The organism is Microbacterium mangrovi, assembly GCF_000802305.1.
Taxonomy (GTDB): Bacteria; Actinomycetota; Actinomycetes; order Actinomycetales; family Microbacteriaceae; genus Microbacterium; species Microbacterium mangrovi.
This window is the reverse complement of sequence record NZ_JTDK01000007.1, coordinates 1-115034: the sequence shown is the minus strand read 5'-3', so window position 1 is coordinate 115034 and position 115034 is coordinate 1. Positions and strand designations below refer to the sequence as shown.

105 protein-coding genes, 3 tRNA genes and 3 pseudogenes are annotated in these 115034 nt (G+C 70.3%); 37 read left to right on the top strand and 74 right to left on the bottom strand.

Annotated elements, in window-relative coordinates:
* Positions 1-272, bottom strand: a pseudogene (locus LK09_RS09525) (hypothetical protein); the annotation flags it as partial.
* An 85-nt stretch (positions 273-357) separates the two neighbouring features.
* Complete coding sequence (locus LK09_RS09520; RefSeq protein WP_039398638.1) at positions 358-1800, bottom strand: helix-turn-helix domain-containing protein; 1443 nt, start codon at positions 1798-1800, stop codon at positions 358-360.
* A gap of 131 nt (positions 1801-1931) precedes the next feature.
* Here LK09_RS09520 and LK09_RS09515 point away from each other — a divergent pair, with 131 nt between their 5' ends.
* From LK09_RS09515 to LK09_RS09505, 3 genes are all read left to right on the top strand, one after another.
* Complete coding sequence (locus tag LK09_RS09515; protein WP_039398636.1) at positions 1932-3506, top strand: malate synthase; 1575 nt, start codon at positions 1932-1934, stop codon at positions 3504-3506.
* A gap of 28 nt (positions 3507-3534) precedes the next feature.
* Positions 3535-5127, top strand: coding sequence for an isocitrate lyase (locus LK09_RS09510; protein WP_039398635.1), 1593 nt, complete (start codon positions 3535-3537; stop codon positions 5125-5127).
* Between the two features lie 94 nt (positions 5128-5221).
* Positions 5222-6421 carry a pyridoxal phosphate-dependent aminotransferase gene (locus tag LK09_RS09505; protein WP_039398633.1) on the top strand — a complete coding sequence of 400 codons (1200 nt, stop codon included), beginning with the start codon at positions 5222-5224 and terminating at the stop codon, positions 6419-6421.
* A gap of 141 nt (positions 6422-6562) precedes the next feature.
* On the opposite strand, the gene LK09_RS09500 is transcribed toward LK09_RS09505, so the two are convergent.
* Genes LK09_RS09500 through LK09_RS09475 form a run of 6 tightly spaced genes read right to left on the bottom strand, consistent with a single transcriptional unit; the run spans position 6563 to position 10719 of the window.
* Positions 6563-7699: a UDP-N-acetylmuramate dehydrogenase gene (locus LK09_RS09500; RefSeq protein WP_039398631.1), complete on the bottom strand. Its 1137-nt coding sequence runs from the start codon at positions 7697-7699 to the stop codon at positions 6563-6565.
* Position 7700: 1 nt separating this feature from the next.
* Complete coding sequence (locus LK09_RS09495; RefSeq protein WP_039398629.1) at positions 7701-8117, bottom strand: MaoC/PaaZ C-terminal domain-containing protein; 417 nt, start codon at positions 8115-8117, stop codon at positions 7701-7703.
* Positions 8114-8560: an FAS1-like dehydratase domain-containing protein gene (locus LK09_RS09490; RefSeq protein ID WP_039398627.1), complete on the bottom strand. Its 447-nt coding sequence runs from the start codon at positions 8558-8560 to the stop codon at positions 8114-8116. Before LK09_RS09490 ends, LK09_RS09495 begins: the two co-directional genes overlap by 4 nt.
* A gap of 38 nt (positions 8561-8598) precedes the next feature.
* Positions 8599-9405 carry a sulfite exporter TauE/SafE family protein gene (locus tag LK09_RS09485; protein WP_039398625.1) on the bottom strand — a complete coding sequence of 269 codons (807 nt, stop codon included), beginning with the start codon at positions 9403-9405 and terminating at the stop codon, positions 8599-8601.
* 50 nt (positions 9406-9455) lie between these two features.
* The gene (locus tag LK09_RS09480) at positions 9456-10121 is read right to left on the bottom strand and encodes a hypothetical protein (RefSeq protein ID WP_156138707.1); all 666 of its coding nucleotides are present in this window, start codon (positions 10119-10121) and stop codon (positions 9456-9458) included.
* A complete protein-coding gene (locus tag LK09_RS09475; protein WP_039398622.1) occupies positions 10114-10719 on the bottom strand; it encodes a hypothetical protein in 606 nt (201 codons plus the stop codon). The genes LK09_RS09480 and LK09_RS09475 overlap by 8 nt, the downstream gene beginning before the upstream one ends.
* 180 nt (positions 10720-10899) lie before the next feature.
* Here LK09_RS09475 and LK09_RS09470 point away from each other — a divergent pair.
* Positions 10900-12136 (top strand): annotated as a pseudogene (locus tag LK09_RS09470) (integrase core domain-containing protein).
* Positions 12137-12315: 179 nt separating this feature from the next.
* On the opposite strand, the gene LK09_RS09465 reads toward LK09_RS09470, so the two are convergent.
* From LK09_RS09465 to LK09_RS09430, 8 genes are all read right to left on the bottom strand, one after another.
* Entirely contained in the window at positions 12316-13761 is a 1446-nt protein-coding gene (locus LK09_RS09465) for a carboxyl transferase domain-containing protein (RefSeq protein ID WP_039398620.1), read from the bottom strand.
* Complete coding sequence (locus tag LK09_RS09460) at positions 13758-14924, bottom strand: CaiB/BaiF CoA transferase family protein (RefSeq protein WP_039398618.1); 1167 nt, start codon at positions 14922-14924, stop codon at positions 13758-13760. Before LK09_RS09460 ends, LK09_RS09465 begins: the two co-directional genes overlap by 4 nt.
* Positions 14925-14926: 2 nt before the next feature.
* Positions 14927-16378: a sodium:solute symporter family protein gene (locus LK09_RS09455; protein ID WP_052226622.1), complete on the bottom strand. Its 1452-nt coding sequence runs from the start codon at positions 16376-16378 to the stop codon at positions 14927-14929.
* On the bottom strand, positions 16375-16683 hold the full coding sequence (locus tag LK09_RS09450) for a hypothetical protein (RefSeq protein ID WP_039398616.1): 309 nt from the start codon (positions 16681-16683) through the stop codon (positions 16375-16377). Before LK09_RS09450 ends, LK09_RS09455 begins: the two co-directional genes overlap by 4 nt.
* A gap of 34 nt (positions 16684-16717) precedes the next feature.
* Positions 16718-18148: an amidase gene (locus LK09_RS09445; protein WP_052226621.1), complete on the bottom strand. Its 1431-nt coding sequence runs from the start codon at positions 18146-18148 to the stop codon at positions 16718-16720.
* 184 nt (positions 18149-18332) lie between these two features.
* A complete protein-coding gene (locus LK09_RS09440; protein ID WP_039398614.1) occupies positions 18333-19274 on the bottom strand; it encodes an Lrp/AsnC family transcriptional regulator in 942 nt (313 codons plus the stop codon).
* A gap of 48 nt (positions 19275-19322) precedes the next feature.
* A complete protein-coding gene (locus tag LK09_RS09435; RefSeq protein ID WP_039398612.1) occupies positions 19323-20465 on the bottom strand; it encodes an AI-2E family transporter in 1143 nt (380 codons plus the stop codon).
* Between the two features lie 9 nt (positions 20466-20474).
* Positions 20475-21506 (bottom strand): LacI family DNA-binding transcriptional regulator, encoded by a 1032-nt coding sequence (locus LK09_RS09430; protein ID WP_039398610.1) that lies wholly within the window; start codon positions 21504-21506, stop codon positions 20475-20477.
* Positions 21507-21582: 76 nt separating this feature from the next.
* On the opposite strand from LK09_RS09430, the gene LK09_RS09425 reads away from it, so the two are divergent.
* Entirely contained in the window at positions 21583-22656 is a 1074-nt protein-coding gene (locus LK09_RS09425; RefSeq protein ID WP_039398608.1) for a C45 family autoproteolytic acyltransferase/hydolase, read from the top strand.
* Positions 22657-22693: 37 nt separating this feature from the next.
* Positions 22694-23998 carry an MFS transporter gene (locus tag LK09_RS09420; protein WP_039398606.1) on the top strand — a complete coding sequence of 435 codons (1305 nt, stop codon included), beginning with the start codon at positions 22694-22696 and terminating at the stop codon, positions 23996-23998.
* On the opposite strand, the gene LK09_RS09415 is transcribed toward LK09_RS09420, so the two are convergent.
* The 3 genes from LK09_RS09415 to LK09_RS09405 form a co-directional block, all read right to left on the bottom strand.
* Positions 23999-24514, bottom strand: coding sequence for a DUF4395 domain-containing protein (locus LK09_RS09415; RefSeq protein WP_039398604.1), 516 nt, complete (start codon positions 24512-24514; stop codon positions 23999-24001).
* Positions 24501-24935 carry a thioredoxin family protein gene (locus LK09_RS09410; protein WP_039398603.1) on the bottom strand — a complete coding sequence of 145 codons (435 nt, stop codon included), beginning with the start codon at positions 24933-24935 and terminating at the stop codon, positions 24501-24503. The genes LK09_RS09415 and LK09_RS09410 overlap by 14 nt, the downstream gene beginning before the upstream one ends.
* Positions 24936-24998: 63 nt before the next feature.
* Positions 24999-25670: a GAP family protein gene (locus LK09_RS09405; RefSeq protein WP_039398600.1), complete on the bottom strand. Its 672-nt coding sequence runs from the start codon at positions 25668-25670 to the stop codon at positions 24999-25001.
* Positions 25671-25786: 116 nt separating this feature from the next.
* On the opposite strand from LK09_RS09405, the gene LK09_RS09400 reads away from it, so the two are divergent.
* Complete coding sequence (locus tag LK09_RS09400; protein WP_039398598.1) at positions 25787-27367, top strand: MFS transporter; 1581 nt, start codon at positions 25787-25789, stop codon at positions 27365-27367.
* Between the two features lie 3 nt (positions 27368-27370).
* Here LK09_RS09400 and LK09_RS09395 read toward each other — a convergent pair whose 3' ends face one another.
* From LK09_RS09395 to LK09_RS09380, 4 genes are all read right to left on the bottom strand, one after another.
* The gene (locus LK09_RS09395) at positions 27371-27766 is read right to left on the bottom strand and encodes a DUF6855 family protein (protein WP_039398596.1); all 396 of its coding nucleotides are present in this window, start codon (positions 27764-27766) and stop codon (positions 27371-27373) included.
* A 37-nt stretch (positions 27767-27803) separates the two neighbouring features.
* Complete coding sequence (locus tag LK09_RS09390; RefSeq protein ID WP_039398594.1) at positions 27804-28016, bottom strand: hypothetical protein; 213 nt, start codon at positions 28014-28016, stop codon at positions 27804-27806.
* 78 nt (positions 28017-28094) lie between these two features.
* Positions 28095-28168, bottom strand: a tRNA-Met gene (locus LK09_RS09385).
* Positions 28169-28209: 41 nt separating this feature from the next.
* A tRNA-Thr gene (locus LK09_RS09380) sits at positions 28210-28281 on the bottom strand.
* A gap of 145 nt (positions 28282-28426) precedes the next feature.
* Here LK09_RS09380 and LK09_RS09375 point away from each other — a divergent pair.
* A complete protein-coding gene (locus LK09_RS09375) occupies positions 28427-28963 on the top strand; it encodes a GNAT family N-acetyltransferase (RefSeq protein WP_052226620.1) in 537 nt (178 codons plus the stop codon).
* Here LK09_RS09375 and LK09_RS20725 read toward each other — a convergent pair.
* The 4 genes from LK09_RS20725 to LK09_RS09355 all read right to left on the bottom strand — a co-directional run bounded on the left by LK09_RS20725 (position 28935) and on the right by LK09_RS09355 (position 33193).
* Positions 28935-29372: a pyridoxamine 5'-phosphate oxidase family protein gene (locus LK09_RS20725; RefSeq protein ID WP_052226619.1), complete on the bottom strand. Its 438-nt coding sequence runs from the start codon at positions 29370-29372 to the stop codon at positions 28935-28937. The two genes, LK09_RS09375 and LK09_RS20725, sit on opposite strands and share 29 nt — an antisense overlap.
* Positions 29373-29433: 61 nt before the next feature.
* Entirely contained in the window at positions 29434-30900 is a 1467-nt protein-coding gene (locus tag LK09_RS09365) for a M23 family metallopeptidase (protein WP_156138706.1), read from the bottom strand.
* Between the two features lie 198 nt (positions 30901-31098).
* Entirely contained in the window at positions 31099-31953 is an 855-nt protein-coding gene (locus LK09_RS09360; protein WP_052226617.1) for an inositol monophosphatase family protein, read from the bottom strand.
* Between the two features lie 94 nt (positions 31954-32047).
* Positions 32048-33193 carry a hypothetical protein gene (locus LK09_RS09355; RefSeq protein WP_156138705.1) on the bottom strand — a complete coding sequence of 382 codons (1146 nt, stop codon included), beginning with the start codon at positions 33191-33193 and terminating at the stop codon, positions 32048-32050.
* A gap of 171 nt (positions 33194-33364) precedes the next feature.
* On the opposite strand from LK09_RS09355, the gene LK09_RS09350 reads away from it, so the two are divergent.
* Positions 33365-33446 (top strand) — tRNA-Tyr (locus LK09_RS09350).
* 91 nt (positions 33447-33537) lie between these two features.
* On the opposite strand, the gene LK09_RS09345 is transcribed toward LK09_RS09350, so the two are convergent.
* The 3 genes from LK09_RS09345 to LK09_RS09335 form a co-directional block, all read right to left on the bottom strand.
* Complete coding sequence (locus LK09_RS09345) at positions 33538-33888, bottom strand: hypothetical protein (protein WP_039398592.1); 351 nt, start codon at positions 33886-33888, stop codon at positions 33538-33540.
* Positions 33889-33977: 89 nt separating this feature from the next.
* The gene (locus LK09_RS09340) at positions 33978-34880 is read right to left on the bottom strand and encodes a PfkB family carbohydrate kinase (RefSeq protein WP_039398590.1); all 903 of its coding nucleotides are present in this window, start codon (positions 34878-34880) and stop codon (positions 33978-33980) included.
* Between the two features lie 30 nt (positions 34881-34910).
* Entirely contained in the window at positions 34911-35402 is a 492-nt protein-coding gene (locus tag LK09_RS09335) for an FBP domain-containing protein (protein ID WP_039398588.1), read from the bottom strand.
* A gap of 341 nt (positions 35403-35743) precedes the next feature.
* On the opposite strand from LK09_RS09335, the gene LK09_RS09330 reads away from it, so the two are divergent.
* Both LK09_RS09330 and LK09_RS09325 read left to right on the top strand, forming a co-directional pair.
* Positions 35744-36136, top strand: a complete 393-nt coding sequence (locus LK09_RS09330) for a hypothetical protein (protein ID WP_039398586.1) — start codon at positions 35744-35746, stop codon at positions 36134-36136.
* Positions 36137-36231: 95 nt separating this feature from the next.
* Complete coding sequence (locus LK09_RS09325; protein ID WP_039398584.1) at positions 36232-36720, top strand: YajQ family cyclic di-GMP-binding protein; 489 nt, start codon at positions 36232-36234, stop codon at positions 36718-36720.
* A gap of 19 nt (positions 36721-36739) precedes the next feature.
* Here the strand turns inward: LK09_RS09325 and LK09_RS09320 are convergent, their stop codons facing one another.
* Positions 36740-38539, bottom strand: a complete 1800-nt coding sequence (locus LK09_RS09320; RefSeq protein ID WP_156138704.1) for a phospholipase D-like domain-containing protein — start codon at positions 38537-38539, stop codon at positions 36740-36742.
* 134 nt (positions 38540-38673) lie between these two features.
* Here LK09_RS09320 and LK09_RS09315 point away from each other — a divergent pair, with 134 nt between their 5' ends.
* Positions 38674-39456, top strand: a complete 783-nt coding sequence (locus tag LK09_RS09315; protein WP_052226615.1) for a phosphatase PAP2 family protein — start codon at positions 38674-38676, stop codon at positions 39454-39456.
* Between the two features lie 26 nt (positions 39457-39482).
* Here the strand turns inward: LK09_RS09315 and LK09_RS09310 are convergent, their stop codons facing one another.
* The 4 genes from LK09_RS09310 to ppk2 form a co-directional block, all read right to left on the bottom strand.
* Positions 39483-40283: a DUF1206 domain-containing protein gene (locus LK09_RS09310; RefSeq protein ID WP_039398580.1), complete on the bottom strand. Its 801-nt coding sequence runs from the start codon at positions 40281-40283 to the stop codon at positions 39483-39485.
* A 65-nt stretch (positions 40284-40348) separates the two neighbouring features.
* Positions 40349-41014 (bottom strand): phosphatase PAP2 family protein, encoded by a 666-nt coding sequence (locus tag LK09_RS09305; RefSeq protein ID WP_039398578.1) that lies wholly within the window; start codon positions 41012-41014, stop codon positions 40349-40351.
* Entirely contained in the window at positions 41011-41943 is a 933-nt protein-coding gene (locus tag LK09_RS09300) for a diacylglycerol/lipid kinase family protein (protein WP_039398576.1), read from the bottom strand. The genes LK09_RS09305 and LK09_RS09300 overlap by 4 nt, the downstream gene beginning before the upstream one ends.
* A 43-nt stretch (positions 41944-41986) precedes the next feature.
* A complete protein-coding gene (gene ppk2, locus LK09_RS09295; RefSeq protein WP_039398574.1) occupies positions 41987-42817 on the bottom strand; it encodes a polyphosphate kinase 2 in 831 nt (276 codons plus the stop codon).
* A 199-nt stretch (positions 42818-43016) separates the two neighbouring features.
* Between ppk2 and LK09_RS09290 the strand changes: the two genes are divergently transcribed.
* Positions 43017-44420: an MFS transporter gene (locus LK09_RS09290; protein ID WP_039398573.1), complete on the top strand. Its 1404-nt coding sequence runs from the start codon at positions 43017-43019 to the stop codon at positions 44418-44420.
* 15 nt (positions 44421-44435) lie between these two features.
* Here the strand turns inward: LK09_RS09290 and LK09_RS09285 are convergent, their stop codons facing one another.
* Entirely contained in the window at positions 44436-44927 is a 492-nt protein-coding gene (locus LK09_RS09285; RefSeq protein WP_039398571.1) for a MarR family winged helix-turn-helix transcriptional regulator, read from the bottom strand.
* A 40-nt stretch (positions 44928-44967) separates the two neighbouring features.
* Here LK09_RS09285 and LK09_RS09280 point away from each other — a divergent pair, with 40 nt between their 5' ends.
* Positions 44968-45915, top strand: coding sequence for a DMT family transporter (locus LK09_RS09280; RefSeq protein ID WP_052226613.1), 948 nt, complete (start codon positions 44968-44970; stop codon positions 45913-45915).
* Here the strand turns inward: LK09_RS09280 and LK09_RS09275 are convergent.
* Complete coding sequence (locus LK09_RS09275; protein ID WP_039398569.1) at positions 45893-46879, bottom strand: hypothetical protein; 987 nt, start codon at positions 46877-46879, stop codon at positions 45893-45895. The two genes, LK09_RS09280 and LK09_RS09275, sit on opposite strands and share 23 nt — an antisense overlap.
* A gap of 131 nt (positions 46880-47010) precedes the next feature.
* On the opposite strand from LK09_RS09275, the gene LK09_RS09270 reads away from it, so the two are divergent.
* Entirely contained in the window at positions 47011-48441 is a 1431-nt protein-coding gene (locus LK09_RS09270; RefSeq protein ID WP_039398567.1) for an MFS transporter, read from the top strand.
* A 3-nt stretch (positions 48442-48444) separates the two neighbouring features.
* On the opposite strand, the gene LK09_RS09265 is transcribed toward LK09_RS09270, so the two are convergent.
* The 5 genes from LK09_RS09265 to LK09_RS09245 form a co-directional block, all read right to left on the bottom strand.
* A complete protein-coding gene (locus LK09_RS09265; protein WP_039398565.1) occupies positions 48445-49443 on the bottom strand; it encodes an alpha/beta hydrolase in 999 nt (332 codons plus the stop codon).
* 9 nt (positions 49444-49452) lie between these two features.
* Positions 49453-50829, bottom strand: a complete 1377-nt coding sequence (locus LK09_RS09260) for an FAD-dependent oxidoreductase (RefSeq protein WP_039398563.1) — start codon at positions 50827-50829, stop codon at positions 49453-49455.
* A 15-nt stretch (positions 50830-50844) separates the two neighbouring features.
* Positions 50845-51906 carry a polyprenyl synthetase family protein gene (locus LK09_RS09255; protein WP_039398561.1) on the bottom strand — a complete coding sequence of 354 codons (1062 nt, stop codon included), beginning with the start codon at positions 51904-51906 and terminating at the stop codon, positions 50845-50847.
* A 49-nt stretch (positions 51907-51955) separates the two neighbouring features.
* Positions 51956-52618, bottom strand: coding sequence for a class I SAM-dependent methyltransferase (locus tag LK09_RS09250; protein ID WP_082008170.1), 663 nt, complete (start codon positions 52616-52618; stop codon positions 51956-51958).
* Between the two features lie 184 nt (positions 52619-52802).
* Complete coding sequence (locus LK09_RS09245) at positions 52803-53360, bottom strand: DUF402 domain-containing protein (protein WP_039398557.1); 558 nt, start codon at positions 53358-53360, stop codon at positions 52803-52805.
* A 52-nt stretch (positions 53361-53412) separates the two neighbouring features.
* On the opposite strand from LK09_RS09245, the gene LK09_RS09240 reads away from it, so the two are divergent.
* A complete protein-coding gene (locus tag LK09_RS09240; protein WP_039398555.1) occupies positions 53413-54702 on the top strand; it encodes an isochorismate synthase in 1290 nt (429 codons plus the stop codon).
* Between the two features lie 15 nt (positions 54703-54717).
* On the opposite strand, the gene LK09_RS09235 is transcribed toward LK09_RS09240, so the two are convergent.
* Together LK09_RS09235 and LK09_RS09230 are read right to left on the bottom strand one after the other, a co-directional pair.
* Complete coding sequence (locus LK09_RS09235; RefSeq protein ID WP_052226612.1) at positions 54718-56007, bottom strand: MFS transporter; 1290 nt, start codon at positions 56005-56007, stop codon at positions 54718-54720.
* A 43-nt stretch (positions 56008-56050) separates the two neighbouring features.
* Complete coding sequence (locus LK09_RS09230; RefSeq protein ID WP_197061012.1) at positions 56051-56743, bottom strand: GntR family transcriptional regulator; 693 nt, start codon at positions 56741-56743, stop codon at positions 56051-56053.
* A 255-nt stretch (positions 56744-56998) separates the two neighbouring features.
* Between LK09_RS09230 and LK09_RS09225 the strand changes: the two genes are divergently transcribed.
* From LK09_RS09225 to LK09_RS09180, 10 genes are all read left to right on the top strand, one after another.
* Positions 56999-58210 (top strand): amidohydrolase, encoded by a 1212-nt coding sequence (locus tag LK09_RS09225; protein WP_039398553.1) that lies wholly within the window; start codon positions 56999-57001, stop codon positions 58208-58210.
* A gap of 38 nt (positions 58211-58248) precedes the next feature.
* On the top strand, positions 58249-59826 hold the full coding sequence (locus LK09_RS09220) for an ABC transporter substrate-binding protein (RefSeq protein ID WP_039398551.1): 1578 nt from the start codon (positions 58249-58251) through the stop codon (positions 59824-59826).
* Positions 59827-59914: 88 nt separating this feature from the next.
* Positions 59915-60937: an ABC transporter permease gene (locus LK09_RS09215; RefSeq protein ID WP_039398549.1), complete on the top strand. Its 1023-nt coding sequence runs from the start codon at positions 59915-59917 to the stop codon at positions 60935-60937.
* Positions 60934-61878, top strand: coding sequence for an ABC transporter permease (locus tag LK09_RS09210; protein ID WP_082008165.1), 945 nt, complete (start codon positions 60934-60936; stop codon positions 61876-61878). The genes LK09_RS09215 and LK09_RS09210 overlap by 4 nt, the downstream gene beginning before the upstream one ends.
* Entirely contained in the window at positions 61878-62741 is an 864-nt protein-coding gene (locus tag LK09_RS09205; RefSeq protein WP_052226610.1) for an ABC transporter ATP-binding protein, read from the top strand. Before LK09_RS09210 ends, LK09_RS09205 begins: the two co-directional genes overlap by 1 nt.
* On the top strand, positions 62738-63568 hold the full coding sequence (locus LK09_RS09200) for an ATP-binding cassette domain-containing protein (protein ID WP_039398547.1): 831 nt from the start codon (positions 62738-62740) through the stop codon (positions 63566-63568). The genes LK09_RS09205 and LK09_RS09200 overlap by 4 nt, the downstream gene beginning before the upstream one ends.
* The gene (locus LK09_RS09195) at positions 63565-64638 is read left to right on the top strand and encodes a sugar phosphate isomerase/epimerase family protein (protein WP_052226609.1); all 1074 of its coding nucleotides are present in this window, start codon (positions 63565-63567) and stop codon (positions 64636-64638) included. The genes LK09_RS09200 and LK09_RS09195 overlap by 4 nt, the downstream gene beginning before the upstream one ends.
* Positions 64635-66089 (top strand): FAD-binding oxidoreductase, encoded by a 1455-nt coding sequence (locus tag LK09_RS09190; RefSeq protein WP_039398545.1) that lies wholly within the window; start codon positions 64635-64637, stop codon positions 66087-66089. Before LK09_RS09195 ends, LK09_RS09190 begins: the two co-directional genes overlap by 4 nt.
* Positions 66090-66093: 4 nt before the next feature.
* Positions 66094-67179 (top strand): sugar phosphate isomerase/epimerase family protein, encoded by a 1086-nt coding sequence (locus LK09_RS09185; RefSeq protein WP_082008164.1) that lies wholly within the window; start codon positions 66094-66096, stop codon positions 67177-67179.
* Positions 67176-68417 carry a M24 family metallopeptidase gene (locus LK09_RS09180; RefSeq protein WP_039398543.1) on the top strand — a complete coding sequence of 414 codons (1242 nt, stop codon included), beginning with the start codon at positions 67176-67178 and terminating at the stop codon, positions 68415-68417. The genes LK09_RS09185 and LK09_RS09180 overlap by 4 nt, the downstream gene beginning before the upstream one ends.
* 51 nt (positions 68418-68468) lie before the next feature.
* On the opposite strand, the gene LK09_RS09175 is transcribed toward LK09_RS09180, so the two are convergent.
* Positions 68469-69059, bottom strand: a complete 591-nt coding sequence (locus tag LK09_RS09175; protein ID WP_039398541.1) for a cysteine hydrolase family protein — start codon at positions 69057-69059, stop codon at positions 68469-68471.
* Between the two features lie 126 nt (positions 69060-69185).
* Here LK09_RS09175 and LK09_RS09170 point away from each other — a divergent pair, with 126 nt between their 5' ends.
* Entirely contained in the window at positions 69186-70157 is a 972-nt protein-coding gene (locus LK09_RS09170) for a GlxA family transcriptional regulator (RefSeq protein ID WP_039398539.1), read from the top strand.
* On the opposite strand, the gene LK09_RS09165 is transcribed toward LK09_RS09170, so the two are convergent.
* A complete protein-coding gene (locus LK09_RS09165) occupies positions 70138-71427 on the bottom strand; it encodes a cytosine permease (protein WP_039398537.1) in 1290 nt (429 codons plus the stop codon). The genes LK09_RS09170 and LK09_RS09165 overlap by 20 nt on opposite strands.
* 212 nt (positions 71428-71639) lie before the next feature.
* The gene (locus LK09_RS09160; protein WP_052226608.1) at positions 71640-72305 is read right to left on the bottom strand and encodes a GntR family transcriptional regulator; all 666 of its coding nucleotides are present in this window, start codon (positions 72303-72305) and stop codon (positions 71640-71642) included.
* A 63-nt stretch (positions 72306-72368) separates the two neighbouring features.
* Here LK09_RS09160 and LK09_RS09155 point away from each other — a divergent pair, with 63 nt between their 5' ends.
* Positions 72369-73058: an ankyrin repeat domain-containing protein gene (locus LK09_RS09155; RefSeq protein ID WP_197061011.1), complete on the top strand. Its 690-nt coding sequence runs from the start codon at positions 72369-72371 to the stop codon at positions 73056-73058.
* A gap of 106 nt (positions 73059-73164) precedes the next feature.
* Here LK09_RS09155 and LK09_RS09150 read toward each other — a convergent pair whose 3' ends face one another.
* The 5 genes from LK09_RS09150 to LK09_RS09130 all read right to left on the bottom strand — a co-directional run bounded on the left by LK09_RS09150 (position 73165) and on the right by LK09_RS09130 (position 77928).
* The gene (locus LK09_RS09150) at positions 73165-74496 is read right to left on the bottom strand and encodes a PQQ-dependent sugar dehydrogenase (RefSeq protein ID WP_052226607.1); all 1332 of its coding nucleotides are present in this window, start codon (positions 74494-74496) and stop codon (positions 73165-73167) included.
* A gap of 205 nt (positions 74497-74701) precedes the next feature.
* On the bottom strand, positions 74702-75538 hold the full coding sequence (locus LK09_RS09145) for an ABC transporter permease (protein ID WP_039398531.1): 837 nt from the start codon (positions 75536-75538) through the stop codon (positions 74702-74704).
* Positions 75535-76539 (bottom strand): daunorubicin resistance protein DrrA family ABC transporter ATP-binding protein, encoded by a 1005-nt coding sequence (locus LK09_RS09140; protein ID WP_039398650.1) that lies wholly within the window; start codon positions 76537-76539, stop codon positions 75535-75537. The genes LK09_RS09145 and LK09_RS09140 overlap by 4 nt, the downstream gene beginning before the upstream one ends.
* 128 nt (positions 76540-76667) lie before the next feature.
* A complete protein-coding gene (locus tag LK09_RS09135) occupies positions 76668-77579 on the bottom strand; it encodes a permease prefix domain 1-containing protein (RefSeq protein WP_039398529.1) in 912 nt (303 codons plus the stop codon).
* A 1-nt stretch (position 77580) separates the two neighbouring features.
* On the bottom strand, positions 77581-77928 hold the full coding sequence (locus LK09_RS09130; protein WP_039398527.1) for a PadR family transcriptional regulator: 348 nt from the start codon (positions 77926-77928) through the stop codon (positions 77581-77583).
* Positions 77929-78153: 225 nt separating this feature from the next.
* Here LK09_RS09130 and LK09_RS21965 point away from each other — a divergent pair, with 225 nt between their 5' ends.
* Together LK09_RS21965 and LK09_RS21960 are read left to right on the top strand one after the other, a co-directional pair.
* Positions 78154-78483: a hypothetical protein gene (locus LK09_RS21965; protein WP_231563003.1), complete on the top strand. Its 330-nt coding sequence runs from the start codon at positions 78154-78156 to the stop codon at positions 78481-78483.
* On the top strand, positions 78480-78794 hold the full coding sequence (locus LK09_RS21960; protein ID WP_039398523.1) for a transcriptional regulator: 315 nt from the start codon (positions 78480-78482) through the stop codon (positions 78792-78794). The genes LK09_RS21965 and LK09_RS21960 overlap by 4 nt, the downstream gene beginning before the upstream one ends.
* On the opposite strand, the gene LK09_RS09115 is transcribed toward LK09_RS21960, so the two are convergent.
* The 3 genes from LK09_RS09115 to LK09_RS09105 form a co-directional block, all read right to left on the bottom strand.
* Complete coding sequence (locus LK09_RS09115; protein ID WP_039398521.1) at positions 78791-80581, bottom strand: lipase family protein; 1791 nt, start codon at positions 80579-80581, stop codon at positions 78791-78793. The two genes, LK09_RS21960 and LK09_RS09115, sit on opposite strands and share 4 nt — an antisense overlap.
* Before the next feature lie 105 nt (positions 80582-80686).
* Entirely contained in the window at positions 80687-82564 is a 1878-nt protein-coding gene (menD, locus tag LK09_RS09110; protein ID WP_052226606.1) for a 2-succinyl-5-enolpyruvyl-6-hydroxy-3-cyclohexene-1-carboxylic-acid synthase, read from the bottom strand.
* A complete protein-coding gene (locus LK09_RS09105; RefSeq protein WP_039398519.1) occupies positions 82536-82898 on the bottom strand; it encodes a PLD nuclease N-terminal domain-containing protein in 363 nt (120 codons plus the stop codon). Before LK09_RS09105 ends, menD begins: the two co-directional genes overlap by 29 nt.
* 78 nt (positions 82899-82976) lie before the next feature.
* Here LK09_RS09105 and LK09_RS09100 point away from each other — a divergent pair, with 78 nt between their 5' ends.
* On the top strand, positions 82977-83291 hold the full coding sequence (locus LK09_RS09100; RefSeq protein WP_039398517.1) for a DUF4229 domain-containing protein: 315 nt from the start codon (positions 82977-82979) through the stop codon (positions 83289-83291).
* 320 nt (positions 83292-83611) lie between these two features.
* Here LK09_RS09100 and LK09_RS09095 read toward each other — a convergent pair whose 3' ends face one another.
* The 7 genes from LK09_RS09095 to LK09_RS09065 form a co-directional block, all read right to left on the bottom strand.
* The gene (locus tag LK09_RS09095; protein WP_039398647.1) at positions 83612-84562 is read right to left on the bottom strand and encodes a 1,4-dihydroxy-2-naphthoate polyprenyltransferase; all 951 of its coding nucleotides are present in this window, start codon (positions 84560-84562) and stop codon (positions 83612-83614) included.
* 125 nt (positions 84563-84687) lie between these two features.
* Positions 84688-85536, bottom strand: a complete 849-nt coding sequence (locus LK09_RS09090) for an ABC transporter permease (RefSeq protein ID WP_039398515.1) — start codon at positions 85534-85536, stop codon at positions 84688-84690.
* Positions 85533-86471 (bottom strand): ABC transporter permease, encoded by a 939-nt coding sequence (locus LK09_RS09085; protein WP_052226605.1) that lies wholly within the window; start codon positions 86469-86471, stop codon positions 85533-85535. The genes LK09_RS09090 and LK09_RS09085 overlap by 4 nt, the downstream gene beginning before the upstream one ends.
* On the bottom strand, positions 86468-87697 hold the full coding sequence (locus LK09_RS09080) for an ABC transporter substrate-binding protein (RefSeq protein WP_039398513.1): 1230 nt from the start codon (positions 87695-87697) through the stop codon (positions 86468-86470). Before LK09_RS09080 ends, LK09_RS09085 begins: the two co-directional genes overlap by 4 nt.
* On the bottom strand, positions 87694-88851 hold the full coding sequence (locus LK09_RS09075) for an ABC transporter ATP-binding protein (protein WP_039398510.1): 1158 nt from the start codon (positions 88849-88851) through the stop codon (positions 87694-87696). Before LK09_RS09075 ends, LK09_RS09080 begins: the two co-directional genes overlap by 4 nt.
* A gap of 178 nt (positions 88852-89029) precedes the next feature.
* On the bottom strand, positions 89030-90184 hold the full coding sequence (locus LK09_RS09070; RefSeq protein ID WP_039398508.1) for an AMP-binding protein: 1155 nt from the start codon (positions 90182-90184) through the stop codon (positions 89030-89032).
* Positions 90184-91086: a 1,4-dihydroxy-2-naphthoyl-CoA synthase gene (locus LK09_RS09065; RefSeq protein WP_039398506.1), complete on the bottom strand. Its 903-nt coding sequence runs from the start codon at positions 91084-91086 to the stop codon at positions 90184-90186. Before LK09_RS09065 ends, LK09_RS09070 begins: the two co-directional genes overlap by 1 nt.
* 103 nt (positions 91087-91189) lie before the next feature.
* On the opposite strand from LK09_RS09065, the gene LK09_RS09060 reads away from it, so the two are divergent.
* Both LK09_RS09060 and LK09_RS09055 read left to right on the top strand, forming a co-directional pair.
* Positions 91190-91732 carry a hypothetical protein gene (locus tag LK09_RS09060; RefSeq protein WP_039398504.1) on the top strand — a complete coding sequence of 181 codons (543 nt, stop codon included), beginning with the start codon at positions 91190-91192 and terminating at the stop codon, positions 91730-91732.
* Positions 91729-94614, top strand: coding sequence for an ATP-binding cassette domain-containing protein (locus tag LK09_RS09055; RefSeq protein WP_231563002.1), 2886 nt, complete (start codon positions 91729-91731; stop codon positions 94612-94614). Before LK09_RS09060 ends, LK09_RS09055 begins: the two co-directional genes overlap by 4 nt.
* Positions 94615-94835: 221 nt before the next feature.
* Here the strand turns inward: LK09_RS09055 and LK09_RS09050 are convergent, their stop codons facing one another.
* Genes LK09_RS09050 through LK09_RS09030 form a run of 5 tightly spaced genes read right to left on the bottom strand, consistent with a single transcriptional unit; the run spans position 94836 to position 101419 of the window.
* Positions 94836-95513: an NADPH-dependent F420 reductase gene (locus tag LK09_RS09050; protein ID WP_039398502.1), complete on the bottom strand. Its 678-nt coding sequence runs from the start codon at positions 95511-95513 to the stop codon at positions 94836-94838.
* Positions 95510-99247: a methionine synthase gene (locus tag LK09_RS09045; protein WP_039398500.1), complete on the bottom strand. Its 3738-nt coding sequence runs from the start codon at positions 99245-99247 to the stop codon at positions 95510-95512. Before LK09_RS09045 ends, LK09_RS09050 begins: the two co-directional genes overlap by 4 nt.
* 3 nt (positions 99248-99250) lie before the next feature.
* Positions 99251-100054 (bottom strand): LLM class F420-dependent oxidoreductase, encoded by an 804-nt coding sequence (locus tag LK09_RS09040; RefSeq protein ID WP_039398498.1) that lies wholly within the window; start codon positions 100052-100054, stop codon positions 99251-99253.
* 53 nt (positions 100055-100107) lie between these two features.
* On the bottom strand, positions 100108-101082 hold the full coding sequence (locus LK09_RS09035; RefSeq protein WP_039398497.1) for a permease prefix domain 1-containing protein: 975 nt from the start codon (positions 101080-101082) through the stop codon (positions 100108-100110).
* Between the two features lies 1 nt (position 101083).
* A complete protein-coding gene (locus tag LK09_RS09030; protein ID WP_039398494.1) occupies positions 101084-101419 on the bottom strand; it encodes a PadR family transcriptional regulator in 336 nt (111 codons plus the stop codon).
* A 139-nt stretch (positions 101420-101558) separates the two neighbouring features.
* Between LK09_RS09030 and LK09_RS09025 the strand changes: the two genes are divergently transcribed.
* The gene (locus tag LK09_RS09025) at positions 101559-102542 is read left to right on the top strand and encodes an o-succinylbenzoate synthase (protein WP_039398492.1); all 984 of its coding nucleotides are present in this window, start codon (positions 101559-101561) and stop codon (positions 102540-102542) included.
* Positions 102543-102620: 78 nt separating this feature from the next.
* Here LK09_RS09025 and LK09_RS09020 read toward each other — a convergent pair whose 3' ends face one another.
* Positions 102621-103268 carry a TetR/AcrR family transcriptional regulator gene (locus tag LK09_RS09020; RefSeq protein ID WP_039398490.1) on the bottom strand — a complete coding sequence of 216 codons (648 nt, stop codon included), beginning with the start codon at positions 103266-103268 and terminating at the stop codon, positions 102621-102623.
* A gap of 134 nt (positions 103269-103402) precedes the next feature.
* Between LK09_RS09020 and LK09_RS09015 the strand changes: the two genes are divergently transcribed.
* Positions 103403-106246 (top strand): MMPL family transporter, encoded by a 2844-nt coding sequence (locus LK09_RS09015; protein ID WP_039398641.1) that lies wholly within the window; start codon positions 103403-103405, stop codon positions 106244-106246.
* A complete protein-coding gene (locus LK09_RS09010) occupies positions 106243-108375 on the top strand; it encodes a YhgE/Pip domain-containing protein (RefSeq protein WP_039398488.1) in 2133 nt (710 codons plus the stop codon). Before LK09_RS09015 ends, LK09_RS09010 begins: the two co-directional genes overlap by 4 nt.
* A gap of 323 nt (positions 108376-108698) precedes the next feature.
* Here LK09_RS09010 and ccsB read toward each other — a convergent pair whose 3' ends face one another.
* The 6 genes from ccsB to LK09_RS08980 all read right to left on the bottom strand — a co-directional run bounded on the left by ccsB (position 108699) and on the right by LK09_RS08980 (position 114422).
* A complete protein-coding gene (ccsB, locus tag LK09_RS09005) occupies positions 108699-109748 on the bottom strand; it encodes a c-type cytochrome biogenesis protein CcsB (protein WP_039398486.1) in 1050 nt (349 codons plus the stop codon).
* Between the two features lie 5 nt (positions 109749-109753).
* Entirely contained in the window at positions 109754-111499 is a 1746-nt protein-coding gene (resB, locus tag LK09_RS09000) for a cytochrome c biogenesis protein ResB (protein WP_156138702.1), read from the bottom strand.
* 7 nt (positions 111500-111506) lie between these two features.
* Entirely contained in the window at positions 111507-112250 is a 744-nt protein-coding gene (locus LK09_RS08995; RefSeq protein WP_039398481.1) for a cytochrome c biogenesis CcdA family protein, read from the bottom strand.
* Positions 112247-112894 (bottom strand): TlpA family protein disulfide reductase, encoded by a 648-nt coding sequence (locus LK09_RS08990; protein WP_052226604.1) that lies wholly within the window; start codon positions 112892-112894, stop codon positions 112247-112249. Before LK09_RS08990 ends, LK09_RS08995 begins: the two co-directional genes overlap by 4 nt.
* Positions 112891-113520, bottom strand: a complete 630-nt coding sequence (locus LK09_RS08985; protein ID WP_039398478.1) for a histidine phosphatase family protein — start codon at positions 113518-113520, stop codon at positions 112891-112893. Before LK09_RS08985 ends, LK09_RS08990 begins: the two co-directional genes overlap by 4 nt.
* Positions 113521-113618: 98 nt before the next feature.
* Entirely contained in the window at positions 113619-114422 is an 804-nt protein-coding gene (locus LK09_RS08980) for a class I SAM-dependent methyltransferase (protein ID WP_039398476.1), read from the bottom strand.
* Positions 114423-114519: 97 nt separating this feature from the next.
* Here LK09_RS08980 and LK09_RS08975 point away from each other — a divergent pair.
* A pseudogene (locus LK09_RS08975) lies at positions 114520-115034 on the top strand (HNH endonuclease signature motif containing protein); the annotation flags it as partial.

The window sequence follows — 115034 nt, the reverse complement described above, 5'->3', positions numbered from 1 at the left end:
CGGCCCAGCAGCACCCCCGCGGCGTGTTCCCCGATCCGCAGCACGCACGCCAACTCCAACCGGGCCGACCGCTCCGCGACATCCCGCCCCAGCCCATGCCGTGCCGCGTCCGCGACCGCCTCCCGCCGGTACCACTCGATCCGCTGCAACCGCTCCGCGGCCCGCACACACACCAGCATGTCCGCATCCGCCACCAGATCCAGCGCATCCGGAACCGGCGCCACCCACCCGCACTCCTCCTCCGAAAGCCACGAGTCAACCGGATCGTCCATACCCCCACACTAGTACAGAACTACGACACCAGCCAGCACCTATTCGAACGCATGTTCACTGACATCCGAGGCAAGAGCCCTCGACTCACGCCGGGGCGTGGGCCTGCAGGAACTCGTAGACGTCCGTGGCATCCACCCCGGGAAACGCCCCGGTCGGAAGAGTCGCGAGCAGTGTGCGCGGCGTGCGCACGTTCGGCCAGGATGCCGCGCGCCAGGCATCCTCGAGCTCTGCGGGCGCCCGGCGGCAGCACACCTCGTCGGCGTGCTTCGAAACGCCTCGGTTGGGGGTGTCGCGCCCGAGGAACCACTTCGTGTCGTCGAACCGCACGCCCACCGAGACGGAGTGCGCCCCTTCGCTGGATGCCTCCACGCGAGCCGTGCACCAGTAGGTGCCGTTGCCCGTGTCGGTGTACTGGTAGTACGGGTTGAACTTGTCGGGGGTGTCGAACACCACGCGCGACGTCCACTTCCGGCAGCACATCTGGCCCTCGATCGACCCGAGGCGGTCGGTCGGGAAGTTCACGTCGTCGTTCTCGTACGCCTTCGTGATCGTGCCCGACTCGTGCACCTTCAGGAAGTGCACCCGGAGCCCGAGGTGCCGCGTGGCGAGGTTCGTGAACCGGTGCGCGGCGGTCTCGTACGACACCGCGTACGTGTCGCGCAGATCCTCGATCGAGATCGCCCGGTCCTTCTTGGCATCCTGCAGCACCGGGACGACGTGCGCCTCGGGCATGAGCAGGGCGCCCGCGAGATAGTTCGTCTCGACCCGTTGACGCAGGAAGTCGGCGTAGCTGGTCGGCTCCGCATGCCCGAGGATCTGGCTCGACAGCGACTGCAGCACCGCCGTGCGCGGGTCCGAGCGAGTCAGCCGGCTCGACAGATACAGACGCCCGTTGCGCAGGTCGGCGACGCTGCGGGTGGTCTGCGGGAGATCGGGCACGTAGTGGATCGAGAACCCCAGGTGGGCAGCGATATCCGAAGCCCCGCGCTGGGTGAGCGGACCACCCGGGTGATCAATGGCGTCGAGGATGCCCCGGGCCTGCGCCTCGAGGTCTTCGAAGTAGTTGTCCTTCGACCGCATGAGGCGGCGCAGCTCGACGTTCGCACGCCGCGCCTCCTCGGGGGTCGCCGCGCGCTCGTCGCGGAGCCGGTCGATCTCCCGGTGCAGGGCGAGCATCGCCTGCAGCGCCTCGGTGGGCACGGTCTTGCCGATGCGGAACGGGGCGATGCCGAGCGCCTGGAACGTCTGCCCCTTCATCGCGCGCTCGAGGGCGAGCTCAGCCTCGCCGCGCTCGTCGAGCGGCTGCGCCTCGAGGACGTCGTCGAGGCTCGCGCCCAGCGCGCGGGCGATCGCCTGCAGCAGCGTGAGCTTCGGTTCGCGCTTGCCGGTCTCGATCATGGACAACTGGCTGGGCGCGCGGCCGATCGCCGCGGCGAGGTCGTCGAGGGTCATGCCGCGCGCGGTGCGCAGGCCCCGGATGCGGCGGCCGAGGGCGAGGGCGTCGATCTCTTCGTCGAGCTCTGTCATGGAGCCGATTGTTCCCCAGAAACAGAAGATCGCCAAATCTTCACATTCGATCCGGTCATCCGGGGGTGGATTCTTCACCCATCGTGGACTCAAGCCACCCCGGCAGCGACCGTGAACGAAGGAATCCGATCATGACTCTCCTCATCGACTCCCCGACCATCGAGCTGTCGGGTGCGAACGCCGCGGACCACCCGCACATCCTGACCCCCGACGCCCTTGCCTTCGTCGCCGAGCTGCACGACCGCTTCGACCGGCGTCGCCGCGACCGGCTCGCCGACCGGCTGCGGCAGAACTTCCGGATCGGCAACGGCCACGACCCGGCGTTCCCCGATGACACCGCCCACATCCGCGAGGATGCCGAGTGGCAGGTGGCCGGCCCCGGCCCGGGCCTGGAGGACCGCCGCGTCATCATCAGCGGACCGGTCGACACGGCATCCACCCGCCGCGCGCTGACTTCCGGCGCGAAGGTGTGGCTCGCCGACCTCGAGGACGGCACCTCGCCCACCTGGCGCAACCTCGCCGGCGCCCAGTCCACGCTCGCCGCCGCGATCCGCCACCAGCAGCCGGGCGACGGCGCCCCCACGATCGTGCTCCGCCCGCGCGGGTGGCACCTGCCGGAGCGCCACGTCCGCTACACCGACCGGGCCGGCATCCGGCGCGAGGCATCCGGCGCGCTCGTCGACTTCGGTCTGTACGTCCACCACAACGCGCACGCCCTCATCGCCGCCGGTCGCGGCCCGTATTTCTCGCTGCCGAAGCTCGAGAGCGCGGAGGAGGCGCGCCTGTGGAACGACGTCTTCACCTTCACCGAGGAGCGCCTCGGCCTGGAGCACGGCACGATCCGCGCCATGGCGCTCATCGAGACGCTGCCGGCCGCGTTCGAGATGGAAGAGATCCTCTTCGCACTGCGCGACCACTGCGCGGGACTGACCGCCGGTCGCTGGGACTACCTGTTCTCGATCATCCGTGCCTACCGCGGACGCAGCGCGCGGTTCGTGCTGCCGGACCGCAACGAGGTCACGATGTCGGTGCCGTTCCTGCACGCGTACACCGAACTGCTGGTCTCGACCTGCCACCGGCGCGGAGCGCACGCCATCGGAGGTCTCACCACGGCGGTGCTCGACGGGCGGGATGCCGCGGGCGAACTCTCTCTCATCACCGCCGACAAGCGCCGTGAGGCGGAGGAGGGCTTCGACGGCACGTGGGTCGCGAACCCCCGTCTCGTGCCGGCCGCCGAAGCGGAGTTCGACGCCGTCCTGGGCGCGAACCCGAGCCAGCGCGACCGCCAGCGGGGCGACGTCGAGGTGACGGCGCAGCAGCTGATCGACGTGCGCATCGGCCGGCCGATCACCGCCGCAGGGGTCCACGAGAACGTGTCCACCACGATCCGGTACCTGGAGTCGTGGCTGCGCGGCATCGGCTCGGTCGTCATCGACGGCCGCCTGGAGGATGCCTCCATCGCCGAGATCTCGCGGGCGCAGGTGTGGCAGTGGGTGCACCAGGGCCAGACCACCGAGGACGGCACCGCGATCACCCGCGGCTTCATCGAGCGCAGCATCGACCGGGTGCTGAGCGAGGTGGCCCGGCATCCCTCCGACCGCTTCTCCGACGCCGTCGAGCTCTTCCGCGAAGTGGCCCTCGGCGAGGACTTCCCGGCCTTCCTGACACTGACCGCCTACAACCGATACCTGATCGAGTCCGAGTGACCGGCCCCGAGAGAAAAGGAACAGGACAATGACCTCTTACAACGACGACATCGAGGCCATCCGCGTGCTCAAAGAGCAGAACGGCTCCGGCTGGGACGCCATCGACCCCGAGTCGGTGGCCCGGATGCGGGCGCAGAACCGTTTTCGCACGGGGCTGGAGATCGCGCAGTACACCGCCGACATCATGCGCCGCGACATGGCCGAGTACGACGCGGACTCGTCGGTGTACACCCAGTCGCTCGGCGTCTGGCACGGCTTCATCGGGCAGCAGAAGCTGATCTCGATCAAGAAGCACCTGAAGTCCACGAACAAGCGCTACCTGTACCTGTCCGGATGGATGGTCGCCGCCCTGCGCTCGGAGTTCGGGCCGCTGCCTGACCAGTCGATGCACGAGAAGACCGCGGTGCCGGCGCTCATCGAGGAGCTCTACACGTTCCTCCGCCAGGCCGACGCCCGCGAACTCGATCTGCTCTTCACCCAGCTCGACCGGGCACGCGCGGCCGGCGACGAGACGGGCGCGGAGTTCATCCAGTCCCAGATCGACGCCTACGAAACCCACGTGGTGCCGATCATCGCCGACATCGACGCCGGCTTCGGCAACCCCGAGGCCACGTACCTGCTGGCCAAGAAGATGATCGAGGCGGGCGCGTGCGCCATCCAGATCGAGAACCAGGTGTCCGACGAGAAGCAGTGCGGTCACCAGGACGGCAAGGTCACGGTTCCGCACGAGGACTTCATCGCCAAGATCAACGCGGTCCGTTACGCGTTCCTGGAGCTCGGCATCGACAACGGCATCATCGTCGCCCGCACCGACTCCCTCGGCGCCGGGCTCACGCAGAAGCTCGCCGTCACGCAGCGGCCCGGCGACCTCGGCGACCAGTACAACTCGTTCCTCGACGTCGAGGAGATCTCGGATGCCGACCTCGGCAACGGCGACGTCGTCATCAAGCGCGACGGCAAGCTGCTCCGGCCCAAGCGCCTCGCCAGCAACCTCTACCAGTTCCGGCCCGGAACCGGCGAGGCACGCGTCGTGCTCGACTGCATCACCTCGCTGCGCAACGGCGCCGACCTGCTCTGGATCGAGACCGAGAAGCCCCACGTCGAGCAGATCGCCGGCATGGTCGACGCGATCCGCGCCGAGATCCCGAACGCGAAGCTGGTGTACAACAACAGCCCGTCGTTCAACTGGACGCTGAACTTCCGCCAGCAGGCGTACGACGCCCTCCGGGAGCAGGGTGCGGATGTCTCGGCCTACGACCGCGGCGACCTGATGAGCGTCGCCTACGACGACACCGAGCTGGCGCGCCTGGCCGACGAGAAGATCCGCACGTTCCAGCGGGACGGCTCGGCCCGCGCCGGGATCTTCCACCATCTGATCACGCTGCCGACGTACCACACGGCGGCCCTGTCGACCGATGACCTCGCGAAGGGCTACTTCGGCGACGAGGGGATGCTGGCCTACGTGCGGGGCGTGCAGCGCCGCGAGATCCGCGAGGGCATCGCCACGGTCAAGCACCAGAACATGGCCGGCAGCGACATCGGCGACAACCACAAGGAGTACTTCGCCGGGGATGCCGCTCTGAAGGCCGGCGGCCAGCACAACACGATGAATCAGTTCTGACCCGGAACGAGCTGCGGCCACTGTGTACAGCGAGCGACCCTTCGCCGTACACAGTGGCCGCTGTGCGCCGTCATCCCGCCGGTACGCTGGGACCGTGACAGAACGCGCCCCGCTCTCCCGCAAGCTCTCCGCCATCGCCGAGTCCGCGACCCTCAAGGTCGACGCCAAGGCGAAGGCCCTGCAGGCAGCCGGCCGCCCGGTGATCTCGTACGCCGCCGGGGAGCCCGACTTCGCCACCCCGCAGTTCATCGTGGATGCCGCCATCGAGGCCATGCACGACCCCAAGAACTACCGCTACACGCCCGCCGCCGGTCTCCCCGTGCTGCGCGAGGCGATCGCCGCGAAGACGCTGCGCGACTCGGGACTCGAGATCTCGCCGTCGCAGGTGGTCGTGACCAACGGCGGCAAGCAGGCCGTCTACCAGGCGTTCCAGGCCGTGGTGAACCCCGGTGACGAGGTGCTGCTGCCGGCGCCGTACTGGACGACGTACCCGGAGGCGATCCAGCTCGCCGACGGCGTGCCCGTGGAGGTCTTCGCCGGGGCCGACCAGGAGTACAAGGTCACGGTCGAGCAGCTCGAGCAGGCCCGCACCGACCGTACCGTCGCCGTCGTCTTCGTATCCCCGTCGAACCCGACCGGTGCCGTCTACACCGAGGACGAGACCCGCGCGATCGGCGAATGGGCCGTCGAGCACGGCATCTGGGTCATCAGCGACGAGATCTACCAGAACCTCGTCTACGACGGCACGCGCGCGATCTCGATCGTCGAGGCGTGCCCCGAGGTGGCCGGGCAGACGATCCTCGTCAACGGCGTCGCGAAGACCTACGCGATGACCGGCTGGCGTCTGGGCTGGATGTCGGGCCCCGCCGACGCCATCAAGGTCGCATCCAACCTGCAGTCGCACCTGTGCAGCAACGTGAACAACGTCGCGCAGCTCGCCGCCGTCGCCGCCCTCAACGGCCCGCAGGACGAAGCCGAGCAGATGCGCCAGGCGTTCGACCGCCGCCGCCGCACGATCATCGCGGAGCTGTCGAAGATCGACGGCCTGGACGTCCCCACCCCGCTCGGCGCGTTCTACGCCTACCCCGACGTGCGCGGGCTGCTCGGCCGCGAGTGGGCCGGCAAGACGCCGACCACGTCGCTCGAGCTCGCCGACCTGATCCTCGAAGAGGCCGAGGTCGCGGTGGTGCCGGGCGAGGCGTTCGGCCCGAGCGGATACCTGCGTCTGTCCTACGCCCTCGGCGACGACCAGCTGCTCGAGGGCATCCAGCGCCTCCAGCGCCTGTTCGCCTGACCTCTGAGGCGCGTTTCGTCTCGCTTCGCGGTTCCTGAGCGAGGGAGCGGAGCGACCGAGACGAAGGGGGCTCAACGACAGGTCACAGAGCCCCGGTCGTTGAGTGAGGACGCGCGCAGCGCGACCGAGACGAAACGCGCCCTACAGCTCGACGCCGATGAGCACCGGCTCGGGCTGCATCTCGAGCCCGAACTCGGCGGAGACGCGGCCGCGGATGTAGCGGGCAAGTTCGGCGATCTCGGCGGCGGATGCCCCACCGCGGTTGGTCAGCGCCAGCGCGTGCTTGGTGGACAGTCCCGCGCGCGACCGCGGCAGGTGGAAGCCCTTGCCGATGCCGGCATGCTCGATCAGCCAGCCGCAGCTGACCTTCACGTCGGGTTCGGACGTCGCCAGCGGCGGAACCGCACCGGTGAACTCGGCGAGTGCGATGACCTGCACCGGGTTCGGATCGGGCGCGACCGGCCAGCGCGGGCACTCGTCCGGCAGGGTGCGGGCGAAGGCCGCGGTGACGACCGCGTTCTGGAAGAACGAGCCGGCGCTGTACGTGTCGGGGTCGGCGTCGTCGAGCACCATGCCCTTGCGGGCGCGGGTGGCGAGCACGTGATCGCGGATCCACTGGATCGACACGGCCTGATCGGCATCCAGACCGAGGGCGGCCCGTAGCTGCTCGCCGCGCACCACGCGCTCGGCGTGCCCGACCATCTCGAGTTCGAAGGTCGCCGACAGGATGACGGCGCGCCGCGGGGCGATGTCCCCGTAGTGGTTCTTCAGCACGGACGTGCGGAATCCGAGCTCGAGGTCGGCGGCCGGCACAGTCACCGGGTTCTCGTCGCCCTCGTCGAAGAGCTCGACCTCGACGAGCGTCTGAACCGTCTCCTGCCCGTAGGCTCCGACGTTCTGCACGGGGGCGGCGCCGACCGTGCCCGGGATGCCGGACATCGCCTCGACCCCGGCGAGCCCGGTCTCCACGGTCCAGGCGACGAAGTCGTCCCAGTTGTGGCCGGCCTGCACGCGGACCCGCACATGACCGGGGTTCGGCGAGGCGAGCGTCTCGATGCCGTTCGTGAGGATGCGGATGACGGTGCCGTCGTAGGGCTCGTCGCCGACGAAGAGGTTCGACCCGCCTCCGAGCACGAACCAGTCGTCGCCGCCCGCCCAGACCTCGCGCAGCGCGTCGACGAGTTCCTCGGTGGTGTGCGCGTCGATCATCCGCGCGGGAGCCCCGCCCGTGCGCAGGGTCGTCAGCTGCTTCAGCGGCAGCGGCGTGACCTGCGGCATGTCAGCGACGCACCCGCACCTGAGCCTTGCCGAGCACGGTGGCCTCGGCGCTCGAGACCGTGAGGTCGACCCGGAGCTCGTCGTCCGAGACGGCGCCGACCTTGGCGACGACGTGCACGTCGGCCCCGGTCTCCTGGTCGACGACGACGGGACGCGTGAAACGCACCCCGTACTCGAGGACCCGGCCCGGGTCGCCGACCCAGTCGCCGATGGTGGCGACGGCGAGGCCCATCGTCAGCATCCCGTGCGCGAGCACGCCGGGCAGGCCCACGCGCTCGGCGACCACGTCGCTCCAGTGGATCTGGTTGAAGTCTCCGGAGGCACCCGCGTAGCGCACGAGCGATTCGCGGGTGAGGTGCACGGTGCGCTCGGCGACGACGTCGCCGAGCGCGAGCTCGGTGGGGATGGGACTGGTCATTCGTCGCCTCCGATCACGAGCACGGACGTGGCGGTGACGACGTGCGCCCCCGAGGCATCCGTGATCTCGGTCTCGCTCGTCACCATCGCGTTCGCGCCCAGGGCGCGGATCTGGGTCACCGCGAGCTGTGCGGTCAGTTCGTCGCCGGCCACGATCGGGCGGCTCCAGCGGAAGCGCTGCTCCCCGTGCACGGTGCGCTCGAGCGCGATGCCGCTGTCGGAGGTCGACATGAGCTGCTTCAGCGTGAGCTCCTGGATGACGATCGCGAAGGTCGGCGGCGCGACCACGTCGGCGTAGCCGAGGGCGCGAGCGGCTTCGACGTCGGTGTGCTGCGGGGCGTCGGCGAAGACGGCCCGCGCGAACTCGCGCACCTTCTCGCGACCGACCAGGTACGGCGGAGTCGGCGGAAAGGCCCGGCCGACGAGATCAGGGTTCACTGCCACCCGCCCATCCTACCGAGGGCGCGGGATGTCCCCCCGGCTCAGACCTGCCTGGCGGCCCGGCCCTGCCGCACTGCGCGCACGATGAGCTGCGTCACGATCACCGCGATGAACGCCGCGAACAGCAGGTTTCCGACGAGGGGCGTCACCGAGCGGGCGATCCAGGCGCCCAGCGGCGTCGTGAAACAGGCCGCGACGCCGATGTACGCGGCGACGACCAGGTCGGTGTTCTGGCGCCGCAGGTTGGCGATCGTGCCTGAGATCGACGTCGGCACGATCATCACCAGCGACGTGCCCTTCGCGACGAGGTCGCTCATGCCGAACAGCATGATCAGCACGGGCACGATGATGATGCCGCCGCCGACGCCGAGGAGGCCGGAGAGGATGCCGGTGACGACGCCCGCGACCGCGAGCCCGATGCCGGTGAGCCAGGTGACCTCGACGACGGCCGTGCGCGACGGGATGTCGAAGAACAGGTTGATCATCACCGCGATGAGGAACACGATGAACAGCCACCGCAGGAACCCGAGCGAGAGCCGGTGCAGCAGCCAGGCCCCGACCTGCGCCCCCGCGACCGCCCCCACCGCGAGGATGAGCGCCGGGATCCAGCCGACCTGGTCGTGTGTGGCGTACGTGACGATTCCGACGATCGCGGTCGGCACGACGGCCGCCAGCGAGGTGCCCGACGCGAGGCGCTGGTCGAAGGCCAGCAGGAGCACCAGCATCGGCACGATGAGGGTGCCGCCCCCGACGCCGAAGAGCCCCGACATGAGGCCGGCCAGCAAGCCGATGCCGATGTAGGTGACGATCTGTCGCGTCGTGCGCTGGTTCGGTGCGGGGCTGTCCATGTCAGATCAAGCCTAGTTCGCGGTGCGAGCCGGACCGGCGCACCGGCCGGTCAGGACCACCGGCCGACCAGCAGTCCGACTCCGACCAGGACGAGCGAGCCCACGATGCCCGCGGTTGCCGCGGTCCATGCCGCAGCGGCGATCCACCGCCGTCTGGCCCAGGCGGAGCCGGCAAATCCGAGAGTGACGACGGCGAGCGCCCCCGACGACACGACGCCGCCGATCCGCGCGATGAGCAGCGCTTCCCTCCCTCCGAGGATCACCACGAAGTAGACGGTCACGACGGTGATGAGTGACAGTGCGAAGAACGCGACGAATCCGACCGCGATGCACCAATCCCACCGTTCTCCGCGGTGGTCCTCCTCACCGACTCGCGCCATCTCGGCGACGAGGCCGTCAGGTACGGGATGCTTCTGCGGCAACAGACTCAGGTCTCGGATCCGCGCCTCGTCGGCGTCGATCGAAAGCAGGTATCGAGCGTAGGCGTCTCTCTCGGCGCGATTCGAATAGGGCTGGCCGAGCGCGAAGCGCCCGGCCTGGTCGAGATGGCCTGCGCGCCGGTAGATCTCGACGAGAGCGCGGCGAATCTCCTCATCGCCGCGGTCGTCCGCGAGACGGTTGCGAAGCAGCCGCGCCCCCAGACGCACCTCGCCACGCCCAGCCAGCTTCTCGGCAGCGGCGAGGACGGAGTCGCTGGATGGGGGCCTCTCAGTCATCCGTCGAGTCTGCCGGACGCCGCACGAGTGCATCGGACCCGGCCTGATTCGAGGCTCGCCCGGCGCCCTTTCGCGCGAGCGATGCATTCGCCACCTCCTGTTGCAGCCGTGCGACAGCGCCGTCGGACAACACCGCGCGGGGCAGCGCGCCGACACCGCTCGAGCGCACCGCCATTTTCAGCACGAGGGTCTCGTCAGTCGCGACGACCTCGCGGAAGGCCGTGAACCTGATCTCGCTGACGCCGAGCGCAGACGAGGAAGTGACGCTGTCGTCGGTCAGGAACGCGCTCGCGGTGGCGCCCACAGGGTAGGCGGATCGGATCGACTTGCCGACGCTGGAGCGGAGGAGCAACACGAAGAGGATCGCGGCGATCAGGAGGCCGCCGGCGAAGAAGAACGACGGGACGTCCGCCGCGAAGATCCCGGTCAGGAGCATGAAGACGACGAGCATCCCCGTGAGCGCGCCCAGGATGATCCACGGCCAGCTGCCGAGGGTGATCCGCAGGACATCTCGGACCATCGCGCGCTGGAGGTCGGCAGTGATCGTCACTGCCTCGGTCGCGTCGATCGGGTCGCCGGATGCGGGCAGCTGCGTCATCCGTCCAGTCTGCCGGATGCCGCATCCCACCCCGCCTACAGGCTCGGCGTGCTCGGGTGCCGACTTCTGCGGCATCGACGCCCTGTTATGTCTCAGGACATAGGTGACAGTTCTGTATCAGGACATCGGTGACAGTTCGTGGTGTTCTGGTGGTGACAGTTCCCGGGCTCGACTGGTGGGGTGTCGAGGATTGAGCCCGTCGCCCCTGGTGTCCGTCTTGCGATCGCGCGGTGGCCAGACGATGTCCCGCGAGGCAGTGTGACAGCGTTCTGCGCCGAGTACGGGATCTCGCGGAAGACGTTCTATCTGTTGCGTCAGCGAGCGAGAGATGAGGGGGAGGCCGCGGTGTTGGAGCCGAAGTCGCGGCGGCCGGTAACGAGTCCGACTCGGGTCAGCGACCAGGCGAAGCAGCAGGCTCTCGACGTGCGTGGTGCGTTGGAGCGTTCCGGGCTGGATCACGGGCCGATCAGCGTGCACGACAAGATGAACGCGATGGGATTGGATGCGCCATCGATCGCGACGCTGGCGCGTGTGTTCAGAGAGCGTGGTGTGGCGAGGGCGGAACCGCGGAAGAAGCCTCGTGCGGCGTACCGCCGGTTCGTCTACCCGGCACCGAATGCGTGCTGGCAGCTCGACGCGACCGAGTACGTTCTCACCGGTGGGCGCACATGCGTGATCTTCCAACTCCAAGACGACCACTCCGTCTCGCGGTCGCGTCACACGTCGCCGCCGGCGAGACCAGCGAGGCTGCGCTCACCGTGATGCGTAAGGGCATCCAGGCGTGCGGGGTCCCGCAACGCCTGCTGACCGACAACGGGCGTGCGTTGAACCCGACTCGGATGGGGCAGGTCGGTCGTCTGGTCACCTACGCCGCCTCCCTCGGTGTGCAACCGATCACCGGGAAGCCAGGAAAGCCGACCACGCAGGGAAAGAACGAACGCTTCCACCAGACCCTTTTCAGATGGCTCGCGAAGCAGCCCCTCGCTAACACCCTCACCGAGTTGCAGGCGCAGGTCGACGAGTCGACCAGGTCTATAACGAGCAACGCCCGCACCAAGGCCTGCCGGGCCGGACCACCCCCCGGCAGGCATGGAACGCGGTCCCCGTCGCCGAACCACCCCGCCCCCAACCGGCCCCTACCCAACCGGTGACCCCACCCGGACCCGAGCCCGCTGGAGAGGTCCGCCGAGTCGCCGCGAACGGGAAGATGGCCCTGCACGGCACGAAGTTCGCCATCGGTCGCGCGCACGCGTCCTCGACCGTCCACGTCACCTGGGACGCCAGCAGCGTGCACGTCTACGACGCCCGCGGCACCCACCTAATCAGCTTCGACAGACCCACCGCCGGAACACGATACGTCGGCAACGGACGCCCTCCCGGTAACCCACCTCGACCAAAACCGTCACCGATGTCCTGACACACGAACTGTCACCGATGTCCTGACACAGAAACGTCACCTATGTCCTGAGACATCACAGCGGCATCGACGCCCGGAAGTTGGCACCCGAACTGAATCGGATCGTGCTCGGGTGTCAACTTCTGCCGTTTCAGCGCATGGAAGTTGACACCCGAACAGTGGTGCGGGCCCCGGCGACGTCAGCGGACGGCGAGCGCGGGGGCGGGCGCGCAGCGCGCGGCGAGGTCCAGTGCCGTGCGGGCGATCCGCTCGGAGCGGTGGCCCGCGACGTGGGCCGCCCAGGCGGCGCCCTCCCCCGTCAGCACGCCGTCGATGAGGCCGTCCGCGAAGAGGGATGCCGCGCCGACGCGCTGCTGCTGGGCCATGTGCTCCTGGGCGTGCGGGTCGTCGTGCATGAGCGCGGCCGCCCCCGCGAGCGGCAGCGGCGCGAGCCAGGCATCCTGCACCGCGACGATGAGGTCGCTGCCGCACAGCGCGATCGCCGCGGCCCCCGCCCCGTCGCCGAGCAGCAGGGTCGCCGATGGAACGGCGAGCACCGTGCCGGCCGACAGGGTGCGGGCGATCTCCAGGGCGAGGCCCGCCTCTTCGGAGCAGCGGCTGACCTCGGCGCCTGCGGTGTCGGCGACCCGGAGGACCGGGACGCCCAGCCGATCGGCGATCTCGGCGGCGTGGCGGGCCGCGGCGATGTCCGCAGCGGTCGCATGGATGTCGCGGGACCGCTCGTAGCCGACCAGCAGGAACCGCGCCTCGCCGAGCCGTGCCCACCCGCTGAGGAGCTCGGCGTCGCCGCCGCGGCGCGGGACGAACGCGTCGAGGCCGGCGATCAGGTTCTGCAGCGTCGGTCGTCCGGCACGGGATGCCGCCTGCACGGCCTCCCAGTCCGAGTCGTCCGTGCGCAGCGGAGACGTGACCGACGGCGTGCCCGCCCCCACGGCTCCGGCATCCGTCGCCGCGCCGGCGAAGACGTCGAGCAGGGATGCCGCGCGCTCCCGGAATCCGGTGTCGTCCACGACGGCATCCAGCAGTCCGTGCGCGGCCAGGTTCTCGGCGACCTGCACCCCCGCCGGGACGCCGGCGCCGTACCCGACCGCGGCGAGTCCTTCCACGACGCGCGGGCCGAGCAGCCCGACGAGTGCCCCCGGCTGCGCCGACACGTCGTCGGCGAGGGATGCCCAGGAGGCGTACACGCCTCCGGTCACCGGATGCCGCAGGTGCGCGAGGTACGGCAGCCCGCTCCCCCGGAAGCGCTGCACCGCCGCGGTGATGGTGCGCATCGTGAGGAAGGCGGCCGCGCCCTCCTGCATCCGCGTCCCGCCGGAGGCGAGCCCCGCGATCACCGGGCGTCCCTCGGCCGCCGCACGCTCGAACGCGGCGACGATGCGGCACGCGGTGGCGACGCCGATCGATCCGCCGAGGAACCCGAACTCGCTGACGATCACCGCCACCTCGCGCCCGGCGAGCGTGCCGGCGCCCGTCCGCACGGCCTCGTCGGCCCCGGACCGCTCCGCAGCCCGGGCGAGTGCGTCCCGGTAGCCGGGGTCCGCCGCCGCGGCGGGCGGGGCATCCCACGATCGGAAGGAGCCGGCATCCAGCACGGCGTCCAGCCACGCGCCTGCCGCGGTCATGACGCCAGCCACGCGCGGATCGCGTCCGTGTGCTCGCCGAGCAGCGGCGGTGCGTCGTGCGCGGTGCGCCCGGTCTCGGTGCCGTCGAAGTCGAACATGCGCAGCGCGCTGCCCTGCAGGGTCAGGTCGCCCATGCGCTCGTGATGCACGTCGAGTGCGAGCCGCTGGCTCAGCGCCTGCTCCCAGGCGAACACCTCGTCGACCGTGCGGACCTTGCCGGCGGGGATGCCCGCCTCGGCCAGCATCGCGAGCAGTTCGTCGCGCGACGACCCGGCGAAGACGCCCTCGATGTGCGCGATGAGCGCGTCGCGGTCGGCGACGCGCCGGCCGTTGGTGGCCCAGCGCTCCTCGTTCGGATCGACGCCGACGATCGGGGCGAAGGTGCGCCACAGCGCGTCCGAGCCGACGGAGATCTGGACGACGCCGTCACCGCAGCGGAACGCGCCGTAGGGGGCGATGGAGGGATGCTGGTTGCCGATCGCGCGCGGGGCGTCCCCGCCGACCGTCCACCGGGTCGCCTGGAAGGCGAGGACCCCCACCAGCGACGACAGCAGCGACGTGCGCACGACGCCCCCGCGGCCGGTGCGCTCCCGCTCGACGAGAGCGGCCAGGATGCCGACCACGCCGTGGATGCCGCCCAGCAGGTCGCCGATCGGCACCCCGACCTTCTGCGGGGTGTCGGCATCCGGGCCCGTCAGCGACATGAGTCCGGCCTCGCCCTGCAGGATCTGGTCGTAGCCGGCGCGGCTCGCCTCCGGTCCGTCGTGCCCGAACCCGCTGATGGAGAGCAGGACGAGACGGGGGTTGAGCTCCTCGAGCCGTTTCGGATCGAACCCGAGACGGTCGAGGGTGCCCGGCCGGAAGTTCTCGATCAGCACGTCCGCCCGGCGGATGAGCTCGGTCAGCGCCGCCCGGTCGTCGTCGTCCTTCAGGTCGAGGGCGATCGACTCCTTGTTGCGGTTGCACGACAGGAAGTACGTCGAGACGTGCTCGTCGCCGGCCGAGACGAAGGGCGGTCCCCAGGCCCGGGAGTCGTCGCCGCCGTCCGGCCGTTCGACCTTGATCACCCGGGCGCCGAGGTCGCCGAGCATCATGCCGGCGTGCGGGCCCGCGAGAGCGCGGGACAGATCGACGACGAGCATCCCGTCCAGGGGACCGCCCATGTTCAGACCTCCACTTCTTCGGCGGGGATGTCCGCCGTGTCGAACTCCGGAGTCGAGCCGCGGCGCATCCGCACGACGGCTTCGACGATGCCGAGCACCACCACGTTGATCGCGAGCCCGACCAGGCCGTTGTCCCACGATCCGAGCGCGAGCCCGGCCGCCGGGACGAACGTCGTGACGGCGACGAACAGCACGCCCGCGACGATTCCGCTGGCCACGGCGACGGTGCTGAGGCGAACCCGGCGCGGGAGCCCTGCGGCGACGGCCGGGGCCATCTGGGCGAGCCCGCCGTAGGTGAGCAGCAGCAGGGCGCCGATGTCGCTCTTGACGATGCCGAGGGCGAGCGCCAGCACCATCGCGACGATGATCGTGACGCGGGTGACGACGAACCGTCCGCGCTCCGGGAGCCGGTAGGTGACGTTGTTGGCCACGAGCGAGCCGATGCCCATCGAGATCGCGGCGGCGGGCACCATGGCCGCGGCCGCACCGAAGACGGCGACGACGGCGACGAGCCACTCCGGCAGCGCGTGCTGGGCCGCGGTGAACAGCACCTGGTTGGGGACCGTCGAGGACGGGATGAACAGCACCGCCACCATGCCGACGGTGATCGGCATGAACAGCAGCAGCTGGTAAACCGCGAGCCACTTGATGTTGCTGCGCAGCACCTGGCCGCTCTTGGCCGCGAGCATCGGCGGCCACAGGTGCGGGAACGTCTGGAATCCGGCGCCGATCGTGGTGATCGCGACCGCGCTCACCCACCAGATCGCGTCGAATCCGGGCGCGTGGGTGGTCAGCAGCGCGTCGTCGGCCTTGGCGACCGCGGCGAACACCTCGGGGAAGCCGCCGGCGAACCCGACGACGCCGACGGTGACGATCGCCAGGGCGATGAGCATGCCGAAGTCCTTGAAGATCGACACGCGGGCGATGCCGCGGATGCCGCCCATGATCACGAACACGACCACCAGGGCGCTCGCGAGCACCATGCTCAGGCCGCGGGCGGTCTGCGAACCGGTGGCCAGCTGCACGATGAGGCCGAGCCCGGTCAGCTGCAGCTCGAGATACGGGATGAGGAACAGCGCGCCCACGACCGCGATGATGATGCTCAGCGGGCGGGAGCGGTAGCGGTCCCGGAAGAAGTCCGCCATGGTGAGGTAGCCGCGGGATGCCGCGATGTTGCGGATGCGCGGCGCGACGAAGTACTGGATGCACAGGCAGGCCGTCAGATAGCCGACCGCGTACGCGCCGCTGACGCCGCCGACGAAGCCCAGCCCGGCGAGTCCTAGGAAGCTGAAGGTGGTCAGCGATTCGCCGGCCTGCAGGAACCAGGAGGTCCAGGTCGGGAGCTTGCGGCCCGCGACGAGCCAGCCCGACATCCCCTTCTCGCGGCGGCGTCCGCCGAGCATGCCCAGGGCGCCGATCAGGATGATCCCGCAGATGATGATGACGGTCATCATGCGTGCTCACCTCCGTCGAAGGCGTCGGCCTCGGCGTGCTCGCTCACCTGACGGCGGATGCCGAGGTCGATGACGTTCAGCAGCACGACGGTGAGGATGACGGTGAACGCCATCCAGACCAGGACGGCCGGGACGCCGAACCACAGCGTGGGCGTGATCGCGAACGGCAGGAACGGCGTCGCGAGGATCAGGAGGATCGGGATGCAGGCGAGCACCACGCGGCCCGGCGTCGCAATGCGACCGGTGACCCGGATGACGCTCGTGGGGGTGTCCGGCTTGGGGGCGCCGGAGTCGGACGGGGACATGTGTTCTCCTTCGAACAGACGGGACGGGGACTGATCAGGGGGTGGTGGTCGCGGCAAGCGCGGCCGGTGCCGTGCGCGGCACGGCGAGCAGGGACTCGACGGCCTGGGCGAGCTCGAGGAGCCGCACGTCGCGTCGGGGACCGGCGAGCAGCTGCGCGCCGACGGGCAGGTGGCCGGCGTAGCCGGCGGGCAGCGACAGGGCGGGAACGCCGAGGGGCGTGAACAGCCAGGCGGCGCGCATCCAGTCGAGATAGTCGGTCATCGGGACGCCGGCGACGTCGCGCGGCCAGTCCCACTCGGCGGGGAACGGCAGCACCTGGGTGACCGGCGCGAGCACCAGGTCGACGCCGGCGAAATAGTGCGCGGCGGAGCGCGTGAGGCGGGTGACCTCGCCGTACGCCCGCATGACGTCGGCGCCGGTCACGCGCTCGCCCTCGCGGATGTTGCCGGTGACGAAGTCGTTGAAGTTCTGCGGTTCGGCCTCCAGCAGCGGGCCCCAGCCCGCCTGGAAGGCCGCCGCACGCAGGGTGCGGAACGCCTCGTCCGAGCCGTCGAGGTCGGGGCATCCTTCGTCGACGACGGCTCCGGCCGCTTCGAGCCGGCGCGCGACGTCGTCGAGCACGGCGCGGACGGCCGGCTCGACCGCGACCCGGCCGCCGAGGTCGGGGGCGTAGGCGATGCGGATGCCGGCGAGATCGGCCTCCTGGAGGTTCTGCAGCGCGGCGCGATCCAGCTCCGGCGCGCACGGCACGTCGGGCGTCTCGCCGTTGATCACGGACAGGAGGAGGGCGGCGTCTTCGACGGTGCGCCCCATCGGCCCGGCGGTGGCCAGCGGGTCGAACACGTTCGGGCTGTCGGCGTTCGGCACGACGCCGGGCGTCGGCCGCATCCCGACCACGCCGCAGAACGCGGCAGGGTTGCGCAGCGAGCCGCCCATGTCGCTGCCGTCGGCGATCGACGTGAAGTCGGCGGCCAGCGCCGCCGCGGCCCCGCCGCTGGACCCTCCCGCGGATCGCGACAGGTCGTGGGGGTTGCGGGTGAGCCCGTACACCTTGTTGAAGCTGTGCGAGCCGGCGGCGAGCTCGGGGATGTTCGTCTTGCCGTAGAAGACCGCCCCGGCGGCGCGCATCCGGCCCACGTGCAGATCGTCGCGGTCGGAGATCTGCCCGGCGAAGTGCCGGTGGCCGAGGGTGTTGGGGAACCCCGCCGCGTGCCCGTAGTCCTTGATGGCGGTGGGGATGCCGTGCAGGGCGCCGCGCCGCTCGGCGGGGACGGCATCCACTCGTTCGGCATGCGCGTGCGCCAGTTCCTCGTCGATCGCGACCACGGCGTTGAGGTCGCCGTTGCGACGGGAGACCTCCGCCAGGTGCGCGTCGAGGAGCTCGACCGCGGTCAGCTCTCCGCTCCGCGCGAGCCGGGCCTGCTGCTTCGCGCTCAGCGCGACGATCTCGCGAGACTCCACCACTTCGACTCCTGTTCCACACCGCTCTGTGCCAGATCCGGTGCTTCGATGCACTGTTTGGGCCACAGTAGCGGGGCGTGTGGAGTCTTGTAAAGGGTTTTCGTGAAATCAATGCACGGAATGTGCCGTTCACCTGGCGGGGATGCACGGAATGGGCCACCCGCACGGGCGACCCGGAAAGGCGAGGTCAGGCTTCGTCGACCTGCACGCCGCTGCGCTTGTAGGCGGCGACGACCGAGGCCGCCCGGAGGCTCTCGACCTCCGCCGACCAGGCGCTCTCGGTGAGGAACCGGCGCAGTTCCGACACGGTGGGGACGGCCACGTCGACGAGGATCTGCTCGTCGGCGAGCGTGAAGGCCGCATACCGGACGTAGGGGGATGCCTGCAGCGCGGCGACGACGGACGCGACCCGCTTCGGCCGCACGCGCAGCCAGACGAATCCCGCGATCGGCAGCCCGAGGGTCGCGGGCGCCACGATCGCGCGGACGTCCACCACTCCGCCGATGAGCACTCCGAGCCGGCGGCGCACGGCCGACTCGCTCATGCCGATGCTCGTGGCGATGTCGATCGCCGCGGCGCGGGCATCCGCCTCGAGCGCGGCCACGATGGCCTCGTCGCCGTTGCCGAGCGCCGGAATCGGGTGGTCGATCGCCGGGGGCACGCCGAAGGCGGGATTGAGCTCGCGCACCTCGTCGGGCGTGAGCTGCCCCGGCATCCAGCTGGTGAGCGTGCGGTAGTACTCCAGCACGGGGATCAGGGCGACTCCGGTCACCCCGGGGATCGCGGGGATGTCGTGCAGCATGAGGTCGGCGTTCTCCGCCGGCGCGTGCTCTTCGACGAGGATGCGCACCGGCGAGCCGAGCACGTAGACGAAGATGCTCGTCTCGCGTGCGGCGAGCGCCCGCGCGACGGCATCCACGTCCGCCGCGGACGCCTGCACCTCCAGCAGCACGGTGCGCGTCGACGGCACCACGCCCACGCGGATCTCGCCGGACTCGAGGAGTGCGTTGCCGCGGCGCACCACTGTTCGCACCGGCACGCCGATCACGCGCGCGATGCTGCGCCAGGATGCCCGGCCGTCGACCTGCAGTGCTCCGATGATGCGGCGGTCGATCTCGTCCAAGGCCATGGGCTCAGTATGCCCGGTGCCGGTCGCCGGTCACGGCGACCGGCCGCGTCATCGGCCGCGGTCGGGCGCGACGGTGCGGGCATCCTGCTTGGGCACGACCACCTGCCGCATGATGATGAGGATCGACGCGGTGATCGGGATCGCGACGAGGGCGCCCAGGAAGCCGAACAGCGTGGCGCCCGCCATCGCGCCGATGATGATGAGGAAGCCGGGCACGGCGACGGCACGACCCATCACGCGCGGCGTCAGGACGTATGCCTCGATCTGCATATACACCAGGTACAGCACGGCGAAGATGAGCGCCTGCCAGGGGCCGATGAAGAGCGTGACGATGCTGCCCAGGATCCAGTACAGCACCGAGCCGATCATCGGCACGAGGGTGATGAAGAACGCGACGATGGCCATCAGCGCCGGTACCGGCGACCCGATGAGCAGCTGGATCACGAAGACGACCGCCGCGTTGAGGGCCGAGAGCGTCACTCCCCCGGCGACGACCCCGCCGACGAGCCCGGTGATCTCGTCCATCAGGGTGATGAAGGTCGGACGGCGGTAGGCGGGCACCAGGGTGGCGATGGCCCCCTTGATCATCTCGAGCGACGAGACGAAGTACAGGGTCAGCACGATGACGATGATCGAACTGGAGATCGCGCCGATGATGCCGAGGCCGGCGTGCAGCACACCCCCGGAGACCGCCAGCAGCACGGACAGGTTCGCGGATGCCTTGACGGAGTCGGCGATGAGCTTGTTCAGGTCGAGGCCGAGCGAGGCCTCGAGGTTCGCCCACCATTGCGACTGCTCGATCTTCACGATCGCATCGGGGATCCCCTTGACGAACTCCACGAACTGGCTGATGACCGTCGGCGCCACCACGAGGCAGATCACCGCGACGAGCGCCAGGAAGCAGACCCCGACGATCAGGACGCCGATGGACCGCTTCACGTGGCGCTTCTCGAGCGCACGGATCGCCGGGTCGAGGGCGAGGGCGATGAACGCCGCGAGGAAGACCGAGATCAGTACGGTCGAGGTCGCGCCGATCGCGAAGACGAGGGCGCCGGTCAGCACGACGCCGAGCGAGACCAGGAAGCCGGACCCGATCGGGTTCGCGGGCAGGGTCAGCCACGTGCGCCGGGGACGCGGGGGCTCGACCGGCGGCACGGGCTCGTCGTGTCCGTCGGGTGCGATGTCGCTCATACCCGAACGTTAGCGCAGGCCGGGGTCCGTCGATACGCGCAGATGCAGGCGCGGACGCGCGAGTCGCGGCTCGCCGGGATCGGCGCCGTCGAGGATCGCCACGAGCATGTCGATCAGGGGCCCCGCGACCTCGCCCGGGCTGATCTCGAACGCGGTGATCGCGGGGCTCGCCGAGCGCGCGTGCTCGGAGTCGGAGGCGGCGGCCAGGAGCAGGTCGCGCGGCATCCGGAGACCCTGGCTGCGGAAGTACGCCTGCACTCCGGCGGCATGCCGCCCGGTCATGCAGAGCACGGCATCCGGCATCCCCTCGGCGTGGATCCGCGCCGCGATGCCCTGCCCGCCGGCGACCCCGTCGCGCTCGGCGACTTCGTACACGCGCGGTGCGATCCCGGATGCCTCGGACCAGCGCAGATAGGTCTCGGTGAAGTCGAGGTTCCAGGCGTTGAGGTCGGTGCCGCGCAGGAACGCGATCCGACGGGCACCGGCGGACTCGAGGATGCCGAGCAGCTGCTGCGCGGCCCACACGTTGTCTTCGTCGGCCCAGTTGCTCGCGGTCGTTCGTCCGTCACCGGTGAGGGGGCGCCCGTAGGAGACGCACGGGATGCCGCGCGCGTCGAGCAGCGACACCACCGGGTCGTCGACGTGCGGGCTCATCACCACGTATCCGTCCAGCGCGAAGGCGAGGGACGGCACCGGGCGGCGGCTGATGTCGGGGAGCAGCGTCAGGCTGTACCCGCGGGCGAGCGCCGCCGACGCCAGCACGCCGGCGATGCGCGCGAAGACGTCGACGCCCTCGGGCGCGTACTCGCCGAGCGAGTCGAGTCCGCGGATGACCATGCCGAGGGCGCCGATGCGCCCCTGCCGCAGACCGCGGGCGAAGGCATCCGCCTGGTAGTCGAGGGCGCGGGCCGCCGCGATCACCTTCGCCCGGGTCGCCTCGCTGAGCTGTCCCTTGCCGTTGAGGGCGTGCGAGACGGCCGTGATCGAGACGCCGGCGCGGCGCGCGACGTCGCGAATCGTGACCCCCGTGGCGCGTGGCATCCTCCCATTCTTGCCTAAAACGTTTTAGGTCTCTACCGTTCTGCAACAGCCCCTGATCGATCGAGGAAGACGGGTCATGAAGCTCCAGACGGTCACCATCGACGCACCGACGCCCACCGCGCGCGGACATCTGCTCGGCACCCGGTTCGCCGCACACTTCCGCGCGAGCGCGCGCCTCTACGACGAGCACTTCGCCGAGCTCGGCATCGCGCCGCAGACGGTGCGGGACGTCACGGCCGGATGCGTGGACCGCCTCGCCGACTGGGCTCCCGGTCAGGTCGCCGAGTTCACGGCGATCGCCGCCGCCGCCGACCTCGACCCGGTGTCGCTGTTCGCCGTGGCCGCCCGCACCGAGATCCTCGCGACCGTCCCGGCACAGGGCGAGGGCGAGTGCTCGACCGCGGTCCTCGTCGGACCGGGCCGCGCGGCGGAGACCATCCAGACCTGGGACTGGCACGGTCACCTCGTGCCCGACGGGCTGCTGGCCGCCTTCGAATCGGACGCGGGCCTGCGGGTGAAGATGTTCACCGAGTTCGGCACCGCCGCCAAGCTGGGCGTCAACAGCGCCGGGATCGGCCTGCACTTCAACATCCTCCGGCACGAGTCGGACCGCGGATTCGGCGGGGTGCCGGTGCACTCGGTCGCGCGGCGGGTGCTGGATGAGGCCCGCACGCTCGACGAGACCGAGCAGATCGCGGCGAGCGCCGCCGTGTCGGCATCCACCGTGCTCACGGTGTTCCAGACGACGGACGCCGGCTCGGATGCCCGCGGGTTCGAGCTCTCCCCCGCCGGTCTCGGCGTGCTGACGCCCGGGAACGACGGCTGGCTGCTGCACACCAACCACTTCCTCGACCCCGTCCTCGCCGCCGGAGACTGCATCGATCCGGCATCCACCACGGCCGAGCGGTACGCGCACCTGGACGCGGCCCGCGCCCGGCTCGTCGGGCAGCGCCCCGTGGATCGGGCCCGGCTCGCGTGCGGCGCCGACGGCTCGGACGCGGTGATCTGCATGCGCGCCGACGAATCCCTGCCGCGCGTCGCCCAGTGGGAGACCCTGCTGACGGTCGGCATCGACACGGTCGGCATCGAACTCGACTACTTCGCCGGGGCCCCGGATGCCGCAGCATCCGCAGGCCTCGCGACCATCTGACCCCACCCCTCCCCTTCGCATTCAAAGGAGAATCCGCATGAGCGACACCCTTGCGCCGACCGAGGCGCCGGCCACGACCCAAAGACTCACCGCAGGACGCGTCTTCGCCGTCTCGGGCATGGGCACGGCCCTGGAGTTCTATGACTTCATCATCTACGGCATGGCGGCCGCGCTCGTCTTCCCGGCCGTGTTCTTCCCGACCGCCGATCCGCTGGTCGGGACCCTGGTGGCGTTCCTCGCATTCGGGGTCGGGTTCATCGCCCGGCCGCTGGGCGCGGTCGTCTTCGGACACTTCGGCGACCGGGTCGGACGCAAGCCGGTGCTGGTGCTGACCCTTCTCATCATGGGCACGAGCACCTTCCTCATCGGATGCCTCCCCACCTACGCCGCCGTCGGAGCGCTCGCCCCCGTGCTGCTGGTCGTCCTGCGGCTCGTGCAGGGCTTCGCCGCGGGCGGAGAGTGGGGCGGCTCGTCGCTGTTCGGCGTCGAGAACGCCCCGGAGAACCGCCGCGGCTTCTGGGGCAGCTTCACGAGCACCGGGATCGGCCTCGGCTCGCTGGCCGGATCGTTCGTGTTCCTCGTGCTCGGCCTCATCCCGGGGCTGAGCCTCGCCGCCGGCGCCTGGCGGATCGCGTTCTGGCTCGGCGGCGCACTGGTCGTCGTGGGCCTCATCGCCCGCACCCGGATGCCTGACGAGAAGATCGACACCAAGAGCGCGCCGCGCGTGCCGCTGCTCGCGGCGATCAAGCGCAAGCCGAAGCAGATGCTCCTCGCGATCGGTGTGAGCTTCGGTTACAACACGATCGCGTACATCGGCTCGATCTTCACGATCACCTACGCCCTGGATCGCGGATACAGCGACACCGAGTCGCTGGTGTTCCAGATCGTGGGCGGTGCCGCGTTCATGTTGGCCGCCCCCGTCATGGGGTTCCTGTCGGACCGGGTCGGGCGCAAGTGGCTCGTCGCGGGCGGCGCGGTCGCGTACGCCCTGTTCTTCTTCGCCTACCTCGGCATCGTCGACTCGATGGTGCTCGTCGCGGCGATCGTCGCGAACATCCTCTGCAACGTGTTCATGGCGATGCCGCAGGGGACGATCCCGGCGTTCCTCGGCGAGCAGTTCTCGCAGGAGTTCCGCTACTCGTCGATCTCGACGACCTACCAGATCGGCGCCGCGCTCGGCGGCGGGACGGCCGCTCCGATCGCGACCGCGCTGCTGCTCGGCTTCCACGGCGACTCGCTGGGCGTCGCCCTGTACTCGACGTTCGCCTGCGTCGTCATCGCGCTGTGCGCCCTCGGGCTGCGCGAGACGTCCAAGGTCCCCACCGCGCAGCTCGGGGCCTGATCAGGCCCGCGCCGGCCGCTCGCGTCCCACGATCCCGGCGCGGGCGAGCAGCAGGTAGAGCTGGCATCCGAGGCACAGGCCGAAGGCGGCGTTGAGGAATGCCGCGATGAACGCGGCGGCTCCGGCGACGACGAGAGCCCACGGCACGCCGATCAGGTGCAGCACCAGACCCGCGGACACCACGACCAAGCCCACGCCCTGGGCGAAGCGCGGTGGCCGCGGGTCTTCGAGCTCGGTCGGCGGTGCCAGGCGCGGCCGCACCAGGGTGCGGAACAGCACGCTCCACGGCTGCGTGCGGGGCGAGATGAGCGACCAGGCGAACAGCAGGTCGACCACCAGCAGCACGAGGAACCCCGGATCGAGCACGCGAGCGGTGATCGAGGCGGCGCCCGCCTGCGGTGAGTTGCCGATCGCGGCGAGGAACGTGCCGATGAGAAGGAGGGCCGAGGTGATCCCGGCGGCGAACCGGGGACCGCGCGGATCGATGCCGTGCGGGGCGGACTCAGGCGAGGGCATGGGAGGCTCCGGTGATCTGGTCGAGCTCGGCGATGACGGCGTCGCGTGCGACGGTGCCGCCGAACCGGGCGCGCACGTGGCCCGCGCCGTCGAGCACGAAGGTGGTGGGGGTCTGCAGGATGTGCAGGTCGGATGCCACGTGGGCGCGATGCGTGAGGTCGACCTCGGCGATCGCGAGGTCGTCCGCCGTGTCGGCGATCGAGTGGAGCATCCGCTTCATCGACGGGCAGCGGGTGCAGAACTCCGTACTGAACAGCACCAGGGTGGCGCCGCTGCCGAGTCGGATGCCGAGCCCGCTCGTGTCGAGGGACCCGGATGCCACCTGCCGGATCCGCCCCGACCGTCGCGACACCACGACGCCGGCGGCCGACGCCACGACGACGAGGCCGATCACGAAAAGCAGGGCGACAAGGGGGCTCACGCCGCCGAATCTACGCCGCGCTGACGGAGGCGGGGCGACTGTGACGCGGGATGACGCCGAGAGTCAGGCGGATGCCAGCTGAGTGACGCCGGCGCCGATCAGGATGACGCCGATGCACAGCAGCGCGGCGTTGAGGACCAGCCCGGCGTGGGTCGCGAGGCCGGCCCGCAGCCGTTCCAGCTGCGGACGGATCCGCTCCTGTCCGATGGCGTACGCGATGACGAGCCCGGCGACGGTGGATCCGGCGACGACGGTGAACACCAGCACGGTCACCCCGTCCGAGAGGGCGTCGACGTGCGCCGTCCCGATGGCCAGTCCTGCGGCGACGGTGAGCGCGAGACTCTTCGGGCGGACGTTCATCACCAGGCCGAAGCCGAGGGCGCGGGCCGGCGTCAGCCGACCGGTCGCGGCGGCGACCTTGGACATGTCCATACCCGGCGACGCGGTCTTGCGGGCGAGGAGGAACGCGGCGACGATGCCGAGGGCCGCGCCGACGACGATCTCGACCACGTGCACCCACGACGGCGTCCGGCTTTCGGATGCCGTCGGAATCAGGCTGGCGCCGAGCGCGAAGGCCGTCACCAGCACGGCGATGCCGAGCACCGAGCCGATCGCGAACGGGATGCTGCGCGAGAGCGGCTCCGGCGAGAGCAGAAGCAGCAGCGCGGCGATGATCGGGAAGATGCTGAGCGCGAGCGCGACGGCGATCGGAAGGGTGTACCAGAGAACGGACATCACTCCCCCGCCTCGACGTCGGTCCGGACTCCTCGATTCTGCCCGAACGTCGGCTCCCGGAGGAATTCGGCGGCCCCACGTAGCGCTCAGGCGCCCGACGGTGGTTCACTTCGAGCATGACTGATGTCTCGGGCGCGCCGACCTTCAACCGTCGCCTCGCCTTCCTCCTCGCCATGGCGATGTTCGTGCTGGTGGTCGACACGTCGATCATGAACGTCTCGATCTCGGCCGTCGTCAAGGAACTGAACACGACCGCCAGCGGAGTGCAGGGCGCCATCGCGCTCGAAGCACTGGTGTCGGCGGCGTTCATCCTCATCGGCGGGAAGACCGGCGACCTCATCGGCCGCAAGCTCGCGTACATCCTGGGACTGCTCGGCTACGCGGTCGGTGCGGTGGCGATGACCTTCGCCCACAGCCTCACCGCCGTCATCATCTTCTGGGCTGTGGTCGGCGGAATCGGCGCGTCGCTGCTGCTCCCCTCGATGCAGTCGCTCATCCACGGCAACTTCAGCGGCGAATACCAGAAGCGGGTCTATGCGCTCGTCGGCGCATCCGCGGCGATCGCCGCGGCAGTCGGGCCGCTGCTCGGAGGCTTCATCACGACGTTCTGGTCGTACCGGGTCGCGTTCGGGCTCGAAGCGGTGATCATCGCGGTGGTCCTCGCCGGCATCGGCCTCGTGAAAGACGTCAAGTACACCGGCGACCGGTCGATCGACCTGTTCGGCGCGCTGCTGTCGGTCATCGGCATGGGCGGCGTGGTACTCGGCATCCTCGTGTGGCAGGAGGGCGGCGGATACGTCGGCCTGCTGATCGGCCTCGGCGTGGTCGCGCTCGGCGGCCTCACCTGGTGGCTGCGCAGCCGCAAGAAGCGCGGCAAGCCGGTGCTTCTGGACCCCGCCCTGTTCTCGTCGAAGCCGTTCCGCACGGGCGTGAGCGGGCAGCTGCTGCAGCAGATCGCCCTCGGCGGCACGATGATCGTGCTTCCGCTCTACCTGCAGATGGTGCTCGAATACAACGCGCTGCAGGCGGGCCTGTCGATCGCACCGCTGTCGCTGAGCATGTTCGTCGTGGCGATCTGGGCCGGGCGACGCGCGAAGGGACGCCCGGCGAACCTCATCCTCACCGGGTTCTCGCTGGCCGCCGTCGGCCTCCTCATCATCGTGCCGATCGTGCCGATCGCGACGTCGGGGTGGTTCCTGACGATCCCGCTCATCGTCACCGGATGCGGCCTGGGACTCCTCGTCTCCCAGCTGAACAACTTCACGCTCTCGCCGATCGAGAACGAGCGGGTGAGTGAGGCCGCCGGCGTCAACTCGGCGGCGGGGTCGTTCGGCCTGTCGTTCGGTCTCGCTTTCGCCGGCGCCATCATGCTGGCGACCCTCGCGACATCCTTCACGTCGATGGCGTACGCCAGCACCGTGCTGACGGAGCAGCAGCAGACGCAGGTCGCGACGACGCTCGAAGAGGATGCCCAGCTGATGTCGAACACGGGCCTGGCCCAGCTCCTCGCCGACGAACCGCCGGCGGCATCCGCCGAGGTCATCCGCATCAACACCGAGGCGCGGCACCTCGCGCTGCAGGTCGCGCTGTTCATCCCTATCCTGGCCGCGGGCCTGGGCGTGCTGAACGCGTTCCGGATGCGCCGGCTGCCCGACCCGCAGCCGAACGAGGCCGCCGAGGGGATGCTCGGCGGCTGACCGTCACAGCGCCCGGACGCGGTTGTTCCGGGCGTTGTGCTCGAGTTCGACGAGGCCGAGGCGTTCGAGCAACGGCGGAAGGTACATCCCGAAGCGGCCGCGGTAGCCCTTGCGCAGGCCGTACCAGCCGCCGACGGGGTTGTCCTCCGCGCGGCCGAACGCCTCCACGGTGCCGTCGGCGGCGGGCTTCTGCTCGTCGGCGGCGCCGAGCGGAACCCAGTCGCCTCGAGCGACGAGCCACGCGTGCAGGTCGTCGATCGCACGCGCCTGGTACTTCAGCTTCGTCGCACCGACCTGGCAGACCAGCTCGTCGCCGTCGCGGTACATCGTGTACTCGCTCGTGCCCGGCGCGGTGCGCAGGGTCCAGGGGTTCTCGGGCGTGCCCTCACCGTCACTCATGAGCCGAGAGTAGCGCTGCCGGATGCCGCTCGGGAGCCTACGGTCGTCGGGCCCTCCCGCGGCGCGCGAGCACGAAGGAGTAGATGAGCAGCACCACCCCGATGATCAGGACGATCGGTCCGACGATGCCCCACAGCGGGGAGCCGCTCATCGCCGACCCGCGCAGTACGTCGAGACCCTGCAGGGTCCACACCAGTCCGACGAGGACCAGCACGATCCCCACCACGAGCCACGGCCAGAAGCGTTTCATGTGGTCATTGTCCGCCCGCTGGTGCGAGGCCGTCCCCGAAAACGACAAAACCCCCGGAAAACCGGGGGTCTCGATCTGTAGCAGGAGCGGGGCTTGAACCCGCGACCTCACGATTATGAGTCGTGCGCTCTCACCAACTGAGCTACCCTGCCGCGAGGCAACCATACCGCCGTAGGACGGTGAGGATGCTGCGAGCCCCGAGTCAGGATTGAACTGACGACCCCTTCCTTACCATGGAAGTGCTCTGCCACTGAGCTATCGGGGCGTTCCCCGAGCGCGCCCGGGCAACTAGATGAGCTTAACAGAGCAACGCCCCGGACTCCGAATCGAACCCGCCGCCCGCGCGCGTCCGCGGACCGCCGGCGCGTCATGCGCCCCCGCCGACGGCGATCCCCTCCTAGCCTGGGGCGATGGAGCCGTTCTCCCTGCGCACCGAGCGCTTTCTGCTCGATCAGCCGGTCGCGTCGGATGTCGACGACATCGCCGTGTACTGCACCGACCCGGTGTTCGAGTCTTTCATGGTGACGCCGTGGCCGTACGAGCGCAAGCACGCCGTGTTCTTCGTGGACGAGTTCGCGCCGGGCGGCTGGGAGCGGGGCGTCGAGTGGACCTGGGCGATCCGAGAGGATGCCGGTTCCCCGCTGCTCGGCGTGGTCGGCATCCGGCTCGGCACCGGCATGGTCGGCTATTGGCTGGGTGCGCCGCACCGCGGCCGCGGAGTGATGCCCGAGGCTCTCGCAGCCGTCGTCGACGCGGTCTTCGAGCGCACCGATCGTGACGACGTGCGCTGGGAGTGCGTCGCCGGAAATCAGGCCTCGATGCGGGTCGCGCAGAAGGTGGGCTTCGAGCTGACCGGTTCGGGCACCGGCACGATCCCCGCGCGTGATGGCACGCCGATCGACGCCTGGACGGGCATCCTCACCAGGCCTGCACCCGCTCGGGCGTGAAGACGATGAGGGTGCTGAACTTGGCGGCGATGTCGTCGAGCGGCATCCCGTAGTCGTCGATCGCCTCGCCGTACTTGGCGACATAGGCCTCACGATTGGCGGCGAGCCAATCCGCCGACGGGCTGGGCGAGATCTCGGCCCGCCCGCGCAGGATCACCACGTCGTCGCCGTAGGGTCCGCCCGCCTGCAGGTGCATGAGCACGGGTGCGCCGCGGCGAACGGCCGCGACCTTCAGCGTGTCGGGCTCGCTCACGACCAGCATCCGGTCGTCTTGCCAGAAGAACCAGACCGGCACGCTGCGCGGTGAACCGTCGGACGCCGTGGTCACGAACCAGGCGATCAGATCGTGCTCGAGCATCCGTCGCGCCTTGGCGTGCGCGGGGTCGTCGGCATTCCACACGGGAGTCATGCCGCGAGTGTACGACCGGCATCCGACATCGACTGCCGCCGGTGTGCGACGGATCAGGCGCTCAGCACTGGTTGTGCGCGCGGAGCCAGGGAAGCGGGTCGATCGGCGTGACGTCGTTCTGGCGGATCTCGACGTGCGTGTGCGCACCGAACGAGTGCCCGGTGTTGCCGGTGCGGCCGATGTACTCGCCGACCTTCACGTGCTGGCCGACGTGCACCTGCAGCGAGCCGAGCTCCATGTGTCCGTAGAGGCTGGCGACCTTCTGGCCGTTGATGACATGGTCGATGATGACCGCCGTGCCGTAGCCCTGGTAGTTGTCCTGCGCCACCGCGACGACGCCGTCGGCGATCGCCTGGATGTGGGCGCCCATGCCGGGGGTGAAGTCGACGCCCTCGTGGAACTCGCCGGGGCGGGGTCCGAAGCCGTACGAGATCGGCACGCCGACCGCGAAGGGCCACTGCACGGGACAGTTCTGGTTGTTGGAGAACGTCGCACCGGACACGTTCTGGATGCCGGCGGTGCCCGCCAGCTGCACCTCGGTGCCCGTCGTGAAGCCGGAGGAGCGCTGCAGGGATCCCTGCACGCCGTCACCGCCGGAGTCGGACGCCACATAGGCCTGGATGTCGGAGTCGCCGCCGCCGGTGACGTCGCCTGCGAGCTGCTGGGTGGCGTCGGGGGTGCCCGTCGCCGCGGCGACGGCCTCGGACGGAAGCGTCATGCCCACGGTGAGCAGGCCGACGGCGCCGATCGCCGCCAGCGACAGGGATGCCGCAGTGATGCGGCGGGCGCGGCGGGTGCGCGGCAGGGCGTGCGACGAGGTCTCGGCGGACGTCGAGGCGACGGGTGCTGCGGGAGTCGACGACGCGGTCGAGACGGTCGGATTCTGACCGGTGAAGGAGAACAGACGCGCGGCCCGCTCGAACTCGTCGATGCCCGATGCCGCGGGCTCCTCGACACGGGCCGCGACGGGCTGGTCGAACCGGGGAGCGGTCGTCTCCTCCGCACGCGGCGCCACGGGCTGCTCGAACCGGGGAGCGGTCGTCTCTTCGGCGTGCGAGGCGGCGGGCTGCTCGAACCGCGGAGCGGTGGTGTCTTGGGGGCGCGGGGCCGCCGGTATCTCGACGGGGACGACGGGCTCGTCGAGCGGGCGGGCGATGCGGCGACGCCGGGCCGGCGGGGCCGGGGATGCCGGCGCCTCAGCGACCGCGGCTGATGTCACCGCGGCGACCGGGTCGACGGGCTTGTCGGCGAAGAGCTTCTCGGGAGCGGCTGCCGCGACCGGCGGGACGACCGCGGGGAGCTCGGCCGCCGGAGCAGCCTCAGGCCAGACGATGGCGGGTTCCGGCTCGACCACGCGCGGCGACGACGGCTCGGCCACGACGGGCTTCACGACCTCGAGCTGCACGGTGGTCGGCGGGATCCGCTCCGGTTCGACAGCGGCGGGCTGCCACGACGTCGGTGAGGCGGGGGTGCTTCTCAGCTGACGACGCGTCGGGACGGGAGGGGCCGCCGGCGCGCCTGCGGGCACGGCCCGACGGGCAGCGCGGCGCGTCGGGGGCACCGTGGAGGCACGCTCTTCTGGGGGCAAGGCACATCTCTCGGTCGTATCGCTGCGGGGGGAGCGACGGAACGGGGAGGGTTACTCGACACGTCGTTGAGGGACGACGATAACGAATAGGTAAACGATAGCGTCTCGACCTGGGAAACCGGTAGACACGCCCGTCGGTCAGCGTGTCTTGACGGCCGCCTCGATCCGGTCGAACAGTCCTGGACCCGCCGCGATGGTCATGGTATTGCCCGGGTATCCGCCCGGCTCGCCGCCGATCACGCCGCCGGCCTCGGTCACGAGCAGGGCCCCGGCGGCGTGATCCCAGGGGTGGATGCCACGCTCGAAGTAGCCGTCGAGGCGCCCCGCCGCGACGAACGCCAGATCGAGCGCCGCCGAGCCCGCCCGGCGGATGTCGCGCGCAAAGGGCATCACGCGCTCCACCCGGGCGAGGTCGCCGGCGTGGGTGGCCGGGTCGTAGCCGAACCCGGTCGCGACGAGCGCACCCGCCGGTCCGGGTTCGTCGTTGACGTGCAGCCGGCGGGGTGCGGCATCCGGCTCGGCATCCTGCTCGGACCAGGCGCCCTGACCGAGCGCGGCACGGAACAGCTCCCCCGTGACCGGGTTGTAGACGGCACCGGCGAGCGCTGTCCACGTCTGCGGGTCCGGCTCGCCGAAGACGGCCGCGACGCTGGTCGCGTAGGTCGGGATGCCGTAGGCGTAGTTGACGGTCCCGTCGATCGGGTCGACGACCCAGGTGACCCCGGTGGATCCGGGCTCTGCGCCGGACTCCTCGCCGAGGAAGCCGTCGTCCGGCCGGAATTCGGCCAGCCGGGCCCGGAGGAGTTCCTCGACCTCGCGATCTGCGGCGGTGACGATGTCGGCCACGGCGGATTTCGTCGCCGCGATGCGCACGCCCTCGGCACGACGTCGCCGGGCCAGCGTCCCGCCTTCGCGGACGAGTGCGACCGCGAGGCGCTCGAGCGCTGCGAGTTCGTCGGTGGCGGGGAGGCTGCGCGACGCGGAGGAGGTCATGTCTCCACGGTAGGACAGCCGGGGCAGGATGTCGCGGACGCGATCGGCCTCCCGACGCCGGAAGACGCGGGAGGCCGATCGGAGGTCGGTGTCGTCAGCTGCCGGGCGGCGGCACCGGAGGATGCGGCGGGACGGGCGGCTGCGGCGGAACCGGCGGCTGCGGGGGCACGGGATGCTGATCCGGAGCCGGCTGCGAGGGGACCGGCGGCTGCGGCGCCGGCGGCTGGGCCATCGCGACGGGAGACTGCGGCGGCTGGGGCTGCTGCGGGTGCGGTGCGAAGTGCCCGACCGCCACGGCTCCGGGTGTGGGCTGACCGGTGTAGTACGCGTGCCAGTCGGGGCTGCCGTCGGGCAGCATCGGCAGGGGCATCTGCGTGCCCGCGTAGACCGGCCAGCCCTGCGGCGCGGCCACGACGTGGGGCGCCACGGCGTGCCGGGGGGCGTACTCCGGCTGGAGGGGCTCATGCTGCCGGGGCACGCGCGGTGCGAACAGGGCGTTCATCAGCGGCAGCAGTGCCGTGCCGACGGCGGCGAGGATCGCGATCGCCACCGCGAGGCGCCAGTACAGATCGTGGAATCGCAGCCACTCCCCCGTCATCAGCGGGAAGACGAGCATCACGGCAAGCAGCCCGACGAGCACGATCGTGGTGATCGCGACGATGTCGGCGAATCGCGTGCGGTGGCGCAGCCAGGCCTTCGAGTAGAGCCGCAGGTGCAGGACCCCCAGCTGCAGCACCAGCACGATCAGCAGGAAACTGAAGAACCGTGCGACGACATACGCGCCATAGGTGTCGTACGGCGGTGCCGGCATCCAGATCATCACCGCGCCGATCAGCAGCGTGACCACCCAGACGAACATGCTCACCAGTGAGAACCACGCTTCGCGGCGCGGCGCGAGGTTGGTCTCGAGGATGGCGATGCCGGCGAAGCCGGCCAGCAGCAGCACGGTGAGGAAGGCGCGCACGGCGATGTCGCTCGACTGCCCGACGAGCACCCAGATCACGCAGATGAGCGCGGCGATGATGAGCGCGCCGATCGCCGTCCAGATGGCGATGCGCCGCAGGCGTGGCACGGCGTCCACGATCGCCGGATTGGCGATCGGATGCGGTGCCGCGGGATGGTCGTGGACCGGCTGCTGCGGCGCGTGCACGGGAGCGCCCGCGTACTGCGGAGGCTGCTGCGGGGCAGTGAACTGCGGCTGACGCGGCGGCACGGGCGGGTGGTCCTGTGGTGTCGTCATTTCTTCCTCCCCCGGGCGGCCTCGCCGACCGGCTTCCTCCATCCTGACATCGAGGGCCGCGGCCCGCTCTGCCGCCTGCGAAGATGCGGTGGTTCGGAGCACCCTCCGGGACCCGGTAGTATGGTTTCTCGCGCCTCTGGTCGACTGGAAAAGCCGGGCGGGTGCGCACCTGGCGAGTTGCCCGAGCGGCCAAAGGGAGCTGACTGTAAATCAGCCGCGGAATGCTTCGGGGGTTCGAATCCCTCACTCGCCACGGTACCGAAAGCCCCGGTCAGACGCGGAAACGCGACACTGACCGGGGCTTTGCCGTTTCAGGCGTGCGGCCGAGTCGTTGCCGTGGCGGTTCAGGAGGCGTGGAGCCGGGCGAGGAAGTCGTCCGACTTCATCTGCAGGAATGTGCACAGTTCCGCGAGCGCCGAGACTTCGTCTGCGATCTTCGCCACCGCGGCCGCCCCGAGAGTGACCGGTTGCTCACGCGGTTCGAAAGTGATCGTCCACTCCGGTGTCGTCGTCGGAGTCGGCGGCTCGATCACGATCTCGACCGGCGAGTCGGGGATCCGCACCGCAACCAGACCGGTGTCGGCCCCATCCGCGCCGTCCTGCGGAATGACCCGGATCGAGCTCAGCCCCGGATGCTCGCGCTCATTGAACTCGTCCACCCACGACTGCAATGTGGCGATCGTGCGAAATGGCATGTCACCTCCTGCGACTCATGCACTCGCGAATTGTCGTCCATTATCCCCGAGGCCGTCAGTCCAAACCAGAGTGCGGATGTGCCGCCGTCTCAGCTGCCGTAATGGGCGGCGTCCGCGTCCGCGAGGGCGCTCGGCAGGCGCAGCAGCGCGCCCTCGAACCGGCAGGTCGCGGCCGCGACGTCCATGGCGCGGTGAAGGGCGGCCGCCCACTCGTCCTCACCCTCGGGGGAATCCTGCACGACGGATGCCGCGATGGAGGACAGCACGGCGTCGCCGGCTCCCATGGTGTCGACGATCCGTCCGGGGAGCTTCGAGATCGGTGCCGTGATGGCGACGCCCGCGGTGTCGAGGCCGGCCCCGGCCGCGCCGTACGTGGCGAGCACGACGTCGGCGCCCAGCTCGACGAGGCGGTCGCGCAGTGCGTCGAGCGGTGCGTCATACAGCAGCCGGGCGTCGTCGTCGCCCACCTTCACGAGATGCGCCCCCGCGGCGACGGACTCGAAACCCCGCACGAACTCCTCGAGGTCGTTCATCATCCCGGTGCGCGGGTTGGGATCGATCGCGAGCGGGGTGTCCGCCACAGCGTCGGCCAGGGCCCGCACCTGGTCGGGCGCGTCGAACGGGAAGCAGCTGACCACGACCAGGTCGGCATCCTCGCACGCGGCGCGCTCGGCATCCCCGAACACCACCGCACGCTCCTGCGCGGCGCGGTTGAAGCCGTACACCGGCTCACCGTCGACCCGCGTCGACACCGCGCGAGACGAACCGTTCGGTGCCGGGGATGCCAGCAGCTCGACGCCGTAGTCGGCGAGGTACGCACGGATGTGATCGCCGGCTTCGTCGTCTCCGACCATCGCGATGAGCGTGGTCGGCACACCGAAACGCGTGAGACCGACCGCGACGTTCAGGGCGGCCCCGCCGACGAACTCGCGGATGCCTCCCTCGTCGCGCAGCTCGTCGATCAGTGCATCTCCGATGACGACGACTCTCATGCGACGCTCCTTCCTTTCGGGAGCGCCTGGTCAGTGGGTGCTTCTGGCCAGCTCCCGCACGCTCTCCACGAATGCTTCCGCACGCGAGCGCGTGCCGTCAATCCGGCGGTCGACGCTGGCGCGCATCTCGCCGGGGGCGAGCGGGGCCGCCAGGCGCACCGTCTCGTGGCAGGTGAGGTCGGTGCAGATGTAGGTGCCGACGGAGCCGGCATCCTTTCCCGGACGATGCGCGGTGAACAGCGCCACCTGGTCGCCCGGCTGCATGGTGTGGCACAGGTTGCACATCGCCGACCGCGCGCGCGACGAGGCGTCGGCTGCGCGCAGCACCACGCCGACCGGGTCGTGCTCGTGCATGACGATGAGATACCCGCGTCCGCGGGTGCGGGGGTCGCGCCAGGCGAGGAAGTCGAGGTGATCCCAGTCCAGCAGCAGGAAGTCATGCGGCAGCGCCATGATCCGCAGATCGTCCGCGTCAGCGTTGATCAGCGAATCCCGAACGTCGGCTTCGGTCATCGGGAACATGGATGCCAGTCTACGAACGGCACGGCGGCACAGGCGCGGCATGGCATCACGGACAGGCCCGCGCACTCAGCCGACTTTCTCATCCGCCGCGGCTTGAGTGGCTGCCCGACGGGCGTCCCTCAGACTTGACGCAATCAGCAGAGCGGATGCAACGCCTGCGGTCGACACGGGCTCTTCGGTCGGCTGTCAGTTCACCCCGGTCGGTTGAGTCCCAGCCGAATTTCGTGCGGCAGGATGACCTCACGCTCCGGAGAGGCCGGCTCCCACGCGTCGACCGCTCGTTGGTGGCAGCTGCACCACAACGCGGGCGGGCTGGCCGCGGTTCCGGCTACCCTCTGGGTATGGCGTCGGACGCTTCTTTCGACATCGTGTCGTCGAAACAGCAGACCGACCATTTCGCCGCCGTGAGAGGACCGATGCGACGACAGATCCCGCCGAAGCGACGGGTCATCCGACTCTTTCCCGACCACTGTCGCGACTACCCGCTCTGGGAGAATTCGACGCCGACCTGGAATGTCGGCTACGCCACAACGCCCGAGGCCTACGGTCTCTCCACCGAGCTCTCGGAAGATCTCGCAGCTTGGCAGGCTTTCTGGGAGACCCGCCACGACCCGTTCGAAGGATGGGACAGCCAGGAGGATCACGAGCAGTGGCTCCAAGACGGACACCACCTTGCGGCACGCCTGAGCTGTGAGGTTTCTGCCTTCGCGGATGTGAGCGCGGAATACAACTGACCGGCCTATACGGCACCCTGCATCGGGACGTGAGACATCGAATTGTCATCCTGCCGGGGTGCTCGATTCGAGGGCGCGCGCGGTACGGTGGAGAGATGGCCGACTCCTCATTTGACATCGTCTCCAAGGTGGACCACCAGGAAGCCGACAACGCACTGAACCAGGCCCGCAAGGAAGTCGAGCAGCGCTACGACTTCAAGGGCACGGGTGCGTCGATCGAGTGGTCGGGCGAGAGCATCCTGATCAAGGCCAGCAGCGAGGAGCGCGCCAAGGCCGTCCTCGACGTGTTCCAGTCGAAGCTGATCAAGCGCGGCATCTCGCTGAAGAGCCTCGACACCGGCGAGCCTGTTCAGGGCGGCAAAGAGGTGCGCATCTCCTCCACGCTGAAAGACGGTATCTCGCAGGAGAACGCGAAGAAGATCGGCAAGATCATCCGCGACGAGGGCCCCAAGGGCGTGAAGTCGCAGATCCAGGGCGATGAGCTGCGCGTGCAGTCCAAGAGCCGCGACGACCTGCAGACCGTGATCGCGCTGCTGAAGAACTCCGACCTCGACGTCGACCTGCAGTTCGTCAACTACCGCTGACGCACAAGCCCCGCGGGCCTCAGGTGCCCTCCGGATCGAGCACGATGTTCCAGACGAGTTCCTCCGCCGTGGAGCCGAGCGGGTCGACGTAGTTGTGGAGTCCGTCCCAGCCGAGCGCGCCGACGACATCCGGATCCTGATCGTCCGGGATGTCGACCGCCATGAAGTCGTCGATGCCCACCCGGTGGTTCTCGATGGTGAGCCCGAATTCGTCGGGGGTCTCCCAGAGTCGCGCCGCCGTCAGGAAGTCGTGGACGTCGTCGGCGCTGGGCGGGTTTTCGACCATCGCGGTGTCGAGCCGACGAAGCCAGATGCGCCGGCGCAGGTCGGCGACGCTCGCATGCTCGGTGTCGTACACCGCGAAGTCGAGTTCGGTGTCGTGGCTGTAGCCGCGGCGGTTGCAGTTGGCGGATCCGACGATGACGAGCTCGTCGTCGAAGATCCACGTCTTGGAGTGGACGTAGAACGGCCAGGCCGTCTCCTCGTCCGACAGGATGCCGACGGCTTCCGCGGACTTGTACTGGCAGATCACGACCTTGTCGCCGCCGGCCTCGGCCAGCCGCTCGATGAACGCGCGACGATGCGGTCCGGCCTGGAACTGGAACTCCGCCTCGATCTGCTCGATCCGGCTGCACAGGATGATGAGCTTCTCGAAGCCGGGCTCACGCACCTTCTCGATCAGCAGGTCGAGCATGGCGGGGAGCTCGCCGATCGGCACGTCGTCGATGAGGTACTGGTCTTCCAGATAGATGTGGTGCCGGGTGCGGCGGATGGCGGCGGCGATCTGGTGGTAGATGCCGGTGCGCCCCTCCGGGCTCAGGGTCCAGGTGCCGTCCGCGTAGACCTCTGATTGCTCGGCCGCCACCGCGATGATCGGCGACGCGACCGGGTCCTTCTCCGTGAAGAACTCGTTTCCCGCGATGTCGGCGACCTTGACGGCCGGCACCTCGACGGTGGGGACGACCGGCAGGTCGATGGTGACCTCCGGCGTGCCGATTCGCAGTCGGTGCGCCTGGTTGACCACCTGCTCGGCGGGCCCGAGCGGCCGGAAGGGGTTCTTCCGCGTCGGCCGTCCGACCGTCACGGACGCCTGCGTCAGCGTCCGCCCGTCGACCGCAGCCACGGTCACATGGTCGGGATGCGGCAGCCACGCTCTCTCATGCGGCATTCCCTTCAGCACTTCCGTGTGCTCCAGCCAGCGGGTGTGGAAGACGCGGTAGAGCTCGCGGGCCGCCTCTCCCCTGACCTTGCATCCGACCTCGCACCAGCGATCCGCGATGCGGTCGCGATGCACGTCCATGGAGCCGACGTACGCGAACAGCTCGTGCTCGTTCTGCACCACCACCAGCTTCTGGTGGTGCGTCCCGTTCATGAACAGGTAGCGGAAGTCATCGATTGCGAGGGTGTTCGGAAGCTCGTTGAGGGCGCTCACGGTGGTGAGGTTGGCGTCGACGTACTTGTCGGGCGGTTTGGGCGCGGGATGCAGGTTGAGCAGCGCCCGGACCATCACGCCGGCGCTCGTCGCCTCGGCGAGGACCTCGCCCCACGAGCTGTCGCCCTCCTGTCGACCTCGACGCCCGGCATCCTTGATCTCGGAGCCGGGGGCATCCGCGGGCATCAGCGCGTCGAGAGTGCTTTCGAACCCGATCCAGCAGACGAGTCGATCCCCGCTCTGTCCGCCAGCTTCGGTCACCTCCCGCCGGAGGTCTGCGTAGTACTCCTCGGCATCCACGAAGAACGACACCTCGGAGCCTCGCAGGACGGGCGACATCCCCGTCGCCTCGTCGCCTCCGAACCAGTCCATTCCGTCATCGGTCACGGCCGTATCATCCACCTGAATACGAGCCGGACGCAAACGCCTCCACGCGATTGCCCCCACAGAATCGGCCCGACCCGCCCCCGGCGGTCTAGGGTGAAGCAAACGGGCGCAGGCCCGTGGAGAGGGCGCCGGGGGTGCGCCGGCAAGGAGGCGCGGCGATCAGCGAGAACAGTACGCACGCGGACCCGCCGGCGCCGACCGCGGAACCGAGCGTCGGCGTCGCCCGAACGTGGATCCCGCCGACCCATCTCGGATCGCTCATCGCGGGCGTCGCCGGGATCCTCGTGGTGGTCATACTCGGCAGGACGATCCATGTGCTGGGCAACGGGCCGCTCCCGATCGATGTGTGGTGGCACGACCTCATGCGGGCGCTTCGGACGGACTTCGGGCTCGCCGTCGCCCGTTTCATGCAGACCGTCGGAGGCACGGTCGGGGTCGTCGTGACGGGCGTCGTCCTGGTCGCGTGGTTCGCCCTCGCGCGTCGGCCGTGGCACGTCCTGACCGTCGTGCTGGCCATGATCGTGGCACAGCTGCTCACGGATGTGGCCAAGGTGACCTTCGCCCGTCCCCGGCCCGCGGACTCGCTGGGAGCCACCGCGCTGACGTCGTTCCCGTCGGGGCACACCTCCATGGCGGCGTCGGTCGCGATCGTGCTCGCCCTGCTGTTGAGCACCCGGCTCGTCTGGATCCTCGCCGTGGGCTGGATCGTCCTGATGGCATGGAGCCGCACCTACCTCGAGGCGCACTGGCTCACGGACGTCACCGCCGGCGCGATCCTGGGAACCTCGGTCGCGCTGATCACGTGGGCGACGATCGATTCGCTCCGCCGCGCCGCCGAGAGCCCCGCTCTCCGGGTCCCCGCGACGGCGCGAGACGATCTGGATGCCGCGCCTGCGGCCGAGCCGTCTTCACCGTGACCGGCGGCGTTCGCGTGTGACGCTCCTCACATCCGCGCGTAACGGGCGCGCGCGAAGCAGAAGACCCCGTAGATGACGAGCCCCGCTCCGACCACCCACAGGATGACGGCGCCGAACGGCAGGGTCGCGAGCGTGTGCAGGGCCCCGTCCAGTCCGCCCGCCTTGTGCGGGTCGTGTGTGAAGGCGGCGACGACGAACAGGATCCCGGCGACGCCGACCGCGATGCCCTTGGCGACGTAGCCGACGACTCCGAACGTGACGATGCCGGGCCGGGCCACGCCGCTCGGAAGATCGAGGTGCTTCGTGAAGGCGCGCGTGAAGCCGCGCACGATGAAGGCGACGCCGATCGCGCTGATGACGAGACCGAGGAGGGCGACGAGGATGACGCCGCCCGGCCGTGCGAGCAGCTTCGCCGTGAACGCCTCCGACGACTGCACCGAGTTCGACTGCCCGCCGAGCGCGTAGACGAGGGCGGTCCACGCGATGGCGAGGTACGCGACCGCGGTGCCGATGAACTTCGCCCGGTACCCCCATCTCTTCCTGGGGTCGGGGCCGCGTTCGACGACCGCTTCCACGATCTGCCAGATCGCCAGCGCGAGCAGCCCCAGCACGATCAGCCAGAGCAGCAGCAGACCGATCGGCGTCTTGCGGATCTGCGCCATCGCGCCGCTCTGATCGGCCGTGCCCCCACCGCCGGTCACGATCGAGATCGCCACCAGGCCGATCACGACGTGCACGACACCGAGGACGATGTACCCCGCGCGCGCAAGCCCGCGCAGCACAGTCGAATTCTCCGCCGCTCGGGCGAGGGACTTGGGAGCGCTCACAGAACGGAGCGTATCGGTTCGGGGGTCCGGCATCCAGCACTCGGCCACTGGAGATTCCTCGGGTCTCACGGCCCGGCCGGCGCCGCCTCCCCGGACCGCTCGGCACGCCGATCCCGGATGGCCTCCACGGCGCACCAGACGAGCGTGCCGACGGCGATGCCCTCCAGCATCCCCCCGACGACGTCGCTGAGCCAGTGCGCGTGGAGATACGTCCTCGCCCACATCATCCACAGCACCCACAGGACGCCGACCACCCAGACGTACCATCTCCGAAGCAGCAGCCCCAGGGTCACCACCAGGGTGGTCGCCACCGCCGTGTGGCCGGAGGGGAACGACGTCGGCGTGAACTCGGCGAGCGAATCGCTCGGGCGCACCCTGCCGATCACCGCGGCCGTCGGCGCTCCGATCGCCACCACCACGGCGATCGCGATCGCGATGTTCGCAGCATCCCATCGTCGTCGGCGCCAGATGAAGACGCCGACCAGCCCGATGCCGATGACGAACATCCCCACGGTGCCGCCGACGATCGACGGCACCCACGCGGTCACCACCCCCGGTCCGGTGAGATTCTCGACCATCAGCTCGTGCCACCACAGATCGGGCGGGAGAGGCTGGAGCCCATCGAGCGAGAGCAGCCACTGCAGGGCCACGAACGCGACCACTGCCGCGATCCCGACGGTGAGGGCGACCCGGCGGCGCGGATCGGATCGGGTGCTGCGGGCTTGGCTCATCGCACCCTCATCGCCGCCGGCTGCACGGTCACCGTGAATTCGCGTGCCTGCCCGAGCTCTTCTCCGTCGACCTCGAGCAGTCGCGGCTCGGGAAGCGTCACCGCCACGACGGACGCACGGCCGCGCCGGACCGATTCCGAGTCGGCGTCCTGCTCGCCCCGGCCGATCAGCCGCTTCACGCCGTCATCCCACACCATCTTCTTCACGGTGCCCAGCCACTGCGCCACTCCCTCGGCGCTGAGCACCAGGTAGTCGAGCTCGCCGTCTCCCGGGTCCGCCTCCGGCAGCAGCTTCACGCCGCCCTGCAGCGCGCCGCAGTTTCCGATGAGCAGCGTGTGCCCCGCCACGGTCTGCGGATGCCCGTCGTCCACGGTGAGACCGAACGACACCACGTCGCTGCCGGAGAGGGCACGCCCGAGGGACTCGACGTAGGCGAGCCAGCCGGCGCGCTCTTTGAGATCCTCATCGGTCTCGACGATCATCTGCGCGTCGAGCCCGAAGCCGAGCATGACGACGAACCCGTGTCGCTCCCTGCCCGCATCGGTCGTCAGCTCGACCCATCCCACGTCGACGGGACGGGCCTCGCCATCGAGGGCCTGCCGGAACGCCGCCGGGACGTCCTCGATGGGCACGTCCAGGTTCCGGGCGAGCAGATTGCCCGTGCCCAGCGGAAGGATGGCCAGCTCGACGTCGGCCGCGGAATCGGCCAGATACTCGGCGACGGCGCGAACCGTTCCGTCACCGCCGGCGACGACCAGCAGGTCCGGCTCGCCCGCGAGCGCGGCCTGCGCGGCGCCACGACCGGGATCCTCCTCCGTCGTCTCGAACCAGCGCACCTCGGCGGGCTTCCCGTCGAGCACGTCGGCGAGCGCCGTCTCCAGAGGATCCCGCTCCGTCTTCGCCGGGTTCCACACGATCGCGATACGCATTCTCTCCGAGCCCTCTTCTCTCCGGCGAACGGCCGGGCACGCGCTATTTGTGGCCGCCGAGTTCGGCAGCGATGTCGGGGACGTAGCGGAACTGCTCGGCCGGGGGCCGTTCGTAATCGTCCGCGTCGGGGCGATCCGGGATGACGACGTCCGCCCACTCGAGATGCCGATACGGGATGCTGCTGAGCAGATGACTGATCGTGTTCAGCCGGGCACTTCGCTTGTCGTCGCTCTCGACGGTCCACCACGGCGACTCGCGGGTGTCCGTGGCCGCGAACATCGCATCCTTCGCACGCGAGTAGTCCTCCCACCGCCGGATCGACTCGAGGTCGGTGGGCGAGAGCTTCCAGCGGCGAAGCGGGTCTTCGCGGCGGGCCACGAACCGGGCCTGCTGCTCCTCGTCGGACACCGAGAACCAGTACTTGAGGAGGATGATGCCGGATTCGATCAGCAGGTGCTCGATGATCGGGGTCTGCCGCAGGAACTCCTGGTACTGCGCCTCGGTGCAGTACCCCATGACGTGCTCGACCCCGGCCCTGTTGTACCAGGACCGGTCGAACAGGACGATCTCCCCCTTCGTCGGGAGCCGCTCGAAGTACCGCTGGAAGTACCATTGCCCGCGTTCCCTCTTGGAGGGCTTCTTCAAGGCCACCACCCGCGCATGGCGGGGGTTGAGGTGTTTCATGACGCGCTTGATCGCGCCGCCCTTGCCCGCGGCATCCCGCCCCTCGAAGATCACCACGATCCGCGCACCGGACTCGGCGACCCACTGCTGCATCTCCACGAGCTCGATCTGCAGACGCTTCAGCTCGGCCTTGTACAGGCGCTTCGGGACGCTCCGGCCGGACGATGCGGGCGAGCTCTTCTTCGACATCCGACCCCCTGGGTTCTCGACGACGGCAGGTCTCGATCCTCATCGACCCTGACGGACAGCGCCGCCGCAGGCCCACACTAGCGGGCGCAACGACCCGGACGGCGCATTCCCGACCGGGCCCGCCGCGCCCGGGTCACTCGGGTGCCGATAGCCTGACGAGGTGAATCAGAGTGAGGACGAACGCAGGCGCCTCACCCGGATGCCCCGGCAGGGATCGATCGTCGCCGTTCTGGCGGTCGCCGGCCTCGCGTCGTCGTTCATGTTCACGCTGGTCGTCCCGATCCAGGCGAAGCTCCCCCAACTGCTGGCTGCGAGCCGCGACGACACGGCGTGGGTGGTCACCGCGACCCTGCTGGCCGCCGCGATCTGCACACCCATCTCGGGGCGGCTCGGCGACATGTACGGAAAGCGACGCATCCTGCTCGCCCTCGTCGGGGTGATGGTCGCCGGATCGGTGATCGCGGCACTGTCGTCCGGTCTCATCGGGGTCATCGTCGGCCGCGCGCTGCAGGGCGCGATCGTCGGCGTGGTGCCGCTGGGGATCTCGATCCTGCGCGACGTGCTCCACGAGAACCGCGTGGATGCCGCCATCGCCCTCATCAGCGCGACGCTCGGCGTCGGCGGTGCCGTGGGCCTGCCGATCAGCGCGGTCGTCACCCAGTACGCGGACTGGCATCTGCTCTTCTGGCTCGCAGCCGGGCTCGGCGTCGTCGTCTTCGCCCTGGTCCTGTGGATCGTGCCGGTCAGCGTGCTGCGCACGGCCGGCCGCTTCGACTTCCTCGGCGCGATCGGCCTCACGATCGGCCTGCTCGGCATCATGCTCGCGATCTCGCGCGGCAACGAGTGGGGGTGGGCGGCGCCGGCGACCCTCGCCTGCGGACTCGGCGGCATCCTCGTCCTGCTGCTCTGGGGCGGGTACGAGCTGCGCGCCCGCGATCCGCTGCTCGACCTGCGCGTCGCCGCGCGGCGGCCGGTGCTGCTCACGAACCTCGCCTCGGTCGCGATGGGGTTCTCGCTGTTCGCCTCGAACGTCCTGTACCCGCAGGTCCTCGAACTGCCGGTCGCATCCGGGTCCGGCTTCGGCCTGTCGCTGCTTGCGGCCAGCCTCGTCGTGATGCCGTCGGGGCTCGTGATGATGCTGCTCTCCCCCGTCTCGGGACGCATCGCCCACCGCATCGGGCCGCGCGTGCTGCTCCTGCTCGGAGCCCTGGCGCTCGTCATCGCGTATGCGTACACGCTCCTCTGGCACAGCGACGTGTGGCAGCTGGTGGTCGCGAACATCCTCATCGGGGTCGGCATCGGCTTCGGCTACGCGTCGATGCCGATGCTCATCATGCGATCGGTGCCGCCCACCGAGACGGGTGCCTCCAACGGTCTGAACGCCCTGTTCCGCTCGCTCGGAACCAGCACCGCTGCCGCCGTCGTCGCCGCCGTGCTGGCGACCTTCGCCACCGGGCAGGGCGATGCGCAGGTGCCGACGCCGTGGGCGTTCCAGCTGTCGTTCATCCTGGGCGGGATCGCCGCGGTCGTCGCGTTCGTGGTGGGCCTGTTCATCCCCCGCGGCCACGCCCCGCAGGAGCAGCACCCGTCCCTGCCGGAGTGAGCGGGCGGTATCCGGCTACTCGAACCGCGCCAGCCAGGTGGTGAGGATGCCCTCCAGCGCCGCCCGGTCCGCGGCCGGGAGCATGCCGACCAGCCGGACCTCGTTCGCGGCGTGGGCGGTGAACGCCTCGTCGATGACCTCCCGGCCGCGAGCGGTGAGGGCGACGATCCGCCCGCGGGCATCCTCGGCACTCGGACGCCGCGCCACCAGGCCGCGCTGCTCGAGACGGTCGAGGCGCTTGGTGAGGCCGCCGGTGGTGATCATGGTGTGCGCGGCGAGCTCCCCCGCACTGCGCTCGTAGGGCGCGCCCGCCCGGCGCAGCGTCGCCAGTACGTCGAACTCCCCCTCGGTGAGGTCGTACTCGGCGTAGACCGCGACGAGCTCCTCGGTCAGGTGCGCGGCCAGCCGGTGCAGCCGTCCGATGATGCCCTGCGGCGAGGCGTCCAGGTCCGGGCGCTCGCGCGCCCACTCCGCCTGGATGCCCGCCACGTGATCGATCTGCGTCATACCGGGAATATATCTTGCCGGGAAGCTATTATCATCTTCCATGGAAGATATTCGCCGCTGGCTGCCGATCGCGGCCTTCGCCCCCATCGCCTGGGGCAGCACGTACTTCGTCACGCGGGAGTTCCTGCCCGACGCGCCGCTGTGGGGGGCCGCCGTCCGAGCCCTGCCCGCCGGGCTCATCCTGCTCGTGCTGGTCCGGCGTCTGCCGCACGGCTCGTGGTGGTGGAAGTCCCTCGTGCTCGGCATCCTCAACGTCGGTGCGTTCTTCGTGCTCGTCTACGCGGCCGCGCAGCTGCTGCCGGCGAGCATCGCGTCGACCATCATGGCCTTCTCGCCCGTCACCCTGGCGCTGGTCGCGTGGCTGCTCGTGCAGGAGCGGCCCAACGCGCTCCGTCTCGCCGGCGGCGCCGTCGGAGTCGTCGGCGTCGGCCTCATGCTGCTCGGCGGCACGACACGACTCAGCTGGATCGGCGTGGCGGCCTCGGTCATCGCGATGGTGATGTCGTCGTTCGGGTTCATCCTCGCGAAGCGCTGGAACCGGGATGTCGACGTGCTGGCATCCACGGCCTGGCAGCTCACGGCGGGCGGCCTCCTGCTGCTGCCGGTCGCCCTGCTCTTCGAGGGACCCCCGCCGGCCGTCGACGGCATCGGCCTCGCGGCGTACGCCTACCTCACCCTCATCGCCACCGCCCTCGCCTACGTCACCTGGTTCACGGCTCTGAAGCACCTGCGCGGCGACGCCGTCGGCCTCGTCGGACTGCTCAATCCCGTGACAGGCGTGCTGCTCGGGGTGCTCGTCGCCGGCGACGTCCTCGGCCCCCGGCAATGGGCCGGACTCGCCCTGGTGCTCGTCGGCATCGCCGCGCCGCTCGCCTTCCGGCGGAAGCAGCCGAGTGCGACACTTCGAGAACCGGCCCCGGCATCCCCACGCGACAGGGCGGTCCGCAGCGGGGCGATCGACCCCGTCACACGCCGAGCTGCCGGATGAGTCCTCGGAACGCGGCGTAGGCGGGCTTGGCGGAGTAGTCGTCGCGCAGGATGCCGTACCGGTGGAACAGGTCCTCTTTCCGGCTGTCGGCATCCCGCAGGCCGAAGAGAACGTAGTGCGAAACACCGTAGGTCTCCCGCACCTCCCAGACCGCATGCACCACGGCCTCGAGCACCTCGACCTGCTCGCTCTCGCTGCGGATCCGGCCGGTGAGCGGATTCGTCCCCGTCGGCCAGCCGTTCTCGGTGACCCGGATCGCAACCCGCGGCGGCAGCCCCAGCCCATCGAGCCGCGCGCGCAGATCCCCGAGGATGCGGTCCACCTCTGCGGGCACCTGCGTGACCGCCACCGGAGCATCCTCGAAGACGTCGACGTAGAAGTTGTGTCCGACGAAGTCGACCGCCGCGACGAACTCGTCATCGGCCGCGGCGGCGACTGCGTCCCAGAACCCGGGCACCGCTGCGGGGCCGTCGGGCACCGATCCGAAGCCGACCGCGATCTTCAGTCCCCGGTCTTCGATCTCCCGGCGGGCGGCCACCACACCGCGCACGAGCGCCTCGACGATGTACGCCTTCGAGCCCTCCATGAACGACAGGTTCGGCTCGTTGGTGATCTGCACCGAGGAGAGCACATCGCCGTGACGGCGGATGACCTCGCGGATGAAGTCGAGCCAGTGCTCCAGCTCGATCTCCTGATCGTCGGCATCGGTCCAGTCCCCCGAACCGATGACGACGTCGCTGAGGATGCCGGCGCGGGCATATCTCCCGGCGTTCGCCAGCATCGCCTCCCGCCACGAGGCCGTATAGATGAGGTATGTCCGGGGACGGAGCGTGCGGTCTCCGCGCAGGTCGGCGATCGCCGCGCCGATCTGCGCGTCGTCATCGGGCGGCCCGTCCGCGACGCCGAAGGGGGTGCCGGCGACATGGAGGGGATAGAGGCCGAAGGTCAGTCCATCTGCAGGCATCGTTCTCGGTCCTTTCGCATGCCGTCGCCATGTTGCCACCGACCGCACGCCGCGCCAAACGATCCGGGCGCGCGCGACGATGCTCGCGAGGGGTCGGAATACTCGTCCCCCTCCCCCGGGTTGAAGGTCAGGTGACGAGCGATGTGGGTTTGAGATCGGCGCGAGGGCGCATCCTGCTGGCGATGATGGTCTCGATGGCGCTCATCGCCATCGACGCCACGATCCTCGCGACGGCGGTGCCCTCGATCGTGCGCGACCTCGGCTCGTTCTCGTCGTTCCCCTGGCTGTTCTCGATCTACATGCTGGCGTCCGCCGTCACCGTGCCGGTGTACTCGAAGCTCGCCGACACGATCGGGCGCAAGCCGCTGCTGCTCATCGGCATCACGCTGTTCCTGCTCGGATCGGTGCTGGCCGGCCTCGCCTGGAGCATGCCCGTGCTCATCATCGCGCGCACCGTGCAGGGTCTCGGCGCGGGGGCGATCGCCCCGATGTCCATGACCGTGATCGGCGACATCTACACGCTCGAAGAACGCGCCCGCGTGCAGGGCTATCTGGCGAGCGTGTGGGCCATCGCCTCCGTCGTCGGGCCGACGCTCGGCGGCCTGTTCGCCCAGTTCGGATTCTGGCGCGGCATCTTCTGGGTCAACATCCCGCTCGGCCTTGCCGCCGCCTGGCTGCTGGTGCGCAACTTCCACGAGAGCATCGAGAAGCGCCGCCACCGGATCGACTACGCCGGCGCCGCAACCCTCACCGGCGCCATGACCCTGCTGATGCTGGGCGTTCTCGAAGGCGGCCACGCCTGGGCGTGGAACTCGCCGGCATCCCTCCTCGTGCTCGGCCTCGGGGCGGCCCTGCTGGTCGCATTCGTGTTCATCGAGCTGCGCGCCGCCGAGCCCGTCATCCCGCTCGGCCTGCTGCGGCGCCGTATCGTCAGCTCCACGACCCTCCTCGGCTTGGGGGTCGGCATGGGTCTGGCCGGACTCACCGCCTTCATCCCCACCTACCTGGAGATCGGCACCGGGGCCTCCCCCATCGTCGCCGGGCTCGCGCTGGCGACGTTCACGATCGGCTGGCCGTTGGCTGCCGCCACCGCCGGACGCCTGTACCTGCGCTGGGGATTCCGCACCACGGCGACCCTCGGCGGGGTGATCGTCGTCGTCGGTGCGACGGTGCTGGCGTTCCTCGGCCACTCCCCGTCCATCGTGTCGGTCGCGGTGGTGTGCTTCTTCATCGGCATGGGATTCGGATACGCCGCCGTGCCGAGCCTGGTCGCCGTGCAGTCCAGCGTCGACTGGAACGAGCGTGGCGTCGTCACCGGAACAAACGTGTTCGCCCGCTCCCTCGGCCAGGCGCTCGGTGCCGCGGTGCTCGGCGCGATCGCGAACGCCATCATCGCGAACCTGGGCGGCGACGTGCACGACCCGCACGTCATGATCGCGGCATCCACCGCGGTCTTCGCCGGCGTGGCCGTGATCGCCGTCGGCATCCTCGCGTCGGCGCTCGCGATGCCGCGCAAGGTCGAACTGGTGGGGATCGCCGGCGAGTCGGCCGTCGCGAACTGAGGCTCAGCCCCGGCGGGTCAGCACACCCAGAGCCCAGTGCCGGGTCACGATGAGGGCCCGGCGGCGCGGCTCCGGACTCGACAGGTAGACGTCGTGGATCGCGCCCTCGATGCGCGCCACCGTCACCAGTTCACCGAGCTTCAGGGATGCCCGGGCGATGTCGTCGACCACCAGCACCGCGTCGGCGGACGTCATCGCGTCGCTCCAGGTGAGCGGCGAGACGCTGCGTGCCGACAGCAGCACGAGCACCGGCGCGGTCAGGTGCAGCCCGGACTCCACCTGCTGGTGGCCGACCATGATCGCGTGCAGCCAGCCCGGGCGGGTCGCGAACGACCGATCCGGTCGCCACGCGGGAACGAACCACGGATCGGGCGTCACTCCCGCATCGGGGATCGCACCGATCTCGCGCTGCGCCCGCGAGTAGAACCCGTAGTCGGTCGCCGGCTGGCCCCCCTGCGGATCCCACCGGGCACGCGCAGTGACGAGCGGCTGGATCGCCCGGCGTCCGGCCGTCCCGAGCTGGAACTCCAGCCAGGGGCTGTTCAGCACCACCGCGGTGGCCTGGTCCGGATGCCGGCTCGCCCACAGCGACAGCACGAGTCCTCCGGTCGAGTGGCCCAGGAGCACCAGGCGCCGCCCGGCTCGGGGGCCCATCGCCTGGAGCGCCGCGGCGATGTCTTCGTCGTACGTGGCGAGGTCGAGGATGTACCCGGGCGTCTGCCCCTCCCGCAGGCTCCGGCCGTACTTGCGCAGATCGAGTGCGAAGAACCGGGCGCCGAGATCGGCCCACTGCCGGGCGACCTCCTTCTGGAAGAAGTAGTCCGACCAGCCGTGCACGTACAGCACGTCGACGTCGCGCAGGGGCCCGGTCAGCCGCGCCCACCCGGACGGCAGCAGCCGCACCAGCGTCGCGACCACCGGTCCTTCCGCATCGGTGCCGAGGTCGAGCGTGCACTGCGCGAACGGATGCCCGAGGATGTCGGGGATCCAGGCATCCGTCATCGCAGCGCCTTACGCCTCGTCGCGGGAGACGCGCACCATCTCGTCTCGCTCGACGACCTTGATGCGCGCACGGCCCTGCGGCTCGCCCAGCCCGATCTCGTGCTCGTCGAGACGGTGCCAGCCGTCGAGGTCGGTCCACTCCACGCCCCGCGACTCGAGGAGCGCGGGGATGGATGCCTCCTGCGGATGCGCCGGCTGCCACCAGGTGCCCTGGTCGTTGATCAGGTTGCGGATGGTCTCCATCGCGTCGGACTTGGTGTGTCCGATGAGGCCCACCGGGCCGCGCTTGATCCAGCCGGTCGCGTAGACGCCCGGTACGCGCTCGTTGCTGTCCTTGGACAGCACGCGGCCTTCGCGGTTGGGGATGACGCCGTGCTTCTCGTCGAACGGCACGCCCGGCAGCGGCGACCCGAAGTAGCCGACCGCCCGGTACAGCGCCTGCACCGGGACCTCGCGCAGTTCGCCGGTGCCGACCACGCCGCCCTCGCCGTCCGGGCGGGTGCGCTCGTAGACGAACGACGACACGCGCCCGTCGTCGTCGGTGCGCACTTCGACCGGCTTGGCGTAGAAGTGCAGGTGCAGGCGACGGGACGCTTCGCCGCCGACGCCGTTGGCGCCCGGACGCTTGCGCCATGACTGCAGCACCCGGTCGATGACCATGACCTGCTTGTTGCTGGCGACGGCATCCCGCGACGCCTCGTCGTAGTCGAAGTCCTCGTCGTACACGACCATGTCCACGTCGCGCAGCTCGCCGAGCTCGCGCAGCTCGAGCGGCGTGAACTTGACGTTGGCGGGGCCCCGGCGACCGAAGACGTGCACGTCGGTCACCTTCGAGGACGCCAGGCCCGCGTAGACGTTGTCGGGGACCTCGGTGGGCAGCAGGTCCTCGGCGTGCTTGGCGAGCAGCCGCGCGACGTCGAGGGCCACGTTGCCGTTGCCGACGACCGCGACCGATTCGGCATCCAGCGGCCACTCCCGCGGGAAGTCGGGGTGCCCGTCGTACCAGCTCACGTAGTCGGCGGCGCCGTAGGAGCCGATCGCGTCGATGCCGGGGATGTCCAGCGACGCGTCGCGGATGGCGCCGGTCGCGAAGATCACCGCGTTGTAGTGCTGCTTGAGGTCTTCGAGCGTGATGTCAGTGCCGAAGCGGACGTTGCCGAAGATGCGGATGTCACCGCGGTCGAGCACCTCGCGCAGCGCCGTGATGATGCCCTTGATGCGCGGATGGTCGGGGGCGACGCCGTACCGAACGAGTCCGTACGGCGCGGGCAGGTGGTCGAACAGGTCGATCGAGACGTCGAACTTCCGCTCGGCCTTCAGCAGGATGTCGGCAGCGTAGATGCCTGCGGGGCCGGCCCCGACGATGGCCAGTCTGAGCTTGGTCAATGTTCCTCCGGTCGGTCAGCTGCTGCGGTCGGCGACGGCCCGCGCGAAGCGGGTCAGGGCATCCTTCACGGCGCCGTCCGGCAGGGGGTCGATCGCGGCGATCGCCTCGTGCGACCACTGGTTGGCGAGAGTCACGGTCTGCGCGGTGGCCTCGTGGTCGCGAAGCGCGGTGAGCGCCTCATCCAGGATGCCGGGATCTGCGCCCTCGGCGATCTTCGCGACACCGTCGTCGATGCGGGCGCGAAGCGCCTGCGCGTCGTCGTCGCGCCGGGCGCCGAGCAGCAGGTAGGGCATGGTCGGGACGCCTGCGCGCAGGTCTGTTCCGGGCACCTTGCCGGTCTGGTTCGGGTCGGCCGACAGGTCGATGACGTCGTCGAGCAGCTGGAAGGCGACGCCGGCCTTCTCGCCGAAGAGCCGCACCGGCTCGGCGTACTCAGCGGGGCCGCCGGAGAAGATCACGCCGGCCTGCGCGGCTGCCGCGATCAGCGAGCCCGTCTTGTCGGCGAGCACCTGCAGATAGAACTCGACCGGATCGTCGGCCTCGGTCGGACCGACCGTCTCGTGCAGCTGGCCGAGGACGAGACGCTCGAACGTGTCGGCCTGCAGCTTGATCGCCCGCTCGCCGAAGCGCGCCATGATCTGGCTGGCCCGCGAGAACAGGATGTCGCCTGTCAGGATGGCGACGTTGTTGCCCCACACCGTCTGCGCGCTGGGGACGCCGCGGCGCACCGCTGCTCCGTCCATGACGTCGTCGTGGTACAGCGAGCCGAGGTGGGTGAGCTCCAGGGCGGCGGCGGCCTCGATGACCTGCTGCGTGGCGCCGTCGCCGAGCTGCGCGGTCAGGAGGGTCAGCATCGGGCGCACGCGCTTGCCGCCGGCCTCGTAGAGGTAGCGCGACGTGGTGTCGGCGAGCGCGTCGGTCATCTTCAGCTCGACAGCGAGAGCCTTCTCGACGTCCTCGAGGCCGGATTCGACCGTGCGCAGCAGTCGCCGGGATTTGGGGCCGGCGAAGACACGCTCGGTCAGGCCGAGATTGCTCGCCAGGCGCTCGCCCGGCACGGAGGGGCTCGGAGTCACCGTCCCAGCCTACCCACGACGACCGTCCGCAGGCTGTCCGCCGCGGCGATCACGAGGCGGGTTTCACGCCACGGTGGAGCGCGACGATCCCGAAGGTGAGGTTGCGGTGCGCCACCTGCGTCCAGCCCGCCTCGTACATCCACCCGGCCAGCGTGCGCTGGTCGGGCCAGGCGGCGATCGACTCGTTCAGGTAGTCGTAGGCTTCGCCGTTCGTGCCGGCGAGCCGTGCCGTGCGCGGCAGCACCTGGGCGTTGTAGAACCGGTACAGCCCGCGCAGGACCGGGTTCGGCGGGGTGGAGAACTCGTTTATCACCACACGGCCGCCGGGCTTGGTGACCCGGAGCAGTTCGGCCAGGGCCATCTTCGGGTCGTGCACGTTGCGCAGCGCGTACGACATCGTCACGGCGTCGAACTCGTCGTCCCCGAACGGCAGGTCCGTGGCATCCGCCTCGACGAAGCTGAGGTTCGGCAGGTGTCCGTGACGGCGCCGGCCCTCGGCGAGCATGCCCGGCGAGAAGTCCGCGGCGACCACGTCGGCTCCGGATGCCGCGAGGGATGCCGACGACGACGCCGTGCCGGCGCCGAGATCCAGCACCCGCTCCCCCGGACGCGGTGCGACCGCCCGCGTGGTGGCTCGGCGCCACAGCGCGTCGTTGCCGAACGTCATCACCGTGTTGGTGCGATCGTAGCCGTCGGCCACCTGGTCGAACATGCCGCTGACCTGCTGCGGATCCTTGTGGAGGTCGGCGCGATTGTGCTCGGGAGGGGTGTCGGCGGTCACCCGACGAGTCTATTCGCGGGACGCTGACCGGTTCGCGCGCGGGGGCAGGCCGATATCACGCGCCCTGAGCTTGTCGAAGGGCACGACGTCCGGGATCGACTGCGCTTCGACAGGCTCAGCGCGCGGACCGGGGCTCCGCGGCGAACTCCGCGAGGCGGGCGAACCAGCCCGGGGCGACCGACTCGTCGAACGGGGGCATGTCGCCGGCGACGCGGTCGCGCAGATCGTTCGCCAGTGCCTCGAGGTGCGCGACGACCTGCGGCGGGTACCCGTAGCGCACCCGGTGTTCCTCCCACTCGTCCCGGTCGTCGATGAACACGCCCTCGCCGGCCGGGCGATCGACGACATCCAGGTCCATGTCGATTCCGGTCGGGACGCCGTCGATCCAGCGCAGGTCCCACGCCAGGTCGATGTAGGTGCGGGTGCGGTGCTGGGGTACATGCCGGGTGAACGCGTAGTCGCCGGTGACCGACATCAGCGTCACGTTCGCCTGCTCGGTGAGGAAGTCCCGGCTCGGCCGGTGACTGCGCGAACCCTCCGGCTGACCGAACCAGTCGCCCCACTCGTCGCGCCCCAGGTACAGGCACTCGTGCCGCCAGTGCGGCGAGCCGTCCCACTTGCGCCACTGGAACACGAGGCGGGTGCCCGGGGCGGGCAGATCGAGAGCCGTCATGTTGCACAGTGTACGAGCGGGTTCGGGGACCGGACCGTCTTAGGCTTGAGGGATGACCTCGTCCGTGCGGCCGCACCTGATCGCCACCACTCGCGAGATCGACCCGTCGAACGCCGCCGAGCCGGCCGACCTGCTGCCGTTCACCGACCCCGACCAGCCTCTCGCGTGGCTGCGGCGCGGCGACGGCATCGTCGGAGTGGGCGGCGCCGTGGAGCGCGTCACCTTCCCGGGGGCGACCGACGCGGCGGATGCCTGGCGCTGTCTCACCGACGGAGCCGTCGTCGACGATCCGGTGGGGCTCCCCGGCACGGGCCTCGTCGCGTTCGGGGCGTTCGCCTTCGACGTCCCCTCGGCCTGGCCGAGCACGCTCATCGTGCCCCGTGCCGTCGTCGGCCGGCACGGCTCCCGCGCCTGGGTCACGAGGGTGCGGCGCAGCGACGAGCCGGATGCCGCGGACGAACCGGCATCCCTCCCCGAACCGCTTCCGTACGGCCCCTACTGGCCGGCCACCGTCGGTCCGGGCGTGCAGGGCCCGGAGGGCTATCAGGAATCGGTGCGCGCCGGTCTCGAGGCCATCGCCGCCGGCCGGGTCAGCAAGGTGGTGCTCGCCCGCGACCTGGTCGGGAGCGTGCCGGCCGGCGCCGACCTGCGGCGGCTCGCCCGCGCCCTCGACACCGAATACCCCGACACCTGGATGTACGCCGTCGACGGTCTAATCGGAGCCAGCCCCGAAACACTCGTCACGGTCGATTCCGGCACCGTGACCGCCCGGGTCCTGGCCGGGACGGCGGCGCGCGGCGCCGACCCCGACGAGGATGCCGCCGCCGAAGCGGCGCTCGCGGCATCCCGCAAGGACACAGAGGAGCACGTGTTCGCGGTGCGGAGCGTCGTCGACGTGCTCCGGCCGCACACCACGGGCCTCACCGCGCCCGCCATGTTCACCCTGCAGCTGCCGAACGTGTGGCATCTCGCGACGGATATCGCCGGGGACCTGTCCGACACGGCATCCGCCCTCGACCTGGTCGCGGCCCTGCATCCCACCGCGGCCGTCGCCGGCACGCCGACGGATGCCGCCCGCGCTCTGATCCGCGAGCTCGAGCCGTTCGACCGCGGCCGGTACGCCGGCCCGGTCGGCTGGGTGGATGCCGCCGGCAACGGCGAGTGGGCGATCGCCCTGCGCGGCGCCCAGTTCGGCACGCCGGGCGAGGTCGTCCCGGCACCGGGCACGCCGATCCCGGTGGTCGCGCACGCCGGCGCGGGGATCGTGGCGGCCAGCGATCCGGAGGCGGAGATGCTCGAGACGCGGGTGAAGTTCCGCCCGATCGTCGACGCGCTGGCCTGACCGGCGCGCGGCGCCTCAGAGTTCGGGGACGGGCTCGCCGACGGCGGCCGGCTCGGCATCCGGCTCGTGCCGTCCGTCGTAACGCAGCAGTGCGGGCACCGCGAGCGCGATCGCAATCACGCTGACGACGAGGGCGGCCGCGCTGAGGAACGTCGTCGCGGGCACCCCGATCTGTTCGGCGAGTGCCCCGAGTCCGAGCGTCGCGATCGGCATCACGCCGATGGCCAGTTCCTGCAGCCCCAGCGCGGTGCCGTGCACACGTGCCGGGGTGGCGAGAAGCACGAGGGTCGTCTGCAGCACCCCGAACGGTGCGGAGGCGAGGCCGGCCGCGACCATCAACGGAAACGAGAGGGTCGCCGCCGACGACAGGGCGAAGGCCGCCCAGAGGACGCCCCAGGACGCCGTGCCGGCGAGGAACACTGCACCTTTGCGCGGGAAGTCCCCGAGCGAGGCGATGAGAAGTGACCCGATCGTGCCGCCGAGTCCGGCGCACGTCATGAGCGCCCCGAGCCCCGCCGCATCCAGATCGAGCACATCGCCCGCGAAGACCGGCATGAAGGTCTGGTAGACGGGCCAGATCAGGATGTTGGCGGCGAACGTCACCGCGAGGGCGGCCACGGCCACCCGCCGTCGCCCGATCGTTCCGAGACCGTCGATGAGCATCCGCCACGCGGAGGCCTCGGGCCCCCTGCGCCCGCGACCGATCCCGCGCACCGGCACGAGCGCGGCGAGCGACACCGCGAACCACGAGGCCGACACCGCGAGCGCCGACGGCGCGCCGACCAGGCCGATGAGCGCGCCGCCGACGGCGGGTCCGATCATCTGGGTCATGTTCATGGCGAACGAATTGAGTGCGTTCGCGTTGCTCAGGTCCTGGCGCGGCACCGTGTCGACGACGAGCGACGACCGTGCCGGCTGGGACGGCGACTGGGCGAGGCCGATCACGAGTCCGCCGACGAGCAGCACCGGATACGGGGCGGCGCCGAGCATCGCGAGCACGGCCAGGGCCACGACGGCGACGAGGGCCCACACGTTGGCGATCACCAGGACGCGGTACCGGTCGAAGCGGTCGGCGATCACTCCCGCGAAAGGGCCGAGCAGCATCGGGGCCAGTCGGCAGGCGGTGAAGACCGCGATCAGCAGCGGGGATCCCGTGACCTCGAAGACCATCCAGCCGAGCACGAGCGTCTGGGTCCAGACACCACCGAAGAACAGCACGTTCGACATCCAGAGATAGCGGAACGAACGACTCGATCGCAGCGACGCGATCGCGCCGCCGGTGGTGCGACGGGACGAGGAAGCCATGCCGCAGATGGTATACCATCCGGGCAATGGCCCCTGAAGCGCGTCAGCGACGAAGGAGGCGCTGGACGATCGGCATGGTCTCGTAGCGCGAGTGCTCCACGTGGGCCAGCGCGAGTGCCGCCGCCAACTCGGTCTGCCCGTTCACGATCGCGCTGCACAGGTCGCGGTGCTCGCGATGCAGGCCCACCCCGTCGCGCTGGGTGACCACGTGGAAGAGCCGCCGGATGCGGCCGCGCACGGGCACCATGAGATTCTGCAGCAGCCGGCTGTTCGACAGCACGAGGATCTCGTCGTGCAGCTCGGCGGTGCAGGAGGCGATGCGAGCCGCGTCGCGATCGCGAACGGCGTCCTCGGCCGCTGCGAGTCGCAGCATCAGCCGCTCGCCGGATGCTCCACGCGCGCATTCGTCGGCCGCGAGCCGCGCCGCCAGCACCTCCAGCGCCGCGCGGACTTCGAACAGTTCGCGGACGTCCTGCACCGTCATCTCGGCGACGATCGCACCGCGCCGGTGCAGAGTGCGGATGTACCCCTCCGACTCGAGGCGGGGGAACGCCTCGCGGATGGGGATCCGTGAGACATGGAGCTCTTCGGCGAGCGTGCGTTCGCGGATGCGCTCACCCGGCTTGAACGTGCCGTCGATGACCCGTTCGCGCACCCATTCGTACACGCGCAGGTCGAGCGCCTCCTCGGGTATCTCCGACGGCGACGGCACGGTCATCTGGTCATTCTGCGACACGGTCGCCCCCTCATCAGGCACCAGCCCGACGATCAGCTTCGCCCTCGGGTCACGGGTGCGGCCCGGCGCCCCAGTGCGCGGGTCCGGAACCATTCTACGATCGCCAGCGCCCGACTCGAGGGCACTGGTTCCCGGTTGTGGAATACCAAACATCAAAAAGTTGCCAATTCTTGATGACAAAATCCAGATCGTATGCGATCGTGTATACCAAATGAGCCGATTCCGTATACCAAACCCCGAGTTCAGGAGCCCCAAGTGACGACGACGACCTTGCGAAACGGGCGCCTCCGCAGCGGCGAGACCGTCGACCTCGCCATCGCCGACGGGACGATCACGTCGATCGCACCGGCCCGGGGCGCGATCTCCCCCGGCGATGAAGACCTCGGGGGACGCCTCGTGCTCCCGCTCCTCGTGAACGGCCACGCGCACCTCGACAAGACCTTCCTGGGGGGAACGTGGCAGTCGCACGCGACCGGTTCGACGGTGCGCGACCGGATCGAGCTCGAGAAGATCCAGCGCCGTGAGCTGCTGGACTCCGCGCTGGATCGCTCATTGGAACTCGCCCGTCGCATGGTCGAATACGGCACGGGCACCGTGCGGGCCCACGTCGACGTCGACCCCGAGATCGGCCTCACCGGGGTCGAGCGCATGCTCGCCGTGCGCGACGCCCTCCGCGACATGCTCGACATCCAGATCGTCGCCTTCCCGCAGAGCGGCATCGCCGGGCAGCACGGCGTCGCGGACCTGCTGGAGGAGGCTGTTCGCCTGGGCGCCACCGCCGTCGGCGGGCTCGACCCGATCTCACTCGACGGCGATCTCGGCGGCTACCTCGACGTCGTCTTCGACATCGCCCGGCGGCACGACGCCGATGTCGACATCCACTTGCACTCGCTCGGCCACGTCGCCGAGCGCGAGTACCGTGCGATCGCTCAGCGCGCCGCCGACGGCATGGCCGGCCGGGTCACGCTGAGCCACGCCTACGGTCTCGGCAGCCTCGAGCCCGACTCTCGTGATCGTGTGCTGGACCTGCTCGCCGACGCGCAGATCAGCGTGATGACCAACGGCCCTGCCGGACCGATGCCGCCGGTGCGCGAACTCGTCGAACGGGGCGTTCCCGTCTTCGTCGGCACCGACAACGTCCGAGACGCGTGGTGGCCGTTCGGCACCGGCGACGTCCTGGAGACGGCTCGCACCGTCGCCTACCAGTCGTCCTTCTACCAGGACGAAGACCTCGAACTCGCCCTCGACCTCGTCACCACCCGGGCGGCATCCGCCCTCGGCATCCCCCGGTACGGCCTCGAACCGGGGGCTCCCGCCGACCTCGTCGTCCTGGATGCCGGCACAGCGGCGGAAGCCGTCGCCGCACCCCCGATCTCGCGCGACGTCATGCGGGGCGGCACGTGGATCTCACGCACCCGCGTGCACACCGAATCGAGCGTGAGGGCCACGCTCACCCCCCTCCGCTGACCCGACCCCTGGAACGCGGACACCCCCGAAAGGAAACCATGAACCGCAACCACCTGCGAGCAGCGGCGCTCGCGACCATCGCGGGAGCAGCGGCGCTCTCGCTCACCGCCTGCGGCCTGCACGCCGGAAAGACCTCGGCCGCCTCCGAAGACCCCGAGAACAGCACGATCGTCATCGGCAGCTCGAACGTCGCCGAGACACTCGACCCGCAGCAGGCCTCCGATGCGCACAACGACTTCAACATCGCGGGTGTCTACGATCGGCTCGTCGACTACGACGCCGACGGCAAGATGATCCCCAAGCTCGCCACCGCGTGGAAGTTCAACTCCGACGCGACCCAGCTCACCCTGACGCTCCGCGACGGCGTCACCTTCCACTCCGGCAACCCGTTCACCGCGGCCGACGTGGTGTACACGCTCGACCGGGTCAAGAAGATCGGCTCCGGGGTGGCGTCCTTCCTCTCCGACTACGTCTCGGCGAGCGCTCCCGACCCTCAGCACGTGGTGATCAAGCTGTCCAAGACGGACCTCGACTTCCTCGGCGCACTGAGCCCCATCTACATCCTGGACGCGAAGCTCGTGAAGCCCAACGAAGGCAGCGACGACGCACAGGGATGGCTGGGCGGCCACGACGCCGGTTCCGGGCCGTTCCAGATCTCCTCGTACAAGCCCAACCAGGAACTGGATCTGGCACGGTACAAGTCCTACTGGGACTACGACGGCGGGCGTCCGGCTGCGCTCGTGCTGCGCATGATCAGCGACCACAGCGCCGCCCGCGACGAGTTCCTCGCCGGCAACCTCGACATCACGATGGGCCTGAACCCGGTCGACGTCGACGCCGTTGCGAAGAACGCGAAGTACGAAGTCGTCAACATCCCCGCTCCCCGCGAGACCTATGCGTGGCTCAACAACCAGGGCAAGATCACCGGTGATGTCCGCGTCCGAGAGGCCATCCAGCTCGCCTACGACTATTCCGGTCACCTGTCCACCGCGCTCGGCAAGCAGGGTGCGATCGCCGACACGATTCTGCCCGAAGGCATCTCGTGCCGGGTGGATGCCGGAAAGCCCACCCAGGATCTCGCCAAGGCGACCCGACTCATCAAGGATGCCGGAGTCGCGGGCTCCACCGTGACCGTCGCCTACCAGCCGACCGTTCCCGAGTTCAACGCCGCGGGCACCCTCCTGCAGGCATCGCTGAAGCAGATCGGCCTCAACGCGAAGCTCGTCGCGGTGACATTCCCGCAGTATGCGCAGATGGTCTCCAGCCAGTCCACGATGCCGGACATCGCGCTGGCCTGGGACTTCGCGTCGTTCCCCGCGGCGGGCCCGATGCTGCAGCGGGAATGGGCTTCCTCGGCCGCCGGCAAGACCAATTTCGGGTGGTACTCGAACGCCAAGGTCGACAAGCTGCTCGCCGACGCCCAGAAGCAGACCGACGCCACCACCGCCTGTGCGGACTACACGCAGGTGCAGAAGCAGGTGCTCGCGGACCATGCACTGCTCGCCATCGCCTACCCGGCGGTGACGATGGTCACCGACAAGAAAGTCGAGACCATCCCCTTCTCCCCGACCCAGCAGGACTTCAACGTCGGAACCCTGCGCATGGCGACGAACTGACGCGCCGCCGACGCGGATGCCGCGGGCCGGTCCCGCCCGCGGCATCCGCCGGCACCCCCTTCTTCTGCCCGCACACCGAGGTGAGGTCATGACACGCTTCCTTCTTCGACGCATCGGCCTGGCGCTGCTGTCCCTCTGGGGCGTCGCGACGATCGTCTTCCTGATATCGAAACTGATCCCCGGCGACGTCGCCCGCGTCGCAGCCGGGCGCCTGGCGACCCCCGAGCAGGTCACCCGCATGCAGCAGGTCCTCGGCTTGGACCAGCCCGTCATCGTCCAGTACTTCCAGTACCTCGGGCGCCTCCTCCACGGAGACCTCGGCACGTCGATCGTCACTCACCAGAACGTGGTGAGCGACCTGGCCGCCGTGCTTCCGACCACGATCCAGTTGGTGATCCTCGGCATGCTCATCACCGTCGCCATCGCCTCACCGCTCGGCATCATCGCCGCGGTGAACGAGGGCCGGGCCGGCGACATCGCCGGGCGCATCATCATGGTGCTCGCCGGCGGCGTGCCGGTGTTCTGGCTCGCCATCATGATGCGCTGGGTGCTCGGTTCGCTGCTCGGCTGGTTCCCGATCTCGGGGACCAACAGCGTCGGCATGGCGCCGCCGGACGTGACCGGATTCACGGTCGTCGACTCCCTGCTGTTCGGGAACATCGGCAACGTCGCCGACTCGGTGGGACACCTCCTCCTGCCGGCGCTGGCGCTCAGCACGCCATTCATCGCGACCCTGGCGCGCATCATCCGCTCGAACATGATGACCGCGCTGAAGTCGGATCACATCACCTTCGCGATCTCCAAGGGCGCCCCGCGCCGACGGGTCGTCCTGCACCATGCCCTGCGATCGTCGCTCGGCTCCGTCCTCACCATCTTCGGCATGCAGTTCGGCTGGATGGTCAGCGCCGCCGTGCTCGTCGAGGCGGTCTTCGGCCTGCCCGGCATCGGCAGCTACCTCTACCAGGCCATCTTCAACCACGACACCTTCTCGGTGCTGGCATCCGTGTTCGTCATCGGCGCGGTCTTCGTCATCACCGCACTGATCGTCGACCTGGTGCTGATGGTGCTGGATCCCCGCATCCGTCACGCCCAGGTGGGAGTCACCGCATGAACGTCGAAACCGGATCCCGCCTCGAGGACGTCCCGCCCGGCGCGCCGTTCGAGCCGGCGCCGCCGGTCCCGACCTGGACCGCGACGATCGGCACCGGCATCGCGCGCCCCGTGCGGCGCCTGTTCCATCGACACACCGCATTCCTGGACAAGTTCGCGTTCGTGCTGGTCGCCCTCCTCGTGGTGGTCGCCATCGTCGGCGTCTTCTTCCAGCCGTACAACCCTTTCGACGTCGACACCCGCACGGCGCTCCTCCCGCCGAGCGCCGCCCACCTCTTCGGGACCGACGACGTCGGACGCGACGTCCTGTCGCGCATCCTCGCCGGCGCCGCTCTCACCCTGCTGTCGGCCGCAGCCATCGTGCTGCTGTCGGCCCTCATCGGCGTCGTCGTGGCGAGCGTCGCTGCAGTGCTCCCGCGGTGGGCGGACGAGACCATCATGCGGGCGTGCGACATCTTCATGTCGATCCCGTCGCTGGTCCTCGCCCTCGGTCTGGCCGCCGCGCTCGGCCCCTCGCTCACGTCCATCATCGTCGCCATGGTCATGGCCTCGTGGCCGAGCACCGCCCGCCTCACCCGCGGCATCCTGCGCGAGACGATGACCGCGTCGTTCGTCGAGTCGGCGCGCATCCTCGGAGTCTCGCGCTTCCGGCTGATGCTTCGTCACGTCCTGCCGAACTCCCTGGACGCGATCTACGTCCAGGCCAGCATGGAGATCTCGGGCACGATCGTGATGATCTCGGGCCTCGCCTTCCTCGGCGTCGGCGCCCCGCCGCCCAGCCCGGACTGGGGCTCGATGATCGCGCAGGGCCAGCAGTACATCACCACTGCCTGGTGGATCTCCCTCTTCCCCGGCCTTGCCATCACCATCGGCGCGATCGCGTTCGGACTCGTCGGCGACGCCGTCCGCACATTCGTCGACCCTGCTTCCCGGAGGTTCTGATGTCCACTCCCGCCCTGCTGTCGCTCGACGGCCTCACCGTGCGCGTGCCCGAGAAGGAGCGCATCGGCGGAGGCATCGGCGACCTCACCCTGGTGCACGACCTGTCGCTGAGCATCCGCCCCGGCGAGCGCGTCGCCCTCGTCGGCGAGTCGGGATCGGGCAAGTCGATCACCGCACGGGCGATCCTGCAGCTGGACCCCCACCTGCAGCTCAGCGGCTCGATCGACTGGGACTGCCGTCAGCTCATCGGTGCCTCGCCGAGCGCTCTGCGGCGCGTGCGCGGGGCCGAGATCTCGATGATCTTCCAGGACCCGATGACCGCTCTCAACCCGGTGCTCACGATCGGTGAACAGGTCGCGGAGCCGTTGCTGGTGCGCGGCGTCTCCAAGAAGGAGGCCTATCGTCGTGCCGCCGAGATGCTCGATCGCCTGCGCGTGCCACAGGCGAAGGAGCGTCTTCGCTCCTACCCGGGCCAGTTCTCCGGCGGCATGCGCCAGCGCGTCGTGATGGCGGCGGCGCTGGTCGCCCAGCCGCGGCTGCTCATCGCCGACGAGCCCACCACGGCACTCGACGTCCGCGTGCAGGAGCAGGTGCTCGACATCCTCGAAGAGCAGTCCCGCGAGCTGAACCTCGCCGTGCTGTTCATCACCCACGACCTCGCCATCGTCGCAGGCCTCGCCCAGCGCGTCGCGGTGATGTTCCGCGGGCACCTCGTGGAAGACCGGCCGGTCGACGACCTCTTCGCGCACCCGGAGCATCCGTACACGCGCGGCCTCATCGGCTCCGTGCCCCGGCTGGACGCCGATCCCGACGTGCGGCTGAAGACGGTCGGGGACTATCTCGCAGAAGGGAGCGCCGCATGAACGGCGACGTCCTCCTCGAAGTGGAGGGGCTTTCCAAGCAGTACGGCCGTGGCAGGCGCGCCCATCGAGCACTCGAAGACGTGAGCTTCGACGTGCGCCAGGGCGAGATTCTCGGGCTCGTCGGTGAATCGGGATCGGGCAAGTCCACCATCATCCGCTGCCTCGTCGGCCTTGAGAAGGAGTCCGCGGGAACGATCCGCTACGACGGCATCGACCCGACGCATCCCAAGCACGGTGAGCTCGACCGCTACCGCCGCGAGGTGCAGATGGTGTTCCAGGACCCCTACTCGAGCCTCGATCCGCGCATGACGGTTCGACAGATCATCGAAGAGCCGATGCTGGTCATGGGCGGATTCTCGGAACGTGAGCGGCGTGCCCGCATCGACGAGCTGATGGCGATCGTGGGGCTTCTCCCCGAACACCTCGACCGGTACCCACGGCACTTCTCCGGCGGTCAGCGGCAGCGCATCGCGATCGTCCGCGCGCTCGTCGTCGGCCCCCGGGTGCTGCTGTGCGACGAGCCCGTCTCGGCTCTGGACGTCTCGGTGCAGGCGCAGGTGCTGAACCTCCTCAAAGACATGCAGCGTCAGCTCGATCTCACGGTGCTGTTCGTCTCCCACGACCTCGCCGTGGTGAAGTACCTGTGCTCGCGGCTGGTGGTGCTCAACCGGGGGGTCATCGCCGAATCCGGTCCGGTGGCCGAGATCTACGCGAACCCGCAAGACCCGTATACCCGGTCGCTGCTCGAGGCCGTCCCGATCCCCGATCCCGAGCAGGAGCGCGCGCGTCGCGCCCGCCGACTCGACAGGCTGGCGGCGACGGCATGACCCGCATCGGATCGGATGTCAAGTTCCACGATGGCACGACGCTGCTCGGCGGCACCCCGCTCGAAACGCTTGCCGCCGTGCGCGCACTGGGGTTCGAGGGCATCCTCGTGCGAACGGTCGACGAGGCCTTCCCCACGCTGGATGCGGGCGCCGTGCGCGAGTTCGCCGCGGAGGCCGCACACCAGGGCATGTTCGTTCAGCTCGGGCTGGGCAAGGTCAACCCCTTCATGACGGCGGAGCTTCCCCGCATCCGCGACCTGGGGGACGGCAGCTATCTCGACGGGATGGTGCGCCTCATCGACCTGTGCGCGGAGCACGGGTGGACCGAGGCGTGGACGGCGACGGGCGGGTTCAAGCACGACCTGCCGGCGCCGTTCGGCTTCGACCGGTTCCGCACCGACGTGAGCTGGAGCGACCAACTCGTCGCGATCTCCCGGTTCCTGCAGCGGCTCGCCCCCGCGCTGCGCGCGAACGGCGTCCGGCTGAATCTCGAGACGCACGAAGAGATCACCACCTTCGAGATCGTCCGCCTCATCGAGCAGGTCGGGGAGGACGTGCTCGGTGTCTGCCTCGACCCGGGCAACCTCATGGTGCGCGGCGAGCCCGTGATGGACGCCGTGCACCGCGTCGCGCCCTACACGCATATGACCCACCTCCGGGATGCCGTGCTCGTCGGTGTCGACGGCGGGATCTCGCGCTTCCTCGCCCCCGTCGGCGCCGGCGTCATCGACTGGGACGAACTGGTCGACGCGCTCCTGACCGCCCAGCCGGACCTCGACCTCGCGATCGAGGGCATCGGCGGTTCCCGCGCCGAGATGACGCTGAACCCCCGCGACGAGTACTGGCGCTCGATGCATCCCGACCTGACCGAAGCAGACGTCACAGAGCTGGAGCGACTCGTGGACGAGTACCCGGCCAGAGCCGACCGCGGCACGGTCGAGTGCGTCGACGTCCTGCGCGCCCGGCCGCCGGCACGCACCGACTACATCGAGTTCCTGCAGCGGTCGCACGACGCCCTCCGTGCCGCGATCGCCGCCCGACCCCTTTCCCTTCTGGAGCACACCTCATGAACGACACCACCACCGTGATCACCGACCTCACCGCACTCGTCGACGCCGTCGAGTGCGACGTCGTCCTGCCCGGACAGCCGGGCTACGAATCGCTGCGGCGCGTCTGGAACGCCGACATCGACCAGCACCCCTCCGCCATCGTGCGCTGTCGCACCGCCGAAGACGCCGCCGCCGCCCTGCGCTGGTGCCTCGCGGCCGGGGCATCCCTGACCGTCCGCGGGGGCGGCCACAACCTGGCCGGCACCGCGGTGTCCGACGGCTGCGTGATGATCGACACGTCCCTCATGCGCGACGTCTCCGTCGACATCGAGCAGCGCACCCTGACCGTCGGCGCCGGATGCCGTTGGGGGGACGTCGACCGCGCCGCCGAGCCGTACGACATCGCCCTCCCCGCCGGGGTCGTCTCGCACACCGGCGTCGCGGGCCTCACCCTCGGCGGCGGGCAAGGCTACCTGTCGCGCATGTTCGGCTCGACCGTCGACTTCCTTCGCGAGGTCGAACTGGTGACCGCGGACGGCGTCATCCGCCGCGTCAACGCCGACAACGAGCCCGACCTGTTCTGGGCGCTCAAGGGCGCCGGGCACAACTTCGGCATCGCGACGCAGTTCGTGTTCGACTACGTCGACCTTCCCGGGCTCGCGACCGTGCGTCTGGCGCTCTACCCGGCGGAGTACCGCAAGGAGATCCTGCAGCGCTTCCGCGACGACGCCCCGGCGATGCCCGACAACGTCGGAACGTTCGTGCGGCTGTACCGCGCACCCGCCTACTGGTCCCAGCTGCCCCGCGAGCACCGCGGCACCCCGGTCATCTCGGTCGCGACCGTGACGTACGGCGACCCCGCCCTCGAGCCCGCGCTGTCGGCGCCGATGTTCGAGATCGGCACCCCGATCTACGAGAGCGTGCGCAGCATCCCGCACGTGACTCTGCAGCACGCCACCGACGACGAGTTCCGCTACGGCATCTCGCACTACTGGCGCCACGTCGCCTTCCGCGACCTGCCCGACGAGCTGCTCGACATCGCGATCGAGTACTCGGACGCCTATCCGGGCCGCTCGCTCAACTCGAGCGCCTTCATCTCGCATCAGGTGATGTGCCCGTTCGAGCTGATCGCCGGCAAGGTGACCCCGCGCGATCACAGCAACGACTCGACCACCGACATCCACTCGCGCTGGTCGGGCAACATCGGCGCCGACTGGGAGTACTCCGACGAGCGCCCCGAACTCGTCTCGTGGGTGAAGCGATTCTCTGCCGCGGTGAGCGAGTGGGAGCACGGCACCTACATCAACTTCGCCTCCGAGCACGGTGACGCCGAATCGGCGCGCGACATCTACGGCGCGAAATTCGACCGTCTCGCCCGCACCAAGGCGCAGTACGACCCGCAGAACGTGTTCGACCACGGACTCGTCGACCTCGCGCTCGCGAACTCGGGCACCGACTGGGCGGGGGAATGATCCGATGCTGAGCGTCGGCGTCGACAGCACGAAACTCGCGGACTCGCGCGGCGAGCGCGGAGAGCACCTCCTCGCTCGCTCCGCGGAGCTCGGGCTCGACGGGGTCTTCTTCCGGTCGATCCTCGAGCTGAGTCCCACCCTCGACCGCGGTGAGCTGGATGCCGCCATGGCCGCTGCCCGTGACCTCGGACAGCGGGTCGAGGCGGGGGCCGGCAAAGTGAATCCCTACGCGACGCCGGAGGCCCCGAGCATCCGCGCGCTCGGCGGCGGCGACTACCTGCACGCCATGCGGATGATGATCGAAGCGGCGGCATCCGTCGGCATCACCGAACTTTGGTCGGCGACCGCGAACTACCAGTTCCGCCTCGACGGTCTCTACGCGTGCGACCGGTTCCGCACCGACGTCACGTGGGACGAGCAGCTCGCCGCCACCGAGACGTTCCTCCGCAGGCTGGCGCCGATCCTGCGGGATGCCGGCGTGCACCTCAACCTGGAGACGCACGAGGAGATCACCACGTTCGAGCTGGTGCGGCTCGTCGAGGCCGTCGGGCCGGACGTCGTCGGGATCACGTTCGACTCCGCGAACGTCCTGGTGCGGTGCGAGGACCCGGTCTCCGCAGTGCAGCGGGCGGCCCCGTACATCCGCTCCAGCCACATCCGGGATGCCGCGATGCTGTTCCGGCCCGACGGGATCGCCCGCATCCTGCAGCCGGTCGGTGACGGCGTCATCGACTGGGACGCCTTTCTCACCCCCCTGCTCGGACACGACCTGATGCTCTCGATCGAGGGCATCGTGGAGAGCACCCGCGGCCGGATGACGCTGCAGACCTTCGACGAGCGGTGGCAGCGGGGGCATCCCGACCTCACCCTGGCGGAGGCCTTCGAGGTGGTCCGGCTCACCGCGGACTACGAGCGCCGCGCGGCCGCCGGTGCGGTGCCGGGCTGGGACGACCTGAACTCCCCGGTCGGGGAACAGGAGTCGCTCGACTTCATCCTGCGCAGCGCCGCCCGCCTGCGCGAGCTGATCGACCGGCTCACCGGCGAACGAACGAACCACAACGCACAAGAAAGGGCAGGTGCATTCGCATGAGCGACACCCTGACAACCACCATCGAGGGCTACCCGACGCTGAGCCTCGACGAACGCGATCGCCGGTGGGCGGCCATCCGCGACCTGTTGGCGGCCGAAGGCCTCGACGGCGTCGTCGTGTTCGGCTCCGGCCGTGACATGGCCGACTACTACCTCACGAACGAGGGCAAGGGCGCTCTCGTCCTCCTGACGCGCACCGAAGACCCGCGCCTGTTCCTCGGCGACGTCCCGCTGGGCCGCTACGACGCACAGGGTGGCCGCTGGGAACGCTGGGTCGAGGACTGGGTGCACGGCGACCCGATCGCGAACCTGGTCGCGACGATCCGCGAGCGGTCGCTCGACCACGCGCGACTCGGCATCGTCGGCCTCACCGGCCGGTTCGTCGGCGAGGGCTCGGGCACGATCTCGTACACGACCTGGACCCGGGTGCTGCGGAGCCTCCCCGGCGTGGAGTGGGTGGACGTCGCCGCGGCCTACGAGTCGATCGCGATCATCAAGAGCCCCGAAGAACAGGTGCTGCTGCGCAAGGCCGCCTCACTCGGTGAGGATGCCTGCCGCGCGTTCGTCGAGACCGCCCGTCGCGGGGGCAACGAGCACGAGGTTTCGGCGGCCGCGTTCCAGGCGATCATCGCCGGCGGCGGGTGGGTCCGCGCGCCGTACCTGCTGGAGCGTGCGGGGGCGAGCATGTTCGCGTGGGGCGTGCCGGAGTGGTTCGAAATGGGCGGTGCTCCGCACATCCTCACGAAGGGTGACACGATCGCCGCTGAGATCTTCGCGTTCTACGGCGGCCAGGAGTCCCAGCAGCAGATCGACGTGTCGATCGGCGAGCCCAGCGCCCTGCTGCGCGAGCTGGAGCAGGTGTGCGTCGACTCGTACCAGGCCGGTCTCGCGGCGCTGCGGCCGGGCATGCGGTTCTCCGAGCTCGCCGCGATCATGGAGGAGCCGCTGCACCGCTCGCGCACGTGGAACACCGGCCCCATGGTGCAGACCGTCTCTCCGATCTACAACAGCGCGACCCGCCTCAACCCGTCGGTCGACCCGGCCCTCGGACACCTCGATCGGCTGCCGATCGGCGTCGGCCTGGACGGCGACTTCGTCATCGAAGAGGGTCACGCGTTCGCGTTCGAGCCGAATGCCCTGCGGGACGGCCAGCGCGTATGCGTCGGGGGGACGGTGCTGCTCGGGGCGAACGGCGTGGAAGAGCTGAACACGATCCCCAACCGCCTCGTCGTGGTCTGATCCGCTCGACTCGACTCAGGATGCCCCGGCCACGGCCGGGGCATCCTGCTGTCAGCCCAGGCCGGCGGCGCTCGGCACGACCACCGCGTAGACGTCGCCGATCGTCGCCAGGGCGCTGCGATGCAGATCGGCGGCCGAGACGTCGCCGGCGGCCGACGGCAGCGACCGGGTGGCGCAGGCATCCGCCACCACGGTCGGGGCGTTGCCGCGCAGGAACGCCCCCTCGGAGGTGTAGTTGACGCACATGTGCGTCATGAATCCCGCGATGACGACGGACTCGTTGCCGGCCGCGTCGACGAGGTCGCCGAGGTTCGTCCCGACGAACGAGTTGGGCGCGTGCTTGACCACGACCTCCTCGCCCGCGATCGGCGCGACGCGCGCGTGGATCGCGCCGATGTCGGCGGAGATGTCGTAGACCGTGCCCGGCCCGTCGTCGTGCTGCACGTGGATGACGGTGGCCCCGACCGCGCGCGCCCGGCTCAGCAGCTCGGCGGCACGGTCGAGCGCGGCATCCCACCCGTCCAGCTCCATCACGCCGCGCGTGTAGGTGTTCTGGTAGTCGATGAGGATCACCGTCGAGTCGGCGAGCACCGCGGGGGTCGCGGGGAGCTCGGAGACGGAGCGCAGGGTCTGGCTGGGCATGGATTCCTTCTTTCCGGAGGCTGTCCTCCCATCCTGGATGACCCGATATGCTCTGAACATCCTGATTCGGGTCACTCCGACGTCGGATCGGCCCGTTCGCCGCAACCCCCATCCGGAAGGCCTTCCGTGCTCCCCCGCGTCGCCGTGATCGCCTTCGATCGCATCAGCCCGTTCCATCTGGCCGTGCCCTCGCTCGTCTGGGGCGAGGAACTCGCCGACGAGCTGCCCGGGGGCTGGCCCGTCATGATCGCCGCCGAGCATCCCGGGCGCCTCACCACCAACGCCGGCTACGCCATCGACGTCGCCAACGGGCTGGATGCCGCCGCCGACGCCGACATCGTCGTTGTGCCGTGGTGGGACGATCCCGACGAACCGGCGTCGGGGGCGGTGGTGGACGCACTGCAGACCGCCCACGCCCGCGGCGCCACCGTCGTCGGCCTGTGCCTGGGGGCGTTCGTCCTGGCCGATGCGGGGCTGCTCGACGGACGCCGGGCGACGACGCACTGGCAGTGGGCGGACGCCTTCCGCCGCCGGTTCCCGGCCGTCCGGCTGCAACCGGAGGCGCTCTACGTCGACGAGGGCGCGATCGTCACCGGCGCCGGATCGACCGCCGGAGTCGACACGTGCCTGCACCTGCTCGCCCGCCACGCCGGTCAGGCCACCGCCAACCGGGTCGCGCGTCGGATCGTCGCCGCCCCGCACCGCGCCGGCGGCCAGGCGCAGTTCATCGAGGCGCCCCTGCCGGATGCCCCGCGCGATGCGCTCTCGGACGTCCTGTCGTGGGCGGCGGAGCACCTGGACGAGCGCGTCACGATCGACGAACTGGCATCCCGCGCGCATCTCAGTCGCTCCACGTTCACCCGCGCGTTCCGGGCGCGCACCGGCACCACCGTGCACGAGTGGCTCACCGCCGGGCGCCTGGCCCGCGCGCGCCACCTGCTCGAGACGACGACGCTCGGAGTGGATGCCGTGGCCGCCCGCGCCGGATTCGGCTCGGCGGCCCGGCTGCGCGAGGTCTTCGCACGCGAACTCGGCACGGCACCGACGAGGTACCGTGCCGAGTTCGGGACTGCCGCGGTCAGGCCTGCTTGGGCTTGACCTGCTCCAGCAGGAGGTAGGCGAGAAGGCCCACGACGAGGCCGGTGACGGCATCCGACCACGCCGGTGCGAACAGGTGCACGCACAGCGCCGCGGCCGCGCCGATCCCCCAGGCGATGAACGCGGTCGGGCGGAAGCGCTGCTCTCGTCGTCCGGGCAGGCGACGGGCGAGCACGATCTGGTCGCCGATGAGCACGGCGCCCAGCGGCGGCACGATGACGCCGAGGAACACCAGCCAGTTCACGAACAGGCTCCACACGCCCAGCACCGCGAGCACGACGCCGATGATTCCGAGCACGAGGGTCAGCACGCGCATCTTGCCGCGCACCAGGTGCGACCAGCCGAGGGCGCCGTTGTACAGGCAGTGGGTGCAGACCGAGCCGAGATTCACCACGACGAAGACGACGACGAGGATGTCCAGCAGCGGGTTGCCGGGCCCGGTGAGGATCGGCGTGAAGTCACCGCCCGCGACCGTGGCGTTCGCGATGGCGCCGGCCGCGACGAGGATGCCGCCGGACAGCTGCGCGATGAGGCTCGCGATCGGGAACGCGGTCGCAGTCGCGATGACGGCCTGCTTGCCGTTCTTGGACCACCGGGTGAAGTCCGCCGTCATCGTGCCGGAGTCGGCGAAGGTCGCCATGATCGCGGTCACCGCGACGCCGAACGTCATGCCGCCGGCACCGGTGAAGTGCGTGATCTGACTGAAGTCGACGGTCTTGGAGGCGATCACCATGGCGATGACCGCCGCGATGATGAACAGCGGCGCGGCAATCGCGCCGATCACCGAGAGCGCCCTGATGCCGAGGTAGGTGACGGCGATGAAGAGGACGCCGGCCAGTGCGGCGACCAGCATCTGGTTCCAGCCGAAGGCGTGCTCGAGGCTCGAGCCGGTTGCGCCGGTGTTGAACGCGAACCAGCCGACGACGACGGTCGCGAGGAATCCGGACGCGATCGCGTAGCCGACGGTGCCGAAGGTCTCCGTCGCCTGCAGGGCGAAGCTCTTGCCGGTCTGCCCGGCGCGGTAGCTCAGCAGGCTCACGTACACGAACATGATCAGGTTCGCGACGAGGATCGCGGCCAGTCCCTGCCAGAAGCCCAGCATGGCGACCACGAGGCCGCCGGGCACGGCATTGGTCAGGATCATCGGGAATCCGAACCAGACCGCCGAGACGGTCAGCAGCGACTTGCGGTGGGACTGCGGGACGGGCGTGTGCTCGAACTCGGACTCGAGTCCGGCTGAGACCTCGACCTCGGTGTCGGTTGCCGCCATGGGTGTGTTCTCCTCGGGGGGTCCGGGCGGTGGCGGCTGGGTCGGCTGCGATCGCCTACGTGGAACGCGGATGGAATGCCATTCTAGGCTCCGGTATACCAAAGCGCCAGCCGTGGCGCCAATCGGCACAGGTGAGGTCAGTCCGAGCACGCCGATTCAGCACGATCTGCGCGGAATCCTGCTGAATCACGCGAATCGTGCTGAGTGGGCGCTCAGATGCCGGCGAGCTGGGGGTCGTCGTCGCGCCAGGTCGGGTCGTCGAGGTAGCGGATGTTGCCCATGTGGGCGAGGATCAGCTGGCTGGCCTGGCCCACGTCGCGCTGCGCGATCGCGTTGTACAGCGCCTCGTGCTCGGCGGCCACCTGCGGGGTGTCGTCGTGCTGCACCAGCAGCCAGCGGATGCGGCTGCGAAGCAGCCCGTCGATCTCGAACAGCAGATCGTTGCCCGCGATCGAGGTGACGACCTCGTGGAAGTCGGCCGCATACCGCCGGGCAGCCGCGGCGTCACCCCGTCGGGATGCCTCGATCTCCTCGTCGAGCACAGCGCGCAGCCGCTGCAGACCTTCGCGGCTGCGCCGGTTGGCGGCGAGGCGGAAAGTGAGGACTTCCAGGGCCGAGCGCACTTCGTTGAGGTCGGCGACGTCGGCCGGCGTGAACTCGCGCACGATCGCCCACGAGCGCGGCCGGGGCGTGACGAGCCCCTCCGCGGTGAGCACCTTCAGCGCATCCCGCACGGGAATGCGACTCACCCCCAGGTCAGCGGCCAGTTCGCGTTCGACCAGCCGACTGCCGGGCTCGCGAACGCCGTCGAGGATCTCGTCGCGCAGGATGTGCGTGACGCGATCCACTTCGGATTCGAATGCCGCGACCTCTGTCATGGGGATATTGTGACATTCCTCGCAGGGATCGCGGTATACCATTTGACGGACGAAGGAGGATCCATGCCTCGATTGCGCATGCTCGCCGCCGGAGCCGCCGTCGCCGCGACCGCGTTTCTGGCTGCCTGCACCGTTTCGGTATCCCCGCGGTCCGCGGCATCCTCGTCCGCACCGACCGCCGCCCTGCTGCGCGCGGCCGCCGCCGGCGACCCGGTCGCGGTCCAGCAGGCCATCGACGCCGGCGCCGACATCGACGCGCGCGGCCGCCACGGGCGCACGGCGCTGCTGACGGCGACCCACGCCGCCGACGTCGACACCGCCCGGGTGCTCATCGCGGCCGGGGCCGACGTGAACCTGCAGGACGACATCCTGGACTCCCCGTACCTCTACGCCGGAGCCGAAGGACTGGACGACATCCTCCGCCTCACCCTCGACCACGGAGCGGACGTGCGAAGCACCAACCGCTACGGAGGAACAGCACTCATCCCGGCGAGCGAGCGCGCGCACCTGTCGACGATGCGGATGCTGCTGGATGCCGGGGTCCCCGTCGACCACGTCAACCGCCTGCACTGGACCGCCCTGCTGGAGGCCATCGTGCTCGGCGACGGCGGACCCGACCACGTCGCCGCGGTGCGGATGCTGCTCGCCGCCGGCGCGGACCCGGGCATCCGCGACGGCGAGGGCAGGCTCCCCCGCGAGCTCGCCGCCGCCCGCGGATTCACCGACATCGTCGCGGCGATCGACGCGGCCTGACGCCGCCGTCCTCCCCCGCTCCACCGACAACAACGGTGCGAGACCCCGACAAATCTTGTCGGGCGAAGCTTTCGGCCCGAACCTCGGGAGAGTCCGGCGACGCGATTCAGCCGCCGGGCGTGAGCCGGTAGACGAGCCCGGCGAGGTCGTCCGTCACGTAGACCGAGCCGTCCGGGCCGGGGACGGCATCCACCGAGCGCCCCCAGCGCGAACCGTCGGCATCCTGGAATCCGGTGACCAGGGGCGTGCTCGCACCGAGTGCCGCACGAGCAGCATCCCACGCGCTGTAGACGACGGACGGTGCGCGCGGCGGCTGGCGGTCCCACGACCCGTGCAGGGCGATGAGGGCGCCGTCGCCGAGCGTCTGTTGCAGGGAGGTGTCGCGTGTGAAGGCCAGCCCCAGGGGCGCGCTGTGCGCGGGGAGCCCGACCATCGTGGGCGGCAGCCGCGAGCAGTCGAGGGCCTTCCCGCCCGGGTTGAACTCTGGATCGTCGACGTATGGGACCTCGGTGACGCCGTGCCGGGTGTCGGGCACGCAGTACGGCCAGCCGAGGTCGATGCCGGATGTCAGACGCGACACCTGATCCACCGGGTTCTCGTTCACGTACTCCCGAACCACCTGACCGAACCGGTCGCCGGGGAACGGAAACGGCTGCTCGTCGGCCTGGTTCACAGCTGTGAACAGCGTGCCGTCGGGAGCGATCGCGAGTCCGAAGCCGTTGCGCACTCCGCTGGCGACGATGCGGTTGCCGTGCCCGTCGAGACCGACCCGCCACACCGTCGCGCGCTGCGGAGAGACACCGCGGTCGGAGGGCACCCGGTTGCCGGAGGAGCCGATGCTGTAGAAGACCGCGTCACCGTGCGCGGCAACGCCCTTGGCGCCGTGGCCGGCATCCGGCAGTCCCGCGACGAGGACGCGGTGATTCGAGACCCGGCCGTCGGAGTAGTCCCAGGCCGTGATGCGGGTGCCCTCCCCGACGATCAGCACCGTCCGCCCGCCCTGCACCGTGAAGGCGAGACCTTGGGGATCCTGCAGACCGCGCAGCAGGATCGCAGCCCCCGGCGCGCGCGTTCCGGATGCCGGGGTGAGCAGGACGACATCGCCGCGTCCGCCGGTGGAGACCGCGAGGCGCCCGTCGGGGCTCCACGCGGCCACGCGCGCGCCCGGCACGTTCGCCCACACGGCCCCGGTCCAGCCGCGCGGAAGGCTCAGGGACCGCCCCGCCGCCGCGCCCGGATCGGTGCCCGCCGCGACCGAGAGCCGGACCGGAGACAGTGTTCCCGGAGCGCCGGCGGCCGGGGCCGGCGGTGTCGGTGTCGGTGTCGCGGCCGACGGTGTCCGTGCGGCGGGCCCGGTGCACGCGGTCACCCCGACGAGCACGGCTGCTGCCACGGCGAGCGCCGCCGCCCGTCGTCCCCACCGCCCGATGGTCCTCACACCCACGACCGTACGCGTCCCGTGCCCGACGTGGTCCTCCCCCTCCGACGGCTCCACCGACAAGAATGGCGCCGAGCCGCAACCATTCTTGTCGGTTGAAGCGCACCCGCCCATGCTCCACCGACAACAACGGCCTCGAGGGACGACCATTGTTGTCGGTGGAGCAGCGGGGGCCCGCCGGCCGCCGGGCCGGCGGGCCCGGGGGTCAGACCGAGCGCTGGTACGAGCGCAGGGAGCGCACCGCCCAGACGAAGGCGAGGGCGGCCAGCAACGCGAGTCCGCCGACCTGCCACCACACGGCATCCGGATAGGTGCCGGTGAGGCCGCCGCGCCCGACCTCGACCGCCCAGGTCATCGGGTTCCAGCGCGAGACGTTCTGCACCCACGCCGGCATGAGGGATGCCGGCATCATCGTGGTCGACAGGAACGTGGCCGGCAGCACGATCAGCTGCGACAGGCTGATCAGCGCGATCTGATTGCGCGAGATGAGGGCCACCGCCGTGGAGCAGCAGCAGAAGATCGTCGCGAGCACCGTCGCGACGCCGAGGGCGGCCAGCATCCCGCCGACACCGCCCGGATACCGGGCTCCGGCGAGCCACCCGATACCGAGCACGACCAGCGACTGCGCGAGGTTGATGATGAGCTGCTGCCCGAGCTGGCCGGTGATGATCGCGGTGCGACGGATCGGCGACGTCAGGTACTGGTCCATGACGCCGGAGTTGATGTCGTCGATGTAGCCGGTGCCCGCCCAGGCGCCGGAGTACAGCACGGTCATCATCAGGATGCCGGGCACCAGGTAGTCGATGTAGCCATTGGTCCCTGAGCCTGTCGAAGGGCCGAACTGCGGGAGCAGACCGAGAGAGCGGAACACGTTGCCGAACAGCACGATCCAGATGACCGGCTGGATGAGCGACATGATCGGGCCCCACGCCTGCCGCAGCGAGACGATGAGCCAGCGCCGCAGCACCTGGCCGGCCTGGGTGAACCAGCCCGCGCGGGCCGGCGTGTGAACGGTGGCACGAGCGACTGTCAAGGTACTCATGCTGCGACTCCTTCGGTGTCGGTGTGTCCGTAGGTGTGGCCGACGAAGTGCAGGTACACGTCGTCGAGGGTGGGGTGGGACGCGGCGACCTGCCCGTAGCGGATGCCGGCGGCATCCAGCGCGGCGATGACCGAGCCCACGGCGGCGGACGCATCGTCGGTGCGGGCGGCGAGCACGCCGTCGACGCCGGATGCCTCCACCACGACGTCGCGCAGCGCCGGCACCGTCGCGACCGCGGCGCGCACCTGCGCAGGGTCGGGTTCGACGAGCGAGACCCGCAGCGAGTCGCCGTGCAGGGCCGCCTTGAGCTCGCCCGGGGTACCGTGCACGACCGCCTGCCCCTTGTTCACGATGAGGAGGTGGTCGGCCAGGCGGTCGGCCTCTTCCATGTAGTGAGTCGTGAGGATGACGGTGAGCTCGTCCTCGGCGGCGAGGCGCCGGATCTCGTCCCACATGGCTGCGCGCGCCTCGGGGTCGAGGCCGGTGGTCGGCTCGTCGAGGAACAGCACCCGCGGCCGGTGCACGAGGGCGGCGGCGACGTCGAGGCGACGCCGCATGCCGCCCGAGTAGGTGTTGACCGGCCGGCCGGATGCCTCGGCGAGCCCGAACTCGTCGAGCAGCTGCCGGGCGCGCACCCGCGCCTGGGACGACGGGACGCCGCGCATCCGCCCGGCGATCTCGAGGTTCTCCACCGCCGTGAGGAACGGGTCGGTGCTCGCTCCCTGCGAGACGTAGCCGATCGACTGGCGGACGGCATCCGGCTCGCGCTGCACGTCGTGGCCGGCGACGCGCGCCCGGCCGGAGGTCGGCCGCGACAGCGTCGTGAGGATCTTGGTGGTGGTGGACTTGCCGGCGCCGTTCGGGCCGAGGAGGCCGTAGACGCGGCCGGCGGGCACGGTGAAGCCGAGTCCGTCCAGGGCGCGGACGGCGGGGCGGCGGCCGCGGCCGGGATAGACCTTGACGAGGTCTTCGGCGACGATCGCATCGATGTTTTCGGGCATGACGAGCATCCCTTCCGGTTGAGGGTTTCTTTGTTTTCTCGGTCGTTGAGCGAGGAAGCGCGAAGCGCTCCCGTCAGCTGCGTTTCGTCTCGCTGCGCTCGCGGGGCGACCGGGGTCTGCGGGTGGGGTCAGCGGTCGGAGTCGCTGCGGCCGAACATCATGCGGGCCAGCACGAGCATCATCACCGCGAAGCCGCCGACGAACGCGACGGGCGCCCACCACCAGCCGACGGTGAACACGAGGATCGCGATGACGACGAACGTGACCACCCAGATCACGGCCGTGTAGATCCCGAAGCGCGCGGCGACCTCCGGATGCTCCTCGAAGCGGTTCGGCGGCATGTTCTCGTGCATGCGGCGGGTCCACGCCTTATGGCGGTTCGTCTGGGTGGCGCCGAGCCAGGAGAAGGCGGCGATGGATGCCACCAGCAGGAGCGCCGCGACCACGACGAGCCAGATGAGGGCGAGGTTCGCCGCGAACGCGGCGCCGAAGACGACCCCGGTGAGCACGCCGAACGTCGCGGCGCCGAAGCCGATCGCACGGCCCGGTGGGAGAGGGTGGTTGGTCGTGGTCTCCTGCAGCAGGGCGTCGCCGGTGACGAAGCCGAGTGCGCCGCTGAAGACGACGCCCAGCGCCAGCGCTCCCGCCAGGCCCGCGGTGATCACGCCCAGCAGGGCGAGGACGAAGAGCACGGCGGCCGCGGCGGCGACGATGCTGAGGACGACGGTGCGCACGACGAACGCGGGCTTCGGGCGCACCCGCCGGCCGGCGATGGCCGCGAAGTCGTAACCGCCGCGGCGCGACCCGCCGGTCGCCTCGGCCGAGTCACGCGAGCCGGACCCGCCGAGGAGCTCCCGCACGTCGCCGAGCTCGGCGATCGCGCGTGCCGCGGCATCCGCGGGTGCGACGCCGGATGCCTCCAGCTCGTCGACGCGAGCGACCAGGTTCGCGCGGATCTCCTCTTTCAGATCTTGCGCGTCGGGAGTCATCTCGACGCCGGCGAATGCCTCGTCGAGCAGGCGGTGGATGTCGGTGTTCATGTCAGCTCTCCTTCACGTCGAGCAGGGAGTCGATGATGCGGCGGGTGGCGACCCAGGCCGCGACGTTGTTCTTGTAGACCGCACGACCGGCGTCGGTGATGCGGTAGTACTTGCGCCGGCCGCCCTGTGTCTCGTCGCCCCAGTAGGACTCGACCAGGCCGTCCTTCTCGAGCCGGCGGTAGGTGGCGTAGAGCGTGGCCTCTTTGATCTCGTGATCGCCGCCGGTGGCATCCCGGATGGTCTTGTAGATCTCGAAGCCGTACCGATCGCCGCGGCGCAGCACGCCGAGCACGATCGTGTCGGTATGCCCCCGCAGCAGGTCGGCCGCGAACGCGTCGTCTTTGCTCATGTCAGGTACTGTATCACATCAAGTACTTGGTGAGCGAGAGATTTATGCGTCGTCAGCATCACGGGCGCAGGTTGCTTGTTTTCCATACTGGAAAGTGACACTCTTTCCGTTATGGAAAGTGACTTCGCTGAGGACGACGGCTTGCATGCGATCGCCCAAGCCCGGACAGCGATCTTGAGGCGCACCCGGACGCCCCGTTGGTACTTCGTGCTCCTCGGCGCAACCATGGCCGTCCTCGTGCTGGCCATCGGCCTGGGCACGGGGACATGGTGGTACCTGCCCGTGATGTTCGCCGTCATCGTCGCCGAGGGCGTCCTGATCGGCGCCCACCGGCGGGCGACCGGGACTACCGTGCCGGCGTCCGCGTGGCCCGCGTGGATGTGGGCGTGGTCCATGTCCCTCGTGGCAGTACCCGTGCTCGTGGCAGGCATCCTGCACTTCACAGGCACGGCCGATTGGATTGTCGTCGTCGTCGCCGCCCTGGGCGGGGTCGCCACCGGGTTCGGGTCCGCGGCGGTCACCCTCCGCTGGGAAGCATCGAGACTCGAACCGTGACGGAGGCTCGGTTCGACGAGATCGTCCACGCTCCGCAGCGTCTGCGCATCCTCGCAATGCTCGACGCGATCTCGGGACGGGTGGAGTTCGCGGCGCTGAGGGATGCGCTCGGCGTTGCCGACTCGGTCGTGAGCAAGCACCTCAAGGTCCTCGCCGACGCCGGATACGTGTCGGTCACGAAGGCCGCGGCCCTGGGACGGCAGCGCACCTGGGTCACCCTCACCCCGACCGGCGAAGATGCGTACGCGGCTCACGTCGCCGCTCTCCGCGACATCACGGCCGGACACCCGCGGGTGGATGGTCCGGTCTAGAGAACCGGCGTGGCGAAGCGGGACGCCGTCCAGCTGAAGAGCACCGGGATCAGCGGCGAACCGGGTTTCACCAACCCGACGTGGTCCTCCCCCGCGAAGGTGCGATAGTCGACATGCTCGCCCGCCGAGCGCACGCGGGCGATGTACGACTTCTGCACCGCCGGGAGCACGATCGGGTCCGTGTCGCCCTGTGCGATCAGGAGCGGCACCGTGATCGTGGCGGGCGGGACGTTCTCTTCGAGACGGCGTCCGAGCGGACCGATCGTCGGGCTCTCGCCGAAGATGTCCGGGTCGCGCGTCAGCGAGAGCGCGTCGAGCACCGACACGTAGAGGCCTGCGCCGGTCAGGCAGCGTTCCGACATCGCCCGCACGACGGGCTCGGCTCCCGGCCGGATGTACTCGCTCCACGTGACGTCCGAGTAGGTGGCCGAGTAGGCCGCGGCGACGAACGACGCGAACACGCTGCCACCGATGAACTGGTTGAGGCTCCCGGTGAGCCCCGGGAGGTTCGCCGCGGGCGCGAGCGCCGCCACCCCCTCGATCTTCAGCTCCGGTGCGTACTTCTTGGCGAGCGCCCCCGTCCAGAGCGCCGCGGCGCCGCCCTGCGAATGCCCCCAGACGACCGATTCATCGCCCAGGCGCGCCGCATGCAGGGTCTTCGCCGCCCGGAGCGCGTCGAGGGTGGCGTACGCCGAGTCCTTGCCCACGAGATACGGATGCGGACCGACGGTGCCGAGGCCGATGTAGTCGGTCGCCACCAGAGCCCAGCCTCGTTCGATGATCTGCGGCAGCACGAACAGGGCGCCGACGTCGAACGGGTGCGGCAGCAGCGACGGGGCGCAGATCTGCGCATATCCTGTGGTGCCGTGGTCCCAGTTGATCACCGGCCAGTCGCCCGGGCCGACCCTGGGCACCACCACGATCGCGCTGGCGACGGCGGATGCCCCGTCGCCGCGGCGAGTCGTGTAGAGGATGCGCCACCCGACCGCGTCGGCGGGGACGTCGCGGGTGAAGGGAGCGGCTCGGATCAGCTTCCCGGGCTCGTGCGGCACCTCGCGCGGGGCGGCGTAGAACTGGTCGACGACGGGCGTCTCGCTGCGCACCGCGAGGCTGACGGCCGCGGCGAGCACGACGACCAGGACGGTGCACAATGCGCCGAGGATGCGCAGCGGGCCCCGCGGCGCCCGCAACCGCCGGGGGCGAGGGACGACCGTCCCGCCGCGCACCGCCCGCCACAGCTCGGTCGCGCCCGACATTATGAGCCGTGCACCGAAGACGACGGCGGCGATGATGAGCGTGATGTCCGGCCACAGCAGGGCCAGCAGTCCGAACGCGATCGTGGCGATGCCGAAGGCGGCGTCGGCGATGCGGTGGTCGAGGCTCTGCGTGCGCCGGTAGGAGCCGATCAGCTGCCGGGCCCCGGTGGCCATCAGCGCGACGGCGACGACCACCGCGAGGAGGCGCACGGTCAGGCCGAGGAACAGCAGGATGAACAGGCCCGCGGTGATCCAGAGCCCGCCGTCGAGGGCACGGCTGCGACGCCACCAGGCGCCCTCGGGCGGGCGCTCCTCATCGACCGCGAGGACGAGCACTCCCTGCACCAGGAAGCCTGCGCCGACGACGATCGCCATGATCGCGAGCGACATCGTCGGACGGCTGATCAGGTAGATGCCGAGCAGGATCGCCACCAGCGCGAGTCCGGCGCGCGCCCAGCGCGGAAGATGCCGGAATCGGTGGGCCGCCGACCCCCATCGCCGACGGACGGCGGCGACGGACATCTCGGGCATGCTCTCAAGCCAAGCAGATCCTTCCATCCCCAGATGACGGCAACGTTCAGACTCGCCGGACGACGACCGTTCCCAGGAACGGACAGACGGCATCCGGCGGAACGATCAGCGCGGGAGCGGGACCTCGATGAGCACGGGGCCTGCCGCCGGAGCCACCAGCGCCTGGTCGAGGGCGGCCCTCGTCTCGACGCGCTGATACGACCAGCCGTAGGCGGCGGCGAGGTGCTCGAGGTTCGCCGACTGGGGCGTGTACTGCACACGCGCCATGGCGGCGTCGCCCGCGACCCGCGCGACTTCGAGGTCGTCGAAGATCGTGCCGCCGTGGTCGTTGCCGACGATCACCTGGATACGCGGTGCCCGCTCCGCGTCCGGCAGCAGCAGGGCTCCGACGTCGTGCAGCATCGTCAGGTCGCCCAGCAGAACCCGGGTCGTGCCCACGTCGGCACGGTCCGAGGATGCGGCATCCTGACTCGCGACGGCCACGCCGATCGCGGTGGCGATCGTGCCGTCGATGCCGGCGAGCCCGCGGTTCGCGTGCACCGGCACCTTCTTGCCGCCGAGCACCGCGTCGGCGACGCGCACCAACCGCGACGAGCCGAACACCAGCCGGTCGTGCGGCCAGGTCGCCCGCCAGACGGCATCCACCAGCAGGGAACGGTCAAGCGGCGCACGGATCGCGGCGAGCTCGGCCGAGATCGCCCCGAGCCGGACGCCCGGTTCGGCCGACGACAGACCGTCGGCGTCGGGCGCGACCGGGGCCAGATCGACGGAGGCCGCGCGCGACGCGCGCATCCACTCCCCCAGCCACTCACGGTCGGAGGTGTCCACCGGCACGGCGACCGCGTCGACGGGGACGGTCGCGCCGTTGAGGTTCAGGGGCTCTCCGGGCCCCCGCATCGCGAAGACCTCGACATCGGTGCGTGACAGCAGCGCGGTGACCTCGCGGCTGAGGGTGGGATGCCCGAACACGACGACCCGCTCGATGCGGCCCCCGAGCTGCGGGTCTCGCAGCAGCGCGCGGTAGCCGGACACCAGCTCCCGGCCGAAGCGGGCGCCGCTGACGATCTCGGCGACGAGGGGCCAGCCCGCCCGGTGCGCGAGATCCTCGGCTCCGGGTCCGGCATCCGCCCCGGCGACGACGACGGTGCGCGGGCCGGGTTCGAGCAGGTGGGGCGCCTCCTCGGCGGCCTCGGGCACGTCGGACTCGCCGATCCCGCCCCCGCCCTGGTACAGAGCACCGGACAGCTCGTCGGCCTGGTCATCCTCGCCGCGAGGCACCATGTCGTCGTCGAATCCGCGCTCGATCGACGCCGACAGGGTGGTGTCTCGCAAATCGGATGGCGTCTCGCGAGAACCGGCTGCCTCGAACCAAGCCGGCAGCGGTCCGGCGAGGGGCTCGCGATACGGCAGGTTCAGGTGCACCGGACCCGCGGCGCGGGTGCCGACGCCGAGGGCGGCATCCACCGCCTCGTCGGCGAGGGTGCGCAGCATCCGGCTCTGCTCGCCGTCCGCGCCGTCGCAGACCTCGTCGGGCACGGGCACATCGGCCTCGCACCGCGTGAACATCGCGAACAGGCCAGGCTGGGTGGTGGTCTGGTTCGCGCCAACGCCGCGCAGCTCCGGCGGCCGGTCGGCGGTCAGCAGCAGCAGCGGCACGCCGGAGTGGTGCGCCTCGGCGACCGCCGGCAGCAGGTTGGCGACCGCGGTTCCCGACGTGCACACGACGACCGCGGGCATCCGGGTCTCGCGTCCGATGCCGAGAGCGGTGAACCCGGCGACCCGCTCGTCGATGCGCACGTGCAGCCGGATGTCGCCGCGTCGCTCGAGCTCGGCGGCGACGAGGGCGAGCGCCTGCGAGCGCGAGCCGGGGCTCAGCACGACATGCCGGATGCCGCGCTCCACCAGCCGCGTCAGCAGGGCTGCTGCGGCATCGGTCGCCGGGGATCTGAGCGGGTCAGTGGCTGCCACGCCCGGTCCGACCATCTGGGGGCGTGTCATCGTCGCCGTCGGCGTCGTTGTCGAGACGGGCGAGCTCCTCTTCGAGCTGCCGGATGCGGTCGTCCTGGGCGGACCGGGTGTGCAGCGAGCGGAGGAAGGCGGGGTCGTCGTCGGGGGCGCGCACGGCGGCGCGGGCGGGGATGCGACCGAGCAGGAACCAGAGGATGCCGCCGATCACCGGGAACACGATGACGATGAGCATCCACACGGCCTTCGGCACGGCACGGTGGCGGATCCGCGGTTGGACGGCGCAGTCGACCACGCTGTACACCCAGAATCCGGTGGCCAGCAGAGCCAAGATGATCAGCAGCCTCGCCACGCCTCCATCCTAGTTCCGCGCGGCCGATCCGTCGCCGTTCGCGGCGGTCTGACAGCGGGCTCCTCGTAGACTTGAGGGATGCGTGCACGCTCGGTTGTGGTCTATACGGTGCTTCGGCTGCTGGCTTTCCTGGTGCCGTTCGGCATCCTGATGCTGCTGCCGTTCTTCCGCCAGACCTGGTGGCTCATCGCGCTCGCGGCCGTGTTCGCGGCGCTCATCGGCCTGAGCCTGTCGATCCTCTTCCTCTCGAAGCCCCGCGACGCCGTCTCGGAGGGCTTCGCGACCCGCAAAGAGAACCGCGCCCAGGCCGCTCCGAAGCACACCGCCGCGCAGGACGACGCCGACATCGAGGATGCCGCGAACGCCGCCGCCCGCGGCGAGACCGAGGACTGACCCCCGCGAGACCGGGCGCGTCGCGAGAGGCGCGGAGGAGTGCCGCAACGAGCGGAGGAGATTTGACCACCGGAGGACGAACTTCTCCGACGGCATCCTCCCCTCACGTCATCTCCTCCCCACGCGATGCCAACATCGAGGATGTCGCGGCCTACAGGATGACGGAGCGGGCGAGACGGAAGAGGGACAGTCCCTCACGACGGGAATGCACCGCTGCGAGCGGAGGTGAAGCGACCAGCGGAGCATTTCCGCCGTGGCGTCCTCCCTCCGCGTCATCTCCTCCCCGCGCGACGCAGAGATGATGCCGGGGCCGAGCGACCTCAGCCGACGAAGGCCCAGGCCAGCAGCGCGCCGTAGGCCAGGGACGTGAAGGATGTCACGCTCAGCGCGACGATCAGCTCGCGCGGTGCGCGGTAGAGCCAGACGATCACGATCGCCGGGATGGCGCCGAGCAGCGTCACCATCGTGAGCCACGCGATCGGGTAGAAGAAGGCCAGCCACGCCGCGATGACGTAGGCGACGAGGACGAACACGGTGAACGCGATCTGCGAACCGCGCTTGCCGATCAGCACCGACAGGGTGCGCTTGCCGGCGGTGCGGTCCTGGTCGATGTCGCGCAGGTTGTTCGCCGTCAGCACCGCGCAGGCGAGCAGGCCCGCGGCGACACCGCCGAACCAGGACTCCTGCGGTGCGGCGAGCACCTGCATCCACGTCGTGCCGACCGTGGCGACCAGGCCGAAGAACACGAACACGAACACTTCGCCGAGCCCGTAGTACCCGTAGGGCTTCTTGCCGCCGGTGTAGAACCAGGCGGCCACGATGCAGGCGGCGCCGACGACCAGCATCCACCACTGCGCGGTGACGATCACGAGCGCGAGGCCCGCGAGGCCGGCCAGCGCGAAGAACGACAGCGCGACGACCAGCACGGTGCGCGGCTTCGCCTTGCCGCCGCCGGTGAGGCGCGCGGGGCCCACCCGAACGTCGTCGGTGCCGCGGATGCCGTCGCTGTAGTCGTTCGCAAAGTTGACGCCGATCTGCAGGAACACCGCGACGGCGAGGCAGGCGAGGGCGCGCAGCCAGTGCGTCGCCGGATCGATCACGTGCGCGGCTCCGGTGCCGATGAGCACCGGGGTCACCGCGAGCGGCAGAGTGCGCAGCCGGGCCGCCGAGATCCAATCGCCCGCCGTCGCCGGGGTCGCAGCCGGACGGCGCCGGGCCTTCTTGCTGCCGGGATGCGCGTGCGTGCGGGACTTTCGCGAGGATGCTGCCACGAACGCCAATTCTAGGCGGCGCCGCCCCGCCCTCCCGGTGCATGCCGCACCGGCATCCGGGAACGCGAGACGCCCCGCACGATGGCGGGGCGTCTGCGTTTGCTGGAACTGCGATTCAGGGATTGTTACCTCTGCTGACCCTTGCGGGTGGCCCAGGTGTTGACGGCCATGACGAGGAGCCCGGCGACGAAGATGATCGTGCCGAAGCAGAGCACCTGCGGAGGCAGGCCGACCTTCGCCGCACCCCACACGAACAGCGGGAACGTCACCGCGGGGCCGGCGACGAAGCTCGTGATGACGTAGTCGTCGATCGACATGGCCAGGGCCAGCGCGGCCGCGGCGACCATCGCCGGCACCAGCAGCGGAAGCGTGATCTTGCGGAACGCCACCCAGGGTGTCGCTCCGAGGTCGCCGGCGGCCTGCTCCAGCTGCGTTCCCGAGCCCGACAGGCGGGCACGGACGACGACCACCACGTACGCGAGGCAGAACGTCACGTGCACGAGCAGCACCGTCCAGAACCCGAGCGAGATGTTCATCGACAGGAAGAAAGACAGGGACGCCGCGCCGACCACGATCGACGGCGCCGCGATGTCGGCGAAGATCGTGCCGGAGGTCGCCGACTTGCCGAAGAACTTGTACCGTTCCAGGGCCATCGCCATGGGCACGCCGAGCAGCAGCGAGATCACCGCCGACAGCAGCGCGATCACCAGCGACAGCACGAAGGCCTCGGGTAGACCCTGCACCTGGGTGAGGTTCTCGTACCAGTAGGTCGTGAACCCGTGCCAGTGGAACGTGATCCGGCTCGTCGGGGTGTTGTTGAAGCTGTAGACGATCATCGTGATGATCGGCAGCAGGGTGATCAGCAGCACCACCCAGAAGAAGATCGGCAGGAACGGGCCCTTACGGCGCGAGGGCTGCTTGTTCACGGGAACACTCGCCCGCTTCGCGCGGACCTCCGTGCTGGTGGCGCTCATACGAGGTCCTCGATGTTCTCGGTGCCCGCGATCCGGGCGTAGGCGAACAGGATCACACCCAGCACGACCATCAGCACGGTCGACAGCGCCGCCGCGACGTTGTACTGCTGGTTGGTCAGGTAGGCATCCTGGATCGCCTGACCGATCGTGTAGGTGTTGGTGCCGCCGAGCAGGCCGGGCGTCACCGGGTCGCCCGCCGAGTCGATGAACACGAGCAGGATGCCGGCGAAGATGCCCGACCGGGTCAAGGGCAGCACCGTGTGGAAGAACGTCGCCGACTTCTTGCCGTAGAGGTCGGCCGACGCCTCGATGAGACGCGGGTCGATCCGCTCCAGGGCGACGTAGATCGGCAGCACCATGAACGCGAGGTCGTTGTACGCCATGCCGCCGATCACCGCGGCATCCGTCCCGAGGATGTGGAAGCTCTTGCTCACCAGATGAAGGCTCCGCAGCACCGTCAGCACCGGGCCCTGGTCGGAGAGCAGGAACGCCCACATGTCGGTGCGGATGACGAACGACACCAGGAAGCTCAGCATCACCAGGAGCAGCAGCGCGTTCTTGAACTGCGGTCGAACCCGGAAGGCGATGAAGTACGCCATCGGGTAGCCGACCAGGATCGTCACGATCGTCGCGGCCGCGCCGTAGAAGATCGCCCGGCCGAGGAACAGCCAGTAGTTGGTCGTGGCGTTCGGTCCGAACAGCTGGCCGTAGATCTCCCAGTTCCAGGTGAACGTGTAGCCGTCCTGCGGGTTGCCGGTCATGAGGGACACGGCGAGTCCCGAGATCAGCGGGATCACGAACAGCACGAGCAGCCACGCGGCGCCGGCGAGGATGAGCAGGTACGGGGCCGGGTTGCGCCGGATGCGGTTCTTCAGACCCGGTCGGGGGGCGGGCGCGCCGGTCGCTGCCGGGGCGGTGGGGGCGAGTGTTGTCATCCTTGGATCACCGGGTTGAAGATCGAGTTCCATTCCTCGTATTCGTCGTAGCTCTTGAACACGCGGAAGTTGTGGGTCTGCTTGTCGACGGCGGCATCGGGGAACACCAGCGGGCTGCCCGCCACGGCGGGATCTTCGAGCTCGTTCAGGATGTACTCCTGCGCGGCGGGGACCGGGCACACGTAGTTGACCCAGTCCTCGACCATGCCCGCGATCTCAGGCGTGTAGTAGTAGTTCATCCAGCTGAGCGCCGACAGCGGGTTCTGCGCCTGCATCGGGATCATCATGTTGTCGTGCCAGAGCATCTGGCCCTCGGCGGGGATGACGAACTCGAGGTCCTTCGAGCCGTTCGCCTGTGCCTGGAAGACGTCTCCCGACCAGGCCTGGGTCACCCAGGTGTCGCCGTTCTGCACCTTGTCGATGTAGCTCTGGTCGTAGTAGCCGGTGACATTCGGGCGCACCTTCTTGAGCCACTCGGCGGCTTTGCGCCAGTCGTCGGGCGTCGACGTGGTCGGTTCGACGCCGATCGCCAGCAGACCGGCCGACCCCAGTTCGGTGTTGTCGTTCATCATGCCGACGTGGCCCTTGAACGCGGGATCGAGCAGGTCCTGGAAGCTCGTGACCTTCTTGGGGGCGAGCTTCTTGTTGTAGGCGAGGCCGGTGAAACCCGACTGCCAGGTGACCGAGTGCTTGTTGCCCGGGTCGTACGGCGGGTTCTTCACGTTGTCGGCGGCGTACTTCGCGAAGTTCGGCAGCTTCGAGTGATCCAGCTCCATCACGAAGCCGTTGCCGATCATCTGGGTGAGCTCCCAGCCGTTGGTCATCACGACGATGTCGTACCCGATGTCCTGGTGGGCGCGCAGCTGCGGCGCGACCGTCGCGTAGAACGGGGAGTTGCCCTGGATGACGGGTTGATAGTCGACCTTGATGCCGCTCGACTTGGTGAACATCTCGAGCGACGGGTACTTGCCCTTGTCCTCGTCGATGTACAGCGGCCAGTTCGCGAATTTCAGGTGCGTCGTCGGTTTCTGCTGCGCCCAGAACGCGGGCCAGTCTGTCTGCGCCTGCACGGCCGCGGCTTCTTTCGTGCCGGGGATGGAGCAGCCGGCGAGGCCGGTGGCCATCGCCACGCCGCCCGCCCCCAGGAACGCGCCGCGCAGAAGATCGCGCCGCGACAGGCGGGCCTGGGTGGCGCCGCGCAGCCGGGCCGGGTCGAACTCGGTCATGCGGCGACCGTCCGAGCCGTCTCGGTCACGGGTGCCGCCTCACCGGACGATTCGGCGACCGACGGCAGGATGAACCCGTGCCCGGCGCTCCACGTCACCGTCACGCGTTCACCCGGCTGAGCGCGGTGCTCGTCGGCGAGGTTCTGGGCGAATGCCTTCAGCACACCGCCCCAGGAGGTCTCGATCTCGTAGTCGGTGCTCGCGCCGAGGTACGTCGCGGTGCGTACGACCCCGCGGATGCTGTTCACGCCGCCGTCGACGTTGTCGCCGCGGGTGACGACGAGCTTCTCGGGTCGCAGACCGACGCGGGCATCCGACGCTGTGATCGCGTGGTAGTCGTCGTCCGTCGCCACCAGCACCGGGGAGCCGTCGGGCAGGTGCAGGACGCCGGCGGCGTCGTACTGCACCGGAAGGATGTTGCAGGAGCCGAGGAACTCCGCGACGAACTGGGTCACCGGACGGTCGTACACACGCTGCGGGGCGCCGATGTCCTCGATCCGCCCGCCGTTCATCACCGCGAGCCGGTCGGCCATCGACATGGCCTCGTTCTGGTCGTGCGTCACGTACAGGAAGGTGATCCCGACCTCCTGCTGGATCTTCTTCAGCTCGATCTGCATCGATTTGCGGATCTTCGCGTCGAGGGCACCCATCGGCTCGTCCAGGAGCAGCACCTTGGGCTCGTTGACGAGGGCCCGCGCCAGCGCCACGCGCTGCTGCTGCCCACCGGACAGCTGGTGGGGACGGCGCTTGGCGAAGCCCGCGAGGCCGACCAGGTCCAGCATCCGCTCGCTGCGTCGGGTGATGTCCGCGGAGGCCACGCCCTTGCGCCGGAGACCGAAGGCGACGTTGTCGGCGACGGTCATGTGCGGGAAGAGCGCGTACGACTGGAACACCGTGTTCACGTCGCGCTTGTAGGGCGGCAGCATCGTGACGTCCTGGCCGCCCAGCAGGATCCGGCCCTCGGTCGGCAGCTCGAAGCCGCCCACCATGCGCAGGGTCGTCGTCTTGCCGCAGCCCGACGGGCCCAGCAGAGCGAAGAACTCCCCCTGCCCCAGGTCCAGGTCGATGTCGTCGACCGCACGTGTCTCGGCGAAGGCCTTCGTCACGTGCCGCAGGGTGACGGCGGGCGGGGCGGTATCGAGGGGTTCTGTCACGTCGAGTCTCCAGTGATCGGGAACGAGAGCAGATGCACGGCCTGCAGCTCGTCTTCTCTGACGAGCCATAATGATCGGCATTTGTTAAGGGCAATTTTCGCCCGCGTTTCGATGCCTCGAAAAGGGGTGATCCGTCCCGTCGTCGCGCAGGACCGGACATTCCGTCCGGAACTGAGTTTCAGCTGGCGTGGAACTGAGTAGCTCTGATGAGAGCGGTCTCACGAATCGCGCGCCGATCGGGTTTTCCGCTGGTCAGCTGCGGCAGCCGGTCGACGACCACGAGCTCCCGCGGGCGTGCGGGAGCACCCGCCGCGGCGGCGACGGCGTCCCGCACCCGCTGCAGGTCGGCCGCCCCGCCGTCGGCGTCGGCGCGCGCGACGACCACGACGGATGCCTCGCCCCACCGGTCGTCGGGCACCCCGACGACCACCGCGCCGGCGAATCCGGGCACCTCCCGCACAGCCCGTTCGACGCGGTCCAGCGACACGTTGACACCGCCCGAGACGATCACGTTGTCGAGGCGCCCGGTGATCGCCAGCACGCCGTTCTCGAACGACCCGGCATCCCCGGTGCGGTACCAGCGGGTCCCGTCTGCGCCGGTCGGGAACACGTCGGCGGTGCGCCGGGCGTCGCCGAGATAGCCGTCGGCGAGCATCGGGCCGGTCAGCTGCACCTCGCCGTCCTCGATCCGCACGCCGACTCCGTCGAGCGGCACACCGTCGTACACGCAGCCGCCGCACGTCTCGGTCGATCCGTAGGTGCGGACGATGCGGATGCCGGCATCCGCCGCTCGCTCGCGCAGCGGCTTCGGCAGCGCCTGCCCCCCGACGAGGACCGCCGCATACGAGCCCAGGGCTGCGGTCGTCGCCGGGTCGGGGTCGTCGAGCAGGGTGCGCAGCTGCGCGGGGACGAACGATGTGTACCGGGGGGCGCCGGCGGGGAGCCGTGCGGTCGCGTCGCGGAACGCCTCCGGGGTGAAGTGCCCGGTGAGCGGCACCGGGTCGAAGCCCGCCCGGAGCGATCGGAGCGCCACCTGGAGCCCGGCGATGTACCCCGACGGGAGGGCCAGCATCCAGGCCCCTTCCCCGATGCGTGCGGCGGTGGCGGTCGCACTGGCATCCAGAGCCGCGCGGCTCAGCACGACCGACTTCGGCACGCCGGTCGACCCGGAGGTCGTGACGACGACGCCCGTGCCGTCGGGCACGGAGTCTCCCCCGGTCGCCGGCCCGCCGCCGAGCGCCAGTGCCGGTCCCGTCCCGTCGAGCATCCGGCGAAGGGCGGCGATCACGGCGTCCGGATCGTCCGCCCCCAGAGCGACGAGGGATGCCGGCATCAGTAGTGCCAGGGGTACGGCGACCAGTCCGGGTCGCGCTTCTCCAGGAACGCGTCCCGGCCCTCGACGGCCTCGTCCGACCCGTACGCGAGCCGGGTGGCCTCGCCCGCGAACACCTGCTGGCCGACGAGTCCGTCATCGACCGCGTTGAACGCGAACTTCAGCATCCGGATCGCCGTCGGCGACTTCGTGAGGATCGTGCGGGCCATCGCGACCGCCTCCCGCTCCAGGTCGGCGTGCGGCACGACCCGGTTGACCGCCCCCATCTCGTACGCGCGCTGGGCCGAGTACTCCTCGGCGAGGAAGAACACCTCGCGCGCGAACTTCTGCCCGATCTGCCGTGCGAAATAGGCCGAGCCGTACCCGGCGTCGAAGCTGCCGACATCCGCATCGGTCTGCTTGAACCGGCCGTGCTCGGCGCTGGCGATCGTGAGGTCGCAGACGACGTGCAGCGAGTGGCCGCCGCCGGCCGCCCACCCCGGAACGACCGCGATCACGGGCTTGGGCATGAAGCGGATGAGCCGCTGCACCTCGAGGATGTGCAGGCGCCCGGCCCGGGCCGGGTCGGCGACGGACGCTTCGTCGTCGCTGTACTTGTAGCCGTCGCGACCGCGGATGCGCTGGTCGCCGCCGGAGCAGAACGCCCACCCGCCGTCCTTCGGGCTCGGCCCGTTGCCGGTGAGCAGCACCACGCCGATGCGCGGGTTCTGCCGGGCCTCGTCGAGCGCCCGGTACAGCTCGTCGACCGTCTTCGGCCGGAACGCGTTGCGCACCTCGGGCCGGTCGATCGCGATCCGGGCGATGCGTCCGTCGCGCGACACGTGCGCGGTCACGTCGGTGTACTGGTCCGCCCCGGGGGCCGGCATCCACTCATCTGCGTCGAACAGCTCGGAGACACTCACCCGGCCAGCCTAATCCGGCGCACACGGTGGGCGGAGGGCCATACGCCCGGACTTGTGACGTCACGAAGGGGCGGGCGGCATCCGGATTCCGTAATGTGGGACGGTGACTCCGAAGACCCGCTCCTTCGCCCTCGCCGCGACCGCCGTGCTCGCCCTCGCCCTGGCCGCGTGCTCCTCCACCGACACCCCCGCGGTGTCGCCGAGCACCCCGTCCGCCGCGGCATCCCCCACCGCCTGCACCGGCGTGACCGTCGTCGTCGACACCGGCGACCTCACCGTCCCGAACGACCCGTCCGCCACCAAGTGCGTCGACACCACCGCGACGATCCTCGGCAAGGATGCCGTCGCCAAGGCCGGCTTCACCACCGTCGGCACCACCAAGTACCCCGACCAGGTCGTGTGTCGCGTGAACGACATCCCGTCGGCGACCACCGACCTTCCCGGCGCGAACGGCGCCACCTACCACGAGGACTGCTCCGGCATGCCCCCGGCCACCGCCTACTGGTCGCTGTGGGTGAAGCCCGCGGGCGGCAAGTGGGACTACGCCCAGACAGGCCTGTCGGCCCTCCAGCTCAAGCCCGGCGACAGCGTCGAGCTGCTGTTCACCCTGAACAGCAAGCCGGCCTCGCCCACCCCCACGCCATGACCGGGGCGGGCCGGCGGATCACCTTCCGACCCGGCCCGCTGCGCGCGGCGGCGGGGCTGGCGGCGTTCTTCGTCGTCGCCCGCGTCGCCTACCGCGTCTTGTTCAACGGCGCGACGGGCACCGGCATCGTGCTGCTGCCGCTCCCGGCGATCCCGCTTCCGGCACCGTTCACGTGGGTGGTGCTGCTCGGTCCCGTGACCGTGGACGGGTTGTGGGATGCCGCCTGGTCGGCGGTTCCGGTGGCATCCGTCATCCTGCTGTTCGGGCTCGTCAACTCGCTCGTCGACGTCTCGCGCGGGTTCGCCCGGCTCGCCCGGCGCGGACCGCTGCACGGCATCGCGCGCGCCCTCGCCGTGGCCTGGTCCACTCTGCCCGCGCTCGGACAGGCCGTGCGCACCGTGCACACCGCGCAGCGTCTGCGCGGCGAGAAGCCCGGGCCGCGGCTGCTCGTGCCGGTGCTCGAACGCACCCTCGAGCGGGCCTCCGCCGTCGCGAACGGCCTCGAGCTGCGCGGCTTCGGCGGCTCCCCGCGCGACGGCGCCTGCGAACGGCCGGTGGCGGTGACCGACGCGGCGTTCGGATTCGGCGACCGGACCGTGGTCCGGGTGGCCGACCTGACGCTCCCGGCCGGCTCGCTGACGGTGCTCACCGGCCCCACCGGATCGGGCAAGTCGACCCTGTTGAGAGCCCTCGCGGGGCTCCTCGACCACGTCGACGGCGGCTGGTCGCACGGATCGGTCGAGGTCGTCGGGCACGATCGGCGCCGGATGCCGCCGCGCGACGCGTCCCGCCTGATCGGCGTGGTGCTGCAGAACCCGCGCGAGGGGTTCTGCAGCGAACTCGTCGGCGATGAGATCGGCCTCGCCCTGCAGCTGCGTGGGGTCGCGCCGGCGATCGTCGCCGCCCGTGTCGGCGAGGTCGCAGCGCGGATGGGGCTGACCCCGCTGCTGTCGCGGTCGGTGCACTCCCTGTCGGCCGGTGAGGCGACGCTCGTCGCGATCGCGGCCGCCGTCGTGGAGCACCCCATCCTGCTGCTGGTCGACGAGCCCCTCGCCGACCTCGACGCCGCGGCCCGCGTGCGCGTGGTCGCCGTGCTCGAGTCCCTCGCGCACGCGGCCGGGGTGTGCGTCGTCGTGGCCGAGCACCGGGCCGCACCGCTCGCCGATGCCGCGGACGCATGGTGGCGGATCGACGCCGGAGCGCTGGCCTCGGCCCACGCCCCGGCCCGCACGCCGGATCCGTTCCGGGGTGAGCGGGGCGAGACGCGCCTCCGGGCCCCGGAGGGGTCCGTCCCGGCGCTCGCGGCATCCCGCATCCGCGTCGTGCACGGCGCGGTCATCGCCGTGCACGACGCCTCGATCGAGCTCGCGCCCGGTGAGATCGTGGCCCTCGTCGGACCCAACGGAGCCGGCAAGTCGTCGCTGCTCACCGCGATCGCGCTCCCCGCGCGCGGAGCGGAGATCACCGGGCGGGCGGTGCTGGTGCCCGACGCCTCGGACGATCTGTTCACGCAGGACACGGTCGCGGCGGAGTGCGCCCGCGCCGACCGCCTCTCCCGCCGGGCGGGAACCCCCGGCGCCGTCCCGGCCGCGGACCGCTTCGCCACGATCCTCGGCCTCGATGCCGGAGGCCGCGCCGACCGGATGCCCCGGCATCCCCGCGACCTGTCGCTGGGCGAGCGCCGCTGCCTGGCGATCGCGCTGCAGCTGACCCGCTCCCCCGACGCGCTGATGATCGACGAGCCCACCCGCGGACTGGATGCCGCCGCCCGCGGAGAGGTCGCGGTGGCGCTGTGTCAGGCGGCGGATGCCGGGACCGCCGTGCTGCTGGCCACCCACGACGTCGACTTCGCCGCCGCGCTCGGCGCCCGGATCCTGCCGATGTGCGACGGCGTCGTGCCGGCGCCTCCGCGGCGGGTCGTCGAGCAGGCGGCCGGGGCCGGCTCGACGTACCGAACGCAGGACGAACCCGCCCCGTCGCCGGTCCCGGCCGCCATGGCCCCCCGGAATCCGCGGGTCGCCGCGCCTCGCCGCCGAAACGGTCCTGCGTTCGGCACGCCGTCGCCGGCACGGCCCTGGCTGCTCACGGCCGCCCTGGTCGCCGCCAACCTGGTCGCCCTCGCCGCCTTCACCTGGCCGCTCGGCGCGGCCGCCCTCCCGGCCCAGGCGAACGCCGCCGCGCCGTGGGCGGCCCTGGCGCTCGCGCCCGTCGCGGTCGTGGTCGCCGTCGCCGCCCTTGACGGCGCCGTGCGTTCCGCGCACACGCTCGCGTACCTGGGGGTGCTCGCCGCGATCGGCACCGCGGTGCGCATCGCCAGTGCGGGAGTCGGCGGCGTCGAGGCGGTGTTCATCCTGCTCGTGCTCGCGGGCCGGGCGTTCGGCGCACGATTCGGGATGCTGCTGGGCGTCGCCACGATCGCGCTGTCGTCGACGATGTTCGGCGGGCTCGGACCGTGGACCCCGTTCCAGATGTTCGCGTGCGCGTGGGTCGGTGCGGGCGCGGGCCTCCTTCCCCGGAAGGTTCGCGGCTGGGCTGAGATCGGGATGCTCTGTGTCTACGGAGCGCTGGCATCCTATGCGTTCGGCCTCATCATGAACCTCTGGTTCTGGCCGTTCGCGATCGGCTCCGGATCCGGCATCTCGTATGTCCCCGGGGCGCCGTTCGGCCAGAACGCGGCGAGCTTCCTGCTGTACTCGCTGGTGACCTCGACGCTGACCTGGGACACCCTGCGCGCCGTCACCACGATCGTCGGGGTCGTCGTGATCGGCCGCCCCGTGCTGGCCGCCCTTCGCCGCGCGAAGCCGGTCGCCGCGGGTCGCCCGGCGTCGTCCGCCGCACCGGCATCCGGAATCGCGTCGTCCAATCCCGTTCCGCTGTCCTAGATCGCACGCGAGACCGCCGAACAGGACAGTCGAGCGTCACACGAAGCCGCTCGACGGGACGCCGCGGGTCGCCTGGCGGCAGCCCACCGGTGGCGGCGCCGGCGCGCTTCGTCTCGGTCGGCCTTCGGCCGTCCTCGCTCAGCGACCGCCCCTCGACCCCCCCCACCGGTCGCCCCGCGAGGAGCGCAGCGACGAGACGAAACGCCTCGACCCGCGCCATTTCAGTCGCGGCGGCGCATCTTCGCCAGGTAGCGCCCGCGCTGGGAGTCGGGGAATCGCTCCAGCAGCGCGCGCAGCTCGGCGGCATCCACATCTCCGCCGAAGATCTCGGTGCCGGGCTCGAAGCGGATCCCGTCGGCGAGTGCACCGGCCACGACCGGATCGAAGCCGAGCGCATCGACGAAGCCGCTCACCTGTGCGACCGCGTCGGCGTCGTCGCCGGCGACCGCCAGCGCCTTGCGGCCGGATGCCCCGCGCGGCCGCGCCTCGGCCTCCAGGTCGGCCGCGCTCATGTGGCCGAGGGACTTCACGACGTGCGCCCCGGCCAGGTGGGCCTGGACGATCTCGCTGGTGGAGGTCGCCGGGTCGGACAGGTCGGGACGCAGCCCGTCCAGCTCCCACCAGTAGTTGGTGGCATCCAGCACCGTGCGCCCGGCGAGCTCGGCGACCGGCAGGGTCGGGTAGGCCGTGAGCGGCAGCGCCAGCACGACGAGCCCGGCCGTCGCCACCTCAGCGAGCGGCACCGCCGCCGCACCGGGAGCGTGCGCGGCAAGCACCGGCCGCAGCCGCGCCGGGTCGCCGGATGCCGCCACGAGCACCCGGTATCCGGCGGCGACGGCCAGGCGCGCCACGGCGAGGCCCAGCCGGCCCGCGCCGATGATGCCGACCGAACCGCTCACACCGAGAAGTACTTCGCCTCGGGATGGTGGAACACGAACGCGTCGGTGGACTGCTCGGGATGCAGCTGCAGCTCGTCGCTCAGCTCGACGCCCATGCGCTCCGGGCGGAGCAGCTCGACGACCTTGCGGCGGTCCTCCATGTCGGGGCAGGCCGGGTAGCCGAGCGAGAACCGGGCACCGCGGTATTCGAGCTTGAACAGGCCCGCGGTGTCGGTCGGATCCTCGTCGCCGAAGCCGAGCTCGGACCGGATGCGGGCGTGCCAGAACTCGGCGAGCGCCTCGGTCAGCTGCATGACCAGTCCGTTGAGCTCGTAGTAGTCCCGGTACTTGTCTTCGGCGAAGAGCTTCGCGGTGACCTTGTCGATCGCGGCACCCGCCGTGACCAGCTGCACCGGCAGCACGTCGATCTGCCCGGATTCGCGCGACCGCACGAAGTCGGCGAGGTCCAGGTGCCGGTCGCGCCGCTGGCGGGGGAACGTGAAGCGGAGCCGCTCGGAGCCCACGGGTCCTCCGGAACCGCCGTCCGGAGCGAGCAGGCCGATCGCACCCAGCACCCCGGTCGGGTCGTCGCCGTGGTGCAGCACGACGACGTCGTCGCCCTCGGACACCACCGGGAAGTAGCCGTACGCGACGGAGGCGTCCAGCATCCCCTCTGCGAGGATGCGGTCCAGCCAGTACCGCAGCCGCGGGCGGCCCTCGGTCTCGACGAGCTGCTCGTACGACAGCCCGTCTTCGCCGCGGCCGGGCTTCAGGCCCCACTGGCCCATGAACGTCGCCCGCTCGTCGAGGTAGGCGGCGTAGTCCGCCAGCGCGATGCCGCGCACGATGCGGGTTCCCCAGAACGGGGGTGCGGGCAGCGGATTGTCGGTCGCGACGTCGGATCGGGCCGGCATCTCCTCGGGCTCGGTGAGGGTCAGCTGCGTTCCGCGCCGGTGGATGCGCTTCTTCAGCGGCGGCAGGCCCACCGCGTCGGGGTCCTCACCGCGCGCGATGCGCACGAGGGGCTCCATGAGCGCGAGGCCCTCGAAGGCGTCCTTCGCGTACCGCACCTCGCCGTCGAACATGCCGGCCAGGTCGTCTTCGACGTACGCGCGGGTGAGCGCCGCGCCCCCGAGGATCACCGGCCACTTCTTCGCGAGTCCGCGCTGCTGGAGCTCCTCCAGGTTCTCCTTCATCACGACCGTCGACTTCACGAGCAGTCCGGACATGCCGATGACGTCGGCGTTGTGCTCCTCCGCCGCCGCGATGATGTCGGCGATCGGCTGCTTGATGCCGAGGTTGATGACCTCGTAGCCGTTGTTGGTGAGGATGATGTCGACGAGGTTCTTGCCGATGTCGTGCACGTCGCCGCGCACGGTGCCGAGCACGATGCGGCCCTTGCCGGCGTCGTCGGACTTCTCCATGTACGGCTCCAGGAGCGCCACGGCGGTCTTCATGACCTCGGCCGACTGCAGCACGAACGGCAGCTGCATCTCGCCCGCGCCGAACCGCTCGCCGACCACCTTCATGCCCTCGAGCAGGTGGTCGTTGATGATGCCGAGCGCCGTCATCCCTTCGCTGCGGGCGAGTTCCAGATCGGCCTCGAGGCCCTTGCCCTCGCCGTCGATGATGCGGCGCTCCAGGCGCTCGCCCACCGGCAGGGCGGCAAGCTCTGCGGCGCGCTGGTCGCGCAGCGCCTTGGTGTCGACGCCGGCGAAGATCTCCAGCATCCGCTGCAGCGGATCGTAGGTGACGGTGCCGTCGGCGTCGTATTCGCGGCGGTCCCAGACGAGGTCGAGCGCGACCTGGCGCTGCTCGTCGGGAAGGGATGCCAGCGGCACGATCTTCGCGGCGTCGATGATGCCGGAGCTGAGCCCGGCCTCGACCGCCTCGTGCAGGAACACCGAGTTCAGCACCATGCGCGCGGCCGGGTTGAGGCCGAACGACACGTTCGAGACGCCCAGCGTGGTGTGGATGCCGGGGTACTTCTGTGTGATCCGCCGGATCGCCTCGATCGTCTCGATGCCGTCGCGGCGGGTCTCCTCCTGGCCGGTGGCGATGGGGAAGGTCAGGCAGTCGACGATGATGTCGGACACCCGCATCCCCCACGTGCCGGTGAGCTCGTCGATGAGGCGCGAGGCGATCGCGACCTTGCCGTCGGCGGTGCGCGCCTGGCCCTGCTCGTCGATGGTGAGCGCGACGACCGCGGTGCCGTGCTCCTTGACGAGGGGCATGATGCGACCGAAGCGCGACTGCGCGCCGTCGCCGTCCTCGTAGTTGACCGAGTTGACGACGGGGCGGCCGCCGATGAGTTCGAGGCCGGCCCGGATCACGTGCGGCTCGGTGGAGTCGATCACCAGCGGCAGGGTGGACTGCGACGCGAACCGCGACACGACCTCGCGGATGTCGGCGACGCCGTCGCGCCCGACGTAGTCGACGCACACGTCGAGGAGATGCGCGCCGACCCGGATCTGGTTGCGTGCGATCTCGACGCAGTCGTCCCAGCGCGACTCCAGCATCGCCTCGCGGAACGCCTTGGAGCCGTTGGCGTTGGTGCGCTCCCCGATCGCGAGGTACGAGGCATCCTGATCGAACGGCACGTGCTGGTAGAGGGATGCCACGCCCGGCTCGATCTCGATCGCCCGGTCGCCGCGCAGCGCCCGGTCGTTGAGCGAGCGAAGCGAGTCGAAACGCAGTGAACTCTCGAGGTCATCGCGTTTCGACTCGGTCGCGCTGCGCGCGTCCTCACTCAACGACCGGTGGGGGTGTCGCACGCCGACGGCGTCCAGCCGCTCCACGACGGCGGCGAGGTGCTCGGGCGTGGTGCCGCAGCAGCCGCCCACGAGGCCGAGGCCGAACTCGCGCACGAACTGCTCGTGCGCCGTCGCCAGTTCGGCGGGGGTCAGCGGGTAGCTCGCGCCGTTCGCCCCGAGCACCGGGAGTCCCGCGTTGGGCATGCAGGCGATCGGCACGGTGGAGTGCTTGGAGAGGTGGCGCAGGTGCTCGCTCATCTCGGTGGGGCCCGTGGCGCAGTTCAGCCCGATCGCGTCGACTCCGAGCGGCTCGAGCGCCGTCAGCGCCGCACCGATCTCCGAACCCATCAGCATGGTGCCGGTCGTCTCGACCGTGACCTCGACGAAGATCGGCAGCCGGATGCCGCGCTCGACGATCGCCTGGCGGCATCCGTTCACGGCCGCCTTCGTCTGCAGGAGGTCCTGGCTGGTCTCGACGAGGAACGCGTCCGCTCCCCCGTCGATGAGGCCCTGCGCCTGCAACGCGAACGTCTGCTTGAGGTTGTCGTAGGTGGTGTGCCCGAGGCTCGGGAGCTTGGTGCCCGGGCCCATCGAGCCGAGCACCCAGCGCATCCGGCCGTCGGCGGTCTCGGCCGCTTCGGCGCGCTCGCGGGCGATCCGGGCGCCCACTTCGGCGAGCTCGGCGATGCGGTCGTCGATGCCGTAGTCGGACAGGTTCGACCAGTTCGCCCCGAACGTGTTCGTCTCGACCGCGTCGATGCCCGTCGCGAAGTACGCGTCGTGGATGCCCGCGATGACGTCGGGCCGGGTGACGTTGAGGATCTCGTTGCAGCCCTCGAGCCCCTGGAAATCGGTCTCGATCGACAGGTCGTGCCGCTGCAGCATGGTGCCCATGGCGCCGTCGGCGATCACCACGCGCGTCTGCACGGCATCCTTCAGGGCCTGCGCACGGGCGGGGAGCGGCACGGCCTCGACGTCGAGGGCGAAACGGGGCTCGGTCATGGATCAGCCGTTCTTCGCGTCGCGCCAGGCCAGCCAGCGCGAGACGGTCTCGGGGGCGTAGTCGGGTCCGTCGACGCCGATCGTGAACAGGCGCGCACCCGCGGCGTACAGCGCGTCGGCGCGGTCGGCATCCTGCTCGTGGCGCGGCAGCTCGCTCGACACGATCAGCGACGACACGTCGTGACCGTCGGCATCCGCCCAGCGCTCGATGACGTCGAGCTTGTGGGTGACCTTGTCCGGGGCGACGAAGCTGTGCCAGATGTCGGCGTGCCGGGCGACGATGCGCAGCGTCTTCTGCTCGCCCTGCCCGCCGATGAGCACCGGGATGCGGCGCGTGGGTGCCGGGTTGAGCTTCGACCAGCGCGTTTCGATGCGCTCCAGGCCCGCGGCCAGGTCGTTCAGGCGCGACCCGGGCGTGCCGAACTCGTAGCCGTACTCGTCGTAGTCGCGCTCGAACCAGCCGGCGCCCGTGCCGAAGATGAACCGGCCCTCGCCCCCGCGCGCGCTGATGTGGTCGATGGTGCGGGCCATGTCGGCCTGCAGGTCGGCGTTCCGGTAGCTGTTGCAGTTCACGAGCGCCCCGAACTCGACGCGCTCGGTCTGCTCGGCCCAGGCGGCCAGCATCGTCCACGACTCGTAGTGCAGGCCGTCGGGGTCGCCGTGCAGCGGGTAGAAGTGATCCCAGTTGAACAGGATGTCGACACCGGCATCCTCATAGCGGCGCACCGCGTCGCGGATCTGCGGGTAGGTGGCGTGCTGGGGCTGGAGCTGCACGCCGAGGCGCACGGGAGTGTCGAGAAGGGGCATGCGTCAAGCCTACGGGCGTGCGGGATGCCGGTGCCCGCGCATGTCCTCCGGTATCACGCCACGCGCGAGCGGCGGGCCTTCAGGACGCTGTCGACGGCATCCCACGCGACGATCACGGCCGCGCCCGCCCAGATGAGCACCGTGAGCACGCGCTGCACGGTCGCGGCATCCTGCGCGCCGATGACGGCTTCGAAGAAGGCCGGGTTCAGCGGCGGCACCAAGGCCGGGTTGAACACCCAGCCTCCGGTGTACGCGAGGATGCCCCAGACGATCAGGGCGAGCACGGTGTTGAGCGTGGCGAGCATGCGCGTCCAGCGACCGCGCACCCACACCGCGACGGCGAGCGCGCAGCGCAGCGCCATCACCACGAACAGCGACAGCACGGCCCAGGGCCATAGCTGCGGGTTCAGGATCGAGACCGGATGCCCCGGGACGAACCCGATCGTGAGGTCCCACACGATCGCCCCGGCGGTGATCAGCAGGCACACGATGACGGCGATCGCGTCGCCGAGCGCGGCCCCGCTCTGCTTCGGCTCCGGCAGCCGATCGGGCGTCCAGGGTCCGGCGTCCATCGTCTCGTGACCGGTGCGCTCGAGGATGACGAACACCAGCGTGGTCCAGAACGACACCTGCAGGATCGCCTGCATCACGCCCAGCACCATCTGCCCGATGATCGTGCCCGGCGCCGCGCCGGCGAGCGCCTGGCCGAGCCCGATCCCGAAGGCGACGCAGACGGGCACGATCCACAGCAGCAGCTTCAGCAGCCGCCACCAGTCGAGGTAGTAGCGCGGGCCGATGAGATGCAGCACCCGGCCGGTATATCCGGCGGCGAGCTTGTCGGGGTCGCCGAGCTCGGTCAGGACCGCGATCTCGGCGGCATCCGGCGTCTCACCGGCGTCGATCCGCGCATCGATCTGGTCGGCGATCGAGCCGTGCAGCTCGACGCCGAGGTCGGCCCGCTGCTTCTCGGGCACGGTGCGCATCGCCGCGTCGACGTAGCGGTCGGTCAGGGTGGCTTTGTCGGTCATCTCAGCCCTCCTCGGGCAGCGCCGCGATCGCGTCGGCGATCGCGCGGAAGTCGGCGGTCATGGTGCGGGCGAGAGCCGCGCCGGTCTCACTGGTGCGGTAGAACTTGCGCGGGCGGGCCTCGTCGGTGTTCCACTCGCTGCGCAGATACCCCTGCTTCTCCAGCCGCCGGAGCAGCGGGTAGAGGGTGTTCGCATCGGTCGCGAATCCGCGGGCGGCGAGCTCTTCGAGCAGCCCGTAGCCGTAGCCCGGCGTGACGAGCAGGCGCAGGCACGCCAGCACCACGGTGCCGCGCCGCAGCTCCTGCAGGTGCGTGTCGAAGACCTCGTTCTCGCTCACCTCTCACACGATACTGTGTGTCACACACTATTGCAATGGACTACAGCGTCCGGGCTCGCGCACCACGTCGGCGCCCGCGCCCCCGATCCGAACACCCGCGCTGACACCGAAAGCCCGCGCGACGGAGCAAGATGGGGGGATGCCGCAGCCTCTCCCCCCGCTCGCCGACATCCTCTCCACCGCACGGGTCGTCGCCCTGCCCATGGCGACGCGGTTCCGCGGCGTCGACGTGCGCGAGGCGCTGCTGTTCGAGGGGCCCGAGGGCTGGGCCGAGTTCTCCCCGTTCCCCGAGTACGGCGACGTCGAGGCATCCGTCTGGCTCGCCGCCGCGATCGACTACGCGTGGCATCCGCAGCCGGCCGCCGTGCGCGACCGGATCCCGGTGAACGCGACGGTGCCGGCCGTCGCCGCGACGGAGGTCGCCGCGGTGCTCGCCCGCTTCGACGGATGCCGCACCGCGAAGGTCAAGGTCGCCGAGCGCGGTCAGAGTCTCACCGACGACGTCGCGCGGGTGCGGGCCGTGCGCGAGCTCCTCGGCCCGGCCGGACGCATCCGGGTGGATGCCAACGCCGGCTGGAACGTGGACGAGGCCGAGCATGCGATCCGGATGCTCGAGCCCTTCGACCTCGAGTACGTCGAGCAGCCCTGCGCGAGCGTGCCCGAACTGGCCGTGGTGCGGCTGCGCATCCGCAACCTCGACGTGCAGATCGCCGCCGACGAGAGCGTGCGCAAGGCGTCGGACCCGCTCGCCGTCGCCCGCGCGGAGGCCGCCGACATCCTGATCGTGAAGGCGCAGCCGCTCGGCGGAGTGCGCCGCGCGCTGGAGATCGTGGCCGACGCGGGCCTGCCGGCGGTCGTGTCCAGTGCCCTGGACACTTCGGTGGGGCTGGCGATGGGCACGGCGCTCGCGGCCGCCCTCCCCGACCTCGACTACGACTGCGGACTGGGCACGTCGTCGCTGTTCACCGCGGACGTCGCAGCCCCGGCGCTGGCCCCGAGCGGCGGTTCACTTCCGGTCGGCCGCGTCACGCCGGATGCCGCCCTGCTCGACGAGCTGGCCGCTCCCGCCGAGCGCGCGGCGTGGTGGCGCGATCGCGTCGCCCGCTGCCACGAGCTGCTCTGAGGGCCCCACCCCGGTCCCTGAGCGCCCTTCGTCTCGCTTCGCTCGCTCAGGAACCGCGCAGCGAGACGAAGGGCGCGTTCAGCAGAGGACGAGGTGCGCGACCTCGGCGAGGCGCGCGCCGGTGGTCGCCCGCAGCGCGTCGACGCCGGCCTGGGACTCGTCGGCGACGCCCTGCATCACGGCGTGCACGGCGGAGGTCTCCCACACGGTGAGCATCAGCTGCGCCGCCTGGTCGGCATCCATCTGCAGCTCGGCGCCCTTGAGCGCGGCGATGCCGGTGATCATCTGAGAGACGGTGCGACACAGTTCGGCATCCTGCACCAGCAGCGCCCGGGCGACGTCGGGGTCGCGCAGCGACCGCAGGCGGATCTCGCTCATGAGCAGCACGTCGGAGCGACCGAGGATGCCGACGTCGAGCACCTGCTCGAGCAGGCCGGCGATCTCGCCCTCGTCGAAGCCGTCGGTGCCGGCGGCGACGAGCTCCCCGATACGGGCTTGCACAGCGGTCACGCGGTCGGAGGCGACGCGGGCGGCCAGCTGCAGGAACAACTCGTCCTTGGTGTCGAAGTTCGAGTAGAACGCGCCGCGGGTGAAGCCCGCCCGGTCGCAGATCGCCTCGACGGATGCGGCATCCAGGCCGACCTCGGCGAACACCTCCATGGCGGCATCCATCAGCCGCTGGCGCGTGTTCTCACGGCTTCGCGTGGGCGCTTTCACGTCGGTCATCTCATCGCCTCCTCAGCTCGGGCCATTCTCACACCTGACGTTCAGATTCGGCGAGCGCCACGGTTCTACGATACACAATTGTATCGGATACACCGGCGTATCGAATTCCCGACCTTTTGCACACCGGAGGCACCGTGTCCACCCTGCTGTACTCCCTCGGACGCTGGTCCTATCGGCATCCGTGGCGCGTCCTCGTCTCCTGGATCCTGCTGCTCCTCCTCGCCGGCGGCGGGGTGGCGCTGTTCGCCAAGGGAACCGACAACAGCTTCTCCATCCCCGGCACCGAGTCGCAGGAGGGCATCGCGCAGCTGAACCGCACGTTCCCGCAGGCGGCGGGGACGAACGCCCAGTTCATCGTGGTCGCGGCGCCCGGCGACAGCGTCAGGGACGAGCCCTACACCTCCGACATCAAGAGCACGATCGACGGCATCGGCAAGCTCGACGGGGTGCTCGGCGTCACCGACCCGTACAGCAAGTACGTCACCGGCCTGATCTCGCACGACGACTCGGCCGCGATCGTGCAGATGCAGTTCAAGGGCCAGGTCACCGACGTCAAGAAGACCACCAAGGACGACCTCACCGCCGCGACCGAGGCACTGCAGAACCAGCTGCCGGCCGGATCGACGGTGTCACTGGGCGGAGACCTGTTCGCGCAGTCGCTGCCGACGATCTCGATCATCGAGGCGGTGGGTCTGCTCATCGCCCTGGTGGTGCTCGTCGTGACGTTCCGGTCGTTCGTGGTCGCCGGACTCCCCCTGGTGACCGCTCTGCTCGGGGTGGGGCTGTCGATGGCCCTCATCTTCCTGGCGACCGCTTTCGCCACGATCTCCGCGACCACCCCGATGCTCGCGCTCATGCTCGGGCTCGCCGTCGGCATCGACTACGCCCTGTTCATCATCGCGAGACATCAGGACCAGGTGAGATCGGGCGTCGAGCCCGAGGAATCCGCGGCCCGGGCGACCGGCACCGCCGGATCCGCCGTCATGTTCGCGGGCGTCACGGTGCTCATCGCGCTCATCGGACTCGCGTTCGCCGGCATCCCGTTCCTCACGACCATGGGCATCGCCGCGGCGGTCGCCGTCGCGATCGCGGTGCTCATCGCGGTCACCCTGACCCCGGCATTCCTCGGGTTCGTCAAGGGCCGTGTGCGCGGCTGGGGCGGCCGCCGCCGCAAGACGGTCGTCGAGCGTGCGACGAAGGAGCGAGACGAAACGCCCGGGGAGGGATCCCAGACCGAGGACGCGCCCACCCGTGCCGCCGGGAAGCCGGCACGACGCGGGTTCGCCGCGCGCTGGGTCGGACTCACGACGAAGCATCCCGTCGTCACGACGCTGTCGGTCGTGATCACGCTCGGCGTCCTCGCGATTCCGGCCGCGAGCCTCGCCCTGGCGCTGCCGAACGCCGGCATGCTGCCCAAGGAGAACGAGGCGCGTCAGACCTACGACCTGATCAGCGAGCACTTCGGTCCGGGCTTCAACGGTCCGCTCATCATGACCGGGACCATCGTCACCTCCAACGATCCCCTGACGCTGATGAAGGACCTCAAGTCCGAGATCGAGAAGATGCCGGGCGTCGCGAAGGTGCCGCTGGCGACGCCGAACAAGACCGCCGACACCGGACTCATCCAGATCATCCCGACCACGGCCCCTGACGATCCGAAGACCGCCGACCTGGTGCGGGAGCTCCGCGCGAAGCACGATCACTTCCAGAGCACTTACGACGTCGACCTCAAGGTGACCGGCTTCACCGCGGTCGCGATCGACATCTCCGACCGGCTCGGCGCGGCGCTGCTGCCGTTCGGCGTGTTCGTGGTCGGTCTGTCCCTCGTGCTGCTGGCGATCGTGTTCCGGTCGATCTGGGTGCCGCTGAAGGCCGCCGCCGGATACCTGCTGTCGGTGCTGGCCGCGTTCGGCATCGTGTCGGCGGTGTTCATCTGGGGCTGGGGAGCCGACTTCCTCGGGGTCGCCAAGGTGGGCCCGATCATCAGCTTCATGCCGATCATCCTGATGGGCGTCCTGTTCGGGCTCGCCATGGACTACGAGGTGTTCCTGGTGTCCCGCATGCGGGAGGACTTCGTCCACGCCCGCCGGGCCGCCGGGGGCGTCGCCGACCGCACGCTCGCGGTGGATGCCGTCCGCAGCGGCTACCGGTCCTCCGCCCGCGTGGTGACCGCCGCCGCGGTGATCATGTTCGGGGTGTTCGCCTCGTTCGTGCCCGAAGGCGACGCCAACCTGAAACCGATCGCCCTGGGGCTTGCCGCGGGCATCGCGATCGACGCGTTCCTCGTGCGTATGACACTGGTGCCGGCCGTGATGACCCTGCTCGGCACGAGTGCGTGGTGGATGCCGAAGCGCCTCGCGCGCATCCTCCCCCACTTCGACATCGAGGGCGAGGCGGTGGAGCGCGAGCTCGCGCACGCCGACTGGCCGGAGCCGGACACGACCGCGATGGTCGCCGCCGACGCGCTCGAACTCGTCGACCACGACGAGGTCTGCCTCTACCGCGACGTGACGGTGCGGGTGGATCCGGGCGAGGCCCTGGTACTGACCGGCACCGACGCCCGCGCGGCCCGCGCCCTGGCGCTCACCCTCGCCGGTCGCGTCGCCCCGACCGGCGGGATCGTCAAGGTCGAGGGACACCTGCTGCCCGAACGCGGCCCGTGGGTGCGGCGCCGGGTCGCCCTGGCGCTGCTGAACGAGTCGACCGACCCGGTGGCCGACCTGCGTCGCGCCGTGCGCGGTCGTGCGGAGCTGCTCGTCGTCGACGGGCTCGACGTGCTGGCCACGTCGGCACGGCGCGACCAGGCCGCCGCGGTCCTGCGGGATGCCGGACGCCCCCTGACCGTCGTCGGCACGGCGACCGACGTCGCCGCCGCCCATTCCGTGCTCGCCGAGGCCGGGCATCCCGACTCTTCCGTTCTCGAGGTGAGCGCCGCCGCGCCGGTGCGCACCTCCGACACCGCCGAGGTGAACGCATGACCCTGCCCATCGAACGCGCCCGCACCCGCCGCCCGGTCACGTGGCTGACGGTGCTCGGGGTGCTGCTGCTGCCCGCCGTCATCGGCGGCCTGCTCGTCGCCGCGCTGTACAACCCGAACCAGCGCCTCAGCACGATGAACGCCGCCATCGTCAACAACGACAAGGCGGTGACCCTCAACGGGCAGATGGTGCCCCTCGGTCGCCAGCTGACCGCCGGCCTCGTGCAGGGCGGCAGCTCGACCAAGAAGGCCGACAACAACCTCACCTGGACGATCTCGAACGCGAAGGATGCCGCGTCCGGCCTGAAGGACGGCACCTACCAGGCCGTCGTCACGATCCCGAAGAACTTCTCCGCGGCGGCGACCTCGAGCGGGCAGACCCTCTCGGGCAAGACCGCCTCTCCGGAGCAGGCGACGATCCAGGTCGAATCAGCGCCGAACGCGCTCGTCGCCGACGGCCTGGTGACCTCGGCGGTCACGCAGGCGGCATCCACCGTGATGGGGCAGTCGCTGTCGAGCACGACTCTCGAGAACGTCTTCATCGGATACTCGACCCTGGGTTCGAAACTCGGGGATGCCGCCACCGGCGCGACCTCCCTCGCGAGCGGCGCGCAGAGCGCCGCGGACGGGGCCGCGAAGCTCCCGGCCGGGGCGACGCAGCTGCAGAACGGCGCCGTCGGGCTGTCGACGGGTGCCGCGTCGCTCGCGGACGGACTCGGTTCGGCCGCGGGTGGGGCGCGCAAGCTGCAGTCCGGTGAGGATCAGCTGGCGAGCGGGCTGAGCTCTGCGGCGGGTGGAGCGCGCCGGCTGCAGGGCGGGGCGGAGAAGCTCGCGAAGGGTGCGAACGACCTGGCCGACGGTGCCAGCAAGGGATCCACGGACCTGCAGAAGGCAGGCGGCCTGCTGCCCGCCGACTCAAAGCTCAGGGTCGGTGCGGCTGACACGGCCACAGCAGCAGCCAGCCTCGACACCGGGATCGCAGGGCTCGCCAAGGCGTGTTCGAGCAGCGGCGCGTCCGCCGACTTCTGCGGGAAGCTGGCCGGCATGTCTCAGCTGGCGACGGGCGTGAGCGGGGGCACTGCGGGCGTGAGCCAGGGTCTCGAGGACTTCAACACGATCGCCACGGACCAGATCGCAGGCTCGTACGAGCAGATCGCCACCGGCGCGACGCAGCTCAGCGGCGGCAACGCACAGCTGGCCGGTGGCATCGGGCAGCTGGCATCCGGTCTTGATCAGTCGGCCGCCGGTGCGACGAAGCTGTCAGGCGGCATCGGGCAGCTGGCATCCGGCATCGACCAGTCGTCGTCCGGGGCCCGGCAGCTCTCGAACGGGGCGGCGCAGCTCGCCACGGGTCTGGCCGCCTACGGCGCCGGCACCCAGTCGCTCGCCGACGGCGTGCAGAAGCTCGCGACCGGCACCGACAAGCTCGCGGGCGGCCTGCACCAGGCATCCGGCGCGATCCCGTCGATGAGCAAGTCGAAGTCCACCGACGTCGCGAACGTGCTCGCCGACCCCGTCGCCGCGAAGGGCGTCTCGTCGACGCTGTTCGGGGCGTCGGCGATTCCGCTGCTGTCCACGATCGCGCTGTGGTTCGGGGCGCTGGCCTCGTTCGTCGCGCTGCAGGCGGTGTCGCGCCGCGTGCTCGCCTCGCGCCGCTCGTCGGGCGCGCTGGCGCTGCGTTCGCTGCTGCCGGCCGCCGCGATCGGCGCCGCGCAGGGACTGCTCGTCGCCGGCATCGTCGAGGCCGTCGCGAAGTACGACGCCGCCACGTGGTGGCCGTACGCCGGGATCTGCGTGGTCGCCGGGGTGGTGTTCGCCGCGGTGAATCAGGCACTCGTGGCGGTGTTCGGCGGCTTCGGCCGCTGGGTCTCGGCCCTCATCGGCGTGCTGGCACTGGCGACCGGGATCATCTCGACCGTTCCGGGTGTGCTCGCCTCGGTGGCATCCTTCATGCCCACGGCGCCGGTCTACAACGCGCTGCTGGCAGTCCTCAACGGCACGAGCCTCGGTGCGGACATCGCCGGGATGCTCATCTGGGGCGCGATCGCGTTCGTCGCCACGGTGCTCGCCGTCGCCCGCCGCCGCACGACGTCGGCCAAGGCCCTGCGCGCGGCGCCCGTCCCGGCGTAACAGCGGCTCGGGTTCCTCGCCCCGCACATCGTCGCGATGTGCGGGGCGAACGCGTTGGCGGGTTACCGCGTTTCGTCTCGTCGCTCCGCTCCTCGCTCAACGACCGGGGAGGAGAGGGACGTCCGAGGTCACCGCGTTTCGTCTCGTCGCTCCGCTCCTCGCTCAACGACCGGGGAGGAGCGGGACGTCCGCGCTCAACGACCGGGCGGCGATTCCCGGTCGTTGAGCGAGCGAAGCGAGACGAAACGCATCGACCCCCGGGCACTCACCAACGCAGGAGCGCCGCACACCCGGCGGGGTGCGCGGCGCTCGAGGCAGACGACTCAGCTCGCGGTCGTCAGGCCGCTGTAGACGTGCAGGCCCTTGAAGAACAGGTTCACGATCGTGAAGTTGAACATGACGGCGCTGAAGCCGATGATGTTCAGCCAGGCCGAGCGGGTGCCGCGCCAGCCGCGCGTCGCCCGTGCGTGGATGTAGCCCGCGTAGACGACCCAGATGATGAACGTCCACACCTCTTTGGTGTCGAAGCCCCAGAACCGGCCCCACGCGTAATTGGCCCAGATCGACCCGGCGACCAGCGTGAAGCTCCAGAAGATGAAGCCGATGATCGCGAATCGGTACGACAGCGACTCGAGGCTTTCCGAGCTCGGCAGGTTGCGCAGGAACCCCCAGCCCACCTTGACGGGGGCGTCGTCAGGTCCGGCGAGCTGTGCGGCGACGATCTTGTGCTCGCGACGCTGCTGCATGAGCTGCATCACCGAGAGCCCGAACGCGAGCGCGAAGATCGCGGTCGCGAGGGATGCCACGAAGACATGGATGACGAGCCACGGCGACTTCAGCGGGTCCATCAGCGGGGAGATGGCCACGTAGAAGTTCATCGACGTGAGACCGAGGAGCAGCACGACGAGGCCGGTGATGAACGCGCCCAGGAACCGCAGGTCGTAGAAGAACAGCGACAGCAGGTAGACGCCGATCATCAGCATCGTGCCCGTCAGCGCGAACTCGTACATGTCGGCCCACGGCACACGGCCGGCGGCGACGCCGCGGGTGATGTCGGCGGCGACCTGGCAGAGGAAGCCCAGCCAGGTCAGTGCGGTGCCGATGCGGGCGAAGACCGGCCGCGTCCGATCCCTCGGGGCAGCCCGGAGCGCCGCCTCGGCGCGATCCTGCTCGCGGTGCAGCTCATCGGCCGACGGAACGGACCCGCCGCCGGCCGCGACGAGCTCGCGCTCGCGGGCCTTGGCCGCGTCCTTCTCGTCGAGGGACTTGGCCGAGCGGGTGGCGAGATCCCAGGTGTACGCGATGAACGCGAGCGCGTAGATCGCGATCGCCGTCCAGACGAGCCACACCGAAAGCTCTTCAAGCGAAAGCATGATCCTCAGTCTACGCTCGGGGCCTTGGCGGCCTGATCGGGAACGGATGCCGCTCCGGCGGCATCCAGGGCCTTGGCGTGCTTGGCCGCGAGGTCGTCGACCGCGGCCTTCAGCGTCGGATCCTCACCGCGGGCGAGGGCGGCGTACTCGATGCGCAGGCCGTCGCCTGCCGGCGTCGCCTTGACCCACATGCGCCGGCGCGGCACGAACAGCGCCAGCAGCAGTCCGGCGATCGCCAGGACCGCGAACGCGAGAGCCCACGGGCCTGCCGCATCGTGGTGGATCGACAGCGACACGAACCGCTTCACGGCCTGGCTCTGGTCCTTCGCGCCCGCCGGGGAGTCGTTCTCGAACGTGATCGTGCCGTAGCCCTTGGGCAGCTGCGTCGTCTGACCGGGGCTCAGCTCGATCGACTTCACGCCGGTCTTGCCGCCGGTGAGCTGCGTCATCCCGGTCGGGTCCAGCGCGTACACCGAGCGCGGGATGCCGTTGTTGATGCCGAGGTCGCCGCCGTAGACGTTGAGCGTCAGCACCGGGTTCAGCAGGTTCGGGTAGGCGGAGCTGAACGCCCCGGACCCGAGCTTGACCTGCGTCGGGTAGAAGAACCCGACGAAGCCGAGCTGCTCGGGCAGGCCGTCGGCGACCTTCACGACGCCGATCGAGGTCATGTTGTTGTCCTGCGGCAGGAACGGGACGGTGTCGTGGAACACGACCTCGCCCTTCGCGTTTCGCACCGTGATGGTCGGGGCGTATCCGTTGCCGAGCAGGTACACGTCGTCGCCGGCGATCTGCAGCGGGTGGTTGACCCGCACCGTGCCGGTCTGCGCCGACTGCCCCGGCAGCTGGGTCGTCAGGTGGGCGGCGAAGTCGCCGGCCTGACCGGCATCCTTCTGACCGAACGGCACGTACGTCACGTCGAACTTGTCGAGCTTCAGCGTGTACGGCGTGAGCGAGTCCGGGTCGACGAACCGGCCCGGGTTGAAGGACGAATAGTCGGTGCCCACCGAATTGACGAACGTCGTGCCCTGCACGATGACGCGCTGCCCCGTATAGGTGAAGCCGCCGCCCAGCCCGACTGCGACGAGCACGCCCACCAGGGCGGTGTGGAAGATCAGGTTGCCGGTCTCGCGCAGGTACCCGCGCTCCGCCGACACGGATGCCGAGCCCCGGCTGTCGTACCGCTCGATCCGGTAGCCGCCCTTGCGCAGCAGGGATGCCGCGAGGTCCACCGCGCGGGATGCCGCGTGTCCGGCATCCTCCCCCGGCTCCAGCTCGACGAGGCTCTCCCGGTGGTCCTCGAGCCGGGCGAGCCGCGCCGGCGTGCGCGGGGGCCGGGCCCGCAGCGCCGTGAAGTGGTGCTTCGTGCGCGGGATGATGCAGCCGATGAGGGAGACGAACAGGAGGATGTAGATCGCCGAGAACCAGGCCGACGAGTACACGTCGAACAGCTGCATCTTGTCGAGGATCGGCGCCAGCGTCGGGTTGGAGCTGAAGTACTGCGAGACGCCGTTCGGGTCGGCGCTGCGCTGCGGCACGATCGACCCGGGAACCGCGGCGATCGCAAGCAGCAGCAGCAGCACGAGGGCCGTGCGCATGCTGGTCAGCTGCCGCCAGCCCCAGCGCATCCACCCGACGAAGCCGAGCTTGGGCGAGGTGATCCCGTCGCCGGTGCCGTCGGCCGGTTCGCCCTTCCCGTCGATCGCGTCGGCGGGCCGGAGCGGGTCGACCGCCTCGGCGTCGCGATCGGCCACCGCGCCGTCAGATGGCCGTCGTGACACCGCTGATCACCCCCACGAGATCCGAGGTGATCTGGGTCCAGACGCCGGTGACCATGAGAACGCCGAGAATCACCAGCATCCCTCCGCCGATGAGATTGACCGCGCGGATGTGGCGACGCAGGAAGGTGACCGACCGCGTCGCCCAGCCGAAGCCGAGCGCGATGAGCAGGAACGGGATGCCGAGTCCCAGAGAATAGGCGAGCCCCAGGACGGCGCCGCGCCAGGCGGAGCCGGACTCCAGCGACATGTTGAGGATGACCGCGAGGGTCGGGCCGATGCACGGCGCCCAGCCGACGCCGAGTGCCAGGCCGAGCAGCGGGGCGCCGAACAGCCCGAGGTTGTTGCGCACCTGCGGACGGACGTTGCGCTGGGCGAAGCTGAACAGGCCGATGAACACCAGCCCGAGGAAGATGATCACCACGCCCATCACCCGGGTGATCAGCAGTTTCTGCTGGACGAAGAAGAGCCCGAGCGTGCCGCCGAAGATGTTGACGGCCATGAACACGACGGTGAACCCGGCGATGAACAGCAGCACGCCGAGCACGAGCCGGCTGCGCGTCGGAGCGGCCGTGCTCGCGCCGCGAGGGGATGCCGCACCGCCGAGGAACCCGAGGTACCCCGGAACGAGGGGCAGCACGCACGGCGACAGGAACGACACGACGCCCGCGAGGATCGCGATCGGCACCGCGAGCCACAGCGCGCCCCCGGCGACGACTCCGGTCACGACGTGCCGTCCAGGGCGTCCTTGATCAGCGTCGACAGGATGGAGGCATCCGGCAGCTCGCCGATGATGCGGGCCGCGGGACGGCCCTGCTTGTCGAGCACGACGGTCGACGGGGTCGAGCTCAGCGGCACGATGCCGGCGAACGCGGCGGTCGCCGTCTTCGTGTCGGCGTCGATGATGCTCGGGTAGGTGACCTTGTGCGCGACGGCGAAGGCATCCGCGGTCGCGGCCTGATCGTACGTGTTGACGCCGAGGAACTCGACGGGCTTCCCGGAGAACTCCTTGTAGGACTTCTCGAGCTGGGCGGCCTCCTGCCGGCATGGCGCGCAGTTCGCGTACCAGAAGTTCACAACCGTGACCTTGCCCCTGTAGTCGGCGGCGCTGACCTTCGTGCCGTCGGCGAGGGTGCCGCTGAAGTCGACCGCGGCGGGGCGATCGGCCGGGGTGTACTCCTTCACGGCGAAGTCGCCCGCGATGTAGCCCTTGTTGTCGCCCGAGCGGTACTGGTTCGCGAGCGAGTCGTTCGAGCACGCGGCGAGGCTCCCGGCGAGCGCGACCGCCGCGACGACGGATGCCGCCCGCATCAGGCTCCTGCGCGTCCGGCCGGTGAGCCCGGGCGCGAAGCGTTCGCGACGAAGTGTCATACCGCCCCCACATCGACGGTGCCCTCGGTGGATGCCGGCTCGGCGTAGCCGATCTCGACCCACTGGTCTCCGTGTCGTTCGAAACTCGTGACGCTGGACAGTGCGCACCGCCGCTGCGTCGGATTGTGCTTGGTCGGCTGCCCCGCGATCGCGAGGTGCGTGACCCAGATCGGAAGCTGGTGCGACACGATGACGGCGTCGCCCGCGTGCGTCTGCTCCCAGGCATCCGTCATCGCGGCATCCATGCGCGCGACGACCTGTGCGTACGGCTCTCCCCAGCTGGGGATCGCGGGCCGGGCGAGGTGGCGCCAGTTGAGCGGATTGGCGAGGGCGCGGCGCATGACCCTGCCCTCGAACACGTTCGTCGGCTCGATGACGCGCTCATCGATGAGCGGCTCGATGCCGAAGATGTCGGCGAACGGTGCGGCCGACTCCTGCGCGCGCTGCAGCGGCGAGCTGACCAGGTGCCGCACGGGCCTGTCGAAGGCGAGCACGTACTCGGCGGCCTGGCGGGCCATGCTCTGCCCGGCATCGCTCAGCCGATACCCCGGGAGCCGTCCGTAGAGCACGGCGTCGGGGTTGTGGACTTCCCCATGGCGCACGAGATGAAGGCGGTCGGCGGGCACGCGTCCAGTTTACGTGGACAGGTTCTGTGGGCCCGCTGACAGGGGGCTGAGCGCCACGCCGAGCGGCCGGGTCGGGCCGTCGGCTCCGGCCCTCCGGCTCAGCTCTTGCGGCCGATCAGGTGGAACACGCGGCTCATCGCACGGTACGGGTCGCGGCGGGCGGCCTCGTACTCGACCTCGGCCATGGCGCGAAGCGCGCCCCGGTCGGAGACGTCGACTCTCGTTCCGCCGAACTCGAGCCAGTCGGCGAACAGCCAGACGCCGTACCAGTCGACGGGCTGAACGCCGTAGGTGCGGAGCATCGCACCGAGCTCCTCGACCGTGTCCGCGCGGCCCCGCACGCCGAGGACGCCGATGCCCGCCGGTTCGTCGAACGCGGCGAGGGCGTCGTCCCAGCGCTGCTCGAGCGCCGGCCGGACGGCCTGCGTGCGGGCGTTCCCGGTCATGATCGACACGATTCCGCCCGGGTTCGCGCAGCGGCACAGCTGCGCCACGAGAGGTTCCGGATCGTCGAGATATCCGAGCACGCCGTGACAGAGCACCGCGTCGAAGGGACGGCCGCCGACGGATGCCGCGGCATCCCGCCCGTCCGACTCGACGAGGGTCACGCGGGCGGACGCATCCTCGGGGAGGGATGCCAGGTTCTCGCGGGCGCGGGCGAGCATCGCCGGAGACGAATCGAGCAGGGTCACGTCGTATCCGGCGGCGGCGAGCGGGAACGACTGCGTGCCCGCTCCTCCCCCGACATCGAGGATCCTCGCCGGTGCCGCGGGCAGGTGCTCGATCAGCTGGCGATGCATGACGGCGGTGCGCACGAATCCCTTGGCGGTGTCGTACGCGCCGAGGAACCGATCGGCGAGGGAGTCTTCGGCCCAGGTGTCTTCGCGGTTGTTTTCACCCATGCGGGCACGCTACGCCGCAGTGCCGGACGGACCGGCGTCCGCGCTTCGCGTATCGTAGATATCTCTCAATGTCGGAGGTGTGTGGGAGGGTTTCGGCATGGAGAATTTCGCAGCTATCGTCGGTCGGCAGCTTCGCGTGCTGGTCGGGATGCTGGGGCCGGTGCCGGTGACCGGGGCGGCCTCGGCCGTGACGGGCCTGCGGGACGACGACGTGGTCGCGGTGATCGCATCGACCTCCACGGCGATCCGTGAGCTGGAAGCGCTGCGGGTGGTCGCGACCGGGGTCGCCGCGCAGCGGTCCACGCGGGATGCCGGGCAAGGCGGGCTGGCACAGAAACGCGGGCACCGGTCCGCGGTCACGCTGATCCAGGACCTCACCGGCACCACCCGCACCCAGGCCGGCAAAGCCGCACGGCTCGGGCAGGCCCTCCTGGAGGCCGCGCCCGCCGACACGAGCCCGGAGACCGAGGAGGGCGGTCCGGGCGGTGGCAACGACACCGCATCCATTCCGCCGGCGCCGTGGCATGCGTGTCTGGGTGAGGCGTTCACGGCGGGGCGGATCACGGTCGATCAGCAAGCCGCGATCCGCCGCGGGCTCGGCGAACCACCCAC

Bases quoted from the DNA above. Each gene is read 5' to 3' on its own strand.
- LK09_RS09020 (WP_039398490.1), bottom strand. From the start codon at position 103,268: ATGACCGACGTGAAAGCGCCCACGCGAAGCCGTGAGAACACGCGCCAG.
- LK09_RS09325 (WP_039398584.1), top strand. From the start codon at position 36,232: ATGGCCGACTCCTCATTTGACATCGTCTCCAAGGTGGACCACCAGGAA.
- LK09_RS09425 (WP_039398608.1), top strand. From the start codon at position 21,583: ATGAAGCTCCAGACGGTCACCATCGACGCACCGACGCCCACCGCGCGC.
- LK09_RS09165 (WP_039398537.1), bottom strand. From the start codon at position 71,427: ATGGCGGCAACCGACACCGAGGTCGAGGTCTCAGCCGGACTCGAGTCC.
- LK09_RS09430 (WP_039398610.1), bottom strand. From the start codon at position 21,506: ATGCCACGCGCCACGGGGGTCACGATTCGCGACGTCGCGCGCCGCGCC.
- LK09_RS09355 (WP_156138705.1), bottom strand. From the start codon at position 33,193: ATGACGACACCACAGGACCACCCGCCCGTGCCGCCGCGTCAGCCGCAG.
- LK09_RS09190 (WP_039398545.1), top strand. From the start codon at position 64,635: ATGAACGACACCACCACCGTGATCACCGACCTCACCGCACTCGTCGAC.
- LK09_RS09035 (WP_039398497.1), bottom strand. From the start codon at position 101,082: ATGACCGACAAAGCCACCCTGACCGACCGCTACGTCGACGCGGCGATG.
- LK09_RS09040 (WP_039398498.1), bottom strand. From the start codon at position 100,054: ATGCCCCTTCTCGACACTCCCGTGCGCCTCGGCGTGCAGCTCCAGCCC.
- LK09_RS09335 (WP_039398588.1), bottom strand. From the start codon at position 35,402: ATGTTCCCGATGACCGAAGCCGACGTTCGGGATTCGCTGATCAACGCT.
- LK09_RS09405 (WP_039398600.1), bottom strand. From the start codon at position 25,670: ATGTCCGTTCTCTGGTACACCCTTCCGATCGCCGTCGCGCTCGCGCTC.
- LK09_RS09460 (WP_039398618.1), bottom strand. From the start codon at position 14,924: ATGGGCGGTCCCCTGGACGGGATGCTCGTCGTCGATCTGTCCCGCGCT.
- LK09_RS09340 (WP_039398590.1), bottom strand. From the start codon at position 34,880: ATGAGAGTCGTCGTCATCGGAGATGCACTGATCGACGAGCTGCGCGAC.
- LK09_RS09500 (WP_039398631.1), bottom strand. From the start codon at position 7,699: ATGCCGCAGGTCACGCCGCTGCCGCTGAAGCAGCTGACGACCCTGCGC.
- LK09_RS09210 (WP_082008165.1), top strand. From the start codon at position 60,934: ATGAACGTCGAAACCGGATCCCGCCTCGAGGACGTCCCGCCCGGCGCG.
- LK09_RS09100 (WP_039398517.1), top strand. From the start codon at position 82,977: ATGCGTGCACGCTCGGTTGTGGTCTATACGGTGCTTCGGCTGCTGGCT.
- LK09_RS09330 (WP_039398586.1), top strand. From the start codon at position 35,744: ATGGCGTCGGACGCTTCTTTCGACATCGTGTCGTCGAAACAGCAGACC.
- LK09_RS09130 (WP_039398527.1), bottom strand. From the start codon at position 77,928: ATGAGCAAAGACGACGCGTTCGCGGCCGACCTGCTGCGGGGGCATACC.
- LK09_RS09085 (WP_052226605.1), bottom strand. From the start codon at position 86,471: ATGACAACACTCGCCCCCACCGCCCCGGCAGCGACCGGCGCGCCCGCC.
- LK09_RS09345 (WP_039398592.1), bottom strand. From the start codon at position 33,888: ATGCCATTTCGCACGATCGCCACATTGCAGTCGTGGGTGGACGAGTTC.
- LK09_RS09070 (WP_039398508.1), bottom strand. From the start codon at position 90,184: ATGCCGGCATCCCTCGTCGCTCTGGGGGCGGACGATCCGGACGCCGTG.
- LK09_RS09375 (WP_052226620.1), top strand. From the start codon at position 28,427: ATGGAGCCGTTCTCCCTGCGCACCGAGCGCTTTCTGCTCGATCAGCCG.
- LK09_RS09135 (WP_039398529.1), bottom strand. From the start codon at position 77,579: ATGAACACCGACATCCACCGCCTGCTCGACGAGGCATTCGCCGGCGTC.
- LK09_RS09215 (WP_039398549.1), top strand. From the start codon at position 59,915: ATGACACGCTTCCTTCTTCGACGCATCGGCCTGGCGCTGCTGTCCCTC.
- LK09_RS09045 (WP_039398500.1), bottom strand. From the start codon at position 99,247: ATGACCGAGCCCCGTTTCGCCCTCGACGTCGAGGCCGTGCCGCTCCCC.
- LK09_RS09455 (WP_052226622.1), bottom strand. From the start codon at position 16,378: ATGATGACCGTCATCATCATCTGCGGGATCATCCTGATCGGCGCCCTG.
- LK09_RS09245 (WP_039398557.1), bottom strand. From the start codon at position 53,360: ATGACGGCTCTCGATCTGCCCGCCCCGGGCACCCGCCTCGTGTTCCAG.
- LK09_RS09485 (WP_039398625.1), bottom strand. From the start codon at position 9,405: ATGGACAGCCCCGCACCGAACCAGCGCACGACGCGACAGATCGTCACC.
- LK09_RS09250 (WP_082008170.1), bottom strand. From the start codon at position 52,618: ATGTTCGACCAGGTGGCCGACGGCTACGATCGCACCAACACGGTGATG.
- LK09_RS09160 (WP_052226608.1), bottom strand. From the start codon at position 72,305: ATGACAGAGGTCGCGGCATTCGAATCCGAAGTGGATCGCGTCACGCAC.
- LK09_RS09265 (WP_039398565.1), bottom strand. From the start codon at position 49,443: ATGACGGATGCCTGGATCCCCGACATCCTCGGGCATCCGTTCGCGCAG.
- LK09_RS09420 (WP_039398606.1), top strand. From the start codon at position 22,694: ATGAGCGACACCCTTGCGCCGACCGAGGCGCCGGCCACGACCCAAAGA.
- LK09_RS09200 (WP_039398547.1), top strand. From the start codon at position 62,738: ATGAACGGCGACGTCCTCCTCGAAGTGGAGGGGCTTTCCAAGCAGTAC.
- LK09_RS09305 (WP_039398578.1), bottom strand. From the start codon at position 41,014: ATGAGCCAAGCCCGCAGCACCCGATCCGATCCGCGCCGCCGGGTCGCC.
- menD (WP_052226606.1), bottom strand. From the start codon at position 82,564: ATGGTCGGACCGGGCGTGGCAGCCACTGACCCGCTCAGATCCCCGGCG.
- LK09_RS09520 (WP_039398638.1), bottom strand. From the start codon at position 1,800: ATGACAGAGCTCGACGAAGAGATCGACGCCCTCGCCCTCGGCCGCCGC.
- LK09_RS09480 (WP_156138707.1), bottom strand. From the start codon at position 10,121: ATGACTGAGAGGCCCCCATCCAGCGACTCCGTCCTCGCCGCTGCCGAG.
- LK09_RS09090 (WP_039398515.1), bottom strand. From the start codon at position 85,536: ATGAGCGCCACCAGCACGGAGGTCCGCGCGAAGCGGGCGAGTGTTCCC.
- LK09_RS09285 (WP_039398571.1), bottom strand. From the start codon at position 44,927: ATGACGCAGATCGATCACGTGGCGGGCATCCAGGCGGAGTGGGCGCGC.
- LK09_RS09495 (WP_039398629.1), bottom strand. From the start codon at position 8,117: ATGACCAGTCCCATCCCCACCGAGCTCGCGCTCGGCGACGTCGTCGCC.
- LK09_RS21965 (WP_231563003.1), top strand. From the start codon at position 78,154: ATGGCCGTCCTCGTGCTGGCCATCGGCCTGGGCACGGGGACATGGTGG.
- LK09_RS09360 (WP_052226617.1), bottom strand. From the start codon at position 31,953: ATGACCTCCTCCGCGTCGCGCAGCCTCCCCGCCACCGACGAACTCGCA.
- LK09_RS09195 (WP_052226609.1), top strand. From the start codon at position 63,565: ATGACCCGCATCGGATCGGATGTCAAGTTCCACGATGGCACGACGCTG.
- LK09_RS09435 (WP_039398612.1), bottom strand. From the start codon at position 20,465: ATGAGCGACATCGCACCCGACGGACACGACGAGCCCGTGCCGCCGGTC.
- LK09_RS09440 (WP_039398614.1), bottom strand. From the start codon at position 19,274: ATGGCCTTGGACGAGATCGACCGCCGCATCATCGGAGCACTGCAGGTC.
- LK09_RS09450 (WP_039398616.1), bottom strand. From the start codon at position 16,683: ATGTCCCCGTCCGACTCCGGCGCCCCCAAGCCGGACACCCCCACGAGC.
- LK09_RS09280 (WP_052226613.1), top strand. From the start codon at position 44,968: ATGGAAGATATTCGCCGCTGGCTGCCGATCGCGGCCTTCGCCCCCATC.
- LK09_RS09510 (WP_039398635.1), top strand. From the start codon at position 3,535: ATGACCTCTTACAACGACGACATCGAGGCCATCCGCGTGCTCAAAGAG.
- ccsB (WP_039398486.1), bottom strand. From the start codon at position 109,748: ATGCTTTCGCTTGAAGAGCTTTCGGTGTGGCTCGTCTGGACGGCGATC.
- LK09_RS09220 (WP_039398551.1), top strand. From the start codon at position 58,249: ATGAACCGCAACCACCTGCGAGCAGCGGCGCTCGCGACCATCGCGGGA.
- LK09_RS09235 (WP_052226612.1), bottom strand. From the start codon at position 56,007: ATGGCTTCCTCGTCCCGTCGCACCACCGGCGGCGCGATCGCGTCGCTG.
- LK09_RS09205 (WP_052226610.1), top strand. From the start codon at position 61,878: ATGTCCACTCCCGCCCTGCTGTCGCTCGACGGCCTCACCGTGCGCGTG.
- LK09_RS09180 (WP_039398543.1), top strand. From the start codon at position 67,176: ATGAGCGACACCCTGACAACCACCATCGAGGGCTACCCGACGCTGAGC.
- LK09_RS09240 (WP_039398555.1), top strand. From the start codon at position 53,413: ATGACCTCGTCCGTGCGGCCGCACCTGATCGCCACCACTCGCGAGATC.
- LK09_RS09175 (WP_039398541.1), bottom strand. From the start codon at position 69,059: ATGCCCAGCCAGACCCTGCGCTCCGTCTCCGAGCTCCCCGCGACCCCC.
- LK09_RS09025 (WP_039398492.1), top strand. From the start codon at position 101,559: ATGCCGCAGCCTCTCCCCCCGCTCGCCGACATCCTCTCCACCGCACGG.
- LK09_RS09515 (WP_039398636.1), top strand. From the start codon at position 1,932: ATGACTCTCCTCATCGACTCCCCGACCATCGAGCTGTCGGGTGCGAAC.
- LK09_RS08990 (WP_052226604.1), bottom strand. From the start codon at position 112,894: ATGACACTTCGTCGCGAACGCTTCGCGCCCGGGCTCACCGGCCGGACG.
- LK09_RS08980 (WP_039398476.1), bottom strand. From the start codon at position 114,422: ATGGGTGAAAACAACCGCGAAGACACCTGGGCCGAAGACTCCCTCGCC.
- LK09_RS09275 (WP_039398569.1), bottom strand. From the start codon at position 46,879: ATGCCTGCAGATGGACTGACCTTCGGCCTCTATCCCCTCCATGTCGCC.
- LK09_RS09415 (WP_039398604.1), bottom strand. From the start codon at position 24,514: ATGCCCTCGCCTGAGTCCGCCCCGCACGGCATCGATCCGCGCGGTCCC.
- LK09_RS09465 (WP_039398620.1), bottom strand. From the start codon at position 13,761: ATGACCGCGGCAGGCGCGTGGCTGGACGCCGTGCTGGATGCCGGCTCC.
- LK09_RS09290 (WP_039398573.1), top strand. From the start codon at position 43,017: ATGCCCCGGCAGGGATCGATCGTCGCCGTTCTGGCGGTCGCCGGCCTC.
- ppk2 (WP_039398574.1), bottom strand. From the start codon at position 42,817: ATGTCGAAGAAGAGCTCGCCCGCATCGTCCGGCCGGAGCGTCCCGAAG.
- LK09_RS09140 (WP_039398650.1), bottom strand. From the start codon at position 76,539: ATGCCCGAAAACATCGATGCGATCGTCGCCGAAGACCTCGTCAAGGTC.
- LK09_RS09300 (WP_039398576.1), bottom strand. From the start codon at position 41,943: ATGCGTATCGCGATCGTGTGGAACCCGGCGAAGACGGAGCGGGATCCT.
- LK09_RS09080 (WP_039398513.1), bottom strand. From the start codon at position 87,697: ATGACCGAGTTCGACCCGGCCCGGCTGCGCGGCGCCACCCAGGCCCGC.
- LK09_RS09390 (WP_039398594.1), bottom strand. From the start codon at position 28,016: ATGAAACGCTTCTGGCCGTGGCTCGTGGTGGGGATCGTGCTGGTCCTC.
- LK09_RS09155 (WP_197061011.1), top strand. From the start codon at position 72,369: ATGCCTCGATTGCGCATGCTCGCCGCCGGAGCCGCCGTCGCCGCGACC.
- LK09_RS20725 (WP_052226619.1), bottom strand. From the start codon at position 29,372: ATGACTCCCGTGTGGAATGCCGACGACCCCGCGCACGCCAAGGCGCGA.
- LK09_RS09115 (WP_039398521.1), bottom strand. From the start codon at position 80,581: ATGCCCGAGATGTCCGTCGCCGCCGTCCGTCGGCGATGGGGGTCGGCG.
- LK09_RS09475 (WP_039398622.1), bottom strand. From the start codon at position 10,719: ATGACGCAGCTGCCCGCATCCGGCGACCCGATCGACGCGACCGAGGCA.
- LK09_RS09055 (WP_231563002.1), top strand. From the start codon at position 91,729: ATGACCGGGGCGGGCCGGCGGATCACCTTCCGACCCGGCCCGCTGCGC.
- LK09_RS09400 (WP_039398598.1), top strand. From the start codon at position 25,787: ATGACTGATGTCTCGGGCGCGCCGACCTTCAACCGTCGCCTCGCCTTC.
- LK09_RS09145 (WP_039398531.1), bottom strand. From the start codon at position 75,538: ATGAGTACCTTGACAGTCGCTCGTGCCACCGTTCACACGCCGGCCCGC.
- LK09_RS09010 (WP_039398488.1), top strand. From the start codon at position 106,243: ATGACCCTGCCCATCGAACGCGCCCGCACCCGCCGCCCGGTCACGTGG.
- LK09_RS09395 (WP_039398596.1), bottom strand. From the start codon at position 27,766: ATGAGTGACGGTGAGGGCACGCCCGAGAACCCCTGGACCCTGCGCACC.
- LK09_RS09185 (WP_082008164.1), top strand. From the start codon at position 66,094: ATGCTGAGCGTCGGCGTCGACAGCACGAAACTCGCGGACTCGCGCGGC.